Here is a 114,530-nt window from a genome sequence, read left to right as displayed (position 1 = left end):
TGTTGCCAATTTCGCCACTGGTGGCGCCGACATGCTGATGTTCGATACTAAAGCGCTGTGACCCTGGGGACAGGCAGGGCGGCCGGTTCGCCGGCCGTCTCTGGCCTGCCATGAAAAGATTGCTGATGAACGGATCCGACACGGCCGCGATGGCCGGCTTCACGCACCACCGCATCGCCGCCTGCGGCATCGAGTTGCACGCCGTCGAGGCCGGCACCGGGCCGCTTTTGGTGCTGGTCTCGGGCTGGCCACAGACCTGGTATTCCTGGCACAAGATCATGCCGGAGCTGGCGAAACATTTTCGCGTCGTGGCCGTCGACCTGCCAGGTCTCGGCGACAGCGACTACCCGAAACACGGCTACGACACCGGCTCGATAGCGCTGCATCTCGACGCCGTGCTCGAGGCCTTCGGCGCGCCCGATTGCATCCTCGTGACGCACGATATCGGCGCCTGGATCGGCTACGCCTATGCCGCGCGGCGGGCGCCGCGCGTGCGGCGGCTCGTGCTGATGGACGCGGCGATCCCCGGCCTGGTGCCGATGGAGGTGTTCCGCTTCGCGCCGGAGACCGTCGGCCGGGTCTGGCACTTCTATTTCAACTTCATGGACGGGTTGCCGGAAAGCCTGATCGGAGGCCGCGAGCGCGAATTCCTCGACTGGATGTTCCACGCCAAGACCGTCGATCACGACACCGCCTTCGATGCCGACGCGCTCGATATCTACGCCCGGGCCTATGCGGCGCCGGGCCGCTGGAGCGGCGGCATGGGCTATTACCGGGCGATCTTCGACTCGATCGCCCAGAACCAGGCCAGTGCTTCCACGCCGCTGACCATGCCGGTGCTGGCGATCGGCGGCTCGGCGGGGCTGGGCGAGGCGATGGGCAAGACCATGGCGCAGGCGGCAGCCGACGTGCAATCGGCGGTGATCGACCGCTGCGGCCATTATATCCCGGAAGAGCGGCCCGCCGAACTGCTGGCCGTGCTGCTGCCGTTCTGCCGCGCCTGAACAGTTTTACCGCCGGTTCCCATCGAAAAGCCGCAAATCTCTCAGCTTTTGCGCTAGAGAGGGCGTTCGCCCCGTCCAGGGGCCACCCCCTCCGCGTAAATTCGGCAAGGAATCAGTATGGATCGCATTCGCATCGTTGGCGGCGCACAACTCAATGGCACGATCCCGATTTCGGGCGCGAAGAACGCTGCGCTGCCGCTGATGATTGCGGGCCTCCTGACCGACGAGACGCTGATCCTCGACAACGTGCCGCGGCTCGCCGACGTGGCGCAGCTGCAGCGGATCATCGGCAACCACGGCGTCGATATCATGTCGGCCGGCAAGCGCCCCGGCGACCACGAATATCAGGGCCAGACCCTGCACATCACGGCGAAAAACATCGTCGATACCACCGCGCCCTACGAGCTCGTCTCGAAGATGCGGGCGTCGTTCTGGGTGATCGCTCCCTTGCTGGCGCGGATGCATGAAGCGAAAGTCTCGCTGCCCGGCGGCTGCGCCATCGGCACCCGACCGGTGGATCTGCTGATCATGGCGCTGGAGAAGCTCGGCGCCGAACTGACCATCGACGGCGGCTATGTGATCGCCAAGGCCCCCGGCGGGTTGAAGGGCGCCGTGATCGACTTCCCGAAGGTGACGGTGTCCGGCACCCATGTCGCGCTGATGGCGGCGACCCTGGCCCGCGGCACGACCATTATCAACAATGCCGCTTGCGAGCCGGAAATCGTCGATGTCGCCGACTGCCTGAACAAGATGGGCGCCAAGGTCAGCGGCGCCGGCACGCCGACCATCACCATCGAAGGCGTCGCCAGACTGCACGGCGCCCGCCATCCGGTGCTGCCGGATCGCATCGAGACCGGCACCTATGCGATCGCGGTGGCGATGACCGGCGGCGACGTGCAATTGTCCGGCGCGCGCCCCGAACTGCTGCAATCGGCGCTCGACGTGCTGACCGCGGCCGGCGCCACCATCACGCCGAACAATGACGGCATCCGCGTCACCCGCAATGGCGCCGGCATCCGCCCGGTCAACGTCTCGACCGCACCGTTCCCGGGCTTCCCGACCGATCTGCAGGCGCAGCTGATGGCCCTGATGGCCTGCGCCAAGGGTACCTCGCACATCACCGAGACGATCTTCGAAAACCGTTTCATGCACGTCCAGGAACTGGCCCGGTTCGGCGCCCAGATCCATCTCGACGGCGAGACCGCAACCATCGACGGGATTGCCCGTTTGAAGGGCGCGCCGGTGATGGCCACGGATCTGCGCGCGTCGGTGTCGCTGGTGATCGCCGGCCTGGTCGCCGACGGCGAGACCATGGTCAATCGCATCTACCATCTTGACCGCGGCTTCGAGCGGCTCGAAGAAAAATTATCCGCCTGCGGCGCCACCATCGAGCGCATCAGCGGCTAAGGGTTTCGCACCATTTTCAGGAAGGTCGGGAACGGCCATGACGGGTCAACGCAAGCTGATTGCTCTGGATGCCGACGATCTCGCGGTGATCTCCGCCCATGTGCAGGACGCCGCGGTGCGGGTCGCCGACATCATCTGGCGGCAGGGCGAAAAGCGGCTGGTGATCGGCATGAGCCGGATCGACTGGGACCAGAGCATCGAAGGCGAGGTTACGCCGCGCCGCCTGCTGGCCGCTTTGCGCTTCGACCGGGTGCTGGCCTGTAAATCCCGCGACATCGACCTGGAGGCCGCCGACGTCGGCCTGGAGCTGCTCGGCATCGAATTCCACGCAGCCGACGCCCCCTCCGGCAGCGCCGTCCTGATCTTCGCGGACGGCGGCGCGCTGCGGCTCGACGTCGAATGCCTGGAAGTCGAACTCGCCGATCTCGGCCCCGACGATCTCGGCGTCAGCGCCGACGCCGCGACCGATCTGAACGCGTAATTTTTGGTGCTCCCACGGCACTGTCCTTCACCCTCCCCCTCCAGGGGAGGGTAAGAAAGGGCTCCCGCTCTATCGCCTGCCTTTGGCCCTTGGCTCGGGCTTCAGTGCCTGCGGGTCGAAGCCGATGTAAAACACGTAGCTGTCGCCCACCGCCGCTGAGGGCGCGGGATAGACGAGATCTTCGCCGACCAGGCTGAACGGCACGCTGGTCTCGCCGCCGATCTGCACCCTGGTCTGGAACACTTTGGTAGCGATGGTCTTCGGGCTGACGCCTTCCTGCACCACGGCGACGCGCAGCGGCACATCGACGACGTCGGGCGCGCCGGAGGGGCCGACGATGACGCGGCCCTGGATGCCGATCCGCACGGTGATCTGTCCGGCGTTGAGGTTACAGTCGCGCGCGGTGCGAGTGATGGTCGCCTGGTAGCGCAGATCATTGCCGACCGCCTGCTTGCCGGGCGCGGCCACCGCATAGGTCGAGGCGCCCGGCCGGATGCTGACGCTGGGACAGGTCAGGTCGCCTTCCTGCGCCGGCGGCGGCGCCTCGCCGGGCTGCTGCGAATTGGAGCCGAACAACTGGCCGAAGCGGTCGCCGACCGCCGAGGTGGCATTGCCGATCGTGCTGCCGGCCCCGAACATGCTGCCGCCGCCGCAGCCCGCCAGCGTCAGGCTTGCCACCGCCAGCAAGAGCCACGGCGCACGCGCCCTCGCCTGCCTCACATCGATCTTGCGCATGATGTCGATATCCCCGGAAATTCAGTAGTTTGCGCCAGCCGTCCCCCGCCGGTGCAGCGCCTTATAGCAGCGCAATGGCGGCAAACCCAAGGCATTCGGGTGCGTTCGCGCCTCGTTCGCCGCAAGCCCGGCGGCGCCCAGCACCTCTCCCCGTTGGGAGAGGTCGGATTGCGCAGCAATCCGGGTGAGGGGGCGCAGCACCATCGATGGCATTGAAGGCCCCTCACCCGGAGCCTTGCTCACGCAAGGCTCCGACCTCTCCCCTGCAGGGAGAGGTGAAAAAAGTGAGTCCTACCCCCTGAAATCCTCGTGCAGCATGCCGTACAGGAAATGGTCCTGCCAGACGCCATTGATGCACAGATAGCGGCGCGCCAGGCCCTCTCGGGTGAAGCCGCATTTCTCCAGCACGCGGACCGACGCCATGTTGGTCGGAATGCAGGCGGCCTCGACGCGGTGCAGATTGAGTTCGCCGAACAGCGACGGCAGCAGCACCCGTAACGCCGCGGTCATCACCCCCTGCCCTGCATAGGGCTGGCCGACCCAGTAACCGACGGTACCCGCCTGGACGATGCCGCGCCGGACATTCGCCAGCGTCACGCCGCCGACCAGCACGTCGTCGGATTCGCGAAACACCAAAAAGGGGTAGGCGCGGTCGGCCGCGGCGTCCTCGGCGTAGCGGCGAAGCCGGCGGCGAAAGCCGGTACGGGTCAGGTCATCGGACGGCCAGATCGGCTCCCACGGTGTGAGATAGGCGCGGCTGTGTTCCCGCAAATCGGCCCATTGCGGGAAGTCGGCCATTGCGGGCGCGCGCAATTGCAGGCCGTAGCCGCGCGGCGCCAGCGATGCCGGCGCGCTGGATGGCAATCGAAACAAGGCCATGGGCTTCCCCGAAACCTTCCTGCTCTCCAGGAGCGGCCTCAGTGTAGCAGCGTTTTGTCGCGGGCGCGGGTCAAACCTTCGGCAAAGGCGACCGCCGCGTCGAGCCCGCGGCCGGTGCCCAGCGCGCACACCGCCGGACGGCTGCGCGTCAGCAGCCCCCTTGCGACGTCGCGGGTAGACTCGATGCTGACGGCATCGATACGGGCGACCAGTTCCTCGACGCCCAGCGGCCGGCCGTAGTTCAGCATGTGGCGGGCGAGCTGTTCGGCGCGCGAGCTGCAGCTTTCCAGCGCCATCAGGAGGCCGGCTTTCATCTGCGCCTTGGCGCGGGCGATCTCGCTCTCGGTGAGCGTCTCGACCGACTCGTTGATGACATCGACGATGACTTCCATCATCTCCGGCGCGTCGGCTGGATCGGTGCCGGTGTAGAGCCCGAAAAAGCCGGTGTCGGAATACGGCGCGTGGAAGGTGTAGATAGAGTAGCACAACCCGCGCTTCTCGCGGACTTCCTGGAACAGCCGCGAGGACATGCCGCCGCCGAGGATGTTGGTGAACACCTGCAGGCTGAACAGCGAGAGATCGGACTGCGGCAGGCCTTCCAGCGCCAGCGTCAGATGCGCCTGCTCCAGCTCGCGGTGCACGACGCGCGAGCCGCCCTTGCCGAACATCGCCGGCTGCGGCTTCGGACCGGCGGCGCCGGCAAAGCTGGAAAAGCGGTCGGAAGCCTCGTCCACCACCTGGCGGTGGCTGACAGCGCCGGCGGCGGCGACCACCATCTCGGGGCCACGATAATGCGTCGACAGATAATTCTGCAGCATGTCGCGGTCGAACGCCTTCAGCGTCTTGGCGGTGCCGAGCAGGGAGCGGCCCATCGGCTGGTCGGGATAGCAGAGCTCGTTGAGGTGCTCGAACACGACGTCGTCCGGCGTGTCCTGCGCCGCGCCTATCTCCTGCACGATCACGCTTTTCTCGCGTTCGAGCTCATCCGGCACGAAGGAGGGATTGGCGAGGATGTCGGAGAGCACGTCGAGCGCCAGCGGCACGTCGGCCTTCATCACGCGGGCATAATAAGCGGTGGTCTCGGTCGAGGTGCCGGCATTGAGATCGCCGCCGACCGCCTCGATCTCCTCGACGATCTCGCGCGATGAACGCTTCTTGGTGCCCTTGAACGCCATGTGCTCGAGCAGATGCGAGATGCCGTGTTCGTTGGGCTTCTCGTCACGGCCGCCGACGCCGGTCCAGACGCCGAGCGCAGCCGTTTCCAGATGCGGCATGGTGTCGGTGATGACCGTCAGGCCCGAGGGCAGCTTGGTGACTTCGACGCTCATCAAATAGCTCCTTGCTTCGCGGCACGGCTGACCGACAACACGAACCGCTCAATATCGCTTTGGTCATTCTTCATGACCGTAATGTGCTCATGCTTTTCCATCAGCCCCGCGAGATAGACGGGCAACGCCGGGCGCACGCCGCAAGCGGCTTCCACCGCATCGGGAAATTTTGCCGCATGCGCGGTGGCCAGCACGATGTTCGGCACGTGCAACTCGGTGGCGTCGCGATCGGCAACCGCCAGCGCCACCGCGGTATGCGGATCGACGAGATCGCCGGTCTCGCGCCAGGATGCGCGAATCGCCGCGTCGGTCTCCTCGGCGTCGGCACTGCCGGCCTCGAAATCCGCGCGGATCGCGGTGAGCAGCGCTTCCGGCAGCACGAAGCGGCCGGACTGTTTCAGCGAGTCCATCAGCCCGCGCACCAAGGCGGCGTCGCGGTTGGAGGCCTCGAACAGCAAGCGCTCGAAATTCGACGACACCTGGATGTCCATCGACGGCGACGCCGTCTCGTGCACTTCGCGGACTTCGTAGATGCCGGTGGCGATGGTGCGCGCCAGGATGTCGTTGATGTTGGCGGCGACGCGCAGTTTTCGCACCGGGAGCCCCATCCGCTTGGCGACGTAGCCGGCAAAAATGTCGCCGAAATTGCCGGTCGGCACGGTGAAGTCGACTTCGCGGTACGGCGCGCCGAGGGCGACGGCCGAAGTGAAGTAGTACACCACTTGGGCCACGATCCGCGCCCAGTTGATCGAGTTGACGCCCGACAGCGACACCGCGTCGCGGAAGGCGTGGTGATTGAACAGGCCCTTCACCAGCGCCTGGCAGTCGTCGAAATGTCCTTCGATCGCCAGCGCATACACGTTCGACGCACCGGAGGAGGTCATCATCAGGCGCTGCACGTCGGAAATCTTGCCGTGCGGAAACAGCACGATGAGATCGACATTGTCGCGGCCGGCAAAGGCGTCGACGGCGGCGCCGCCGGTGTCGCCGGAGGTCGCGACCACGACGGTGGTGCGCTCCGCGCGCTTCGCCAGCACATGGTCCATCAGCCGCGCGATCAACTGCATCGCGACGTCCTTGAACGCCAGCGTCGGGCCGTGGAACAGTTCGAGCACGAACTGGTTCGGCGCGGTCTGGTCGAGCGGCGCCACGGCGGGATGGCGGAACGTGGCATAGGCCTCGTTGGCCATGCGGCCGAGATCCTCGTCCGAGATCTCGCCGGCTACGAAGGGGCGGATCACCTCGACGGCGACTTCCCAATAGGGCCGGCCGAACAGAGCGGCGATTTTGTCGGGCGAGAGCTGCGGCCAGACCAGCGGCACATAGAGCCCGCCGTCGCGGGCCAGGCCCGCCAGCATCACATCGCAGAAGCCCAAAGTGGGGGCCTCGCCCCGCGTGGAAATATACGTCGTCAAGGCGTCCTCCAAAGGCGCGGGATCCCGCCAAGCCTTTGATCATGATGGATTAATATTTCGCATGGAGCGAAATCAGGCGGCACCATAAAGGGTTTTACGATCAAGGGGAAATGCCGGGTCAAACCCGGCGCTGCCCCTTCACCCACACCCCGAACGCACCTGCCACTGCGGCGGCGAGGCCGAACCAGGTAATGGCATATTGCAAATGGTCGTCCTTGATACGGACCTCTAGCGGGCCGGGCTTCGGCACGCCGCTCGGCGGCACCGGGGATTCGAGGTCGATGTAGAACGGCGCGACCTCGCCCCAGCCGAGCTGGTCGGCCATCGCGCCGATGTCGCGGGTGAACCACAGCCGCTTGCCGGCATCGGCGGTCGCGGTCAGGGAGCCTGCGGCTTCCGGGAAGCGCAGATAGCCGGTCATCGCAACCGGCGCGCCGGTGATCAGGCGCTGAACCGCGCGGTCCTGCTGGGCGCGGTCCTGCATGGTGTTCTGCACGAAGCCGGCATTGATCGCGATGGTTTCGCCGGACGGCAGCTGGGCCGGCAGGAAGGCCCAGGTGACCGGGCCGACCGCGTCCGGCCGCACCGCGGAGCCGGAGCCATAGACCATCGCATCGGGCAGCGGCTTCAGCACCGCGGTGAACGTCACGCGGCGGAACTCGTCGGTCGCGGGTGTCAGTGATGGCCAGGTCGCGGCGGCCGGCAATGCGCCGGGCGAAGCCGTTAACCGCTCGGAAAGGGCGGCGAGCAGCGCGTGCTTGGCGGTGCGGCGCTGCAATTGCCAGACGCCGAGACCGATCAACAGGCCGACGATGGCGAGCGAAAAAAGGCTGAGACCGATCAGGCCGCGGCGGCGGGCGAGCACCGTCATTTTGGGGCGCGATCGATCAACTGGCCTTCGGAGGCCTTGTGGTGGAATTGCAGCGCGATCAGCAGCGACTTCATCGGCCGCAGCGGCCCGATCGTGGTGAGCAAAATCAGCGGCAGCCACATCGCGGCGTGCAGCCAGAACGGCGGCTGGTACTTCACCTCGACCACCAGTGCGCAACCGACGACCAGCGCGCCGGCGATCATGATGAGAAACACCGAGGCGCCGTCGCCGACATCGATGAAGGTGTAATCGAGCCCGCAGGAATCGCAGGACGGTTTCAGGTCGATGAAACCCGCGAACAGTTTTCCCTTTCCACAACGCGGACATTTGCAGGCGAGACCGCGGAGGACGGTCTGCGAGAGCGGGACAACAACCGGGACACTATCGACCATGGGCTCTTCCTTCCTCTCCCCCGCGCGAAGCGAAGCTTCGCTAGGTGGGAGAGGGTGGACGCGCGAAGCGCGGCCGGGTGAGGGGTAGTGGTGCACTCGGCCCCCTCATCCGACGCGGACTTCGTCCGCGCCACCTTCTCCCACAAGGGGAGAAGGCAAGGAAGCCAGAAACAAAAAGGGCGGCCTTGCGGCCGCCCTCTTCTAGCACATCGCGCCGATCAGTGCGCGGCAGCGCCGGCGACGTGGCCGCCGTAGCCCCAGACGTAGATGCTGATGAACAGGAACAGCCAGACCACATCGACGAAATGCCAGTACCAAGCGGCGAATTCGAAGCCGAGGTGCTGCTTCGGCGTGAAGTGGCCGGCATAGACGCGGAACAGGCAGACCAGCAGGAAGATGGTGCCGACCAGCACATGGAAACCGTGGAAGCCAGTCGCCATGAAGAAGGTCGCCCCGTAGACGTTGCCCGAGAAGGCGAAGGCGGCGTGGCTGTATTCATAGACCTGCACGCAGGAGAACAGCGCGCCCAGCACGACCGTGAGGATCAGGCCGTACTTCAGACCCTTGCGGTCGCCTTCGAGCAGCGCGTGATGCGCCCAGGTCACCGTGGTGCCCGAGGTCAGCAGGATCAGCGTGTTGAGCAGCGGCAGGTGCCAGGGATCGAAGGTCTGGATGCCCTTCGGCGGCCAGACGCCGCCGAACAGGGCCTCGCGCGTCGCGTGCACGGTATCGGCGGGGAACAGCGAGGCGTTGAAATAGGCCCAGAACCAGGCGACGAAGAACATCACTTCGGAGGCGATGAACAGGATCATGCCGTAGCGGTGGCTGATCTGCACCACGCGAGTGTGGTCGCCCTTGTATTGCGCTTCGCGGACCACGTCGGTCCACCAGCTGGCGAAGGTGTAGAGCACGCCGATGGTGCCGACGCCGAACACGATCGGGGCCGCGGCATACATCTTGTGCATCCAGCTGACCGCGCCGACCGCCATGATGAAGGCGAACAGCGAGCCGACCGCCGGCCACGGCGAGGGATCGACGAGATGATAGTCGTGGTGCTTCGCTTGCGCCGTAGCCATTGTGTCTCTCCGTCAGCTGCCCCGGTTTGCGCCGGTGCGTTTTCTTTTTAGCCCAGAATCTCGAACGCTCAAAGATCGCGCTTATAGGTTACCCTTGCGCTTGTCCGTCTCGCTCGAGGCTACCGGCCTCGGCGCGGGGTCGCGCACCGGATAGAAGGTGTAGGACAGCGTAATCGAATTCAGGCCGTCGTTTTCGGAATCTGCGGCCAGCGCAGGATCGACGTAGAACACCACCGGCATCTCGCGGGTCTCGCCGGGCTCCAGCGTCTGCTCGGTGAAGCAGAAGCAGTTGATCTTCTGGAAGTACGACCCGGCGGTCAGCGGCGCGACGTTGTAGGCCGCCTGGGCGTAGGTGGTCCGCGCCGACTGGTTGGTCACGCGGTAGAACACGGTGACGACTTCGCCGATCCGGACAGTGATCTCGGTCTTTTCCGGGACGAACTTCCACGGCAACCCGCCGGATACGTTGGAATCGAACCGCACCGCGATGGTGCGCGCCAGCGGCCCGGTAGCCGGCGCGGCGCTTGCCACCATGGTGGTGCCGTTGAAGCCGGTGGCGCGGCAGAACCAGTTGTAGAACGGCACGGCGGCGTAGGACGCGCCGACCATGAAGGCGACCAGCAGCCCGCACAATGCCGCAACCCTGGCGTCCCGGCCAAGGCCGCGGCGCTTTTGGGGAACTTCAAGCTGCGGCTTGACGGTCATGTCATCACATCGGCCGGACGAGAACGCCCGGCCCCTTGACGAGGGTTACAGCGAAGAACAGCACGACGAGAATGCCGAGTGCCCAGGCGATCGCCAGCGAGCGCTCGCGCTGGCGCTTCTTCTGCGTGTCGGTGAGGACGATGCCGTCCAGCTTGGGCTTGTTGCTATCCATAGCGCTACCAGACCAGCGGCAGGATGGCCTTCACGACCACCTCGAGAAGCAGGATGGCGAACAGAGCGAACAGGTACAGGATCGAGAACGCGAACATCTTTCGCGTGGCGCGCAAGGCGGCGCTGCCGGTGCGGCGGGTGTAGACGTTGACCGCGCACAGCATCATGCCGGCGCCGAGCACCAGCGACGCCACGCCGTAGACCGCCGAGAAATAACCCATCGGCCACGGCGCCACGGCGACCGCGACCAGCACGATGGTGTAGAGCAGGATCTGCAGCCGCGTCGCATCGGGACCGGCGACCACCGGCAGCATCGGCACGCCGGCGCGGGAATAGTCGTCGTTGCGGAACAGCGCCAGCGCCCAGAAATGCGGCGGGGTCCAGAAGAAGATGATGAGGAACAGCAGGATCGGCTCCATCGAGAGCGTTCCGGACGACGCGGCCCAGGCGACCACCGGCGGCAGCGCGCCCGCGGCGCCGCCGATCACGATGTTCTGCGCGGTCCAGCGCTTCAGCGCGATGGTGTAGATCACGACGTAGAAGAAGATCGTGAAGGCGAGCAGCGCGCCGGCCAGCCAGTTTACGAGAATGCCGAGCGTCATCACCGAGAAGAACGCCAGCACCAGGCCGAAGGTCAGCGCCTCCGGGCGGGTGATGCGGCCGCGCGGGATCGGGCGGTTGGCGGTGCGCGACATCAGCGCGTCGATGTCGCCCTCGTACCACATGTTCAGCGCGCCGGAGGCGCCGCCGCCGACCGCGATGCACAGGATCGAGGTGAAGGCGAGGACCGCGTTATGATCGCCGGGTGCGAGAAAATAGCCGACCATCGCGGTGAACACGACCAGCGACATCACCCGCGGCTTGAGCAGCGCGAGGTAATCGCGAACTCCGGCTTCGGAAATCCGCGGCAGCGTAAGGTCGATGGCGTTGTGGTCGATGACGGACAAGAGCGTTCTCATTTCTCAAATTCGACTTCGCCCCTTGTGAAGGGCGAAGTCGTCAGGCGAGCGCGGCGCCGAGGGGCGCCGCGCTCGGTCGAGCTTACTTGATGCGCGGCAATATTTCGAACTGGTGGAACGGCGGCGGCGAGGTCAGCGTCCATTCCAGCGTGGTGGCGCCGACGCCCCACGGGCTGTTGGCGGCCTTTTCCTTGCGGATGAATGCATCGACCACGCCGTAGAGGAAGATCAGCACGGCGAAGCCGGAGATGTAGGAGCCGACCGACGACACCAGGTTCCAGCCCGCGAAGGCGTCGGGGTAATCGACGTAGCGGCGCGGCATGCCCGACAGGCCGAGGAAGTGCTGCGGGAAAAAGGTCAGGTTGACGCCGACGAAGGTGACCCAGAAGTGCAGCTTGCCGATGAAGTCGGAATACATGTAGCCGAACATCTTCGGGAACCAGTAATACCAGCCCGCGAAGATTGCGAACACGGCGCCGAGCGACAGCACGTAGTGGAAGTGCGCCACGACGTAATAGGTATCCTGCAGCACGCGGTCGACGCCGGCATTGGCCAGCACGACGCCGGTGACGCCGCCGACGGTGAACAGGAAGATGAAGCCCACGGCCCACAGCATCGGCGCCTTGAACTCGATCGAGCCGCCCCACATCGTGGCGATCCAGGAGAAGATCTTCACGCCGGTCGGTACCGCGATCACCATCGTGGCGGCAACGAAATAGGCCTGCGTCGCCGAGGACATGCCGACAGTGTACATGTGGTGCGCCCAGACGACGAAGCCGATGCCGCCGATCGCGACCATCGCATAGGCCATGCCGAGATAGCCGAACACCGGCTTCTTCGAGAAGGTCGAGATGATCTGCGAGATCATGCCGAAGCCCGGCAGGATGAGGATGTAGACTTCCGGGTGGCCGAAGAACCAGAATAGATGCTGGAACAGCACCGGATCGCCGCCGCCTTCGGCCGCGAAGAAGGTGGTGCCGAAATTGCGGTCGGTCAGCAGCATGGTGATGGCGCCGGCCAGCACCGGCAGCGACAGCAGCAGCAGGAATACGGTGACCAGGATCGACCACACGAACAGCGGCATCTTGTGCAGGGTCATGCCCGGCGCGCGCATGTTGAAGATGGTGGTGATGAAGTTGATGGCGCCGAGGATCGACGAGGCACCGGCCAGATGCAGCGCCAGGATCGCGAAGTCGACGGCAGGGCCGGGATGGCCCGAGGTCGAGAGCGGCGCATACATCGTCCAGCCGGAACCGACGCCGTTATTGCCGGGCGCGCCTTCGACGAAGGTGGAGATGATGAGCAGCGCGAAGGCGGCGGGCAGCAGCCAGAACGAGACGTTGTTCATGCGCGGGAACGCCATGTCCGGCGCGCCGATCATCAGCGGCACCATCCAGTTGCCGAAGCCGCCGATCATCGCCGGCATCACCATGAAGAAGATCATGATCAGGCCGTGCGAGGTGACGAAGACGTTGTAGGTGTGGCTTTCGGTGAAGATCTGGACGCCGGGATACATCAGCTCGATGCGGATCAGGATCGACATGATGCCGCCGATCACGCCGGCCGCGATCGCGAAGATCAAGTACATCGTACCGATGTCCTTGTGGTTCGTCGAATAGACGTAGCGCCGCCATCCGGTTGGATGGGCATGCGCGTGGTCATCGTGCGCGTGAGCGTCGTGAGCCGGTGTTGCCGCGGTCGTCGCCATGTTCAAATCCTGCTATGTCGTCTCTTGGCAGTCTCTTTGCGCAGTATCGGGCGTGTCAGCCCGCAACCTCGCGGTCCCGTCGCCGGCGGTTACTGCGCCGCGGCGTATGAATTCGTCTTGTCGCTGGCGAACTTCTTCTTCGCCGTCTCTAGCCAGGCGGTGAACTCCTGGTCGCTGACCACCCGGACGGCGATCGGCATGAAGGCGTGGTCCTTGCCGCACAGTTCCGAACACTGGCCGTAATACATGCCGACCTTGGTCGCCTTGAACCAGGTCTCGTTGAGCCGGCCCGGCACCGAGTCGATCTTGATGCCAAACGACGGCACCGCGAAAGAATGGATCACGTCGGCGCCGGTGGTCTGGACGCGGACCACCTTGTTGACCGGCACCACCATCTCGTTGTCGACGCCGAGCAGGCGCGGCATCTTGTCGGCGGCCAACAGCGAGTCGAACTCGAACGGACCATTATCCGGGTAGCTGTAGCTCCAGTACCACTGCTTGCCGGTGGCCTTGACGGTCAGGTCGGCCTTGGGAATGTCGAGCTGCAGGAACAGCAGGCGGAACGACGGGACCGCGACGGCGACCAGGATCAGCACCGGGATCAGGGTCCATGCGACCTCGATCATGGTGTTGTGGGTGGTCTTGGAGGGGACCGGGTTGGCCTTGGCGTTGAACTTGACCACCACAAGGACCAGCAGCACCAGCACGAACAGCGTGATGCCGATGATCAGCCAGAGCAGGAAATTATGGAACCAGGTGATGTTCTCCATCACCGGCGTGGCGGCTTCCTGCAGCTTGTATTCCCAGGGCGCGGGCTGCCCCATGATTTTGGCGGACTCTTGCGCTGACGCAGTTCCGGCAGCAGCGAGCCCGGCTCCCAACATCGCGAAACCCAGCAACCGGCGGCCAATCTGGCCCTTCGACATCTTCATGCCGCGCGCGCTCCCATGTAATCGTCTGGCATTCCGGCCTGTTGCCGTGATCTGCCGATCCGTCCGCATCCTGACAAACGGCGAGTGCCGCGTGGCTAGAATGCGTCGAAATCCAGCTTCTCAAACCATAATTCTTGATCCGTCGCAATGCAGTAATGGTCGATGATGGAATGCAATCGACGAGGTTGCGCCACGACGGTAATTCGCGCTTCAAATCGAGCGAAATGCGCCCCCTGCCGCCGGGCCGGCTTGACAGAAGCAACGCCCGATGTACGCACAGGGCAGGCGCGCCCTGCGAGGTTGATTCGGCGCTTCGGGCGCTCGCCGCCCGGCGAAGATGCCTTCAAGGCGCCGTCATTGCCGTATCAGTCGTCGCGACGGACATTTGCCGGATCTAGCGTCAATTCACCTGCAGCCTAGTCGACTGCCGAGCCACCTGCCAAGGGATCGACCCAGATGGGCCATTTGAGATTGCAGCACGGACCGGTCGCGGACCGCAATGACCGCATCGGCGCGGCGCCGCGCCGGCTGGCGCTGGCCGTCGCCGCCCTGCTCGCGCTGGCAGTTCCGGCGGGCACCGCCCACGCCCAGGGCGCGGTGCGCTCGGTGCATGGCGACTGGCAGATCCGCTGCGACACGCCGCCCGGCGCCCAGGCCGAGCAATGCGCGTTGATCCAGAGCGTGGTCGCCGAAGACCGCTCCAATGCCGGCCTCACCGTGATCGTGCTGAAGACCGCCGACCAGAAGAGCAAGCTGATGCGCGTGGTCGCTCCGCTCGGCGTGCTGCTGCCCTCCGGCCTCGGGCTCAAGCTCGACAATCAGGACGTCGGCCGCGCCGGCTTCGTGCGCTGCCTGCCGAACGGCTGCGTCGCCGAGGTGGTGATGGACGACAAGCTGCTCGGGCAGCTGCGTACCGCCAAGACCGCGACCTTCATCATCTTCGAAACCCCCGAAGAAGGCATCGGCTTCCCGCTAAGCCTCAACGGCATCGGCGAAGGCTACGACAAGCTGCCATAGGGGCTGGTCCCGACAGCTAGAGCAGCAACGCCATGAACAGGACGTTCTCGTGGCTGCCATCGACACATACCGCATCCATGTGCATGCCCTCAGTCAAAAAGCCGAACTTCCGGTAGAGGGAGATAGCACCGGCATTGGCTTCGCGGACAGTCAGTTCGATTCGGTGAAGCCCTTTGGCGCGGGCGGCGTCTAATGTTGACCGGATAAGTCGGGTTCCGATGCCCTGCCCTCGAAACGCTGGCAAGAGTCCCATGCCGAGAATTGCGCTGTGGGCATAGATCGGCTTGCTGTTCGGCCTTGCGTCGCACCAGCCAACGACGTGCTCGTCCCCTGCCACGGCAACGAATTGAGGATGGCCATGCTCGATATTGTCGAGCACGAATGCGCGCACGGCTTCGGACGTCGGGCCCTCCAGAAACGACAGGTAACGCTTTTCACGGGCAACGCTGTCCAATGCCCGGGCGAAACCGGAAATGTGGGATGCAGTGATCGGCAGAACCTGAACAGTCATGAAGTTTGCTGCATCGGATGCAATTCTATTTTGGCGTAGCCGCAACGAGCCATCCGAGGCGCGACAGCACGGTCAAAGCCGCAACGGCAACTGTCAACCCGCCTGAAATCCACCAGCCGATATAACTCTTGGTAGGAAGGTGGCTGATGCGCTCCGTCAAGGTGGCCTGACTGACCTTTAAATCGGTCAGGTCTTTTCCCGCCTCCCTGAGGGCGATCTTCATGTCACCGACGTTTTCACGAATGTTCTTTACGTCGGCTTCGAGACTGGCGACCCGAGCTTCGATCATGCCGTCGAATGTGCCTGCTCCGCCATGCGCCTGCAAGGCGGGCCAGGGGGTTTGGGAGCAAGGATCTGATCGGATTCATCGGCCATGCCCAATTTAGCCACACTCCCTTGAGGTTGATAAGTTATTTTTCACAATCTTTCAGGGAGCCGGGCATGAGCTTTCGGCGATTTCAGCCGAACGCAACGCGGTCCCCTCCCCTTCTTCCGCCGCAATGCCTATCTTCAGTGTCACCGCGCCATTGCCCCGGAGCTTCCATGACCAGTCCCGCCACCACTTCCCTGATCGACCGCGCCAATCTCGACCGCGACCAGGTGCGCCAGCAGTTGATCCGGGGCCTCGAGGGCGCCGACGACGGCGAGCTGTTCCTGGAATACAGCCAGAGCGAGGCGCTGGGCTTCGACAATGGCCGGCTCAAGCAGGCGACCTATGATACCGCCCAGGGTTTCGGCCTGCGCGCGGTCAAGGACGATGCGGTTGGCTATGCGCATTCCTCGGACGTCTCGATCCCGGCGCTGATCCGCGCCGCGGATGCCGTGCACGCCGTGCGCGGCGGCTACAGCGGCACATTTGGGGCGGCGCCGGCGCACACCAATGTGCGGCTCTATGGCGACGACAACCCGCTCGATGCCCCGGGCTTCGAGGCCAAGGTCAAGCTGCTGGCCGAGATCGACGCCTATGTCCGCGACAAGGATCCGCGCGTCCGCCAGGTCTCGGTGTCGCTCGGCGCCACCTGGCAGGTGGTCGAGATCCTGCGCCCGGACGGCGAAAGCTACCGCGACATCCGACCATTGGTCCGCGTCAACATTACGGTGGTGGCCGGATCCGGCGACCGCCAGGAAAGCGGCAGCAAGGGCTATGGCGGCCGCGAGGGCTATGCGCGCTTCATCGAGAGCGGCACCTGGCGCACGGCTGCCGACGGCGCAATTCGCGAGGCGCTGGTGAACCTCGAATCGATCCCCGCCCCCGCCGGCGAGATGGACGTGGTGCTCGGGCCGGGCTGGCCCGGCGTGATGCTGCATGAGGCGGTCGGCCACGGCCTCGAAGGCGACTTCAACCGCAAGCAGACCTCGGCCTTCGCCGGCCTGATGGGCCAGCAGGTCGCGGCCAAGGGCGTTACCGTGGTCGATGACGGCACGATTTCGTCGCGCCGCGGCTCGCTGTCGATCGACGACGAGGGCACGCCGACCAACCGCACCACGCTGATCGAGGACGGCATCCTGGTCGGCTACATGCAGGACCGCCAGAACGCGCGGCTGATGGGCATGAAGCCGACCGGCAACGGCCGCCGGCAGGGCTATGCCCATGTGCCGATGCCGCGCATGACCAACACCTACATGCTGGCCGGGCAGCGTGACCCCGCCGAGATTCTCGCTTCGGTAAAGAACGGCATCTATGCCGTGAACTTCGGCGGCGGCCAGGTCGACATCACCTCCGGCAAATACGTGTTCCAGTGCACCGAGGCCTACAAGATCGAGAACGGCAAGATCGGCGCGCCGCTGAAGGGCGCGATGCTGATCGGCAACGGCCCGACCGACCTCCACCGGATCAGCATGATCGGCAACGATCTGGCGCTCGATGACGGCATCGGGACCTGCGGCAAGCACGGCCAGGGCGTGCCGGTCGGCGTCGGCCAGCCCACGCTGCGCATGGACAAGATCACGGTGGGAGGCACCGGTTAGTGACCGACGCCAGCACCCCGTCGACCTTTGCGTCGAATGCCAAGCGCTGGTCCGGGCAACTGGCCCAGCTCGCTTCCATCGTGATGCTGGTGTTTCTCGCCAAGGGCGCACTGGCCGAGCCGTTTTACGTGCCGTCGGCATCGATGGAGCCGACGCTCTTGATCGGCGACGCGCTCTTGGCGTCGAAGTTCCCCTACGGCTACTCGACGGCATCGCTGCCGATCCATGTCTCGCTGCCCGAGACCGGCCGCGTGCTGGCATCGACGCCGAAGCGCGGCGACGTCGTGGTGTTTCGCTGGCCCGGCGACCGCTCGCAGGTCTGGGTCAAGCGCGTCATCGGCCTGCCGGGCGACCGCATCCAGGTGCAATCGGGCATGGTGTATATCAACGGCCTGGCGACGCAGGTGAAGCCCGACGGCATCGGCGCCGCGGAAGATGACAATGGCGGCTCGGAGCCCGCGCGGCGCTATGTCGAGACGCTGCCCGACGGCGTGTCGCATCCGATCTTCAAGCTCTACGACCATGGCCGGCTCGACAATACCGAGGAAGTTTTGGTGCCGCCCGACCATCTGTTCGTGATGGGCGACAACCGCGACAACTCCGCCGACAGCCGTGTCCCGGTGCGCTCCGGCGGCGTCGGGCTGCTGCCGATGGACAACCTGGTCGGCCGCGTCGATGCCATCGTGGGATCCTGGGACCTCGGGGTCCGCAACCAGCCGGTCAGCACCTGGCTGTCGGGTTTTCGCATGGCGCGGTTTTTTACCAAGGTGAATTGAGAACAGCTGGATCGAGAAGCGAAAGCCTCTCAGCCGTCATTGCGAGGAGCCCTTGCGACGAAGCAATCCAGTTCTTTCGTGTATGAGGCCTCTAGATTGCCGCGTCGCTTCGCTCCTCGCAATGACGACTGAAGCTACGGCGCCTCCTTAGCTGCCAGCCTTAATTGCAGCAGCCGTGCCGAGCGGGAGTTCTTCGACCAGCGACGACGACACCGCGGGGACCTGCTCGCCGTTCGAGGCGCGGGTGACCGCAAGACGGGTTCTGGTGAACACGGCTTCGGCGCCGGTCTTCGCCGTGTCAGGCGTATCGAGATTCTTCAGGAGTTCGGTGACCAGGAGGCTGGTCGGGCCATCGGCATCGTCGGCGACCTTGCCGGGCGTCGCCGATGACAGGACCAGCGCATTCCCGTTCGCAGCGATCGGGGCCAGGCCGTGCGAATAGAAGCGGAAACGGCGCTCATAGGGGTTGCGGCGCGAGGCGTCGATCACGGCAAGGCGGACCTTTGCGCCGCGCTCCTGAATGGCAGCGAGCACGCCCTCGACGCTGGTTCCTTCGCGGCGGACATCGGCTTCCCGCCAGATCGCGGCGTCGATCGGCAGCAGGTAGCTCTGGCGGCCAGCCTGGATACCAAAGCCGCCGAAATACAGCATCACCACCGAGTCCGACGTGATCTTCGCCTTCAACCGATCGACCGCGCGGACCATATCGTCTTTGGTGGCGTCCTCGACGACATCGACCTCGAAGCCGTCGCGACGCAGCGCGCTGGTCAGCGCGCGGGCATCGTTGATCGGTTGGGCGAGCGGCGTGGCGGCGTCCGGATAATGGCCATTGCCGATCACCAGCGCGAGCCGGGCGTGCTTGCCGACCGCCGCCTGTTCGAGCGTGGCGTTGGCGGCCTCGGGCGAGCGAGCGTTCAGCGCGGCATGGGCGGCCAGCGCCAGCGACACCAGGCCGAAAAAGGCCGCGGCGAAGGTCATCGAGCGGCGCGACACATGCATCTGCAGAACGTTCATGACATCATTCCCGGTCATCGCTCGCGCCCGCATGGGGCGCGCCGCCGTCGATTAAGGTTTGAAGGGTGAGAGGCTTTTGGACAACCATTACGATTAATTTGCGGCACCGCAGCGAAAGGTTACGAGTTACCCCGGTCGCGACAAGTCGGTAACGGCCACAATTTAAGACGGTGTTACGGGCACAGTACAGGCCTGCTCCCGGTTCCACTTTCGGAACAAAAGCAGTCCGGCTGTCGCGGTCGCGCAAGTTTCCTCATCGCGGGAAGTTGAAAGCGGTGCGCTGGCGCCTTCAATTGAAACCGCTCACAGTCCCTATAGCCATTCCTTCTGCGACGACGGGGCCCGCTTCATGTTGCCAAACTTCCGTGTCGTCCTGCTGATGCTGTGCTGGCCGGCGCTGGTGCAGGCCGCCGATGTGACCGGCGTGCCGAAGATCCGCGACGGCGATCAGGTCGCGTTCGGCGCCACAAGGATCCGGCTCGCCGGCATCGACGCGCCATCCAACGACCAGCTTTGCCTCAGCCCGTCGGGCGAGCGATGGACCTGCGGCGCCGCGGCGCATGAGGCGCTGGCGACCTTCGCCGGCGACAAGTCCTGGACCTGTCGCGTACAGCGCACCGACCGCTTCGGCCGCTCGGTCGCCAATTGCGAAATCGATGGCGTGGACGTCTCGCAATGGATGGTGAAGAACGGCTGGGCGTTGTCCTACGTGAAATACTCACAGGCCTATAGCGCCGACGAACAGGCCGCGCGCGAGGCCCGGGCGGGGATCTGGGCCGGCGCCTTTATCGCGCCGTGGGACTGGCGGGTGCGCAACAAGAAGACCGCCATCCTCGGCGCCACCAAGCCGCCGGACAACGCGCTGGCGATCCTGCTCGCCTCGGCCTCCGGCGCCAAGGCGCCATCGCCGAATTGCACCATCAAAGGCAACGTCAACCGCGCCGGCGTCTGCATCTATCATACGCCGGCAAGCCGCTGGTACGCCAAGATCAGCATGAAGGTCAGCAAGGGCACGCGCTGGTTCTGCTCGAAGGAGGAGGCTGAAGCCGCCGGATGTCGCGAGACCCGGCGATAAAGCCGCCCCGCCGCGGGCGGGTGCATCGCGGCTTGCGGCTGACGTTGCTGCTGTTGGGTATCTACGGCGTCACCGCCTATCTCGTGCTGCCGACCTTCTGGACGCATCACGACCGGCAGGCCCGGCTGGCCGGCCTGCCGATGACGACCATGACGCCGCAGGGCATTGCCGGCGACCCGATCAATGTCGGGCTGATCGGCGACCGCGCCGAGGTGCTGTGTGCGATGCAGGCCGCCGGCTGGTATCCCGCCGACGCGGTGACGTGGCGGTCTTCGCTGGAGATCGCCGGCAGCGTGCTGCTCGACCGGCCGTATCGCGATGCGCCGGTCAGCCCGCTGGTCTATCTCGGCCGCCGCGAGGATCTGGCGTTCGAGAAGCCGGTCGGCCACAGCGCCGACCATCGCCACCATGCCCGGTTCTGGAAGGTGCTGGACAAGGGCGAGGAAGACCGCCCGGTCTGGCTCGGCGACGCCACCTTCGACCGCAGCGTCGGCATCAGCGACTACACCGGCGCCATCACCCATCACATCGCGCCCGACATCGACGCCGAGCGCGCCGTGATGTCCGATGACCTCCGGGCTGCCGGGATGGTCGAGGCGAAATACCAGGTCACCGGCATCGGCCCGACGGTGGCCGGCCGCAATGGCGGCGGCGACCTTTATTTTACCGACGGCGAAGTGTGGATTTTCCGCCTCGTCGTCGCCTGCCGGAAGCGCGACGATCCCGCGGTCACCATCCCCTCGCCGCCGGCGACCGAGATCAAGGACCAGATCTTTGCGGCGATCGCGGCGGCTCTGAAGAAGTGACAAGCTTTGATTCCGTCGGGCTCCCATGTCACAAGGCAACTAGCTGCCAGCAAGGGAATTCATAATGGTCGTTCGCGCAGGGCGTGAGTTTCTCGCCATCCCCGGCCCCACCACGATGCCCGACGAGGTGCTGCGCGCGATGCATCGCCCGGCACTCGACATCTATTCCGACACCATGGTGGAATTGACCGACAGCCTGCTGCGCGATCTGAGCCGCCTGTTCGGCACCACGGCGCAATCCTACATCTACATCGCCAACGGCCACGGCGCCTGGGAGGCGACGCTCAGCAATGTGCTGTCGCGCGGCGACAAGATCCTGGTGCTGGAGAGCGGCCGCTTCGCGATCGGCTGGGGCCAGGCTGCGCGCGCGATGGGCGTCGATGTCGAGGGCCTGAAGGGCGACTGGCGTCGCGCGATCCGCCCGGACGAAGTCGCGGCACGGCTGCGCGCCGACACTACGCACGAGATCAAGGCGGTGCTAGCGGTGCAGGTGGATACGGCGTCGGGCGCCTGGAACGACATCGAGGCGATCGGCCGCGCCATCAAGGCTGCCGGCCATCCGGCATTGTTCATGGTCGATGCGGTGGCGTCACTCGCCTGCATGCCGTTCGAGATGGACAAATGGGGCATCGACGTCGCGATGTCCGGCTCGCAGAAGGGCCTGATGGCGCCGCCCGGCCTTGGCTTCGTGGCGGCCTCCGACCGCGCCCGCAAGGTGCATGAGACCGCCGGGCTGCGCACGCCGTACTGGGACTGGACCGCGCGCGGCGGGCCGGAGCACTACAACAAATATTCCGGCACGGCGCCGATCCACCTGTTGTTCGCGCAGCGCCAGGCGATCGACATGCTGCTCGACGAGACGCTGCCGAACGTTTTCCGTCGGCACAGCCTGCTGGCCGAAGCGGTGCGCCGCGCGGTAACGGTATGGTCGCAGGACGGCGTGCTCGGCTTCAACATCGCAGCCCCCGCGGAACGCTCCAACACCGTGACGACGGTGACGATGACCGACCCCGCGCCGCTGCTGGCCTATTGCAAGAACAAATGCGGCGTGATCCTCGGCGTCGGCATCGGCGATCTCTCCGGCAAGGCGTTCCGCATCGCCCATATGGGCCACATCAGCGCGCCAATGATTTTGGGCACGCTCGGCGTGATCGAAATGGGGTTGCAGGCGCTCGGCATTCCACACGGCCGCGGTGGCACGACGGCCGCGATCAACTATCTCGGCGACAGTGTGAAGGCGTAACGTCGCTCCGTTCACTCGGCTGTCGTCCCCGCGAACGCGGGGATGACACGAGAAGTTATGCCGTTTCGCTTCTGCGCGTTTCCGGCATGATGCTCCAGATCATCGCCAGCCCCAGCGCGGCGACGCAGGCGAGTCCCAGAAATGCCGTCGGTGCGCCGAAGCGGTCTGCGACGAAGCCGGCAAGAATGGTCGATACCGAGGCACCGATACCGCTGGCGGTGCCGATGATGCCCAGCGCCAGCGAATATCGGCCGCTGCCGAAGGCGAGATCGGCGACGATCAGAGGAATCATCACGCTGAACACCGCGGCGGTGACGCCATCGAACAACTGCACCGCCACCAGCAAATAGGGATCGGTCACGGTCGCGAACAGCACGCCGCGAATGGTCAGCGCGGCAAAGCCGAGCAGCAGGAACGGCCGACGGCCCCATTGCTGCGCCTTGCGGCCGACCGTCGGCGAGGTCAGGGCGACGATCGCCTGAGGCACCACGATGCAGAACGCGATCAGCACCGGCGCCCAGTCGGCCGAGCGCGTGGTGACGACGCCGGCCATCAGCGGCAGCATCGCGGCGTTGGCGAGTTGCAGCAGCAGCACCGCACCGGCGAAGATCAACAGCGGTCGCTGCCGGATCAGGTCGCGAAACCGCACCGGACTGTAGTCCGCCGTCTTGAGGGCAGCGCCATGCGCCTGCGCCGCATCGATGTCTCGGGCGCGGATTCGCGACAGCGCATACAATGTCGGCAGCGCCAGCAGGAAAGTGACGACAAACACCGAACGGCTGGAGAGATAATAGCCGCAGGTGCCCATCACCGCGGCGGCGACGCCGTTGCCCAGGGATGCGAAGCGCGCGTTGCGGCCGAGCCGTTCGCCGATCCGCAAGGGACCTACGAGGCCGAGGCTGACGGCGGCGATCGCCGGGCCCAGCACGCAGCTCGCCATCGCATGCAGCGTGGCGGCGGTGACGACGATCGGAAATACCGGAAAGGCGGCGTAGCCGAGCGCACAGAAACAGATCGTGAGCACCGCGGCACCGGCCACCAGCCTGGTCGAGCGCGCGGCATCGACGATGGCGCCGCCTGGCATCTGGCCGAGCAGCCCGACGATGCCGCCGATCGACAATACGAAGCCGATCTCGACCTGGGTCCATTTCTGCGTCGTCAGATACACCGCGATGAACGGGCCGAAGCCGGTCTGCACGTCGGCGAGAAAGAGGATGAACCAGTCGAGCCCGCGCAGGCTCTGCCGCGACGGCTCCGGCTTGCCGGGCTCGCCGCCGTCGTGCTCCGGCGCGATGCCGGGCGCGCAGGCAACCTGCCGCACCTCGTCGCCATCGGCGCGTGGCCGATCTGGGGCATAGATGGTCGCGGGCGCCACCTATCTGTCCTGCGCAGCGGGCGGCGGCGGGAAACGCAGCGGATACAGCGCACCTGAAGCGCCGAGCGCCACGATCGGCGCATCGTCCTTGTATTCCGGCGCGGCGCGGACCTGTTCACGACTCAGGTCGAGCGTAATGCTTTCGCTCTTGTTGGCGACGTTCCAGAAATGCAGCGCCGCCCAGTCGACCACGATCTTCCGGCTCCCGACGCCGAGAAATCCGCCGAAATCGATCACCGCCGCGCGCACGACGCCCGCGCGGTCGACGATCACGTCGGCGATGCGGCCCATGTTCTCGTTGGCGGGGCTGCGTACGTCGCGGCCAAGAATGCCGCGCGCATCGAAGGCGTCGATCACCGTGACAGACGGCGGCTTGGTGACCGCCACCGGCGGCGTTGCAGCCGGCTTTGGTGCTTCGACGGCGGGAGCAGCCGGGGCCGGCGTCGCCGCGGGCGCCGGGTCGTCAGCGGCCCAGCTTGGGCTCACCGAGAGTAGCGCGCAGCTAACTGCCGCGATAAGTCTCACTTGAACTAAATTCATTCCGCCTCTTTCATTCTTGTTCGTCACCGAACTCTCCGCCTGTCGTCCCCGCGGAAGCGGGGACCCATAGCCACCGTCAAAGCGGATCAGCCACTATCATTCGCCTCGCGCGTCGATACGGCGACAGCGTGTATGGGTCCCTGCGTTCGCAGGGACGACACGAGAGAGCTTTTGTCCCACGACCATTTCGGTCACCGATCAATGCGTCAGTACGATCGAAACCTGGATCCTGCCGCGGGTGCGCAGCACTTCCAGCGAGACGTCGTCGTTATGCCGGCGCAGCCGCAGATCGACGGTGGAGTTGCCGAGCCGCAGGTCTCGCAAAATGACTTCGTTGAGAAACGCCGGCAGCCGCGGATTGCGGAAACGGATTTCGCCACGCGCGGCGTCGAACTCGATTCCCAGCGCTGCCTCGAGCAGCGTGAACGGCGTGGCGCTCGCCCAGGCCTGCGGCGCGCAGGCGACCGGATACAGCGTCGGCCCGCGACGCTTCTCGCGCTGGAAGCCGCAGAACAATTCCGGCAGCCGGCGCAGGTCCATATAGGTCGCGGTATCAAACAGGCCCTTGAACACCGCCTCCACCGAATGCTTGAGGCCGTAGCGCGCCAGGCCCAGCGTGATCAGCGCGTTGTCGTGCGGCCAGATCGAACCGTCATGATACGACATCGGATTGTAGCGCGCCTCGCCGCGCGCCACGGTGCGGATGCCCCAGCCCGTGAAGAAATGCGGGCGCATCAGGTCGGCGGCGACCAGCCGCGCGCGGTCCTCCCGCGCGATGCCGGTGAACAGCACCTGCCCGGCATTGGAGGTGCGGACCTCGCACGGCATCTTTGCGCCGTCGAGCGCGATCGCATAGGTGCCGAGTTCCTCGCACCAGAACGCCTCTTCGAAATTTTTCCGCAGCGTCTCGGCCTGGGTTTCCAGTTCGCTGGCGCGGTCCGGCAGGTTCATGCGCAGCGCGAGCCTGGCTGCCAGCTGCTTGGCAGCGAACACATATCCCTGCACCTCGACGAGCGCGACGCTGCCTTCGGCGAGCTTGCCGTCGGCGTGGAAGATGGCGTCGTAGGAATCCTTCCAGCCCTGGTTCTGCAGGCCCTCGTCGGTGGCGCGCTGGTATTCGACAAAGCCGTCGCCATCGGGATCGCCGGGACCGTCGATCCATGCCAGTCCGGCCTCGATCGCCGGCCATAGCTCGCGCAGCGTTTCGTCATCGCCGGTGCGCTCGACATAGAGGCCGGCCAGCAGCACGAACAGCGGCGTGGAATCGACGCTGCCGTAATATTGCGCGAACGGTACTTCGCGCAAAGCAGCCATCTCGCCGCCGCGCATTTCGTGCAGTATCTTGCCGGGCTCGGCATCCGACAAAGGATCTACGCGCTTCGCCTGGAAGGCCGCTAGCCGCTTCAGCACGCCGCGCGCAATCCGCGGATCGACCCACAGCATCTGCATTGCCGTGATCAGGCCGTCGCGACCGAACGTCGTCGAGTACCAGGGGATGCCGGCGTAGGGATACCGGCCCTGCGGCGTCTCCGTCATCAGCATGTTGAGGTCGGCCATCGCCTGGCACAGCACCTCGTTAAAGATGTTGTTCGAGGTCTCGATCGACAGCGCGCCCTTGGAAAAGTTGCGCATCTCGCGGCGATGCGCCAGCAGCGAACGGAAGAACGGCGCCGGCTTGACGCCGACCTGTGCGTTGCACGAGGCGGCGACGAACAGCGACGTAACCTGCTGCGGCTCGAGGTCGAAATGATAGGTCGCGGTGTTGGGGCCGAGCCGCGTCGGCTTCGGGTCGAAATGCACCGCGGTCGAGCGGCTGACATCGTCAAGCCCGGTATATTCCAGCGCGACCTCGGTCGGGCCGACCACCCGGCTGGTGGCTGTGCCGCGCCGCGTGCGCCTGGAGCCGCGAACCTCGAATAGGTCGGCAAAGTCATTGTCGAACGACAGCGTGAGGTCGAAGCTGGCGGCCGCTTCGCCGTGGTTCTGCAGCCCGATGCGCTGATAGGCGGTGCCGTGCCACAGAAAGAAGGTGCGCACGATGTGCAGCATGTCCTTCGCCAGCACCAGCTGGCCGTTGCGATAGATATCGGGATTGGTCAGGTCGACGGTGAGCGATGAATTGTCGTCACGCAGGTTGGAGCCGAGCAACAGCGGCTGCACGTCGTCGAGCGCCAGTTCGAGCCGCGCCAGATAGCGGGTGTCGGCGTTGAACAGCCCGTCGGGGCCGCCGGCGGAAGCGCCGATATCGCCGTGGCTGTCCAGCACGACGAAGGTGTCATCATGCTTCAGCGCGCGACGCGGCCGCGACGCCGGCCCAGTCATCGGAATGTAGAAAGGCGACTCAACGATCTGACCGGCAGTGTGGAGCGGGGCGATCTTGGCAGCGGCTTCGATGGGCATGAGGGACCTCGACCGGTTGTTGGTGCGCGGAGGATTCTCCGCAGGGCGACTCAGCGCAGAATGCTAAAACGGTCAGGCCGCGTGTTGCGCGAGCCGGTTCATTTCCTGAGTCACGAGTTCGCGATACGGCCCGCTGCCTTGCATCAGGCTGCCCGGTTTGCCGTCCTCGATGATCTTGCCGCCCTGCAGCATGACGACGCGGTCAAAATTGCGCAGCGTAGCCAGACGATGTGCGATCGCAATCACGGTGCGGCCGCGCATCAGGCGCTGCAGCGCCTCGCGGATCGCTTCCTCGGATTCGCTGTCGAGCGCGGCGGTCGCCTCGTCCAGTAACAGGATCGGCGCGTCCTTGAGGAACGCGCGGGCGATCGCGATGCGTTGCCGCTGGCCCCCCGACAGTTTGACGCCGCGGTCGCCGACCTGGGTGTGCAGCCCCTCGGGCAGCGTCTCGACGAAGTCGCATCGCGCGGCAATCGCGGCGCGCATCACTTCCTCGTCGGTGGCGCCGGGGCGGCCGTAGCGAATGTTTTCCATGATCGAGCGATGGAACAGCGAGATATCCTGGGGAACCACGGAGATCGCCTGGCGCAGGCTGTGCTGAGTTACCCGCGAAATGTCCTGTCCGTCGATGGTGATGCTGCCGCTCTGTACGTCGTAGAAGCGCTGCAACAGCACGAACAGGCTCGACTTGCCGCCACCGGACTGACCGACCAGACCGACGCGCTGGCCGGCGTGCAGGCGCAGGGTGAACTTGTCGAACACCGGCAGGCCGCCTGGATAGGTAAAAAAGATGTCGTTGAAGGCGATCGCCGCGCCGGATTTGACCAGGTTCTCAGCTTCCGGATGGTCGCTCAGTTCATGCGGCACCAATAAGGTGGCGAGCGCTTCGGAGAGACGTGCGACATGTTGGGTGACGTCGACCAGAGCGACCGCGAGATCGCGTGTCGCGTGCAGGATCGAGAGACCCAGCGTGCAGATGAGAACGACGTCGCCGGTCGAGGCGCCGCCACGCTGCCACAACAGGATCGCCCAGCCGAGCAGGCCGATGGTCAACACCACGGTAATCGCTGCGTGGGTCAGGCGCAGCTTTTCCAGATAGCGCAGGCTGCGGCCGCGGGCGTTCAGTTCCTTGTCGACGGTGGCGTCGAAGCGGGCGTGCTCGAAACCCAGCCCGCAGAAGGCGCGGACCAGCGGCATGTTGTTGATGACATCGACCATCTCGCCGTCGACCGCAGCGGCCTTGTCGGCGAAGTCGTCATGCAACGCCTTGCCGCCCGCGGCCATCTTGAACATCATCACCACGACGCCGCCAGCGACCACCGCAAGGCCCAGCGCCATCGGCAGGCTGACCGTGCCGATCAGCGCAATCGCCGCAATTGTGGCGACGCATGGCGGCATCACATTCCACACGAACATGTTTTCAACGGTGAACACCGCGTTCGATGTGGCGGTAATGCGGCTGGTCAGCATGCCCGGCAGTTTTTCGGTGAAATAGCTCGGCGCATGCCCGGTGAGGTGGCGAAAAATATCGCGGCGAAGATCGCCGGTCACGCCGACAAAGGTGAAGCTCGCCGTCCAACTCGCCACCCGCCACAAGAACATATCCGCGGAAATCAGCGTCACCAGTAAAATAAAGGCAAGCCAGACGCCGTTGCCGGACGAATTCGGCCCCGCCGACAGCCCGTCGACCAGAAATTTGATTCCGTATTGAGTTCCCACCGAACAGGCGACGGCTGCAAGCACCGAAAGCAGGATGATGAGATGCGATGCAGAGCGTCGCTGGATGTAGCGCATCACAAAAGCAAACGGCCGCTGCGCGTAGCCGGAAAGACTATCCATCGTGCTGTTCGAACCTGTTGGAGGAGAACCGGAATCTAGCGGCGACGCGGGTACGCTCGCCGGTGTCAACAACGCCATTCGCAAAATTCCATGCTCTCGCCATCACTGCGCAACAATTTGGCAGCATCGTCAGTGTCGGGAAGTTGAACGGACGAAATGGCATCAGCAAGACCACAGTGTGGACGAAGTGCGCATGTCAGTCAGGAACTTCGCATATGCGAGAACGTTCCCGATCAGGCAATGCCGGTGCCGGAGACGAGCTCTCATCATCAACCCGATCACAGGAGAAGTTTAGATGCGCATCGCGCAGGTTGCTCCGCTTACCGAAGCCGTTCCCCCGAAACTCTATGGCGGCACCGAACGGGTCGTGCACTGGTTGACTGAAGAGCTGGTAGCTCTCGGAAATGACGTAACCCTCTTTGCCAGCGGCGATTCAGTGACATCCGCAAAACTCGACGCCGGCTGGCCGAAAGCGCTGCGGCTCGACGGATCGGTTCGCGATCCCAACGCGCTGCACATGGAGATGCTGGAGCGTGTGCGCCAGAAGTGTGACGACGAGGAATTCGATTTCCTCCACTTTCATCTCGACTACTATCCGTTCTCACTGTTCGCGCGCCAGCCGACGCCGTTTCTCACCACGCTGCACGGCCGGCTTGATCTGCCGGAACACCAACCGGTGTTCACCACCTTCAACAAGGCGCCGGTGGTGTCGATCTCGAATGCGCAGCGCCGTCCGGTGCCGCAGGCGAACTTCGTGCGCACGATCTATCACGGCATTCCGGAAAACCTGCTGACGCCGCAGGACATTGTGCCGAGCTATCTGGCGGTGCTTGGCCGCATCGCGCCCGAGAAGGGCGTCGACCGCGCCATCAAGATCGCGATCCGCGCCGGCATTCCCTTGAAGATCGCCGCCAAGATCGACCGCGCCGACCAGGAGTACTATGAGGCCGTGGTGCGTCCGCTGATGGATCATCCGCTGATCGAATACATCGGCGAGATCGGCGACCACGAGAAGCCGCAGTTCCTGTCAGGTGCGATCGGCCTGCTGCTGCCGATCGACTGGCCGGAGCCGTTCGGCTTGGTGATGATCGAATCGATGGCCTGCGGCACGCCGGTGATCGCATATAACCGCGGCTCGGTGCCGGAGATCATCGACCAGGGGCTGACCGGTTTCATCGTCGAGGACGAGACCAGCGCAGTGGCGGCGGTTGGGCGTCTGCAGGGCGTGGACCGCACGGCGATACGCAAGCAGTTCGAAACGCGCTTCACCGCGCGACGAATGGCGCTGGACTACATGGCCTGCTACCGCGACCTGACGGATACCGGCGTGCCGAAGATCAGGCTGGTGCAGAGCGCGGAATAACGCGGGCGATTGATAGCAGCACACAAGGGGCGGCCGGAGGGTCGCCCTTTTTGTTGTGTTGTATTCCCAGCATCGTCCTTCAAGTCACAAACACCGTCAGCAGTGTCCCCTCCCCTTGCGGGGGAGGGTCAGGTAGAGGGGAGCCGCAATCGACGTCGCTTGTGGCGCCCCCCGCTCCCGTCCGCGCTTTCGCGCGGCCACCCTCCCCCACGAGGAGGGAGGGGACGATGGAGCCGAGGTGTCGGCAATTCAGGCAAGCTGCGTACAACGAAAGCCGCCGGGCCGAACCTGTACAGCCAGCCGAACATTTGCGAAAAATGACGATCGCGGGCGCATTTCGTCCCGCCGCATCTTCTCAAAAGGCTCGCATGTCCCGTGTTGCCCGCTTCGAACTGATCCTGCTCTTGATGGCCGTGATCGTCGCGCTCGATATTGTCGCGCGTCGGCTGAAGCTGCCGCCGGCGGCGGCGCTGATCCTCGGCGGCGTCTGTTTCGCACTGATTCCCGGCGCGCCGGATGTCGAGATCGATCCCGACCTGGTGCTGGTGCTGTTCCTGCCGCCGCTGTTGATGTCGAGCGCGTGGTTTACCTCATGGCGGGATTTTCGCGCCGATATCCGCATCATCCTGCAGCTTGCGGTCGGCGCGGTGTTCTTCACCACGCTGGTGGTCGGCGCCGTCACGCATTGGGTGATGCCGTCGCTGCCATGGGCGGTGTGTTTCGCGCTCGGTGCCATCGTCTCGCCGCCGGATGCGGTGGCCGCCAAGGCGGTGCTGTCCTCGGTGCCGCTGCCGCGACGGGTGGTCGTGCTGCTGGAGGGTGAGAGCCTGGTCAACGACGCTTCCGGCCTTGTGCTATTCCGCTTCGCCGTGGCCGCCGCATTGACCGGCAGCTTCTCGATCGGTGAGGCGTCGCTGTCCTTTGCCTGGCTCGGCATCGGCGGCATTGCCATGGGCGTCGCTTTCGCCGTCGTGTCGATCTTCGTCATGAAGCGCATCCGCGACAGCGACCTGATCATCGTCTGGACCTTCCTCAATGCCTGGATGTCGTACATCGCGGCCGAAAAGCTCGGCGTGTCCGGCGTGCTCTCGACCGTCGCCTGCGGCATCATTCTGGGCTGGAAGCAGCATGAAGTGATCAACGCCGCGACGCGGACCCGCGCTTTGGCGGTGTGGGGCGTCGTGGTGTTCGCGCTAGAGTCGCTGGTGTTCATTCTGATCGGGCTGTCGCTGCGCGGCATCCTGTCCCGGCTGGGCAATACAGACGCGCTGCTTGGTCTGTTGCCCGCCACGGCGGCGATTGTCGGCACGGTGATCCTGGCGCGTTTCGTCTGGATCTATCTGGGGACCTATCTGCCGCGGCTGCTGCTGCCGTCGCTCCGCGCGCGCGACCCCTATCCGCCGCTGGCGGTGCCATTCATCATGGGGTGGGCCGGCATGCGCGGCGTGGTCAGCCTGGCCATCGCGCTGTCGCTGCCGGAAGGATTCCCCGGTCGGGATTTTATTCTCGCCGTCACCTTCGCGGTGATCCTGGTCACCGTGCTGCTGCAAGGCACCACGCTGGCGCCACTGGCGAGGCTGCTGGTGAAGGAGGACTTCACGCTGGCGCATGGGCCGCAACTGACCGAAGCGCAGGCTCGCGCGCGCGTCGCTGCGGCGCAACTCGCTGCCCTCGAAAAAGAGTCGCTGAAGCCGGACGGCACCCATCGCCACCCACGGCTGATCGAGCAGTACAATTATCGGGTCAACGCCGCGAAGCGCTTTTCAGAAGAGAGCGAAACGCTGGCGCCGCATCGCACCGACCATTACAACGCGGTGCTGGCGGCCAACGCCGCCGGCCGCACCGAACTGCTGCGGATGCACCGCAGCGGCGAAATCCACGATTCAGTGCTGCACGAGATCGAGCGGGGGCTCGACCTCGAAGAGGTCAATGTGCGGCGGTTTGTGTAGTTACGGCCGATCCGCCGGATGCGCAGGGGTCGGGGTGGCCGGCTCATCATCCGCCAGAGCGCGCCACGCGGCGCCGTCGAGATCGTCATATTGCCCTGATTTCAACGACCACAAGAAGCCGCCGAGCCCAACTAGGCCAAGCGCGAGCGCCAGCGGCACGAGGATGACCAGTACTTCCATCAGACGCTCTCCTTTGCCACGCGGCGTGCGCGCACCGCATTGAGCATCACCAGGATCGACGACCCCGACATCGCGATTGCGGCGATCAGCGGCGTCACCAGTCCGGCGATCGCGATCGGCACCGCCAGCGCGTTGTAGATCACCGCCAGCCACAAATTCTGCCGCATGATGCCAAGCGCCTTGCGCGAATAGTCGATCGCGGCCACTACCGGCGCCAGCGGCTTGCCGAGAAAGACGAGATCGGCGGTGGCCTGGCTGAGATGCGCGGCCGAGATCGGCGACATCGAGACATGCGCCGCGGCCAGCGCCGGCGCGTCGTTGAGGCCGTCGCCGACCATCATCACCTTGACGCCCTGCGCCTTCAATTCGCTGATGCGCGCGATCTTTTCGGCCGGCGTGACGCCGGCGCGCCATTCCACGATTCCGAGGCTTTCTGCCGCGGCTTCCACTGCAGGTTCGCGGTCGCCCGACAGGATTTCCACTTTGATGCCGCGGCGGTGCAGCGCCGCCACCGTCGCCTGCGCATCGGGGCGAAGCTGCTGGCGGACCGCAAAGACGTAGCGGGTGTCGCCATGGCGGAACGCTACCGCGGACATTTCCGGATCGTTGCTGAGAATGGCATTGGCCATGTCGTCGGCGTCGCAGAACGACGGCCGGCCGAGCCGGACCTCGACGCCATCGACGACGCCGTGAACGCCCTGGCCCGGCTGTTCGACGATGCCCGTGAGCGGCAATCTGGCGCCGGACGCGCGCGCGACCGCGGCCGCCACCGGATGATGGCTGGCCAGCGCCAGCCGGCCGGCGAGCTCCAGCATCTCCGGCGGGATCTGCGCGCCGTTGGTGAGGTCGAGATCCGGCATCGTCAGCGTGCCGGTCTTGTCGAACACGACGTGATCGACCGCCGCGGTGCGCTCGATGGCGTCGCCGGAATTGAGCAGCACGCCGGCCCGGAACATGGCGCCGGCCGCTACGGTCTGCACGGTCGGGATGGCGAGGCCGAGGGCACAGGGGCAGGTGATGATCAGCACCGCGACGGCCGTGACGATCGAATCATGCCAGCTCGCCCCCGCCAGCACCCAGCCGAACATCGTCAGCAACGCCGCCGCATGCACCACCGGCGCATAGAGGCGCGAGGCGCGGTCCGCCAGCATCACGTAGCGCGAGCGCGCCTGCAGCGCGTGGTCGAGCAACCGGGTGATCTCGGCCAGCAGCGTGCCTTCGGTCGCCGCCGAGACCCGGATCCGCAGCGTACCGGAAATGTTCATGGTGCCCGCATAGACCGCAGTGCCGCGCTCGGCCGGGGCATACAAGGTCTCGCCGGTGATCAGGCTCTGGTCGATCTCGGAATGACCCTCGATCACCGTGCCATCGACCGCGCAACGCTCGCCGGGGCGCAGCAGCACGATATCGCCGACACTGAGTGCGGCCACCGGCACGTCGCTGATCTCCTGGTCGGAGATGAATTTGGTCGCGGTCTCGGCCTTCAGCGCCGCCAGATTGCCGGCCACCGCGCGGGTACGGCGGCGCATGTTCTGGTCGAGGTAGCGGCCGAACAAGAGGAAGGTCAGCAGCATGATCGCCGCATCGAAATAAGCGTGCTCGGCGTGGTGGATGGTCTCTACCACCGACATCGTCAGCGCGGTGATGACACCGATCGAGATCGGCACGTCCATATTGGTGGTGCGGGCGCGCAGCGCGCGCCAGGCCGAGATGAAAAAGGGTTGTCCGGCATACGCCGCCGCCGGCAACGCGACGATGGCCGACAGCCAGTGGAAGAAGTCGCGCTGCTCCGGCATCATGTCGCCGGCACTGCCCGACCACACCGGTACCGACAGCATCATGACATTCATGGTGGCGAAGGCGGCGACGCCGAGGCAGCGCATCAGGAATTTCGACTGCTCGGTCTCGACCGCTTCGGCGCGTACCGTCTCGAACGGATAGGCCTTATAGCCCAACTCGGCGAGGCGATCGATGAAGCGGCCGGGATCCAGCGCTCCGCGCTTCCACTCCAGCGCGATGCGCTTGTCGGTGAGGTTGACGCGCGCCAGCGTCACATGGGGGATCGCCGACAGGCCGCGCTCGATCTTCGCCATGCAGCCGGCGCAACTGACGCCCTCGACCGCAAGGTCGATATGCGACAGGCCGGGCTCAAGGTCCCGGATGTAATGCGAGAAGTCGCGCGTGGCTTGCATGGGCCGTCCCTAGTTCAGCACGATGCGGTTCTTGGACAAAAACAGGCGCTTGCCGGCGACGTCGCCTTCCAGCACCAGATCCCACAATCCGGGCGCCAGCGCCGCCACTTCGCCGCGATACGCCGCAGTGCCGGAGGTGGCGAGTTCGACGGCGCGGTCGGCACGCCGATCCGCCGGGCGCTCCAGCCGGCTCGAGAAATTCAGTCCCTGGATCGGCGCGCCATGGCGGTCGCGGGCCTCGACGCGGACCTCGGCTCGGCCATCGGCGCCGCGCGCAACATGGGCATTGACCTTCCAAGCCCGCGAGGCCTGCTCGTGCGCTGCAACGATCTCTTTTTCGTAAGCGAGGCTGGCACTGTAGGCGCTATCGACCTCGGTACCCGGCAGCGTATCGATCGCGAATTTCGCCAGGGTGAGGTTGACGCCGATGATCACGCCGAAAAACGCGATCAGGCAGATCAGGACGGTGCGGCCGGTCAACGGTCGGACAGTAGTGGTCGTGCTCATGCGGTGGTCCTCGGAACGCTCATGGAGAAACAAAATTATCGGTGCCGGTTGCGACTTCGCCGAGCCCGAGATCCGTCACCCGCATTTTCAACGGGATCGATTTCTCGGGATTGCTTGCCGCAGGCGCCGTGACCAGCACGCGCAATTCGGTCGTGCTGTCGCGTTTCACCACGATCATCGGCCGATCAGGCGTGACCGAATCCGCGCCTACGACGTGAACCACGGCGTTGGTGGGCCCCTCGATGTCGAGGGCTACGACGCGATCGAAGCCACGCTTGTTGAGCAGCCGCACCGTATAGGCATTGCGGATCGAGCCGTCGCTGAGCCGCACCGCGATCGGGTTGCGGTCGTGCAGCACGTTGACGTCGAGCAGCGAGCGATTCAGCAGCGCATAAAGCATGATGCCGCCGACCACGGCGATGATCGCGGCGTAGACCAGCGTGCGCGGCCGGACGATCTTGTAGATCTCCGCCTTGCCCTCCGCGCGGCGCTGGATGTTGATGTCATTGTCGTATCCGATCAGGCGGGTCGGTCGGCCAACCTTGGTCATCACGGTATCGCAGGCGTCGATGCACAGCCCGCACTGGATGCAGTCGAGCTGCGAACCGTCGCGGATATCGATCCCGGTCGGGCACACCGCTACGCATTGATAGCAATCGATGCAATCGCCGGCGGGCTGTCCGGCGGCGCGCAACTCGGCGGCCTTCTTCAGCGAGGTCCGTTCTTCGCCACGATCGCGCTTGTAGGTGACGTTGAGCGCCCATTCGTCAGTGAGCGCCGCCTGGATGCGCGGCCACGGGCACATGTAGACGCAGACCTGCTCGCGCGCGAATCCGGCCAGCAGATAGGTCGTGCCGGTCAGGATGGCGATCCAGATATAGGCGATCATCGGCGCCTGGAAGGTAACGAGCTGCGTCACCAGCGTCGGCGCGTCGTTGAAATACAATACCCAGGCGCCGCCGGTCCACCACGCGATCATCAGCCAGATCGAGTGCTTCAGCAGGATTTCCGCGAAGCGCTGCAGCTTCAGGCCGCCCTTGTCGGTATCGGCATCCTTCTTCATGCGCTCGCGGCGGTCGCCTTCGACCAGGCGCTCGACGGCATAGAACACATCAGTCCACACCGTCTGCGGGCACAGATAGCCGCACCAGATCCTGCCGCCGATGGCGTTCATCAGAAACAGCGTCAGCGCCGCAAGAATCAGCAGGCCGGTAAAATAGTAGACTTCCTGCGGCCACAGCTCGATGAAGAAGAAATAGAAACGGCTGTTCGGGAGATCGACCAGCACCGCCTGGTTGGGCGCACCGATACCGCGATCCCAGCGCACGAAGGGCAACAGGTAATAGACGCCGAGGCAAAATGCCATCAGCCCCCATTTGATGCGACGGAAGGTGCCCGAGACATGCTGCGGGTAGACCTTCTTGTGAGGCGCATAGAGCGGGCCGAGATCGTCCGATGCCATTTCGGAAGTGGTCAGTGGCTTGTTCATGGGGTCATCTCTCGTCTTGGAATGACCCTAACCTCAAATGCCGCGGCTGATTTGATCCACCTCAATCGCCTTCGCTGTCTGCCCCCATCCGCCCCCCCCCGCCGACGGCCTATTGGCCGCCGCCCAGCGTATGCACGTAGACCGTCAACGCCTTGATGGTGGCGGGATCCAGCCGGCCGATCCAGGCCGGCATTACGCCGTTACGCCCATTGGTCACGGTCTCGATGATGGTCGCTTCATCGGAGCCGTAGAGCCAGATATTGTCGGTCAGATTTGGGGCGCCCATCTCCGGGTTACCCTTGCCGGCGTCGCCGTGGCAGGCCGCGCAATTGTCAGCGAACAGTTTGGTTCCCGCTGCGGCATCGTAACCCTTGGCGGTCGGCAGGCCCGCCAGTGAGCGCACGAAATTGGCCACCGTGACGATTTCCGGCTTCTTCAACGTACCGTCGCGGCCGAAGGCGAGCATCTGGCCTTCGTGGGCTTCGGCATGGCCCGAACGGATGCCATATTGCAGCGTCTTCTGAATCTGGTCGAGCGAACCGCCCCACAGCCAGTCGTCGTCGTTCAGGTTCGGATAGCCCTTGGCGCCGGCGGCGCCGCTGCCGTGGCAGGGCGCGCAATTATCGCCGAATACCGCCTTGCCGCGGGCCCGTGCCAGTGCCAGCAGAGCGGGATCCTTCTCGATCTCGGCCAAAGGTGCCGCGCCCAGCGTGACCATCTTGTCGCCGCGGATCTTTTCCAGATTGGCAAGCTCGACGGCCACATCGGCACGCGACGAATATTGGATGACGCCCGTCGTATGGCCCGTCAGCAGCGGCCAGGCCGGATAGACGATCCAGTAGCCGAACGCCCATATGATGCACGCATAGAAGGTCAATACCCACCAGCGCGGCAACGGCGTGTTCAGTTCCTTGATGCCGTCCCAGGAATGACCGGTCGTGGTCTTGCCAGTGGCGGCGTCGAAGTTTTCGTCATGATGAGCCATGATACGGTCAATCCTCTCGCAGCGGCATGCGGGCCGCCGCATCAAACGTCGCCTTGTTGCGCGGCCAGAGGGCGTACACGACGATGGCAATAAAGATTCCGACGAACAGCGGCGTCCAGAGCGAGACGACGAGATCCGAAGCGAAGTTTTGAACGGTCAATATCGCGCGCATGGGCCTCTCCTCAGCGGAGGTTTGCTTTTTCGTTGTAGAGCTTGAAGTCGACCAGCGTGCCCAGCATCTGCAGGTACGCGATCAGCGCATCCATCTCCGTGGGCGCGCCGGCCTTGCCGTCGAAGTTGCGCGCCACGGCCTTGGGATAGCGCTTGGCAAAGGCATCGGCTTCGGCACTGTCGGGATCGGTCTGCGTCTTTAGATCGGCGACGGCGTTCAGAATCTGATCTTCCGAATAGGGTACGCCGATCGCGCGGTTGGTGCGCAGGTGGTCCGCGATCTGATTGAGGTTGACCTCGGTTTCAGCGAGGAACCTGTAGCCCGGCATGACCGATTGCGGAACGATGGCGCGCGGATTGCTCAGATGCGTGACGTGCCATTCATCCGAATATTTGGCGCCGACCCGCGCCAGGTCCGGCCCGGTGCGCTTGGAGCCCCACTGAAACGGATGGTCGAACATGCTTTCTGCGGCGAGCGAATAGTGCCCGTAGCGCTCGACCTCGTCGCGCAGCGGCCGAATCATCTGCGAATGGCAAAGGTAGCAGCCCTCGCGGACATAGACGTTGCGCCCGGTCAGTTCCAGCGGCGTGTAGGGACGCACGCCGTCCACGACCTCGATCGTGCTCTTGAGATAGAACAGCGGCGTGATCTCGACGAGACCGCCGACGGCGATGACCAAAAGAATACCCACGATCAGGACGATCGAGTTCTTCTCGAAGATTTGGTGTCGGGTCCAGAATGACATCGATCAGTTCCTCACTCGGCCGCTTGCAGGGACGGGCCGGCTGGCAGATGCACTTCGGATTCGGCTTCGCCCACGCGCACCGTCATCCACAAATTGTAGGCCATGATCAGCGCTCCGATCAGGAACAGCCCGCCGCCGATTGCGCGGATGATGTAGAAGGGATGCATCGCCTCGACACTTTCGATGAACGAGTATTCGAGGAAACCCAGCGAGGTGTAGGCACGCCACATCAGACCCTGGAGAATTCCGGATACCCACATCGCGGAGATGTAGAGAACGATACCGAGCGTCGCGACCCAGAAGTGCCAGCTCACCAGACGCAGGCTATAGAGCTGCTTGCGCTGCCAGATCCACGGCACCAGGCAATACAGCGCGCCGAACGAGACGAAGCCGACCCAGCCCAGCGCGCCGGAATGCACGTGCCCGATGGTCCAGTCGGTGTAGTGGCTGAGCGAATTCACCACCTTGATCGACATCAGCGGGCCTTCGAAGGTGGACATGCCGTAGAATGCGACCGATACGACCAGCATGCGCAGCACCGGATCGGTCCGCAGCTTGTCCCAGGCGCCCGACAGCGTCATCAGGCCGTTGATCATGCCGCCCCATGACGGCATCCACAGCATGATCGAGAACGTCATGCCGAGCGTCTGCGCCCAGTCCGGCAGTGCCGTGTAGTGCAGATGGTGCGGGCCGGCCCAGATATAGAGGAAGATGATCGCCCAGAAATGCACGATCGACAGCCGGTAGGAATAGATCGGCCGCTCCGCGCGCTTCGGAATGAAGTAGTACATGATGGCGAGGAAGCCGGCGGTCAGGAAGAAGCCGACCGCGTTGTGGCCATACCACCACTGGAACATGGCATCCTGCACGCCGCCCCAGGCGACGTAGCTCTTCGAGCCGAAGAACGAAACCGGCAGCGCGGGATTGTTGCCGAGATGCAGCACGGCGATGGTGACGATGAAGGCGAGATAGAACCAGTTGGCGACGAAGATGTGCGGCTCTTTACGCTTCATCAGCGTCGCGACGAACACCAGCAGATAGGTCACCCAGACGATCGTCAGCCAGAGGTCGGCGTACCATTCCGGCTCGGCATATTCCTTCGACTGGGTGACGCCGAGCAGATAGCCGGTGCCGGCGATCAGGATGAAGAAATTGTAGCCCAGCACGACGAACCACGGCGCGAGGTCGCCAGCGAGTCGGACCCGGCCGGTCTTCTGCACGACATAAAAGGACGTGGCGAGCAGCACGTTTCCGCCGAAGGCGAAGATCACCGCCGAGGTGTGCAGCGGACGCAGCCGGCCGAAGCTGGTCCAGGGCAGATCGAAATTCAGCGCCGGCCATGCCAGTTGCAGCGCGATCAGCAACCCGACCGTGAAGCCGGCGATGCCCCAGAACATCGCCATGAACGAGGCGAACTTGATCGGGCCGAGGTTATAATTCGGAAGACCGTTGATTTCCTGCGGTGGCAACGCCGAGCGCTCGAAATAACGATTGAAGATCGCAAAGACGGCCACCAAGCTTGCCGCGCCCCCCAGCGCGGCATGGAAGGCAAACGGCGCATCCTCTGCCCTGGCAGCTCCGAGGATACAGAGGAACACCGCTGCGGTGAATAGCGCGGCCAGTCCTGACTCGCCGAAGGTCATCCATTTAACGTCGCTGTTTGGCTGCATCGCGATTTTCCTCGTGGTGTCGTGAGTTCAATCACGAGAAAGCCGCAAACGATTTGATGAAGGTCAAAGTCGGGGGCCTTGCCCAGGAAATTTTCAATCGAGCCAGCAGCCGGGATCCCGATCGAGGCGAGCGCCCATGCGCTGTACCCGACAGTAAAGCGCCAGGCTGCATCCGGATTCGATGCATCCTGGCGTCTTTGACTGAACCGCGGCTGACGCAGCGGATACGGATCGTGGCCCGCCGCTCAGTGCGACATCAGCACCCAGCATGGCGGCTCGTTGAGGATCGAATTGCTGGCGCCGCCCCAGACCCACTCGTTGAGCCTGGAATGATGGTAGGCCCCCATCACCAGCAGATCGATCGCATGCGCCTTTACCTGCGTTGCAAACACCTTGCCGACCGGACCGCTGCCGCGCTTCACGATCTCGAAGCTGGCGGTGACGCCATGCAGGGCCAGATGCGTCACCATGGCGGCGCCGGATTCGCGCTCGGCCGCTGTCTCGGCGTCGGTCACGGTGAAAATGCGGACCGTCGCGGCCGCCTGCAACAGCGGAATCGCGTCGGCAATGGCGCGGGCGGCCGGTGCGGAGTGGTCCCAAGCAATGGCAATATGTTTGACGTTCGACACCAGCCCATCCGCCAGATTTTCGGGGCACAGGATGATCGGACGGCCGGATTCGAAAATCAGCCGCTCGACCAGGCTTTCGAGGTTGGCATGATGCGGCCGGCTCGGCAGCAGCGTCAGATCGGCGAGCCGCGCGGTCCGGGCGAAATACGCCGCCACGTCGCGCTGCGGCAGCCGCTGGATGGCGTGCACGCTGCGCGCGCCCAGACGGACCGTGGCGGCCTCGAACGCGGCGACCAGACCCGTGACGTTCGCCAGGGCTTCAGCCGCCTCGGTGGCGCCGGAAATCATTACATGCGGTCGCACCGCGACGCCGACATCGAGTTCGATCGCCACGGCGGTGATGCGCGCGCCGACATCCACGGCCAACGCGATACATTTTTCGATCGCCGCAATCGCCGCGGGGCTGGGTTCGCCGACCAGCGGCAACAGAATGTCCTTGATGGCCACGTTCGTCTCCTTTGAAGTAATGTCAGCTGAAAAATGCGCTGCAGTTCAGACCGCCTCGCCCGCGCTGCGCACCAATGCGCGCATCACGTCGTCGCGCGAAATGACGCCGGACAGCCGGCGATCGGCCTCGATCACCGGCATGCTGCGGATGCGGTGATCGACCATCAACTGGAGCACCCGCGTCAGTTTTGTTTCCTTGCCTACATAGATGAATTCGGTGGTCATGACCTCCGCGACGGTCCGCTGCATCAATTGTTCGTAGCGCGGCAGGATATGGTCGGGCGTAAAGACGAAGCAGGCCAGGTAGTCGAATTTCGAGACAAGCCCGACGACGTGCTCGTTTTCCTTGACCGGATAGGCATTGAAATTATCCTGGTCGAACATCTTGCCCAGCTCGCGCATCGTCAGCCCACCGGTCACGGTCTTCACCGCGGTGGTCATGTTTTCGCCGGCGGTTTGTTCAAGAAATTTGTACAAGAAGCTGTCCTATTCGGTGTACGGCGCGGCCCGCTGTCGCGCCGTGAACTCCCCCGATTGCTGCATTCCATCACAACGGGGCAGACCTGCTGTTGACCAAAGTCAAAAAAACGCAGCGGTTGTGGCCAGGCCGGCTTGCCTGCCACTGACCTTCATGTTTCGGTCGCGCAATGGAACATGCTAGAACCGCTTCAGGCGCAGGGCCTAGCCGCGAACGAAGGCGCAGAATTGCAGCACCAGACACGACTTCCGAGTGACACCAAGCAGCGTGGCTTCGCCATGTCGGGCGTCGGCACGTGGGAGATCGACCTGGCAACCCGCGAAATGACGTGGTCCTCGATCACCCGCGCTCATTTTGGCGTGACGTCATCCGAAACGCTTTCTCTCGCACGGTTTTTGGCCCTGCTGGAGCCGGAAGACCGCAAACGCACCCGACAGGCGATGCAACGCTGCTTCAAGACCGGTTGCCATTTCGATATGGAATACCGGATCGTCCGGCCGGATACGGGTCCGCACTGGATCCATATCAAAGGCGGCATGATCGGCGGGCCGGACGGCGCGATGACCCACCTCAGCGGCGTCGTGCTCGATATCGACGAACAGAAGCGACTGGAGGAGAGGCTGCGCACCCGGGAGGCGCATCTGATCTCCATCCTGGACACCGTGCCCGACGCGATGGTCGTAATCGACAAGACCGGCACGATTCAGTCCTTCAGCCTGGCGGCGGAGCACATGTTCGGCATCAGCGGCCTTGAGGCGACCGGCCAGAACGTCAGCATGTTGATGCCGGAGTCGGACGGCTCTCACCATGACCAGTACTTGAAGCGCTACGACAAGACGCGGGAGCGGCACATTATCGGCATCGGCCGGATCGTCACCGGCCGCCGCCACGACGGTACGAACTTCCCGATGCACCTGTCGATCGGCGAGATGCAATCCGGCGGTGAACGCTTCTTCACCGGCTTTATCCGCGACCTGACCGAACAGCAGCAAACCCAGATGCAACTGCAGTCCCTGCAGTCCGAGCTCATTCATATGTCACGCCTGACCGCGATGGGCGAGATGGCCTCGGCGCTGGCCCACGAGCTGAACCAGCCGCTGGCCTCGATCAGCAATTACATGAACGGTTCGCGTCGCCTGCTGGAGGCCAGCACCGATCCCGCCGTGCTGAAGATCCAGAACGCCCTCAACAAGGCGGCGGAACAGGCGGTGCGCGCCGGGCAGATCATCCGCCGGCTACGCGATTTCGTGTCGCGGGACGAATCCGAGAAGCGCGTGGAGAGCCTCGCCAAGCTGGTCGAGGAATCCGGTGCGCTCGGCCTGACCGGATCCCGCGAACAGGGCGTTCTGTTGAATTTCCACCTCGATCCCCGGTTCGACCGCGTGATAGTCGATCGCGTGCAGATCCAGCAGGTGCTGGTCAACCTGTTTCGCAACGCCGTGGAGGCGATGCAGAACGCGCCGAAACAGGAATTGTCCGTGACCAATGGACGGGCGCCCGACGACATGATCGAGATCGTCGTCACCGACACCGGCAGCGGCTTCAGCAATGAGGCCGCCGCCAAGCTGTTTCAGACCTTCTTTACGACCAAATCCACCGGGATGGGCGTCGGGCTGTCGATCAGCCGGTCGATCGTCGAGGCCCATGGTGGAAAATTATTGGCCGAAAGCAATCCCTTGGGCGGCGCCACGTTCCGCTTCACCCTGCCCGCCGCACCTTCCCAGGATCTTACCCATGTCACTTGAAGGCACGGTCTACGTCATCGACGATGACGCAGCGATGCGCGAATCGCTCGAATTCCTGCTCGATTCGGCGGGTTTTACGGTGACGCTGTTCAGCGACGCCTCGGTGTTCCTGGAGCAGATGCCCGGACTTTCGTTCGGTTGCGTCGTGTCGGATATCCGGATGCCGGGGATCAACGGAATCGACCTTCTTCGCAGCCTGAAGATGAAGCGCTCGGAATTGCCGATCATCATCATGACCGGCCACGGCGACATCCCGCTGGCGGTGGAAGCGATCAAGCTCGGGGCTTTGGACTTTCTCGAGAAGCCGTTCGAAGACGAGCGCCTGATCGGGGCGATCCGCACCGCCTTCAAGCAGGGCGAAGACAGCGCCAAGAACAAGGGCGCCGCGATCGATCTGGCGGCGCGCATTGCCAGCCTCAGCCAGCGTGAGCGCCAGGTGATGGACGGTCTGGTCGCCGGGCTCTCCAACAAGCTGATCGCCCGCGACTATGCGATCAGCCCGCGGACCATCGAGGTCTACCGGGCCAATGTCATGACGAAAATGCAGGCGCGCAACCTGTCCGAGCTGGTCCGGCTGGCGGTGCGGGCCGGCGTGCTCGGGGATTGAGGCAGATCAACGGGCGGCTGGCGATTTCGGTTATGTTTGCCGATCATATTTGCTCGTGCAGCGGCATTATTTTCAATGAGCATCCCGAAACCGACCATCCTGGTCCTTGATGACGATGTGCCTGTGCTCAGCTCGCTGCAATTCCTGCTGGAAACGCACGACTTTGCAGTCCGGACGTTTCGCAGCGGCGCGTCGATGCTGGACTGGGCCACGCTACACCCCTCCGATTGCATCGTGATCGACTACAAGATGCCCGAACTCGATGGTCTGCAGGTCGCGGCGCAGTTGCGCGCCCGCGGTGTTGCGACGCCGGTGATCCTGGTGACCGGCTTTCCCGACGACTCGATCTACATCAAGGCAGCGGCAGCCGGCATCCAGCAGGTCCTGCTCAAGCCAGACCTGGAAGACAGCCTGATCTCCCGTATCACCAGTATGCTGCCGGCCGCCAATGCTGGAGCGGACGCGCATACGAAGGACATCCGTAAACCTACTTAGGGCAATGCCCTTAAGATAACGGACCAAATATCGGGAGGCGCCTGTTACCGCTTACAAGTGGCCATCAACAAGGAGATGGCCATGCTCAACCAATCAGCTGCACTGACCGAACCAAAATCGCTTTTTGCACGGGCGATGTGTCCAGCCGTCCCGGATGACCAGTTCGCGACCGTGATGGGCCTGGCGAGCATGGTGGCGACCAGCTTCCGCTACCAGAAGGAAGAGGAGATCTTCGGCGAAGACGAGACCGCCGAATATGTCTACCAGGTCGTGCACGGCGCCGTCCGCACCTACAAGCTTCTGTCCGACGGTCGCCGCCAGATCGGTTCGTTCCATTTGCCGGGTGACGTGTTCGGCCTTGAATACGGCTCAAAACACCGCGCTACCGCGGAAGCCCTGTGCGCCACCGAAGTCCGGCTGATCCAGCGCCGCGCTTTGGAAAATGTCGCGAAGGTCGATGTCCAGGTGTCGCGCCTCCTCTGGAACGTGACGTCCGGCGAGTTGCGTCACGCCGAGGACCACATGCTGCTGCTCGGCTGCAAGACGGCCATGGAGCGGGTTGCCGCCTTCCTGCTGGAAATGGACCGCCGTCTGGCCGTCGCCAAAATGGTGGCGCTGCCGATGTGCCGCCGCGACATCGGCGACTATCTCGGCCTGACGCTCGAAACCGTGTCACGGGCTTTGTCACAGCTCCATGAACAGGGCGTGCTGGACTTTTCCGGCGCCCGCCAGATCGTGATCAAGAACCGCCAGCGCCTGCGCGACATCAGCGAGTGATCGGGAACGGCAATGGCGCCCAGACAGCCGATCTTGCCGGGTGGCCGGTAGGTTACTGAAAAGGCTTGGCTTTGTTCTTTTCGGCCTTCCCGGTCGTCGGCTTGACCGCTACGTCGCTACGCCCTAGAACGCTTCCTTAGAATCGTTCTAAGGAATTGCCATGAAGTCCTTGATCAAGCTTACAGCGGCAGAGATCCTTGCCCTTGCCATCAACAGCGAGGAAGAGGACAGCCGGACCTACTCCGACTTTGCAGAAGGGTTGAGGGCGGAGCATCCCGACACCGCTCGCATCTTTTCCGACATGGCCGCCGAGGAGAATGACCATCGGCGCGCGCTGATCGATCTCTATGTTTCCAAATTCGGCGAGCACATCCCGCTGGTGCGGCGCCAGGACGTCCAAGGCTTCGTTCCACGAAAGAAGCTCTGGCAGGTCCGGCTGAGCGGCATCGACGCTGTACGGCAGCAAGCCCGGCAGATGGAACAGGACTCCCAGCGATTCTATCAAAACGCCGCCAACCAGACGACGGATGCCGATATCCGCAGGCTGCTCGGCGACCTCGCCGCTGTCGAAGCCACGCATGAGCGCCGGGCAGCCGACATCGAGCGCAAGCGTTTGCCCGACGAGGCCCGCGGCCGGGAAGACGAGGAGGCCCACCGCAGTTTCATCCTGCGTATCATCCAGCCCGGCCTGGTCGGTCTGATGGATGGGTCGGTCTCGACCCTCGCCCCGGTATTCGCGGCGGCGTTCGGCACCCATGATCCCTGGACCGCCTTCCAGGTCGGCATCGCCGCGTCGCTTGGCGCCGGCATCTCGATGGGCTTCGCCGAAGCGCTCGCGGACGACGGCAAGCTGTCGGGCCGAGGCACCCCCTATCTCCGGGGTACGGTGTGCGGGCTGATGACCATCGCCGGCGGTATCGGCCATACGCTCCCCTACCTGCTGCCGGATTTTTACACCGCGACCATTCTGGCGGTCGTCGTCGTATTCCTGGAATTGCTGGCCATTGCCTTCATCCAGTGGCGCTACATGGACACCTCGCCGTTCTCGGCCGCGGCCAAGGTGATGCTCGGCGGCGGGCTGGTGGTCGCAACCGGCATTCTGATCGGAAGCAGCTAGGAGCGCCGCATTCCGATGAAACCGAAGAAGACGGTCGCCGAACTGCAAAAGATCATCCGGCAAGCTTCGCGGGACATCGGCCCCTGGCCGGCGAACATGGCCCTCCTCATCTATCCGCTCGATAACAGCTGGCGGATCATGGTGAGCTATTCGGATGCCGCGCAAACGCCGTTTCGCAACCGGCTGATGGAGCTCTGTAGCGCGTCAATCTGGATGGGAAGCGCGACAATCAGGATGGCAATTTAGCGGTCGCGGCGTGGGGATGATTGTCGCGGCCTGACGATAACGCAAGCGATAATCGCGTGCTGTAGAGTTGATTGTCGTGGAGCGACAATCAGGATGACGCTTTGATTGTCGCGCGCGTTGGCGGTCGTCCGGCTCCACGAGCCTTGTCGAGAGCCTCTTTCCGGCGATAGCTGTCGACATTCATTTCGAGGATCGTGGCGTGATGGACGAGGCGGTCGATCGCCGCGAGGGTCATAGCTTGATCCGGGAAGATTTTTCCCCATTCACCGAATGGCTGATTGGCGGTGATCAGCATCGAGCGGCGTTCGTAGCGAGCGCTGATCAACTCGAACAGAACGCTGGTCTCCGCTTGATCCTTGGTCACATAGGCCAGATCGTCGAGGATCAGCAGGTGATATTTGTCGAGTTTGGCGATCGCCGCTTCAAGCGTGAGATCGCGGCGCGCGATCTGGAGCTTTTGCACGAGATCGGTGGTTCTGGTGAACAACACGCGCCAACCGTTTTCGATCAGGGCCATGCCGAGCGCCGCTGCCAGATGCGATTTGCCGCCGCCAGGGGGACCAAAACACAACAGATTGGCGCCCTTGTCGAGCCAGGCGTCACCGGCGGCGAGAGCCTGCACCTGCGCCTTTGAGATCATCGGCACGGCATCGAAGTCGAATGCAGCGAGGGTCTTGCCCGGCGGCAGGCGGGCTTCATCCAGATGACGCTCGAAGCGACGACGGTTTCGCTCCACCATCTCCTGTTCAGCCAGGGCCGCCAGGAAGCGGGCGGCGGGCCAGCCTTCCTTATCGGCGGTTTCCGCCAGGGCGGCCCAGATCAGCTTGATGCCGGGCAGACGCAGTTCGCTGAGCAGCAATTCGACACGGGCGGCGTCGATCTTGACGGTCGCGTTCATGCGGCTTCTCCCACAGCCGCGGCAATCTGGTCGTAGATAGCGAGCGAGGGCAGCGTGACGACGACGACCGGTAGTGCCATGCCCTTCGGTCGGAAGCGTTCGATCAGCGCCTTGAGATCCGGCAGGATGCCGTCGTCGAGCGTGGCTTGCAGCACGGCACCGAGCTCCGCCTCGCAGGCCCGTTCATGTGCGAGCGCCAGAAGCCCGACCATGGCACGGCAGGCTGGTCTTTCGCCAATGCCGGCGAGCAAGGCGTCGAACGCACGGGCGTAGACGCGGCGGGGGAACAACTGGTCGCGATAGACCAGATTGAGCAGCGCCATCGGTTTGCGGCGCAGCGAATGGATGACATGGCGATAGTCGATGACGTGGCCGTGTTTGCCGTTGGGCTGGGTTCGCCCGCGTCGCAAGGTGATGATGTGCGTGGCGCCCTGGAAGCATTCGAGCCGGTCGTCATAAAGACGTACGCGCAGCCGGTGACCGATCAGGCGGGATGGGACCGAGTAAAACACCTTGCGCAACGTGAAGGCGCTGGAGGTCGTGACGTCGACGTTGACCTCCTCATAATCGGCGGTCTTGCGCACCGGCAGTTTCTTCAGCGCCGTCCGCTCCTGATCGATACGCTTGGCATTGCGCGCGTTGCCGCGGCCAACGATCTCGTCGACAAAACCCCGCCAGGCCGCAAGATCGTCGAAGTCGCGTGAGGCACGCAGCAGCAGGGCATCGGCCAGCGCTCTCTTGAGATGGCCATGCGCACTTTCGATCGAGCCGTTCTCATGCGATACGCCGGGATTGTTGCGGGTCGGCGTCATGCCGTAATGGCCGCAGAACGCCTCATAGCGCGTCGTCAAATCCTCCTTGGCATCGGCTCCGAGATTGCGGAACGCGGCCGACAGGCTGTCGCTGCGGTGCTGCTCCGGAACCCCGCCCAGCGACCACAGCGCGTTCTGCAAGCCTTCCGCCAGCGCGACAAAGCTTTCGCCACCGAGCACGACGTGGGCGTGTTCGAAGCCGGAGAAAGGCAGCCGGAAGTGATAGAGCCGGCAGTCCAGCAACTGGCCCGCAATGGTGACGCCGAGATCGGCGACCTCGGTGAAGTCCGACAACCCCATGCGACCCGGCGGATGTTCCTGACGGAAGATCACCTCCCGATCCGGCCCGTTCACCGCCCGCCATGCCCGAATGCGCCGCTCGAGCGTCCGCCGCGTTCCAGAACCCAGTTCCGGATGCCGCCGGCATAGTTCCTCGAACACGGCGATCGGCCGCAATCCGGGGGCGGCCCTCAGTATCGGCAGAACTTCGTTCTCCCAAACGTCGATGAACGGATCGGCTCGACGGCGTGCGCGGCGCGCCTTCTTCTGGGTCGGAAGTCGGGGATCCTTCTCGTATCGGTAGGCGGCGGAGGTGCTGAAACCAGCCTTTGCAGCGGCGACGGCTGGCGAATGGTTGCGACGCAAGCTCATGAAAAGCCTCATTTGTTGATCGGTGACATGCCGGCCGGCCAAAGCACTGGTCCTCTCGAAGGAGAAGCCGATGCTTTACCAGCCGCCGTTACCGCCAATGAGGCCCCTTCGGGCCGACACGCCGCTGCTGGGGTGCCTCCGGTCGGGCTACGCCCTCCCTTCGTCACCCCAGCAGCGGCGCATTCTCATCCTGATTGTCGCGGGATTCTCATCCTGATTGTCGCGCTACAGAGCTCAGTCGGCAACTCGCCGAACTGTACGATCTGGACGCTGCCGCGCAGCGATGATGGCGCCGGCCAGCAAGGTTTTGCACGGAGCCGGAACGACGACGTCTTTGATGCAGGTCAACTCGCGACCAGGCAGTACGACTTACTGAAGTGATCCGTCAGAAGGACACACCGCTCATGCGACAGCCTTTCGTCCAACTCGTACTTGCCGTCGTCCTGATCACGCCAGCGCTTGCTATGTCACCGGCGGAACAGCGCGGCAGGACTTTTGCGCTGACAAATTGCGCCGAGTGCCATTCGATCGATCGCGTGACGTCCAGTCCGCTCAAGATCGCGCCGCCCTTCCGCACCCTGCACACGCGCTATCCGATCGAGACACTGGCCGAAGCCCTGGCGGAAGGAATCGTGACCGGCCATCCGACCATGCCGCAATTCCAACTGGAGCCGGACCAGATCAACGATTTTCTTTCCTTCCTCAAGACGCTCGAATAGACCCGCCCCCCCGCAGCGCGACCGGGACCCCTACATCGACACAACCGTCCAACCGATCACGTCTCTGGACAGCCGCCCGAAGGCGTCGTTATAGGCGGCAACCGCCGCGGCGGGTTCGAGCGTGTCGAGCTTCTGGCGTTGCTCGAACAGCCGCGACGCCTTGACCTTGCCATCCTTGTCGAGGAGGCGCGCCGACAGCGCGATCACCGCCATGGGCTCGCCGTCCGTCGTGATCTCGAAACGCCTGACGTCGAGCACCAACTGGATATCCGGCGGCGGCGCATCCGCCGCGCGCAATGGCGCGTGCGCGATATCGTAGTTCTCGAACCCCTCGATCAGCCGCGCCTGCAACAATTTTGGAAGGCTATCGGCCCACATCGCATCCGCGAACGCCGGCATCTCCTTTGCCGGCGAGAACAGAAAACGCTGGGTTTGCAGCATCGCGACGGCGGTCGGCTCCGGCAGGCCGAGTTGGGCTTTCAGCGTGCGGCCGGGTGCTGCGGCATCCTGCACCGCGTGCAGATCGTAGGTGGTCTTGGGCGCAGCGGCCCCGCCGCCGGTCATTTTCTCGAGACCGGCGACGATGCCGTCGAGCTTTCCGGTGTTGCGCGCCAGGCCGTCCGTAAAAACCTGCAGGTTGGAGATCGTCGTCTTCAGCGCGCCCGCATTGTCCGCCAGTACGCCATCGACCCGACGCAGCGTATCGCGCGCCGCCTGGGTCATGCTCTGGCCGGCACCGGGATCAGCGATCAAGGTGGTCACCTTCGCACCGCCGGCTGTGAGCTTGCCACCTTCCAGCGCCACCACCGGCACGCCCGTCAAACCCTGGAATTCGAGGCCAACCTTGGTATCGGCCCGCACCGGCGTGGCGGCGGCAACAGAGATCGTCACATTGACGCGACGCGCATCTTCGGACGCCAGTGCCAGATCGGTGACCTCTCCGACGCGAATGCCGTTGAACAGCACGCCGGCGCCGACCAGCAGGCCGGGCACCGAGCCTTCGAACTGCACATGATAGTCGGTGCGCGGCCCGAGCCCGCCGGTGTTGTGCAGCCAGTAGACGAAGCCGAACACGGCGACGATGGCCGCCAGCACGAAAGCGCCGACAATAATGAAGGGGGCACGGGTTTCCATGGCTCAACTCGCTTTCGGCTGCAGCATCAAAGAGCGCTTGCCGTGGAAATAGGCCCGCACCCAGGGATGTTCGGATTGCATCAGCTCGGACATCGGCCCGATGGCGACGATCTTGCCGTCGGCCAGCGCCGCCACGCGGTCGCAGACGGTATTGAGGCTGGCGAGGTCGTGGGTGACCATGAACACGGTCAGTCCCAGCGTCTTCTGCAGGGTCTTGATGAGGGCATCGAATTCACCGGCGGCGATCGGGTCCAGACCGGAGGTCGGCTCATCCAGAAACACGATGGCCGGATCGAGCGCCAGCGCGCGCGCCAGTGCCGCGCGCTTGGTCATGCCGCCGGACAGTTCGGAGGGAAACTTGTCGCCGTCCTCCGCCGTGAGCCCGACCATTTCCAGCTTGGCATTGGCGATCTCGTCGAGCAGCGCGTCTGACAGCACCAGATTCTCGCGCAGCGGAAACTGCACGTTCTGGCGCACCGTCAAGGACGAGAACAACGCACCCTGCTGGAACAGGATGCCCCAGCGGCCCGCCGCCGCCTGGGTGCGGCGCTCATGCGTCGAACCGATCGTCACCCCCATCACCTCGATCGCGCCGCTCTGTGGCGGGATCAAACCGATGATGGTCCGCATCAGCACCGACTTGCCGCCGCCCGACGCGCCGACCAGGCCGAGGATCTCGCCGCGGCGCACATCCAGCGCCAGGTGATCGATCACCACGCGCTTGCCGAAGCCAACCACGAGGTCGCGGACACGAATGGCGAAGCTGGCGGGATCCGGCATCGTCACATCCCGACCGATGCGAAGAAGATCGCAAACAGGCCGTCCAGCACGATCACCAGGAAGATCGACTTCACAACCGATGTCGTCGTCTGCTTGCCCAGCGACTCCGCGCTGCCTTTCACCCGTAGCCCCTCGCTGCAGGCAACGATGCCGATCACCAGCGCCATGAACGGCGCCTTGATCATGCCGACCTCGAAACTGGCGATCGACACCGCATCGTGCAGCCGCGCGATGAAGATCGCCGGCCCCATGCCGCCGTAGAACCACGCCACCAGGCCACCGCCATACAAAGCGGCCATCGAGCCGATGAATGTCAGGATCGGCAGCGCCAGCACCAGTGCCACGATGCGCGGCAGGATCAATACATCGACCGGGTCGAGCCCCATGGTGGAAAGGGCGTCGATCTCCTCGCGCATTTTCATCGAGCCGAGCTCGGCCGTATAGGCGCTGCCGGACCGGCCGGCCACCATGATGGCCACGATCAGCACGCCCAGTTCGCGCAATACCAGGATGCCGACCATATCGACGACATAGGAATCCGCGCCGAACTTGCGGAAGTGGAAGATGCCCTGCTGTGCAATGATGGCGCCGATCAGGAAGGTGATCAGCACGACGATGGGAATCGCCTGCCAGCCGACCCGGTAGAACTGATAGGTCAGCGAGGTCAGCCGCAACGTCCGCGGCCGGCGCAGCACGCGAAGGCTGGCCGCGCAGAGCGCGCCCAGCATCTGCAGGAACACGGCCATGTCTTCGCTGGTGCCAAGCGCCGCGCGCCCGAGATCGTCCAGTCGGGCCGCGACAGGATTGCGCGCCGCAGCGGGCGCCGGCGTGGTGCGGTTGACCTGATGGACCTCGTCGAGCAACCCGGCATAGTTTTCCGCGACGCCGGTCATGGCGGCCGGGTGTCCCTCATGCGCCACGCGTCGCGCGATCTTTTCGAGCAACCAGGCGCCCAGCGTATCGAGTTCGCGAACGCCGGACATGTCCAGCCGGACAGCGGTTGCAGCATCGACCTTTGGCGCGACATCGGCGGAGAGCCGTTCGAGGACTGCCGCATTGGCAGCGATCCACGAACCGGCCGGACGCAGTTCGAGGCCACTGTCATTCGATAGGGCGGTCAGCACGGGTGCAGTGGTCAAGGCGACGTCCCTCGCGGGTTCAGTCGCCTATCCTATCCGTTGGCCCTGCCGCACCGTTGACCTGAATCAACTCGGCAGCGCCATTACAGTGCTCGCAGGCTCCAGCGCCGTTGTGATCGACCGAGGGTCATGACCGACGGCCGCCCCACGCCAGCAGATCTGCCGTGGATAGCGGGGGCGCATAAAGATAGCCCTGGCCGATGTCGCAGCCGAGATCGCAAAGGAAGCGGGCAATTTCGGCGGTCTCGACGCCTTCTGCCACGACGTCCACGTTGAACTGATGCCCGATCTCGATCGACCCGGTGACGATCTTGCGCATGCTGTCATCGACTAGGCAGTTGGCAACGAACGATCGATCGATCTTCAGCTCGGTGAAGGGAATCCGTGTCAGCAAGGCGAGCGATGCATAGCCGGTTCCGAAATCGTCGATCGAGATACCGATGCCCTTGATCCGAAGACGTAACAGAATATCGACGGCCTTGGCATGATCGGCGATCGCGAGGCTTTCCGTGACTTCAACAATAAGATTGTTGGCCGGCAAACCGTGCTTCTGCAACAGATCCTCGATCTCGTCGGGCAGTGACAGATCCGACAGCAAGGCCGGCGAAAGATTCACGGCCAGCTTGAAGCTGGCATCACGCCTTGCCATCATCGCGGCCATTGGAAATGAGTGTTCCATGACCGATTCCGTGATGCGCCCGATATGACGAGATGCCTCCGCCGCCGGGATAAATTCCACAGGCGGGATCCGGCCATGGCCGGCTTGGTCCCACCGCGCCAGGGCTTCGCAGCCGACCAGACGGCCATCGGACAATGCCACCTTGGGCTGAAACTGGGCATAGAATTCGGACCCGCACAGTCCGCGTTCGATCATGGCCTTGGTCACCGGCTCGCTTCTGACCGGAACTGCGACAATTGCCCGCCCGACGGAGTCTTCGAAAAGACGGCGCAGATCGGCCGGCCTGAACGGCTTCTGGATCGAACAGGCATCCGTCACGCCGATGATCTCCGCCATCCGGACAGCGGCCTCAAGAATCCCGTCGTCACATCCGCTGATGAAAATGATGCGCGGGGCGCCTAGCAGGCTGGCAGCTAACCGAAGCACCTCGATACCGTCGTGGCTGCCGAGCGCGAGATCGATCGTGATGCATTGGAACGGCTCGCTTTCGAGCGCGACCACGGCGTTGTCGAAGCATGTGACGTTCGTCACCTGATAGCCATTGCTCGCCGCAATCGAGGCAATGATCAGGCCCTGCGCCTTGTCATCGTCGATGATCAAGGCGCGGCGCAACGACGGGGTGGATGGGTGCATCATTCGATAGTCAATTCCCAGGTAACCCGCTTTTGTAACATTAGATTCAAATGAAACCGTAAACAGGAACGCAGAAAGTTGGCCAACGAAAACCGTAGTCCTACGGAGCCGTGAAAACACCGATTGGGTAATATCGAAGGTAGTACACGAGATCAAGCTGCCGTCCTTCGAACTTTCGCCGGCCGGATTATCGCATGGTTAACCGTTCGCCCGCTCAACGGTTGCCATCGATATCATGACGCTGGAGAACGCTGCCACGCGGGCATCGGCATTCAACAGAAGAAAGATCGTTATGTTCGCCAACGGCAGTCCGGAAAAGTCCAGCGTCGCTCGCCCTGGCCACCTGGAAGACAATGACGCACCACGCCTGCTCGTGATCGACGACATCAAAGTTCATCGCATGATCATCTGCCGAATCGCCGAAAGAGCGGGCCTCAATCCGGTCGAAGCTGACGGTTGCGCCGCCGTGATCAGCGTTCTCTCGGTAGCCTCATACTGCGGCGCGACGCTCGACCTGTCGCTGGGAGAACGGGCCGGCACCGAAGTGCTCAGCGAACTCGCGCGCTATGATTTCCGGGCACCGATCATCATCATCAGTGGTTCTGACCCACGGACGGCGGAGGAAGCGCGGCAGATGGGTATCGCGCTCGGACTCGACATGCGCGAGCCTGTTCCGAAACCGGCGGACCTGGCCAGTCTCCGCCGCCGCTTCGTCGAACTCCGCGCCACCGCCGAGATCGGTCTGCGTTCATGACGAGCGCGCAGTGGCGGCTCGGGCCGGGGCGTCCGATCTGGATTCTGGCCACGGCCACCATCTTTCTGGCGGTCGCGATCAGCACGATAAGCATTTTTCTTGTGCTCAACCTGCGCGATGAGACGATGCGGGCTGCGGAGACCAGCCTGAAGCGTCACAGTCTCACGCTGGCGGGCCAGGCGGAGCGCTCTTTCCAGTCGATCCATCTGATCCTGTCGAGCATCGGCGATCATCTCGCGCTGCAGGGCGTTTACGACAATGATAGCTATGTTGCCGCGATGCGCCACAAGGAGACCTTCGAATTCCTGCGCGCCAAATTGGCCGGCTTGCCGCAGCTCGAGGCGATCACGATGATCGATGCCTCCGGCACACTAATCAATTTTTCCAGATACTGGCCGATTCCTGACGTCAACGTTGCCGACCGGGATTACTTCAAGGCGCTGAGCCGCGATCCGACGCTATCGACTTTTATCAGCGAGCCAGTAAAGAATCGCGGAAGCGGCACCTGGAACATCTACATCGCGCGCCGGGTGAATTCGATCAACGGCGAGTTCGCCGGGCTGATCCTCGCGGCCATTTCGCTGCAATATTTCGAAGATTTCTATCGCTCGATCTCGCTCGGCGCCGGCAGCAGCCAAGCGCTGCTGCGCGACGATGGCACGTTGCTGGCCCGTTTTCCGGCGTCGTCAGAGATCGGCAAGATCGTCGCAAGCGAGGACGTCAAGCGGCTCGCCGCGGCGGGCAGCGGATCAGCCCGCGGAGCCAGCCCGTTGGACGGCCTTGAACGCATCAAGGCCGTCAAGAAGCTGGCGGGCGTCCCCCTGACCATCATAACCACCCAGACGGAAGACAGCTTACTCGCGGGATGGCGCAAGACCGTCAAGCTGGTCGCGGGATTTACGGGAGGCATGGTTCTGGTGCTGATCCTGGCGGCGATGGTCGTTGCGCGGAAGTGGCAGCAGCAGGAATTGTTGCGGCGGGTGCAGGCGGAGAAACAGGACGCCGAAAGCGCCAAGGTGCTGGCGGAGACCGCGCTGCTGCGGCAACAGGAGCGCGCGGCCGAGGCCGCCAATCGCGCCAAATCCAACTTCCTGGCGGTGATGAGCCATGAAATCCGCACCCCGATGAATGCGGTGATCGGATTGACCAGTAGCCTGCTCGATTCCGACCTGGCGGCCGACCAGCGGGAGGTCGTTCAAGCGATCCATACGGCGGGTGACGGTCTGCTCGAGATTCTCAACGACATTCTGGATTTCTCGAAGCTGGAGACCGGCAACTTCACGCTGGAGAACATCCAGTTCGCGCCGATCTCCGTGCTCGACAACCTGGTCGGCGTGGTCCGGGCGAGCGCCGGCGCCAAAGGTCTCCAACTCCGATTCGAGGGTGCCGCGGAGATGCCGCCGGGGCTGCTCGGAGACGCCGGTCGGATCCGCCAGATCCTGCTGAACCTGACGTCGAACGCGATCAAATTCACCGCCAAGGGCGAGATACGCGTCACCTTCGAGTGCCTCCAACGCACCGAGACAAGCGCCCGGATGCGCTGGACGGTTACCGACTCCGGGATGGGCATCGCGGAAGACCGGCTGGGAAGCGTTTTCGATGATTATACCCAGGCCGACAGCTCGGTCAGCCGCCGGTTCGGCGGGTCCGGCCTCGGGCTGTCGATCTGCCGGCGGCTGGTCGAGCAGATGGGCGGCGAAATCCGCGCCGCGTCGCAGCCGGGCCACGGCTCGACGTTCCAGTTCGAGCTGACCTTGCCGATCTGCGATGCCCCCTCGCTGCAGGCGGGCGAAGAAGATTGCTCGATCGCCCTGCTTCGCATGCGGATCGATGAATCCGGGCGCCCGTTGCGCATCCTGATCGTCGATGACAACCGCACCAACCGGCTGGTGGCGTCACGCATGTTTCAGGAGTTCGATGTCGTCATCGTCGAAGCCTGTGATGGGCTCGAGGCAATCGACGCCGTCGAGACGCACGAGTTCGACATCATCTTCATGGATATGCGGATGCCGGAGATGGATGGCTTGACGGCGACCAGCATCATTCGGGCGTCGGGCGGCCGTCTGGCCCGTGTCCCGATCGTCGCCTTCACGGCCAACGCGTTTGCGGACGACCAGGAGGCCTGCATGCGGGCCGGCATGAACGACTTCGTCGCCAAGCCGGTGCGCAAGAAGTTTCTCGTCCAGGCGGCGCTCCGGGCGCTGTGGGGCGCCGACATCGAGAATCTGCGCGGCAGTGCTGCGCAGATGTCGGATACGTTCGGCAGCGCGCCCGCAGGCATGCCGTCCGACGACACCGAGGTGTTCTGTCGCCGGCCGTTCGACGAACTGGTCGCAGAAATCGGCGCCGGCGATGCGTTGGAAGCCTACCAGGCCTTCATCGACGATACGGTGGAGCGCCTCGACCGGCTGCAATCAGGCGTTCCGCCGGGACACGACGTGGTCAAGGTCGATGCCCATTCGTTGAAATCAACCTCGGCCACCTTCGGTTTCGACCGCATGTCGGAGCTCGCAACCCGCCTGGAAAGAGAAGCGGAGCAACTGGAAGCCGCCGACGCCCGCGCCATTCTGGCGGCCCTCCGGCGGGCGTTCGACGACGGCGTGGCTCAGTTCGCCGCCCTCAAGCAAGCGGCCTGATCGTGCAGCCGATCGACAACATCCCCGCGGCAGCCTGGCGTGCCGCCGTCAGGCCAGCAGCGCATGTCGGATCATTTTGGCGAGTTCGCCGACCCGGTAGGGCTTGATCAGCAACAGCACGCCGCTGTCCTGGAGTGCGTCGCTATTGAAGGCGTCGTCGGTGTAGCCGGACGTGAACAGAACCTTCAGCCCCGGTCGCTGCTGTACCGCGGTTTCCGCAATCTGGCGTCCGTTGCGCGGGCCGGGCAGAACGATGTCGGTAAACAGCAGATCGATTGTTTCGGAACTATCCAGCACGGCCTGCGCCTCCTTCGCATCGGTTGCCGAGATCGTCTGGTAGCCCAGGCCTTCGATCTGCGCGACGACATAGTCCCTGACCAGACTGTCGTCCTCGACAATCAGAATGGTCTCGTCGCCGCGTTGCACCGGAGTGACGCCGGCCACCTCGTCGGCGACCGGCTCGGCCGACAGCGAGCGCGGCAGATACAACGTCACCAGCGTTCCGGCGGGCGTACTCGAGATCGATACGTGCCCTTTGGACTGTCGGGCGAAGCCATACACCATGCTGAGCCCGAGTCCCGTGCCCTTGCCGACTTCCTTGGTCGTGAAGAACGGTTCAAAGGCCCGGCCGAGCGTCGCGCGATCCATCCCCTCGCCGGTATCGCTCACCTCGATCGTGACGTAGTCGCCAGGCGCGATGTCGGAATCGGCGGGCACATCTGAAGCGTCGAGATGCAGGTTTCCCGTCGAGATCGTCAGCGTGCCGCCATGCGGCGATGCGTCCCTGGCATTCAATGCCAGATTGAGAATCGCGGTGGTCAACTGGCTCGGATCGACGATGGCGGACCAGGTGTCTGCGAACATCTCCAGATTGACGCGGAGCTGCTCGCCCAGCGCCGCGCGAAGCAGCTTCGCCGTCTCCAAAGCGAGATCGTTGATATCGACATCCCGCGGCCGCAACGGCTGTTTACGGGAGAAGGCCAGCAGGTGTTTGGTGAGTTCGGCGCCGCGGCTCGCCGCCGAATCGATCATCTGCGTGATGCTGTGAAGTTGCGGACGGTCGGCGACGCCGTCCGCGAGGATCTGGATCGTTCCGGTAATGACCGTGAGGATGTTGTTGAAGTCGTGCGCGACGCCGCCGGTCAATTGCCCGATCGCTTCCATCTTCTGCACCTGACGAAATTGCGCTTCGGCTGCCCGCTGTTCCGTGACGTCCCGGATGAAGGCGTTGAACAGCACGCCGCTGTCGCGCAAGAATTTGGTGAGGCTCAGCTCGACAGTGATGTCGTGGCCTGCCCTGGATCGCGCCGGGAATTCAAATCGCGTACCCGTCGTTTCGTGTTCATGGCAATCGAGGTAGGCCATGAAGGCGACCCAGGAGACGCTGTCGGTTTCAACATTGGCAAATATTTCAAGGATCGACGCCCCCACGGCATCCTGCCTCGTCCAACCGAAGATCTCCTCGGTCTGGCGATTGAGATCGGTCACGACCAGACTGGAATTGAATTGCAGAAAGCCATCCAGCGCGGTGTTCAGAATGCCCTGCGCCATCTTTTCGCTCTCGCGCTGCGCCTTCTCCGCTCTCTTGCGTTCCGAGATATCGACGATGGCCGCCAGAATCAGTGTTCCCTTGCGGGTGGGAATGGGATTGAGACTGATTTCGACAGGAAACCGGTCGCCGCGGCTGCTTTGCCCGTAGAGATCGATCCTTGCGCCCATGCGCTTGGCCGACGGGTTGGCGGTGTAGGCCGTGCGCGAATGGGCGTGCGCAGTCCGAAGATCGACCGGAACCAGCGTTTCGACGGATCGTCCGATCAACTCTGCCCTGGGATGGCCGAACAACCGTTCGGTCTCGGCATTCACGAGCATGATCACGCCGTTGACGTCAATCAACACCAACCCATTCGGACTGCTGTCGATCGCGAGCCTGAACATTTCCTCGCTGAGTTTGCGGTCGGTGATGTCGCGCACAACCTTTGCCGCACCGACGGTTTTTCCTGTGCCCGACAGAATCGGCGACACGCTCACCGAGACGTCGAGCAGGCGCCCGGCTTTCGATTTTCGCACTGTCTCGTGATTTTCGACGGCGATTCCGCTTTTCACACGGTTGAGAATGCTGAGGGCGTCGTTCCGGCGGTCTTCCGGAACGATCATATCGATGCTTTGCCCGACGGCTTCCGACGCCGTGAATCCGAAAAGCCGCTCGGCGGCCTCGTTCCATCCGGTGATGGTTCCGGTCAGCGATTCGGTGATGATCGCATCGTTCGAGGACCTGACCGCCGCGCTATACAGCCGTTCCCGGTCGGCGTAGGCGTTGAGCTCGCTGTCCGCGTCGCGCGCCTGCTGCCGCATCAGCAGCGCCAGACGAAGCTGGATGCGTGCGGTCTCGGCGAGAAGAATGGCGAGGATCGCGCCGGCCGCAATCAGGCCATAGAGGCGCCCGACGTAATATCCGAAATCAAACCGCGCCGCATTGAACACGGCGGATAGCGAAATCTCGAAGACCCAGGCGCACAGGATGGCCCCCATCCACACGTCGAGAACGGAGGGTTGCTTCCGTTTCAACAGAAGGCCGATCGACAGGAAGCAGGCGAGAAAAACGAGCCCAACCGCCGACATCGTCGCCAGCGTGAATTTCGAGTTGACGATCAGGACGGGCAGGATGGGGTGCCCGACGGTCAGGACACACAACAGGATGACGGCCGCCAGAAAGACGCCTGAAATGCTCAGAGCGATAGCCCGGTTGCAGGCGCGGCGCGTCCTGAAGGGACGGCGACCGGGATCGGAGATCGCGTAAAGCAGCGTGAACAACGGCAATCCGGCGTGCCAGACCATGTAGAGCCACGCCGTGGTTTCCGGGCCGGGAAAGAACAGGCCGTCATTGGCGAACAGGTCATCATAGGTCAGCGCATAGCCGGCGACCGCGAGCGCCGTAAACAGATAGCCGCACGCGAGGTACAGGATCCCGATGGAGCGCAGAACCGCGAATTGCGAGAACAGCAGGACAGCCGTGATGATGTAGACGACGGCCAGGGAGGATTGATAGCTGGCGATGAAGGCCGGCACCGACGGGAATGTAACGCGAACGAATGGCAGCGCGGCCACGACCAGCAGCAGAGAGCCGATCACCGCATACAAGACGGCGGTCCGATCGGCCGGAGAACTGGGAAGCGTCGAGAGATAGACGCGACGATTGCAACGCTCAATCATGCATACCTCGTTGTTGAGTCATGCCGACCGGCAGGAATGGTGGAAAGAGGGTCAGGTTCCGACCTTCGACGGGTTGCGCAGGACCGACCGGAAATGACCGCACCTGGATGGGAAGCGGCGGGGCAAGCCGGTAAAGGCCGCCCTCGTCGTTTCAATGGCCGCGTATGCGGAACAGCGGCCGGTGGTCGCGTCGATCAGGTTCGTGCGGCATCCAGAACCATCCGCACCAGTTCGGTAGCATTTCGGGCGCTGAGTTTCTTCATGATATTGGCGCGATGATCCTCGATCATGCGCGGGCTGATCCCGAGTTCCCGTCCGGCTTCCTTGTTGGAACAGCCCGCAGCAATCAGCTCGAGCACTTCGCGCTCGCGGCGGGTCAGCGGCTCGCGTCCTGGAAAATGCATCGACTGCGTTTTCGAAGGCGGTGCATCGCGGCGTCGTGAGAACGCGCCGATGGCTCCTTCAATCCGCTCGATGATTTCACTTCCCCGAAACGGTTTCTCGATGAAATCGAGGGCGCCGGACCGGATGGCGTCGACGGCCATCGCGATATCGCCGGATCCGGAAATGATGAAGATCGGCGCCGGATAGTCCTGCGCCCGCAACTCCTTCAGGATATCGATCCCTGACTGTCCTGGAATATGAACGTCGAGCAGCATGCAGATCGGGCTGCGTGTGCGGGCGACAGAAAGCAACGCAGCTCCGTCGGCAAAGCAGATCACGTCATAACCGGCCGCCCCAAGCACCAGAGACAACATTTCTCTGATTGCGGGATCGTCGTCGACGACGAAAATCTCGCCGTGGGCCAGTTCACCCATTCCATCCTCCAATTGGCGCGGCGCATCTGCACATCGGCGCTTGACAGTAGTGGTACGGCCTTTTGCCTTAACGCCCAAGTAAAATGACGGGACTACTCATTAGATGACCGGAAGCGGACTTATAAAACGCTAGCAAATCATTCGGTGAAACCATGATCTCTTCCATACTCGTTAGTTCGAATTATCCAATCGAAATTTCGCAATCAATAACGATGCGCAACGTTTCTTCCGCAGTGACTGGAAAGGAATGCCGCCGGAGCCGCACGCGCGACCATCGCGCGGTATGATGATGCTATCGACACCGACGATCGGCATGATCGGCGCCGGCTGTCACCGCGACTCATTCGCAGCTGAACGGTGGATTCCACGCTCGACATGAGCAGATCTCGACGGGGCCGCTGACCGGCGTCGCGATCTCCGACTTCTCGCAGAACTTTCGCCAGCCCTCCGATATCACTCATCGTTTCCGAATGTCGCCTGGCTGGTGCGAGCGCGCCGCGAGCTTCTAGAATAGGGCAGACATATGCGACATCTTCCCCTCGATGGACAAAAACGCGGGCGTTCCGACCAGCTATCTGCCAAAACGCTGGCATCGCTGATGGGGCCGGTGCTGATCGTGAACCGCCACTTCGAAAAAAGTCGCGTGGTGGAGCGGGCGGTTCGCAGCATCTGCCAGGAGACCGTGGTCGTGGAGACCTGCGAAGACGCCCGGGTCTGGCTCGACTGCGCGCGATCGCATTGCGTGATCATATGTCCGACCGACGGCGACAGATCCCATGTCGAGCTGGTGACCTATATCGGCGCGGTCGGCTATCCGCTGCCGGTGGTCATCCTGGGAGAAAAGGACCAGCAGCTACGTGGATTATTGCGCGACATCGCCACCGAACGGAAGATGACAGTCCACACCTTTCCCTATCCCGTCGAACTCGGCCTGCTTCGCGTGTTGCTCGCAGACCAGAGGGCGAAGACGGCAGGGCTTCCCGCCGCGCACATGTGGGGCGGCGTCAAGGTTGACACGGTCGTTGCGCGGCACCGCCCCTAGCGAAATGCCGAGACGTGCGGCGGACGGCATGGCGGATGTGGCTCAGCCGGTATTCATACGGGGCGCATTCCTAAGGTTTGCATACACCTTACCAGCTAATATCGAGTGCACCGATTCGACAAAACAGGCCGCTTAACAAAAATGATTTAATGACAGAGGAGCATTCCATGGAAAAGCACGCCGTAAAAAAACGTTCGGTTGTTGTCAGCGGACGCCGGACCAGCGTCAGTCTCGAAGATCGCTTCTGGGATAGCCTGCGAACGATCGCGGAAGCCGAGGGCAAGACCATCGGCGTTTTCGTTTCGGAGATTCACGCCCGCGGCGATGCTGTCAACCTGTCCTCGGCGATCAGGATCTCGATTCTGGATTACGTCCAGCAGAAGGGTTTCGATCAGTGGCGCAATGCGATGCGCTCGCCCGCAGCCGTCGCCGGCGCGCCGAACTAGGCCAATCGCGTCGGCAGGGTTCGACTGTTCCCTGTCGACGCCTCTCTGCATCACGCAACAGGGCGCGACCTATTGCTGCAGGTCCGCTATCGGACCCGCTGCGCTGCATTATATTGCGCCAGATCAACCTGCCTTCGCTGGCCGAGTGATAGCCTCTCGTTCATAAGCCATGAACATCGGGAGATTGCCATGCGTGCGCATCAGATCATGACGCATCGTATCATTAGCGTGACGCCGGAAACTTCGATCGCCGACGCCGCAGAAATCATGCTTACCAATCACATCAGCGGACTGCCCGTGCTCAATGCGTCCGGCGAGTTGGTCGGGATCGTCTCCGAGGGAGACTTCCTGCGACGCTCCGAAATCGGCACGCAGCGGAAGCGGCCGCGCTGGCTGCAATTCTTCACCAGTACCGGACGCCTCGCGGACGACTTTGTCACCGAGCGCGGGCGCAAGGTCGAAGACGTCATGACCCGCGATCCCGTCACGGTCCATGAAGAGGCCCGGCTCGAAGAACTGGTCGCGCTGATGGAGCGTCGCGGCGTCAAGCGACTGCCGGTTCTGCGCAACGGGCAATTGGTGGGAATCGTGACCCGCTCCAACATGCTGCAGGCGGTCGCCGGCCTGGCGAAGGAGGTCCCTGACCCCACCGCAGACGACGACCACATCCAGGCCCGCCTGCTGCGCGCCTTCGATGCGGCCGATTGGCGGCCGATCGGGCTGCAGGTAGCGGTCCGCAACGGCGTCGTTCACCTGTACGGCCTGATTGGCGACGACCGCGCACGCCGCGCGGCGGTAGTGGCCGCCGAGAACACCGAGGGCGTCAAGGAGGTGCACGACCACATCTGCCTGGTCGATACCTGGTCCGGCTTCTATGTGGAATCGCCGGAAGACATCAAGGCCGCCGGCTGACCTTGCGTCAGGAGGACGTGTCATGGCCTGGGCGTTACGGCTGATCGGGATCGTTGCTGCGGCAATCACCTCGTTGTTTGTCGCCCGCGAGGCCATGAACTTCGGCTTCGTGGAAACGTTGGTGACAGTCGTGCTGGTTGTCGGCCTCATTCTCGCCGCCGTCGGCTGGACCATGCGCCACGAGGCCTGAATTGGCTCTGTCCGGGAAACCGTGGCCGGCGCCGCGGAGAACCCCGATGACCATCGAAGTTAACGCGCCAGACGAAGCACGCGAGCAGGCCGCAATCCTCGACTTCCTGCAACAGGCCGAGCCTGGCATGCAGCGCATCGACACCCACGCCTCGATCGTCTTTCTCGGCCGCTCCCGCGTGCTTAAAATCAAGCGCGCGGTGCGGCTGCCGTTTCTCGATTACTCGACCCTCGCCCGGCGCCGGCTCGCCTGCGAGCAGGAACTCGATGTCAACAAACCATTCGCGCCGCAGATCTACCAAAGGGTGCTTCCCATTACGCGCGACCCGGCCGGACTACATATCGATGGCAGCGGGCCGGCGGTGGAATGGGCCGTCGAGATGGCGCGCTTCGACGAAACGCTGGGCTTCGAGCGGCTGGCGGCCCAAGACGACATCTCGACGCCGATGGCGATCGCGCTGGCCGATGCCATTGTCGCGGCGTATAAACAACAGCCTGCGCTGCGAACTACCGGCTGGGTGGCTTCCATCTCCGGCATCATCGCGCGCAACACCGACAGGTTTCGCAGCCTCGCGGGCATCGCCGCCCCGGATATCGAACGCCTCGATGCGATGAGCCAGGCGGCCCGGCTCGCGCGTCAGCCTACGCTGTCGGGGCGCAGCGAGGCGGGCTTCGTCCGTCGCTGCCACGGCGATCTGCACCTCGGCAATATCGTCCTGATCGACGGCCGGCCGGTGCTGTTCGATGCCATCGAATTCGATCCCGCGCTCGCCACGACGGACATCCTCTACGACCTCGCATTTCCGCTGATGGATCTGATCCGCTACGGCCGCACGGCAGCCGCCAACGCGCTGTTCAACCGCTACATGGAGCGCAGCGCCGACGCCAACCGCGATGCGCTGGCGCTGCTGCCGCTGTTCCTGTCGATGCGCGCGGCGATCCGCGCCAATGTGCTGTTCACCAGGAGCGAGCAGGGCGGCGACAACCGCACGGCCGATTGGAACGAGGCCAGGCTTTACTTCGATCTGGCCCTTACACTGATCGATCCCGCGCCGCCCCGGATGGTGGCGGTCGGCGGCATGTCCGGCACCGGCAAGAGCGAGTTGGCGCGCCGGCTGGCGCCGATGCTGGGTCCCGCCCCCGGCGCCCTGGTGCTGCGCTCCGATGTCATCCGCAAGAAATTGTTCGGCGTAATCGAGACCGAGCGGCTCCCGGAAGAAGCCTATACGCCCGAGGTCACCGCGCGAGTCTATGACCGGCTGATGAGCGGCGCGACGCAGGTGGCGGCGCAGGGCCATTCCGCCATTGTCGATGCGGCCTTCTTGCGCGACAGCGAACGCGCCTCCTTCGACACGGGAGCGCCGCGGGCCGTTCCCCGTGACGGGCTTTTCCTGCGCGCCGATCTTGTGGTCCGCGTCGCGCGGATCGGGCCGCGACGCGACGACGCCTCCGATGCCACGGCCGCGATCGCGACCCTGCAAGAAGGCATGTTGCTGGGCAGCGTCGAATGGCCGGCCATCGACGCCGGCGGATCGCCTGAGCAGACGCTCGCCCGGGCCTGCAGCCGCCTGGGGATCGACGAGACGATCGGAAGCCAGGCATGACCGCGCTTCACGCGAAAACGACGGGTGCGCGGCGCTGCCAGGACGCCTTTCAGCAGATCGCGCGCGGCTGCCTGCGTTCGGTCCGGCAGCACCGCGCCACAGCCTGCCGCGGCCATCCGGAGGCCATCCATCAGATCCGTATCGCGCTGACCAGGCTGCGCGCCGCGCGAAAATTCTTCGCCGCGATGACGCGGGACGCGGTCTGGCCGAAGCTGAAGATCGACATCCGCTGGCTGAACGCCGCGCTGGGCGCCGCGCGGGACGACGACGTGACGACCGCCTGTGCCAGCACCGTTGAGGACAGCCGCCTCGCCGTCAAAGACGACACGCAACTCGCCGGCGCGACCGCGCGCTCCCACCGCCAGCTCGCGACGGCCTTGCGCTCGGCCCGCTGCGACCGGCTTCTCGCCGGTCTTGCCCGCTGGGTCGACAAGGGCCCGTGGCTGACGACGACCGCTCCGGCCGCAGCCCGGCGACGCACACGCTCGCTCGCCGACTACGCCCCGCAGCATCTGGAGCGATGGCAGCGGCACCTGGCGCGCAAGACCGCGCATGGATTGGGCCATGGCCGGCGGCTGCACCGCCTGCGCATCGCCGCCAAACGCTACCGCTACATGCGCGAGGCACTCACCGCGATCGGCCTGCCGGAAAGCCGCGCCGAGCGCCGCAGCCGCGAGGCGGCACATTCCGCCCAGCACGCGCTCGGTGAACTCCGCGATCTCGCCCGATTGCGAAAGTGGCAACCCGCGAAACGCGCGGCGAGAAACTATACGAGGCAGAAGAAAAGACTGCTGCACAAGGCAACGAAGGCGTTCGAGAAGTTCGGCTGATACGGCGGTACGCGGGATCACCTGACGGCACGGCCACAAAAGATACCGCGGCGGCGACGCGACGCTGGCCGACCTCGTGATGCACGGCTTGACGACGGTTGGAGCGTTTTAAATGGTTTGAAAGGGAGTGGCGGAGAGGGGGGGGCACCCTGCTCTCCTCCGACATGGCCAGACGATGAAACGACGCGACCTCGGACGCCATCTCGAATGGCACGGCGACCGCATTCGCGTGGTTATGAAGGTCCCTCCCAGTCAACGGGCAGAGTTCGGCACCAAGGTGCGCGAGGTGCTCATCACGCGCGATCAACTGGAGGCTGAGCGGGAGAAGTTGGATGTGATCCGCCGTATCAAGGCCAAGCTCAAGGGCGTGAAGACTCTCGCCACACAGAAGCCCCTGATCGAGGAGGCGCTGCGCTGGCGGCAAGCGGCGCAAGATGAGGCTGTTGCGACCGGGTTGACCGATGAGCAGACTACCGTGGCGGAAGCCCTCAGCAACCGCGTGGCCCGCATCGAGGCTATTCACGGGCCGCAGGAGGCTCAGCAGTTCGCCGCCGTCGCAAGCGGCACAGGCACACCGCTCCGCGCCTTGCTCGACATCTGGTTCGAGGAGCACTCTTTCACCAACGGATACCAAGAAGATGTTCGCCGGGTGCTGGGCCGCTTGGAGGCTTGCTGTCGGCACTCAGCGGCTTGCGGATCGACGAGATCGGCAGTCTGCGCGTGAAGGACTGCTAAGGCTGCAAGATCGCGGTCGTGAAGTCGAAGACGCCCAGCGGGACGAATGCTCGCTTGCGTGATCCAGAACCATCCGAACCGCACGGGCCCGGACCTCGGGTGAAAACTTGTTTGTCGTCTTGCTTGTCATGGCTCCATCCTCTCAGAAGTTGGAGCCTCCGATCAATCCGGGGCGGTTCAATCGCTGGGATCGCAGACATCTAGTCGTTTGCCGACCTTCACGATCATTTACTTTGGAGGAAGCGGCCGAGCGGCATTTTCCTGATCAACCATTAGTCCTTCATCGGCTGCAGTTTCTATTTCACCATGATTGTGTGGCGCCAGAGAGAAACACGGCTCCGCACTACGATCTCCAGCTAGCCCTTGGCAAGAAAACGCATTAAGGTTGAATAGCTTTGATGTGGAGATCAATAGCTGCGATGGAATGCTGCGTCCGCGTCCATGATCTGACGCCCAAATGCTGCGCCGAGCGAAGGCTTTCCGTTGTCTCCGGACTCTGTCCCGCGGGCGAGTCGATATCCGACGGAGGTGCCGGCTTTCTGCCGGACGCTGTCGCGCCGCGCGGCGAATGGCGCATGCCGACGCCCGATGAACTTTCGGGGCTCGTCGGAAGCCCCGGCGTGCACAAGGATCCGGAAGTGCTTGTCGTGCCGCTGCCGCGGTTGTCACGCGTGCTCGAAGCGCATATCGCATCGCGGCGCAAGGCCGATTTGACATTTCTGCCCGAGGCCGTGCGCGAGGGCATCGAAGACATCGCGCGGTTCTGCGGTCGGCTCGACGGTCTCATCTGCCAAGGCGCCTGGGTCGGCCCGGGGGGCCTGCGCTTGGTGACGCATATTCCGGACCCGGTGGCACCCGTGCGGATCGGGCTGCACATCGACAACTGGGACAAGATTCCGCTGATCGAACGATCCCGCGCGCGACGCCGGCTCTGCATCAACCTCGGATTAAACCCGCGCTATCTCGTCTTCTTGCCGACGCCCGTGTCAACCCTGGTGGCCGCCAGAAAGCTCTCTGGCGAACTTCCGCCGAACATGTCGGCACCGGACGCGGTTCGCGCGTATCTCAGCCGGAATTTGAACCACCCTGCGGTCCGTGTCCGGATCGATCCCGGCGAGGCCTATGTCGTCAATGCCGACGACGTGATTCACGACGGGGCTTCAGATTCGCCGGATGTGCCCGATGCGGCGCTTCACTTTCTGGGGCATTTCGAGCGGCCGAACGAGGTGGCGAATCGTGCCGGTGATGAGGCTCGGGGGACGATCAGCGGGCGATGACGAAGCCGGATTGCTCGACTTGATCTGCCATCCGCTCGACGGTGCGCAATCCGAAACCGACGCCATTGACGCTATCGCCAACGATCGCCGCCTCATGGGAGGTCGTGGTGTTATCGAACAGCAGCATCATGGCGAACTCGGCAAACGACAATTTCAGACTCGCGCCGAGCTCATTCAAGCGGGCAACCGCGACGCCGTCCTCCATCAAGCAGAAGTCGACGTCGAGCTCCAGATTCGGCAACGGCGTTCCCCCGCGCCTGACTGAAGCAGGCCATTTATATCGATCGAATTTCGTCTCTGCACCGCCGATAAGCTCACACTCGGCCCATGTGAAGGCCGAGCGGGCAAATGTCGCGATGCGGCAAGCATGGTCGAGCGCCAATTTCTTCGTCGGCGCTGCCGGCGCACGGTGTAACTGCCAGACAAGTTCACTGGCGCTCAAGCCGGTCGGACGAAGCATCAGCCGCTCTCCCCAGTCGACTGGCAGCCTTTCCAGCAATCTGCTGCGCCATTTCGGTGTCGGATTGGTGAGGTGGAATCCAGCCAGAAATCCGTCCACCGCATGGCCAAGCAATTCCTGCGCCGCAAATACCATTGAGCGATGGTCCCCGGCGTCGCGGTATCCGACCATGTCGACCTGGATCGTCCGGGCCATATGCCGCGCCACATGCAGCTTCAGGCGTGCGATGTTGGCGCAGGCCGGCCTGCTGCTGCTGACGTGATCGGCTTCAGCGTCACGCGGCCACAGCAATGTCCCGGCGTACAGTCGGTGCAGCAACAGAAGCTCATTCGCGGTGAAGTCGGCTGCGCGGGTGACATTCCAGGCCGAACGCGACCAGCTTTCGATGCGGTCGATAATCGAGACGACCTGGGTTCGCGGCAATATCCGCATGTCGATGATGCATGTCCCGGAAACCCACGACACGACTTCATCAGGCGAGACCCGCGCAAGCTCTTCACGGGGGGTTATCAGGATCAGATCGACGTCTGATTTTGTCGTTCCCAATCCCTCGGCCAGCGAACCGACGGCAAGAAGAACATCGTCTTCTCCGATCGATGCGACAGCCTGCGCGCCCTCGACCAGCGCACCGAGATCTATCAAATGAAGGCAGAGAAACTCTTCAAGAGTCATTCCCGACACCTGTAGCGGCAAACCGGCGCGTGGGGCCTCTCACCCATCGTAGAAATTCGGCTCTGTCTTCTTGGCACGGCACCAATCCCGCCGGGCGCAACAAGCGAGCGAGCAATCGAAAGCATTGTCGCCGAACTCTTCCGTGGTGATCCGGTTGAAATCGCTGAATCGCTTACAAAATAGCGCGGCGACGTTGCACTGGTCCGCCCCCTCGGAAAGCTTTTCGATGAGGAAGGCCGTGTAACCGACATGAGCCAGCTCATCATTCAGAAGGCTGTCCTGAATTCTTTTCATCGCCTGGCGGTTTCTTGGCGGGCAATGGGCCTCGAGCGCGCGACGTTGCATAACGTGATGAATCGTGGTGCGGATTTCCGCGATATTCATCTGGAGAAAATCGTCGATGGTCGGAACCTTTGCATAAGGCGACCCCTTCACCGGAAAAAGCTTCATGTGCATTGAGAAGCCTGGAGACAGTTGCCGCAATTCATTGCGGAACTCGACCGAAACCGAATTGGGAAAGGCAAGGTCCAGCAACGCCAGATACATCAGAGAGTGCTTCGACTCATCGACGGCGTGACGCTTCAGTTGACGCTGTTCGTCCTTGTCCGGCGCACAGGCGGCCAATGACCACAGACGTCTCGAACCATCGCCTTCCCGCTCGGAATTAGTCAGGAGCGACGTTGCCATCCACCGAGGGTCTGTAGCGGATTCTTGATATAGGGTGGCATAGGGTTCGGCGTCGAACGGCGGCGGCTCTCGTTCGAGCGCCTCGCCGATCGCCGCTGAATATTTCCGGCATTCGCCAAGGCCGCCATACAGATCAACCGCAACCTGTGCGATCCTGGCGACCTTGTTTCCGAATGCTTCCGCCGACACCAGAGCGCTGACATGGTCAGCTATCTCTCTGATTCGCTCTGCCGAATTCGGGCTGCGCATGGAGGTCGCGCTAGACCGACTGGGAAGCCGGATCGAATGGCGAATTCAGCGCCACAAACGCCGTATCAGCCTTGGCGAATTTGCGCGCTATTTCGTCCTGCGTCGCCTGGTCCAGCACCAGCTTTCCGTCTTTGATGCGGCCGGTGAGTACAAGGCCAGTCCGATGTTCGTGCAGGACTTTCGCTGCTTGGGATAAACGCTCGACTTCATGATCAGTCATCGTGTCTTCTCCTCATCCTTGGGCAGAATTCACTTACAGAGTGTATAACGATAGTTTACTACCTCAACGCACCAGTTCCGTCAATGCCCTACGGCGCATCACACAAATTCGTGCGCTACACTTCGTTCAACCCGTCGCGTTGAAGTGTCGACCGTTGGTTCCGGCGACGACGGCGTTCTTTGTGCGCTGCACGAGCCTCATGTCGACGGACAGTGCAACTATCAAATGCGGTCGAACGCTTCGTCGATCTCGTCCCATGACAGCGATTTCTCTTTGCCGAAGTGGAAATCGAACGATCCGGCATTCACGTCGTCATGGCTGAACTTTTTTCTTATGTCTGCCTCGGCCTGTTTTCGGCAGGACAGATCGAACGGCAGCCAGTCCGCGAGCGGCCGGTCGTTCTCGATACTGTTGAGGAGCCGTTCCGTCCCCATGGAGTCCGGCATGCGCAGGATGGCCTGCCGGGTTGTTTCCACGGCGAAATGCGGAAACAACAGCGCGTCGACCTTCATCGACGCAATACAAACTTTCCTGCCAAACACCTGGTTGAGCGAGGGTTCATACAACTCGTACTTGCCATGCGAAAGCAGGGGCCCGGCGAGATAGCAGCTGTTGTGGTCATCGGACGGTCCGATCCTGCTATCAAGCGAGCCATTGTCCAGAACCGTTTCCGGCGTGATCCGGCACATATGGGGTATGGCTTTCGCCGCGAGATCGCCTCCGGCATCTACGCGCAGTTCCGCCATGTCGCTGCCCAGCAATTCGCCGCCCTTTTGCAAAAGATGCATGGCCAGCGAGGTTTTTCCGGCTCTGCGCGTACCGATCAGCGCCACACCCTTGCCGCGATAGCGTACGAAGGCGGCGTGTACGTCCACGTAGCCTCGCTGCCAACAGGCGAGCCGCAGCACATAGGCAACGAGATGCTCAAAATGCGGGATGAACGGCCGCGTCCCCAGCGGGTAGACGTAGACAAGAAGCTTGCGGTCGCGCCGCAGGATCGTCAGCCCATCGAACGGCTGAACATGGCGAACCACCGCCCGTTGCGCCGAGCGGCTGAGCGGTTCGGCAATAAAATCGCCGCGCCAGTATTCAGCCAATCCCGGGGCCGACAGGTCCTGCGCTTCATCGGCAAACGCTTGCAGCGTTTCGCCATATCGATCACTCGCGACAGCCGCCACGGTCCAATCGGCGGCGGCCTCCGCCGGGCCGACCAGTGTCAGGTTCGCCGGACCGAAAACGTGCTCCAGCACAGTTCCCGCGCGTTCATCATCCGATCGCACATCGACCCGTTCCGGTTTCAGATCGACGCGGAAGCGATGGGCCGCCGATCCTGCCGCCGCCAAAAACGCCACATCCAACCGATCCATAACTGTCACGTGCACCTCGTCATCCCGGTCAGCTACAATAATCTTGGCTTGACCAAATTATCGTACAGGATGCATGTTAAGATAACACAACTTTGAGATTTCGGTCAAAATTGCGCGGTTCGGGGTCTCAGTCGACGCCACTGGCAGGTCTGGAGGAGTCGAAAGTGCTGGTGGCAATCGCGGGCGCGGACGGCGCGGGCAAGACGACACTGAGCAGGCAGGTCGAGCAGGCTTTGCTACACATGGGGGTGGAGGCCGTGCGCCTCGATCGCTTCGATATCTTGAACCCAACCCTTTCCCCTGCGTCGGCGTTCATTGACACCGACGTGCAAACACTACGCAATAGCGTGCTGCAAATGCCGACAGCAACGGCGCGCCTTCTCTTCATGCTGTGGTCGATGGCGGTTACGGTGTCGTCTCATCTGGATCAGGCCGACGCCAGCCGGGTAATCATTTACGACAGCTACTGGATGAAGCACACTGCTGCCGAGATCATCTTCGGGGCGGACGAGAAGGCGGCATTGGCCACTGCGAGTCTGTTGCCGCAGCCGGACATCACGCTTTACATCAAGCTGCGCCCCGAGGAAATGTACCGGCGCAAGCACGACGATCTGGTCGCCTATGAGTGCGGCATGGATCCGGCCTGCCATCCCGAAAGTTTCCTGCAGCACCAGCGACGCATTCTGGAACGACTAGACTCCTGGTCGCAGCGTCTGGGATGGCAGGAAATCGATGGTACGCAGTCCCTCGATGCGCTGGTCGCCGAATTGGTGCGGCGGATCGGGGAGGCCCGTGCGACCTGGAAATGTGGCGAACCGGCGACGCTCGCGCTCTAGATGTGAGCTTTCAATAGGTTGTCCATTCGGACGGGACACGCTTCCATCCATTGAATTCGCTCTCGACTGTCTTTCCGCGCTTCACGCCGCGCTACATGGATACGGCCCGGTCAATATGCGCGCGGAACCACAACTCGACATTCAGCAGCATCCAGATCCGCTTGCCGTAGAAATCGTACGCCAGGTGCTGCGGGTTCAGCAGAAGATCTTCGACATTCTTCATATTGAAGATTCCGCGCCGCCGCGTGCAGCCGTCAAGCAGGATCTCACGCGCGAAATTCTGCAGCGAACCACCGAACCAGGCATCAAGCGGCACCGGAAAGCCAAGCTTTTTACGGCGCGAAATCTGCGGCGGCAGCTTCCCATCGGCGACCCTGCGCAGGAGATATTTGCTGACGTCGAGGTGCTCGCTAGCATTCTCGCTCTTCGTAAAGCAGGCCCTGAGCCTGTGCAGCGGCGATTTCCAGCGCATTTTGTACTTGAGTGGAATGGACCAGACAAACTCCACCAGCTCGTGGTCGACAAACGGCACCCGCGCCTCGACCGAGGCGGTCATGCTCTGCACATCCAGACGGTCGAGCAAGTTCAACAAATGGATTTTCTCGAAGAAGTAGAACACGCGGTCATACGCATCGTCGCTTCGCGTCGCGTCAAGAACGGCGTGACAGCGGGACAGGAATGCGCGGTCGAAATCGAGTTCCGCATTGACCTGGTCGCTGAATATATCCCACTTCGCAGCGAGCGGCCACCAGTGATAGACATGGAGGAGATGCGCCACGTCGTCCTTCAAGCCAAGACGCTGAATGACATCGGGATCATGAAGGGTTAATTTGATCAGGGCCTGCAGCGGCGTCGGCAGCCGCTGGTAGAACGCCAGCTTCCGGTAGTCCATCGGCGACCTCTGGACGCGGCCATAGCCGCCGAACAGTTCGTCCGCCCCCTCCCCGGACAGACATACGGTGACGTCCTTCTTCAACTCATGCGACAGCGCGCACAACGCCACTTCGTGAGGAATCGACAGTGGCTGGTCGCGGTGCTGGATCATGCCGTCCATCATCGCAATATATTTATCGGCACCAAAAGTCAGATGCCGGTGCTGGGTTCCGAGATGTTGACTTACTACCTCGGCATGAGCACCCTCGTCATAACCTTCGACGTCGAAGCCGACCGAATAGGTCCTGAGCGGTCCGGCGTGGTATTCGGCCATGATAGCAACCATCAGACTGGAGTCGAGGCCACCGCTGAGGTATGCGCCAACGGGAACATCACTGACCAGATGACGCCTGATCACCTGCGACAGCTTCTCCGTCAGCGTCGTCAGATAATAGTCTTCGCCCTTGTCTGTCCGTGGAAGCGAATGCGGGATGTCCCAATATTGCCTGATACCGACACGACCGTCGGCAAAGAGCAGGTGATGACCCGGCTGCAAGGATTTCAACCCGACAAAGACGGTATCTTCACCCAGCACGCTGCGAAAGCTCAAATAACTCGACAGGGCCGCCAAGTTGGCGCGCTGCTGAAAATCAGGGTGCGCCGTGATCGCTTTCATTTCCGAGGCAAAAACAAGCCGCTCCCCTATGACGCTGTAGTAAAGCGGCTTGATGCCGAGCCGGTCGCGGGCCAGAAACAACGCTCGCTTTAGCCCATCCCAGATGGCAAAGGCGAACATGCCATTGAAGCGCGTGACGCACGCCGCGCCCCACTCGGCAAAGGCGCGAAGGATGACTTCGGTGTCGCTTTCGGTCTTGAATCGATGCCCGCTGTAGCGCGTCAATCTGGATGGGAAGCGCGACAATCAGGATGGCAATTTAGCGGTCGCGGCGTGGGGATGATTGTCGCGGCCTGACGATAACGCAAGCGATAATCGCGTGCTGTAGAGTTGATTGTCGTGGAGCGACAATCAGGATGACGCTTTGATTGTCGCGCGCGTTGGCGGTCGTCCGGCTCCACGAGCCTTGTCGAGAGCCTCTTTCCGGCGATAGCTGTCGACATTCATTTCGAGGATCGTGGCGTGATGGACGAGGCGGTCGATCGCCGCGAGGGTCATAGCTTGATCCGGGAAGATTTTTCCCCATTCACCGAATGGCTGATTGGCGGTGATCAGCATCGAGCGGCGTTCGTAGCGAGCGCTGATCAACTCGAACAGAACGCTGGTCTCCGCTTGATCCTTGGTCACATAGGCCAGATCGTCGAGGATCAGCAGGTGATATTTGTCGAGTTTGGCGATCGCCGCTTCAAGCGTGAGATCGCGGCGCGCGATCTGGAGCTTTTGCACGAGATCGGTGGTTCTGGTGAACAACACGCGCCAACCGTTTTCGATCAGGGCCATGCCGAGCGCCGCTGCCAGATGCGATTTGCCGCCGCCAGGGGGACCAAAACACAACAGATTGGCGCCCTTGTCGAGCCAGGCGTCACCGGCGGCGAGAGCCTGCACCTGCGCCTTTGAGATCATCGGCACGGCATCGAAGTCGAATGCAGCGAGGGTCTTGCCCGGCGGCAGGCGGGCTTCATCCAGATGACGCTCGAAGCGACGACGGTTTCGCTCCACCATCTCCTGTTCAGCCAGGGCCGCCAGGAAGCGGGCGGCGGGCCAGCCTTCCTTATCGGCGGTTTCCGCCAGGGCGGCCCAGATCAGCTTGATGCCGGGCAGACGCAGTTCGCTGAGCAGCAATTCGACACGGGCGGCGTCGATCTTGACGGTCGCGTTCATGCGGCTTCTCCCACAGCCGCGGCAATCTGGTCGTAGATAGCGAGCGAGGGCAGCGTGACGACGACGACCGGTAGTGCCATGCCCTTCGGTCGGAAGCGTTCGATCAGCGCCTTGAGATCCGGCAGGATGCCGTCGTCGAGCGTGGCTTGCAGCACGGCACCGAGCTCCGCCTCGCAGGCCCGTTCATGTGCGAGCGCCAGAAGCCCGACCATGGCACGGCAGGCTGGTCTTTCGCCAATGCCGGCGAGCAAGGCGTCGAACGCACGGGCGTAGACGCGGCGGGGGAACAACTGGTCGCGATAGACCAGATTGAGCAGCGCCATCGGTTTGCGGCGCAGCGAATGGATGACATGGCGATAGTCGATGACGTGGCCGTGTTTGCCGTTGGGCTGGGTTCGCCCGCGTCGCAAGGTGATGATGTGCGTGGCGCCCTGGAAGCATTCGAGCCGGTCGTCATAAAGACGTACGCGCAGCCGGTGACCGATCAGGCGGGATGGGACCGAGTAAAACACCTTGCGCAACGTGAAGGCGCTGGAGGTCGTGACGTCGACGTTGACCTCCTCATAATCGGCGGTCTTGCGCACCGGCAGTTTCTTCAGCGCCGTCCGCTCCTGATCGATACGCTTGGCATTGCGCGCGTTGCCGCGGCCAACGATCTCGTCGACAAAACCCCGCCAGGCCGCAAGATCGTCGAAGTCGCGTGAGGCACGCAGCAGCAGGGCATCGGCCAGCGCTCTCTTGAGATGGCCATGCGCACTTTCGATCGAGCCGTTCTCATGCGATACGCCGGGATTGTTGCGGGTCGGCGTCATGCCGTAATGGCCGCAGAACGCCTCATAGCGCGTCGTCAAATCCTCCTTGGCATCGGCTCCGAGATTGCGGAACGCGGCCGACAGGCTGTCGCTGCGGTGCTGCTCCGGAACCCCGCCCAGCGACCACAGCGCGTTCTGCAAGCCTTCCGCCAGCGCGACAAAGCTTTCGCCACCGAGCACGACGTGGGCGTGTTCGAAGCCGGAGAAAGGCAGCCGGAAGTGATAGAGCCGGCAGTCCAGCAACTGGCCCGCAATGGTGACGCCGAGATCGGCGACCTCGGTGAAGTCCGACAACCCCATGCGACCCGGCGGATGTTCCTGACGGAAGATCACCTCCCGATCCGGCCCGTTCACCGCCCGCCATGCCCGAATGCGCCGCTCGAGCGTCCGCCGCGTTCCAGAACCCAGTTCCGGATGCCGCCGGCATAGTTCCTCGAACACGGCGATCGGCCGCAATCCGGGGGCGGCCCTCAGTATCGGCAGAACTTCGTTCTCCCAAACGTCGATGAACGGATCGGCTCGACGGCGTGCGCGGCGCGCCTTCTTCTGGGTCGGAAGTCGGGGATCCTTCTCGTATCGGTAGGCGGCGGAGGTGCTGAAACCAGCCTTTGCAGCGGCGACGGCTGGCGAATGGTTGCGACGCAAGCTCATGAAAAGCCTCATTTGTTGATCGGTGACATGCCGGCCGGCCAAAGCACTGGTCCTCTCGAAGGAGAAGCCGATGCTTTACCAGCCGCCGTTACCGCCAATGAGGCCCCTTCGGGCCGACACGCCGCTGCTGGGGTGCCTCCGGTCGGGCTACGCCCTCCCTTCGTCACCCCAGCAGCGGCGCATTCTCATCCTGATTGTCGCGGGATTCTCATCCTGATTGTCGCGCTACAGCCCGCGATTTTCGAGCGCGGCACGCACCTCCCTGAAGTTGTAAAGCTCGCCATTGTAGACAATGACATATCGACCGTCACATGCCGTCATCGGCTGACGGCCGCCCCGCAGATCGATGATGGACAAGCGGCGGTGGCCGAGGAATACGGTGTCATCGAGGTAGCTGCCGCGCTCGTCGGGTCCGCGGTGTTGCAGTCGATCGGTCAGCGCCTCCAATAGGCACCGGGATTCAGCGAGCGCGGAAACGGACGCGATTCCGAAAATGCCGCACATCCATCACGCCCATTCACGGCGAGCGCGTTCCAGATCCTCCGGGAAGTCAATCTCAAGCCACTTTCGACCGCTGATATCGACCGGAACGACCGGATAGCCCCGTGTCATAAGCGACCTTGCGCCGATGATGTAATACTGGTCCGTCTTGCCGGCCTTTACCGCGCTTTCGATCTCCGGAAGCATCGCGTTCAGACCATCGGTCGAATATTTCGCGATGCCGATGAAGCGGGCATGGGCCTCGCTTTCGCCGAGCTCCGTGCCAACGCGCGTAATCTTTCCATTCTCAACAGACACCAGGGCGTGTCCACGCTCGACCGCGTTGCGGTCCACGACCATTCCGATATCAGCAGTAGAATTGAGCGCCGCATCCAGTATCGCGGGCTCGTAGATCAGATCCGCATATAGCACGACGAGATCGCCATCGATCCAGTCACGCGCGAACATAAAGCTCACGATATTGTTGCCATGCTCGAAAAACGGATTGTAACGATAGTCAACCCGCTCGCCATAGCGCTTCTCAATCAATTCGTAATTATAGCCGGTCGCGATGCAAATCCGGTCAACGTCCAGCGACTCCAGCAGCTCTATTTGCCGATCGAGTATCGGTTTTCCGCCAACCTCGACGAGCCCTTTCGGGAGGCCTCCATTGACCGCCTCAAGCCGTGTGCCCCTGCCGGCCGCAAGGATCAGCGCTCTCATCCGATGCGCCTTCCGCTTCGGGCGTTTGCGTTTGTGGATGAGCAGGGGATCTCAATCAAAGCGGTGCATCCAGACCCGGCGCATCAATCTTCGCCGCTCGGGATCGGACTTTGCCGGATTGTCTGAAAGGCGATGATCGAAGAACGGCGTCCTGCCGTGGGCCAGCACACGGTTGTTGACCAGCTGAATGTCGCCCGGCTGCATGGTCATGCAGACTGTGATGGCACCGGTGCGGTCTTCGAGCAGGCCTTCCAACAGATGCAGCGCCAGCCGCTGCTTCTCGTTCAGCGGGGGGACGCCCGCCAATTGTGGGGCTCCCCAGACATATTCTGGCTGCCAACGCAGCTTGAGGCCGCGATCGCCCAGCGCGGGCTCATAGGTGAAGATCGGCTCCAGCAATAGCGCCGGGTTCTGCGGCGATACGTCGGTCACCTTGATCCGGCGGTCAAAGTAAAACGGCTGATAAAGCTCCGCCAACAGATCGCTGGCGTGCTGCAAGAGGATATTGTGCACCCGCGCGACACTGACGAACTTGCTCTGCCCCCCTTGAATAGCCACTCTGACACAAAGAAGGCCGACAAAGTCGGCCACCCGCGGCATGATGGGGCTATCGGTATGGATCGAGCCACCGGTCCCGGTCTCATGATAACGCGGACGCGCCTCCTCCGACAGGCTCAGATCTTCGACACGGCCAAATCTGACATTGTGCGCCTTCTGAACAAATGGCGTACCGAGTTCGGCGCAAATGCGCCAATAGGCATTTTCCAATTCTAGCTGAGTGTAGGACGTTGGATCCAGCCCGCGCAGAATGGCGAAGCCAAATCCGCGCTCGATCAGATTTTTTCGGATGTGCTCCGTCTCACGCCTCAGCACCGGAAACGCAGTGTTGTCGACGTCGCACCCTTCGAGCGGAATCTCCTGATCAAGGAGCCGCCTGTTTTTATTCAGCTCCCGCAGGAAGTCCGCACTCAGGGCGTACAAGGCGGCGTCCCGCGAAATCGTATTGATATCCCATGCAACCGATGGGTCTCTGATTAAAGACCGCAGGCGCGGATAGTCCTGTTCAATTGATCTTCCAGATTGATGCATCGCGGCTCACGCTAAAACCGTAAGGTCGCACTTCTTACAAACTAAACCTGTGCGGGTATTTTTGTCAATGCGGAGTCAAAGGCATTTGGCGAGCAGCGGCCGACTTTTCGCCTGATATTCTGGGATTGCGAGGTCGCGGCCCGTTCACAACCATCGCCAGGCAGCCACCACAACGGCCGGCGAGAACGCTAGTTCCTAGTGTACCATTGCCCGCTCTGATTCCAACGCGCCGCGTCGATCAGACGCAATTGCCCGTCGCCATGGACCGCGTGAATGAAGAAATTGCACAAGTGGCTTGCGCGAGCGCGCATCAGCAACGCGGAATAGGATTGGCGTATGATCGCTTCCCTCTCGCTGGCGATCGCGGCAACAGTCGCGATGAGGGCGTGCAAAAACGGATCCGCTGCCGACAAAGCGTGATGCGACAGGATGCTCACTGTGAGGTTCAACCGTTTGCCGCCCGCGGCCCGCAATTGTTCAAGGCCGATCGGGGTCGCGCCGTCGCTGAGACATGTTCCGATCATTTGCGCCGTTCCGGTTTCGCTCAACGCTTCAGGCAGTCCTGCCAGTATCCGACGGGTGACGCGGAGCCCATCGGGGCCACCATGGCCGATCGAGGGACCGGCCAGTTCTTCCGGATAGGGCAACATCGGCGGGTTGGCGATGACCGTGTCGAACTGCCGCCCCCGCACCGGCTCAAAGAGGTCCCCCTGAAGCACTTCCACACGATGCGACAGCCTGTTGAGCGCGGCGTTGAATTGTGCGAGCTGCACAGCGTCAGGATCGGATTCGACCGCGGTCACGCAACCCGCAACGACGGCGCTGTGCAAAGCGAGCAGGCCCGGACCGGCGCAGAGATCGAGGCACCGCCCGCCGGCCCGTGGCAGGATACGAGTCAGCAGTCCCAGTGAGTCGTCGCCGAAATAGAATTTCGGATTGGGCCCCGGCGGCTGGCATAACAGCCATTTGCCGAAAACCGGGAAGACGACCAGCCCACACGTCATCCAGGCGTGCCCGCGGTCTTCGGTGGCAATGCCTAGACTGACCATACCGGGGATGAGATTTCCGATATTCTCCGGCAGCGCCTCGCGCTCCACGGGTCTGTTCAAGAGGAACAGATCGACCAGCGGCCGCATCTCCGTTGGAACTCGGTCGCGGTAGAGATCCCATGCGGACGGCCTGGGGCACAACGGATCGAAGCATGCGACCCATTCGCCCAATGCCGATCGGGAAAGCGCGTCCCCCAGAGCTGCAAGGTCAAAGTCCTGACCGGTGCCGAACCTGCCGCTTCGCCCCTGCACCATGGCCGAATCAGCTCCAATTCAATCAGCGACGGGCTCAAAGCAGCGCATGAATTCCTGCTTGGCAAGACGAGGCGCAGTCTTGGGGCGCGCGAGATCAATCCGGGACTGCAAGTTGGTGCGAATCTCAACAAAGGCTGAACCGCGCGCGGCAAGCGCGTTTCGTACGGCATAACCAACCTCAGCGCCGCTGGTCGCTTGCTGAACGGTAGTGTAGCCGCAGGCGCGCGCCACAGCCGGCAGATCGATCGCAAACCCCCTGGTCGGCGCGCCGCCGACGGATTCATGCGCGCCGTTGTTCATGACAACGTGCAACAGGTTCGGTATCGCGGCGCTGGTTGCCATTCCCCCCATATGCATGATCAGGGCGCCATCGCCGTCAATGCAGACGATTGTTTTGTCCGGTCGCGCCAGAGCGATACCGGATGCGATCTGCAATGCGTGTCCCATGGAGCCGACCGTCAGAAAATCACGCGTCGGATCGGCCCCGTCGATGACCCGCATTTCATAAAGTTCGCGCGACACCTTTCCGGTGGTCGATACAATGACCGCGTCTTGCGGGAGGCCCTCCAGCACCGCTTTCACGCCGTCTGCGCGCGACAAGGAATATGGCGACATCGGGAGATCGGCTTTGCTACCGCTGAACGTGTCACGGCGCACGACCAAAGCGACGGGGCGCGATTCCGCACCTGCCCGATCGACAAGCTCGCCGACGACCTGCTCGACCCCCGTGGTCTCCGCTTGCAGCACGACGTAAGGGATGTCGAGGCATTCCAGCAGGCCGAGCGTTATTCGACCTTGCTTGGCGTGCTGCGGCTCATCTTCGATTTGCTTTCCGTCACGCATTTCGCCGCGCCAACCGATCAGCAACAAGGCCGGTATCGCGTAGACCTCCGCATCCATGAGCGAGGTCAGCGGATTGATCGCGTTGCCCAGCCCCGAATTCTGCATGTAGACGCAGCCTATGGCGCCGGTGGCCAGATGATAGCCGGCAGCAAGCCCTATGGCGCTGCCCTCGTTGGCGGCGATCACATGACGCTCACCGGGCACGGCTCCGGCCAGGCAGGCGCTAAAGGGCAGCAAAAGCGAATCCGGCACGCCGACAAAAAAAGTAATCTGACAGTTTCGCAGGAATGCGATGAAAGCCGATGGGTCGATCATCTCATGCGGTTCCAGGAATGAGCCGCAGAATGCTGTCGACCGACATACACAAGGAATCGGCCTCCCGACAGCGGCTATTTTCCAGGATAGCCCTTGCCACCTGCATCATCGCTGGATAGGCGGCGCGTAGAAGATGGTTGGCATAGATCACAACATTTATCCCGCGCGCCCTGAGTTCATGCTCATAGACGCCGCTGTAACTTGTCGGTACCGCAACCAGGAATGTTTCAGTATCCGCTTTGCGGAATTTTTCGCAGAAGGCGAAGATTTCATCGGGCTCCTTGCTGCGGCTGTGAATCATGATCCCGTCGGCACCGGCCGCGACATATTCCCTTGCCCGAAAGAGCGCGTCATCGAGCCCGGCATTGAGAATGAAGCTCTCTATCCGACCGATAATGGCGAAGTCGCCGGTCGCCTGCGCCGCCTTTCCCACGCTGATCTTGTGGCAGAAATTCTCCACGCTCTCGCGGGTCTGCGTCACGTCGTTGCCGAGCAACGAATTGCGTTTCAAGCCGATCTTGTCTTCGACGATGACGGCGGATACACCCAAGCGTTCGAGTGAGCGTACGGTGAATGCGAAGTGTTCGGCGCGCCCACCGGTGTCGGCATCGTAGATGAGCGGCTTGGTGGTGACCTCGAACAGATCGTTGATCCCGGCAAAGCGCGCGCTGTGGTCCACTGCTTCAGTATCGGGCTTTCCCCTGACTGTGGAATCAACGAGGCTCGATGACCACATCGCATCGAACCCGACCGACCGACCGTCGCGCTCGGCGGCGATAGATTCGACAATCAGTCCGGATAGAGGGCTGTGCACTTCCAGTACGCGCACAAAGCCAGATCCGGCCAGTTGTCGGCGCAGCTGGCGTAGACGGACCGTCGGAGTGGTTCCCAGCACGACGTCGAAAACGGGAAGACGGTCACTGGCTCCACTGGCGTAAGCGATCTCGATGATCTGTCCACGCCATTCGAGCATCGCCGCCAACGCTTCCTCCCGATGGCTGCTGTGCACTTCGCCATGCCATTCGTCGCCGCAGATCAGATAGTCCGGCCTCAACCGCCGCAAGGACAGAAGGTAATCCGAATTCTGCTGTGACACGACTTCCTTGACGCCTGCGATATTTTCCAGAATTCGCTTGCGGTACTGGTAGTTCGGATGCAGCACACCGTCAACTTTCGTACGCGCTGGATCTGTCAGCAGGCCTATCACCACATCGCCATAGCGGCGGGCGGTTTCGATGACGTTCATTTGGCTTTCAAGAGGAACCTCCGCGACCATTGTGACGTAGACGGTCTTAGGCATGATGCTCGCTCATCGGCCACTGCGATCAATGGCATCCTGCCGTAAAATTATTGCACGCACAACCTCCGCGAGCGAACTATTTAATCAACAATTTGCTTTCGCACGTCGCACGTCCGCGAAGCCGGATGACGGCAAACGTCACGGGTGAGATATAATGCGGCCACCGGGCCGATGCTGCGAGTATGTGTTCGCGTTTCCGCACGCGGGACCGAAGGAACAGCGGTTTCGTTTCCTTGATGCGTGTCAGAGCAATTCGCCCTTCACAGACCAGTCCGCCTACACCTCGCCCTGAAACAGTCGTCCAAAGAGGTTATCCTGTCAATCGGCATCGGATCGGGACCCTGGATCGGCGCCCAAAAGGGGGCTCTGACGCAATCTCGATGATACTCACCGCCGCTTAGGTCGCGCCGATCAATCTTGCCTGAAGGAGATCGATCTTTGCTCTACCGTACATCTGTCGCTTAACGAGTTTGAGCTTGGTGATCTGGCCTTCGGTCTGGCCATTTGACCACGGCTGGACCAAGGCAGCATGGACCGCGGCGACGTCTTTGGTGATCCCCGAGGCGAAGGTGGCGAGCAGGCTTTCGCTTGCGGCAGCAATCCAGGGGAAGAGATCGGCCTCGGTCCTTTTTCGGATCATGGTGTGAAAGCGATCGGTGAGTGTTCGCGCGGCGACCAGCGTCGGCACGCCGGCCTCGATAGCTGCTATGGTGACGGTATCGGCTTTGCTCATGTGATCACGCGCCAACGTCATCAGCCGTGCGATCGTTCGGGCCGAGGGGACCTTCTGCAGTTGCTGATCGCTGGCTTTTTCGGCGCGACGGCGCCGGGTCGCCCACTCGCTGACCACCCGCTGCGAACCGCGGAAGCCATCTGATTTTAGCCGCCGCCAGAGTTTGGCGCCGTTCCGACAGCCTTCAGCCCATTGGGCATCGAGCAATGGTAGGTGTGCATCGAGCTAGCTTTGCCGTGTCCTGAATACGTCGCCTCTATCGCCCAGAAGGACCTGGCGGACACGATTGCGACTGTGGCCTGTTTTGCGAACGATCTGCTTGATTGCCGCACCGTCCTTGGCGAGCGCCAAGATGGTGGAAATGGTCTCCTCGCGTCGCAAGTAACCCTCGTATTGCAGTCGTTCCGCGCAGCTCAATAGTTCTGGATTGATCGTCGTCGCGCCGATCGCTGCACGGATCGGACGCATCGATTTACGGACGGCGCTCAAGAAAGCCGCGCTCGCGTTCTCCATAAGATGCCAGCGATCGGCAACCTGGGCGGCGCAGGGTAATGCCTTTGAAGCTGCGTCGCCGTATGCGCCACCACGATCGCGAGATAGGACGGTAATGTCGGGATGACCAGCGAGCCAAGCCTCAACTGTTGCCATCTCTCGATCCGGCAAGAGTGCCACGATGCGTCGTCGCTCCAGGTCGCAGACGATTGTTCCATAGCTGTGGTTACGTCGGAAGGCTCAGTCGTCGATACCAACAACGTTCAGCGGTTCGGTGCGAGAGCAAGCGCGAGCTCGTACCACGCGGAGAACGGTATCATTGCTGACTGGTAGCATCAGTCGTTTGGCGAAGCTCGCTGCCGGCCTGCCGCCGAGAGCTAATCCGAGATGATGGACGACGAAGTCCAGCCGGCTGGTACGGCGTGACCGAAGGAGAAGAACGGTCTTGTCAAAGCGTTCGGCGAAGATCCTTCTCCGGCAATGCGGAGTGTCGCAACAAAACCGGCGGGTCACGACCCGTAGCCGTACGCTCCGACCTGAGCACGGCAGGTCCGACACTTCACGAAGCACGCCGAGCATCGTCTTGCTGATCCGGAACGCCATTCCCACTTCGATCTATGTTGCACTTTCATCCGCCGATGAGAGCGCTATTCTGTTTCAATCAACACGCGAATGTGCGTTCGGCTGCGGTGTCGAGCTTCATCCGCCCGTCATTGCCCATTTCATCCAGACATCGGCCGGCTGCGACGCCAGGTGATGCAGCGCACGGCTCTGCAATTCCGCCGCGCCGGCTCGGCCCTGCACGACGGCGACCATCAAATCGCATTTGCGGGAAACGGCCATGCCGACGGCTTGTCGCCGTGTTCCGTCGGCGAGATCGTAGTGTCGCGCCCGGCCCGGCATGTCAGCAATCCGCACTACATCGCCATGTTGCAGCGGGCGAAACCGTGGACTGATCAGATCAAGGTCTGCAACGCGGTCGACCTCATCATCGTCTGCAACACCACTATCGCAATTGCAGAAGCCGATCTTGGGACGAATGTAAAGCTCCATCTCGGCGCCGCAGGAAGCGGCTGCGCAGCGATAGGCGCGGCCGGGCGGCCAGCCGTCGCGCGGAAACGGCCAGGCGATATCCTGCCAGCCCTCCCCGCGCGCCGGCGCGGCGACATAGGCCGAGATGGCGGCGGGCGTCGCCAGCCCAAGCACCACAGCCGCGATCATCGCCATTCGTTGTGCCATCCGTCGTGCCTACTTCAGCCCCGCCGCTTCCCGCGCAGCTCCGGTCAGCTCGAGGATGTGCAAACCGGTATTGGCGCGATCGACAGCGTAAATATAGCCGCGCTCGTCGGTCTCCAGATTGTTGGTTTGGATGGCAACGCGACAGCGCTCCTTGCCTTCCACGGTGACACAGCGCTTGTCAGTCGCCGCGGTGATCGACGGGATGAAATAGCCGACCTCCTTAGGATGGTAAGGATCTCGGATGTCGAGCGCGCGCACGCCGGCGTTGAAGAATGATATAAAGGCCATCTTTTTGTAGTAAATCGGCGCCATGTTTTCGTTGGAAGAGTGAGCTCCAAACCTGCCGCCCCGCTCGCAAAAGGAGCCGCTGGCTTGCGGCACCGTATAGCTCGAGATCACCATCGGCCGATTCTCCACCGTTACGTCGGCAAACCACACCATCTGCCGCGGCTCGGCACATTCGTTGAGGATCGCTTCGTCGACGATCATCACGATGTCGCGGTTCTTGCCGTCCTTGTCCTTAGCAAATTCCGCGATCGGCATCTGCAGCATCGGGAACGTAGTATGCGCGCCGTTGAACGCCGACAATGCCATCCGCGAAATTTCCGGGTAGCGCAGATTGTCCGGCGTCGGTTCCTTCGGCCCGTTGATCAGCTTTTCACGATCAATGATCTGCATAAAGCCACCCTTGTTGGTGCCATAGCCGAAATAGACTCGGTTGCCCTGCGGCCCAGCCGAGATGGTGCCGTGCGCTTCGGTCGGCACTGTGCCGGTCGCGCCGGGCTCCTGCCCTGGCAGGCCGAAATCGCGGATCTTGACGGGATGTGCGGGATCGCTGAGATCGTAGACCTGCGTCATGCGCCGGGTCCGCCAGTCGGGCGCGCCCGAGATCAGGAAGGCGATGCCGGTGTCGCATTCCCACCAATTCTTGTGTGTGTCTTTCAGGCCAGCGATGCGCGTGATCAGCACCGGGTTGATGGGATCGGCAACGTTCCAGATTTCGTGCGCTTCGCCACCGAAAGTGCGAAGCATGTAGACAGCATTCTTGTCGCCCTTCGGCAGCGCGGTGCCGTCGCAGACCCGGACCATCTGCGCGCCGCCGGCCTCATATTTGCCTTCCTGTCCCGGAATGTGCCGCAGATATTTTGGCCGAGTGGGATCGGTGACATCAACAATGGATGTTCCATTAGGCTCCGTCTTGCCGGTCATCGGATTGACCGGTGCGGGGATTTCATCGCTGCCGCCATGATGTCCGATGTAAGCGATCCAGCGATCACCCTGATGGTGTATGGTCGGCTGATAAGCACTGCGCGCCTGCAGGTCGTTTATGCCCACGAGCTTCATGTTGGAAGACTCCGGCGGCGCGCCTATCACCTGTTGCTGCGCGTTAGCTGAAGTAAAACTTAGCGTCGCCGTCAAAAAGAACGCGGCAAGTGGTTGGACGAATTTCATTCTTCTTCTCCTTAAGGTCGTCAGATCGCGGCAGATAATCGTGATGGAAATCAAAACGTTGCGCAAGCTAGTAATGATCGGTTCCCACTGACTGATACGGTTGGGCTGTTAGCGCATGAGCTTCGGTGCCAGCGCGGTCGGCGTAGCTGGTCGGGCTTGCGAAGCCGACCGCGCGGTCATTGCGGGCACGAGAATGGCGGGGGCTGGTGTCATATCACGCAGCGAGCCGTGAGGGCGGACGGTCTTTTAATGCCGGCACCAACTTTCAATCGCGATCCTAGACTCGGCCAGTGACGTCCACTAACATGAGAGGACCGAAAACGTCACACCTGCCGACGTTTACTTTAGCAGAACGCAGACGCGTTAAACTTGCCACCATCGCGAACCGAACGCCAGCAGCACCGACTGCAGGCCGCTTAAACTATAACCCTGATGTGCCAGAGCCTCTCTTCTCGGAACATCTGATCAGTCTCAAATTGCCTGACGACGGACAACTGGGCACCTGCGCGGCACCATCACCTATGACTGGGTAAAAGAAGGACTTGTGGTATCACTGAACGTGAGCCCGGAGCGCCTCGCTAAATAGAAAGTCTCGGGTCGGAGGGTAGCTTAAGTCGACTTACAGGTGACTATCTACTGTAGTGGCCTGTGATCCTCACCAGCCGGGGCCAGCGCCCGTTGTAGCCCAACATGCGGTAGTTCCAGGCTTCACACGCCGGCACGTCGGCATGGCCCCAGGCGATATTGGCGCGTTCCGCCGATGCCCTAATCGTGCTGCCGTACAATGCTCGCGTGGCCTGGTGCCCATCGCTCACCTTAGAGCTGACGGGCGGATGACGCTTAACTAAGCTTCAACCATACCTGGCGGTTACAAGAATCGATGCAATCTGAATCCACGGCCCCGGCGATCAAAGAGCTAGAACGCGCAATCGTCGGCCCGCGATTGACCTACGGCGGTCATGAAGTGCTGCGCTGGAATTTCAGCAACATTAAGGTCGAGACCGACAAGGCCGGTAACAAGTCCTTCCACAAGGGTAAGAACCTCGATCGCATCGACAGTGCTGTGGCAGCCGCAATGTACGTGGCGCGTGCATCTCCCGGCGACAGTGGACGTTCTAATTGGACGACGACGACATGGCTGAACGGCTGAGGGTGCTTTGATGACGAAGCCGAAGGCTGCACCCATCGACGTAAAACGGGCGGGTGAAGCCTAACGACGATCAGTTCGGCTTCAGGCCCGCCTCGCGGATGAGCGCGCTGGTTTCCTCGAAATCTGTTTTCTGAAACGCCGCGAAGGTCGCCGGATTGTCCGAGCCGGCTAGTGACATTCCCTCCTGGGCGAGCGCTTTTTGCAAGGCGTCCTGCTTCATGACCGATTGAATGGCCGCGTGCAATTTTTTGATGATCGGCGGCGGCGTCTTAGCGGGCGCGTACAAGCCGAACCAGTTGGTCGAATGCAGTCCGGTCAGGCCGACTTCCTCCGCGCCGGGAATGGTTGGCATCACCGACGAGCGTTGCGGGGTGGTGACACACAGCGCCACTAAGGCGCCGGATTCCACATGCGGCAAGATTGAAGGCGGCGTACCGAGAACCATCGGAATGCTCCCGCCCAGCACGGCCGCCACAGTCTCTGCACCGCCTTTAAAGGGCACGTTTTCCAGCTTCACGCCCGACAGTTTCGAGATCTGAAACATCGGAATCTGAAAACCGACATTCGAGGTGCCGCAGAAGACGCTCTCGTTTCCCACGTTCGCCTTAGTGACGAACTCGGCCCAGGTCTTCACGCCGAAATCTTTCGAGATCGCGACGACACTGGCGTTCGACGTCATTTGCGAAATCGGGAGCAACGCGGTCAGTGGATCATACGAGAGCTTTAGCATCGCCGGCGCAATGGTCTGCGATGTGTTCGAGCCGAGATAGAGCGTGTGCCCGTCGGGCTCGCCGCGCACGACCGGCAAGGCGGCCAGCGTGGACGATGCGCCCGGCACGTTTTCAATGACATGTTTTGCGCCGAGCGCCGCATTGAGATGATAGGCGTATTGCCGCATTGTTAGATCGGCCGAGCCACCCGGCGGAAAGCCGACAAAATAGCGGATAAGCTTGGTGGGATATTGCTGCGCGTGAGCCACGCGAGGGGTTGCAAGAACCGCCATGCCACTGGCAGCACATTGAAGAAATCGACGGCGATCCATAAAGCAATCCTTGCAAGAGGCTAACCGGCTCGACCGTTATCTCGCTATGTTTCGTCCGGCCCGCGCTGTACTTTGTTTGCAGCTTAAACGTTGTGTTCCAGCTCGTCTTAGGTTGACGGCGCCATGTCTGGTTCGTTTTGCGCCCACGTTAACTCAACCTCGACGCTCGCGAAAGCGCCTAGGAAGGGTCTCGGCTGGCTAGGTCGTGAGCCCATAAATTTGATGGGCTTACGCCGCGCCAGAGTCCGATACCCCGAGAGCCGACATATTGCTGCATAGCAGCGCAACGACGGCATGTGCCAAAAGCGGCGGTTGGTAGAACTGGACCCGCAAGTAGAAATCGGGTCGCCATCGAACCGTTGTAAAGCTAACAGTTCATTCTATTAAGCGGCGGGCTCAGATGAATGGATATAATCTGAACGATGATTATCGCCACCTGCTTGGAGAGGTCCTAATCCTTTATTTCGGTACTCCAGTCGTACTCATCAGTTCGATGAATGAAGACACTTCGATAAATCTAGCTCCAGAAGTCTGCAACAAGATCTGCCAATTGCAGATTTTGAGCACACCTACCCGGACGACTATCGGGTAATCCTGACCATGCCCGACGGCTATGAGCTGGATGTCGGTGGGATTAGCAGGCAGACCGGCGCACCGAGGCGGGGGGTTCTGGCAGTGGTCCTGCCCCGGCGTAATGGGGCAAGCCGACAGCCGCGACAAGGCCATGGTGGCGACCCGTGTCCAATCGTAGATCGTTTTATCTGCCGGGCGACGTTCCGCAGACCACCCAATGATAAGCTTGGTGACGGAGACAGCTTCGAGCGAGGCTTTTTTGGACGGCCCGAGGGATAAGGAATGTCCTGAGAATTGAAGCACTACGTCCTCTCGCTCACCCTCTGCGAGGCGTTTTAACTTCAGTGCTGCTGCTTGCATGATCCGAGCAATGCATCGGGCAACCAATTGGAGCGCGGTCTCGTCGAGTTGTAATCCGCGAGCGCTCGAGAGCTCGACCGCAGCGTTTTTGCACCACTGCGTCATTTGTATGATGTCAAAATCGCCATCTCGAATGGCGAAAGCGGCTTTGAGATCGCTATAGTCCCCCGAGAATACCGCGGGCTTGTTCAGAAATGGTGCGGCGCCGTATTCCGTCCGCCAGAGTGTTTGCTCGCTCGGGTTGTTGCGATATTGGGAGATCAGCCACTCGCCCACGGGAGCAGCTAAATCCAATGCTTCTCTCTCCGAGAGCTGCTTCGGCCAAGCACGAAGGGTCGCCCACCTGGCTTCGATTTCGGCGAGCGCAGCGGCATGCCTTACCTTCGCTTCGGCCGGGTCTCTCGTGCCGAGCGTGCGCAGTTCTTCGCGCTTTCCGACAAGCTTCAGCAACCCATCCGGCACGCGCTTACGCAGCCAATAGATTCCGGTCTTCGGGTGCTTCCAAGGACGTGACCTTGCTAAGGGCATGTGTATCACCCGTGTGTATCAAACGGGCAGCCCTAAGTCATTGAATTCGCTAAAAAGCTCTGGATATCAGAGGCTTGGAACATGTTTGGCGGAGAGGGGGTCCGCTTGGACGAGCTGATTTCATTCGCCTTTTCGGACTTTAAAAATCCTACCCACTTTCCTACCTACGTCTTGGTAGAAAATTGCTCCCTCCGTGTCATGTAGCGGGCGCGCTGGATGGCCCATTCGTCGTTTTGTTCGAGCAAGATGGCGCCTATGAGCCGCCGGACGGCGGCCTCACTGGGGAAGATGCCGCGACCTCGGTGCGGCGCTTGATCTCGCCATTGACGCTCGATCGGATTGGTGGAGTGCAGCTTGGCACGATGTGTCGCCGGAAAGCTCATGAACGCCAGCACGTCGGGCTCGGCCTCGTGCATCAGCCTCGCCAGCTTCGGGATCGTCGGTTGCAATTGATCGGCGACCTTGCGCCATTGCACCCTTGCGGCTTCGGCGTCATCCTGGGCAAAGGCGGTGGCGATGAAGGCGGAGACCACGCGCCACCCACTCTTGCCGGCATGAGCCAGCGCATTGCGCATGAAGTGAACGCGGCAGCGTTGCCAACTGGCGGTCAGCACCTTCGACACCGCTGCCTTGATGCCCTCATGGGCGTCGGAGATCACCAGCTTGACGCCGCGCAATCCGCGGCGGGCAATCAGAATACCGATGAGAGCGCAATACGTTGTCCGCGATTTCTGGTGAGACTTTGTCAAATCGAGCGCGTCAACGGCGAGATCAAGCGTCGCACCGAAGTCGTCGGCATCTTCCCCAATGAGGCGGCCATCCGGCGGCTCATAGGCGCCATCCTGCTCGAACAAAACGATGAATGGGCCGTCCAGCGTGCCCGCTACATGACGCTGGAAACCATCGCCCCGATCAGCGATAATCCGATCGTCGGGCTGCCTGCAGTGGCAACCTGACCAGCCCGGCCGTAGCCGGCAATCGTGGTGGCCATCAAGAAGCTACACCACGCGTTGGGACACGATCGCCTTTACGCCATCGCCCTGCTGCGCTGTAGTCACGTGCCCCTGCATCTGGCGTTGCGCGCTTGCGAGGATAAGGAACCCGTTCCGGCTGTCCGGTTCATCGCGTTGATTGGTGGGTGTGCGGTCGCGTCCGAGCTTGTCTCTACGGTAGCACAAACATTGCCTGGCGTAGGGCGAGAACCGGCGCCGCGTATCTCTGTTGGTTCGGAAGTGCTGCAATCTATGATGCCGGCACCGAGTGGGTCGGGGCGAACAGGGCGAATGTTGATCAGAATTTTGATCCTGCGCATTAGGCCCTCGAAGACCGAGGACAACGCGCTCGACATAACCGTCGATTCCCAATTCTGTCCAATGATGATAGAAGAATCGTATTATATCCCAAACGACAGCAGCGTAGGTTCCTTGTAGTCAATCCGAAGACCGGCCTGCCATAACGTTCAGACACATCTAATCGCGTGTGGAAAGCCGTCGCTAAGGCCGCCGGTATTCCGGCTGCTATTAGAATTTGGATCTCAGCGCCTTTTGGGCGTCACGGAAGTGCGCGGGGGGGGGGGGGGGGGGGGGGGGGGAGGGACAGGCGACATAAAAAGTTCGCTCGCCACCCCGCAAATCGAAGACTACCGGGATGTATACGATCGCGCGGTGCTCGCTGAGCACCATAGCAAGCCATTGCTCGAAGTAAGGTGCGGCCGGAAGAGCAGCCACGGCTATACTTAGCACGAAGTCTGACTAAGAATAATGAAACAACGAAAAAGCCCACAGGAGGGCATTCCTGTGGGCTTTCGGAGGCAACATTAAAGATTCGTTCAAGCATTTCCGATCGGAACATTTACAGTATGTCAGAAAATAAGCTTTTTTCAATAACTTATTTTGTAAGCTTTTAAGAATTAAAAACCCCCGGCAGTTGCCTGCCGGGGGTTTATTTAACTCTGTAGCTTCATGGCAATGCTTAGAAGGAGCGCAGAGCCTGAACCTGACCGACCAGGGTGCCCTGGCTGCCGAGAACCACAGGGTTCGTGCGGTTGGTGAAGCCGGTCGGGGTGATCGTGCCGGACAGACCGGTATCCATCCAGGCGTACTGGACTTCAGCCGAGAACGTCAGGTTCTTGACGGGGGTCCAGGCGGTGCGCGAACCGACCTGATAGATCGAGAAGTTTGCGTCGCCGGTGATACCACCGCCGAAAGCCGCGTTGTAACGGTTGACCAGGATGGCGTTACCCGTTCCGGTGTTCTCGTGACGGGCGTAAACGCCGTACAGCGAGGTGCGCCAAGCCGGGTTCCAGTAGTGCTCGTAGAAAATGCGAGCGCCCCAATCGGTCGACAGCTGCAGATCGGCAGCCGGAAAGGCACCGCCCGGGCTGGCGAACACGGCGTCCATGTACTGGCCGAAGGCCGCACCGTTGCCGTTGAAGATGGTGTAGCCGGAACCGGCGACGTTCGAGGTACCGCCGAACACGTAACGGCTGGCGCCGTTCGCATAGGTGACATCCGCCTTCAACGAGTCGCCAACGCCGGTCGGCAGGTTCTTGATTTCAAAGCCGGCGGTCAGAGCGTAGCCGAACTTGTCATCGGGATGACCGGTGTTTTCGCCGGTCACACCGTTCAATCCACCGTTATAACCAACCGAGACGTGATGAACAGCGCCCGCGAAGTGCAAAGAACCCCAAGCCTGGTCTAGACGCAGGTTGCCGACGAAGTCAGGAATCTGCTGGCCAGCGCTGGAATTAAGGTAACCGGTGATGCCGGGTACGCCGCCACCCACAGTCGTTGCGGTAAACGCATCGTTGCCGTCATAGATGCCGGCGACGCGGTAGGGACGCGGGGTTTCAGCCGAGATGCTTGCCGAGAAGCCGTTACCGAACGAAGCGGTGTAGGCGAGCTGCGGGATACCGGTCTTGTTGTCGGAACCGCCGGTGAAGCCCGACGAGATCGACGGATGCGCCAGCACCCACTGGGGGTCGAACTGCGACACGGCCTTACCGATGGTGAAACCGGCGAACTGGATGAAGGCGTAGTCGACTTCGTTGTTGCCGCCGGCAATGCCGTCGGTGCCATCCGACCACTGGAACTGGGTGTTCACGAAGGTGCGAACGACGCCGTATTCGGTGGCGGTGCGCGTATCCATGTTCAAGTTGGCACGAACGCGGCCGGTGAAGTAGTCCTTGTTGCGCAGGTTGGTCGCGCCAGTGCCCTGGAAGAACGGGGTGCCGTAAACGCCCGACGAGTTGAAGCTGGTATCGACGCGGATGAAGCCGCCGATCTTCAAGCAGGTGTCGGTGCCGGGGATGTAGTAGAAGCCTGCGCCGTAGAGCGAGCAGATCTTCACGTATTCGACAGCCTTGACCTTCACCGGAAGATCGGCCGCCTGTGCTCCGCTCATGGCGATCAGACCCGCCGCTGAACCGAGGATAAGGCTCTTAATCATCGTCATGTTAACCTCCAAGTTGTTCTTAAAGGGAAGGTTCCGGATCCGCTGGTGACGACCACCCGAAGATTAGTTCCCCTAGACCCCAAACTAACCGCCAAGTGCTTCGCGCTTTCGGACAGCCCGCATAACGCGAGGCAATTAAGCGAAACCTTCAACGGGACGACCGCGGGTTGCCCCCTTCGTCGTCAGGAACAATGCACGACCAAATTACATTATCAAAACACTTTGCTGCCTCAGATGATCGTAATTGTGGCATTGTGTTTTTCTGGCAACACCAGTAGTTGCAGTGCAACACCGCTCTAAGCTATTCAAATTGTTAGAAGAAACGGATGAACGTCATGGCGGACGAACTAACGGAAGCGCCGCAGGTGTCGCCCATCACCGATCTTCCGATGGAACTATTTTGGGAAATTGACGGCCTGTCTCGGCTTTTCCTAGAAATACAGAATCATTGGGCAAAAGCCTTAGGACTTACGGCTCCCCAATTTCTTATCCTCCAAGCAGTGAGAGAACTGGGATGGAAAAAAGGGGCTGCTGTTAAAGACGTTGCCGCAAGGCTTAAAGTTCATCCATCATTTATCACTGCCGAGACGAAGGGGCTCGTGAAGTCGGGCCTAGTGGAGAAGATCCCGTCTAAACTTGATGCTCGTGTGGTACTTCTGTCCTTATCAGACCGCGCGAGGTCAGCTTTAGAATCGCTTCACCCTCATCGCGAGGCGCTTAACAGCTTTGTATTTGCGAGCGTTGACGATGACGAGATGAAAGCGATCATCAACCGATTTCGATCACTTCAAAGATTATTGAGTAAGGGGCTGCGTTCTCTCGCGGTAGAGGGCAATAGCTGAGCAGCTCGTCTAGCTTGGTCGGTGTTCCCCGTCAGCACCCTTGAGACAAATTGAGGGACTTCACGAAGGGAGGATTTCTGGTTCATCGTAGCCGCAAGTAGCGAAGATGAAACAGAAATCCGTACCGGGCAAAGCGCCCGCAGAACAAGTGCTGAAGGACATCCGGCGCCCGCCGTGGATTGCGCGGCGTCAAGCTGGTGATCTCCGACGCCCATGAGGGCATCAAGGCCACGGTGTCGAAGGTGCCGACCGCCAGTTGGCAGCGTTGTCGCGTTCACTTCATGCGCAATGCGCTGGCTCATGCCGGCAAGAGCGGGCGGCGCGTGGTCTCCGCCTTCATTGCCACCGCCTTCGCCCAGGACGACGCCGAAGCCGCAAGGGTGCAATGGCGCAAGGTCGCCGACCAGTTGCAGCCGACCATCCCGAAGCTGGCCAGGCTGATGCACGAGGCCGAGCCCGACGTGCTGGCCTTCATGGGCTTTCCGGCGACGCATCGCGCCAAGCTGCACTCCACCAATCCGATCGAGCGCCTCAATGGCGAGATCAAGCGCCGCACCGAGGTCGTCGGCATCTTCCCCAACGAGGCTGCCATCCGACGTCTCGTCGGTGCCATCCTGCTTGAACAAAACGATGAATGGGCGGTTCAGCGCGCCCGCTACATGACGCTGGAAACCATCGCGCCCATCAGCGATAATCCCATCGTCGGGCTGCCCGCAATGGCAACCTGACCAACCCGGCCGTAGCCGGCAATCGTGGTGGCCATCAAGAAGCTACACCACGCGTTGGGACACGATCGCCCCTGGCCCGGCATATCACTTTGGCGTTCAAATACGGAGCCGAGTTGACGGCTCGGTGGAATGTCAGAACTTCACGGCTGTCAAGCCACTGGCCGCAATCGCCTTGTTGAGGCTATCCAGCGCGGCACGTCCGGCCGCGAGCTGCTTGGTGCAACTATCCGCCGCCAATTAGACTTTCTCTTTCGTGTGTTTGCGATTGTCCCAACTTTCGGAATCTGGATCAGCGCCCATCGTGAATGAGACGTGCTTTTTGTCCTCAACGATCGGCCTAAATGCTGAGGCGGTGAAGCCCGGTTCACATACATTCCAGGGCTCAAGGTGTGCGTTGTCGATTTCCTCAAGACGAATGATTGCGCCTTCGGGCTCGTCATTTATCGAGCGAACGGTGTATATCGGGCCAACTTTCGGATAACTGGCGCCGGGCCGTCCGGGCCCAACCAGATGCCTAATGCAAACCACTTTTTGTCCCACTCTAAAAGTCATTTCGCCCCTGCTTTATGTTACCAATGATCGCTTGACCACCATGGCGAACGTCCACTCGTTCAATACGAATGACCTGCGAGCCACCGTTCCTCAACCTGCGCAACGTCTCGACCAGGGTCGAGAAGGCGCGTGACAGCCGGCTCACCGCTGTTGCAGCCGCTAGGACATTGCGGTTGCCACAGGAGGCATTAAGGCGTCCAAAAACAGCCATCGTGGCTGAGTGGATGCAGGCCATCTGGATCACGATCGCGCACTCGGTTTCGCCCCTGGGCTGCTCGCTCTCGATCATGGCCAGCGCCGCGTTGACCGCGATCTCGGACAGGCCGCTGTTCGGCAAGCGGGCGGCGGCTTGGAGCTGAAACAAGGTCGAATCGACGAAATCGGTTGAGGCTGTGCCCAAGGCCCCCTTGAGCCGGCCCAGCCATTCTTGATGCTGGCCGTCAGGCGGCAACGACTTGGCGGCGTCGCAGGTGATGCGTTCCAGCTTCACCCGGACGGGAGCGTTCTTGACCCGCGCCGGAACTAGAGTCGGCTCAATGGTCGTGCTCATGCCTTCACCAGCTTTCCATAGGTGCAAACGACCGCCCGGAGCCACTGCCGCTCCTGGATGGCCTCCGCGGTGAACTCACCCGTCGCAAAGTTGCCGTTGGCGCGCCCCTTCGGCGCGCCTGTACTACATCCGCCATGGAGCCGACACCGATGCCTGCTCCGAATAGCCGGGCACTGGCAAGCACCGCCGGCCCTCGTCCTTGCGCCACAGCGCGGTGCTGCCCTGATATTAGCAAGCTGTGACACGATGCGTTCCTGGTTCATGGGGTTGTCTTCAAAAATTGGGCCCCCGGTGGGTACCTAGCTGCGGCGCTTAGAAAGGAATATCGTCTAAACTGTCGACTGCATCGCCCTTTCCCCACAGCGCGGTTCGTGTTGTGTCGGGGAGATCGCCAAATTCGACCCAAACGTCGCTTTCAGGAGCGCGAGCGAAGTATTCTCGTCCAACTTGCCAGAGTTCATCGGGAATCTGCGGACACACTCCATAGGGGTCAAGCGTCTGTGCGTAACACCAGTGCACCTCTGCGGTTTGGGGGTCGATGTTCAATCCCGCTTCCTTGCGAGTCGTGAGCCATGCTTTCAACTCCGGTTTGTTCATCTGAGCTCCCAGCCTTTCTATCGTTGCTTCGAGTTGGGTTTCGGCAAGTTTCTGATCAGCATGCATTTTTGATCCTTTCGATTTGTATGGCTCTGGTTCATGGGGTTGTCCTCAAATTCTGCCACCACCCCACACCCAAAGGCTCCCTGGCTTCCATTAGCGTTCACCTGGCAGGAATTTTGCGAAAAGGCGCGGCCGAGCGGCTGCCAAAACTGACACAACCCATGCAAGATTAGTTTTGGCAGTTTTGGCACCTTGGGTTTGGCCAACATCTTGTTATTTTTCCGCATCGACATCGCCTCGCATTTCATCGTTAAGGCTGGGGTGCCAAGCGTAGGTGGTGGCAGGTCGTCCCCCCTGATCGCCTTTCACGGGCGCAACTTCGCGACAGTGATGCGTTGCAAGCAGCACATGAACGGCTGACTCGACCGCGTCTTTATCGGGAAGATTCGCCCACCCCTTGCGATAAATATCTCGCTGGCTGAATTGATGGGGTAACTGCTGCCGACGCTCGATGATGAGGCGCGCGCCGTCCTCAGCCATGGCTTCCCCTGAGGCGTACAAACGGTTCGCATGGCTGCGCAGGTACGACGCCCATGCCATCGCGCGCCTGGTGGCTTCTTCGCCGACCTCCCACCTGCCGCCGTCAATCAGCTCGAATAGCAGCGCCAGTGCCGCAATCGTTTTCGGCATCTTCAGAATATGGCTTTCGACAGTCGGCGGAAGCCGGCCGGCACGCGCTTCCGTCTGGAGCTGAGTTGTCAAATCTCGAAAAAGCTCTTGGGCGGTGGGACTGAACCGCATGATGTGGGGATTAGCGGTATCCCCAATCGTTAATCCATGGAGATCCCTAAAAACCTTCTCGTACAAAGCAGCCGATGTGCTGTCGGGCGTCCGGTCAACCCACCGCCAAGATGGTAAGTCATCCGGCCAGACAGCGAGCTGCATTCGTTGAATGAATCCATCATTCTTAATGCCAGACATAGCGGCGCGAACCATCGGTGCCAGCCGTGACGGCTGAATCCCCCCCACAATGCTAAGCGTGCAGGCGTGAATATGAACCGTACCGCGGCCGATACGGTCATACGTAAAACATCCATCTCCATTAAATGCTTCGAGATAAAACGCTCGCTCGTTCTCAAATTCCCCGCTCTCGATTCTCGAAAGTAGGCCATAAAGCTCGTCGCGAACGACCAACACGCCCCGCGGATTTTCGTTAAGGATCTCCCCTAGCTTTTCAACCGAAGCATCGTTGACGACCAACCGAGGACACGGAGAAAGCTCTGATCCATCATTCAGCTCTCGCTCGGCCAAGAACGAACGCGCGCCCGCGCTATCTCCGCTTTCTAACGCTTTTTTGGCTTTCTTTTTGGCGTCTCGGAGATGCATTCCGTTAAGCTCATTGTCTACTACAGCTTCCTTTGATGCTTCTTCCCATAGTTTGCGCTGCTCGTCCTGAATCGCGTAGATGGGGCGAAGTGCTGCATGAAGCGCGGGCGATTTCATAGCACTGGGGCGACCGATGATCGCTCCCCACAAAGTGGGCACAACCTCCCAGTCGTCAGCTTGTTTCGGACTGATGCGGACTCGGTTACCGACCAGTGCCGCGATGGCACATATTGCTGCAACTGCCGCAAAATCCGGCGGACTTTGCTGACGATCGGCAACGTCCCAAATATAGCCCCGGATCGCGTCGGGCAGAAGCTCAGGGTGAAGTTGCTCCACAGGTGCAAGAGTAGAGCTTATCTGTGTCGGATTTGGCCAGGACACTTCGGAGCGGGCTTCATTTTGCGTGGCATAAAGAATGCTCGATCCTCTCGAATCAGCGGCTTCATCTTTCTGAATCGCAGCGGCGGAAAACTCTTCCGCGATAATCTTTTGAATATGGTCCGTAGAAAGACCGAAGTTTCTATGAGCACCAGCTAAATCGACGAGAATGTCCGAAATGACACCCTTGGTAATCCATTCGCCTGCCGCGCCAGCAAGACGTTTCGTCACGGTTCTATACGCGACCAACTTTCCTGACGACGGTGCACGAGCCACCTCAGAGCGCGCATCTCGCACCATCTGAGTGGCCAACGCTCCGAATTGCTTTTCCAAGTCAAGGTCGTCGCTGGCGTGAAGCGTGGGTTCGCCTTCCGCTACTGGGTCCTCGACTGTGACGTAACGGCCAGCGTCGAGCGCCGCACTGTTGAGGTTCTCAGTCATGCGAAGCTCCAAAGCCGGCGAGCCGCGTGACAGTGCCAGCATGTTCAATGCTAATACCGAAACGACGCGCAATGCGGTTGACGATGGGGCTTACGGCGCGTGGTGGCGTTTCGGACCATACGAAGAGGTCCAATTGACCGGGGTAATTGCGCGTTCGTGCGCGAGGTGATACAGTTTTCATGTTGGTTACCTCCAATGAAAATAAGTCCCGGTGCGCACGCAGATCCCGCCAAGGAGTCGTGCCGCCGGGCTTTTTTTAGGAATGGGTATTCTTCTTCGCACGAGCATTGGTCGCGCGAGCAGTCCAGGAGGACTTTGTCAGGCTTTTTTCCGCGTCAAGACGGCGCCTGACGTAACTCTGAAGCGATGCGATGAGAACTTTTCGCGACTTGCCGTCACGATAGGACTGTAATTCTCCGCTGTTAAGCAGATCGTAAAGTCGCGTGGTGCCGCAACTAAGCATCCGCTTCGCGATTTTGGGGGAAACTGCGAGAATTTCGACTTCTGTTTGTTCCATGACCTTCGTCCACGTTTTGAGTACATTGTGGACGTGCCCTGTATGTCGCGGGCTGAAATGAAAAGTTTTGACCTATTTTCGCCCGCTGATATTTGCCGCTTGCTCCGCTGCGATTAATCTCGCCTCGCGACGTCGTAATTCTGTCCAGAGATCGAGCGTGTCTCTCACCCCACAAACCCAGTAAAACTTGTTCTCTCTGTAAATGGTCCACTCGTCCTGCTTGATTGCGGGCGCAGACTTCCGTGTTCGATTATATCCTCGCGCAGCGCGGGCTACTGCCTGCCGTGAAAAGTTTGAGTTTCCGTTTTTAATCTTTAGTTCTTTCAAAACCTGACAGGCGAAATCTAGGTAGGTCCCAGTCAGATCTTCTCCGATAAATAATACATATACTTCAGCCAAATAAACGCCGACCATCCATTGCAGGGGACTCTTTGACTTAAAATGAGCTTCGTATGCCCGGCCCTCGACATAATCATGTTCCAAGCCTGTACGCGGCGTCGACAACCACGTAAGTTTTACTAATCTCTCGGTGTTGACGACAAAATCTGACAGGGCAGTCTCAAACTTGTCGCTGTTTTCCGCAAATTTGGCGGCCGGTGTTTTCGATAATACGGTTTTCAACTTGAGTGCTATCGTATGTACTTTCTGTAGCTGAGATCTTTCTTTTTTCTCGATCGTTTGGACTCGAAAAAGTTTAGCATTATTGAACAGGTCAGCGCACACATCGATGCAGCCGGCTAGAGCCGACTTGTCAATATGTGGGCGACTTTTTTTAACGCCGGCTGCGTTTAGAACGCGTGCAATTGCTAACTCATTCAATCGCGGTGATGATTTTAGGTCTGACATCTGAACCGTCACTGGGTGTGGGAGATCAGATTGAATTTTGGGGTTCGTTCGATCTTGCGTGCGTAAAAGTTGACCATTGAACCATTAGGGAACGCCGCTTATCGAGGAGATCGCCTCTGCGATAGGCGGCCTCCACGGCATTCGCGATTGAGTGAGCGAGAGCCATTTCGACGACTGCATGAGAAGTTTCTGTTTGTTCCTCGGCCCAATCTCTAAACGTGCTGCGAAATCCATGTGCAGTGACGTTGGAGCGACCCATTCGTCTCAACAGCATCAAAAGAGACATATTGGACAGACATGGGCGGCGGCCTCCGGGAAATATGTAACCATTCTGCTTCGAGACTTGCATTCTCCTTAAAATTGCTACGGCTTCATCGCACAGCGGTACGCGATGCTCTCGCCCCGCCTTCATTCGTTCAGCCGGAATTATCCAAAGCGCAGCTTCAAGATCAATTTCGGTCCACATTGCGCCCAGCACTTCGCCTGTCCGGGCGGCTGTTAAAATTGCAAACTCTAGCGCGCGAGCAGCAACAGCATCTCTGGCTCTCAGCGCGGCGACAAAATCGGGAATTTCAACATAGGGCAGAGCCGCGTGGTGTTTGACCCGGCGCACCTTGCCGCGCGCAGGAAGCAGATGATCAAGGTGACCACGCCACCGCGCTGGGTTCTCGCCATCCCGGTAGCCTCGCACTTTTGCCCAGTCTAGAATCCGCTCGATGCGGCCCCGCACTCGACCGGCTGTTTCAGGTTTTGAGGCCCAAATCGGTTCGATCGCTTTCATCACTAGTCCAACATCAACTGATTGAACCGGGAGCCTTCCAAATATGGGCGAGCAGTAGGTTGCAACGGTGTTCGTCCACTGCGAGGCGTGTTTGACGTTGCGCCAGCCTGTTCGATGAGCCGCAATGTAAGCTTTAGCGCACTCATCGAAGGAAATTGACTTGGCTGCGACCAGGGTCGCTTCTACACGCAGGGAATTTCGTTCGGTAATCGGATCCTTGCCGGCACGCCGCATTTCGCGGGCAGCGGCTGCACGCTCACGCGCTTCCGCAAGCGGCACGTCAGCGAGGGGACCAAGGCCCATCTGGCGCTCACGGCCCGACGCCGCATACCTAAAAAGCCAGGATTTTCGGGGGGTGCCGTCGGAGCCCGGAGTCACCTGTAAATAGAGGCCGCCTCCATCGCTATGCATCCCGGCTTCTCGGAGAGTGTCGACCTTCCTATGCGAAAGGCGATTGATTGTCCGAGCCACGCCTACCTCCACCTGTACCCTCGATCTACCCCCGGTTTGTAGCAAACGAGAGCAAACGAGTACAGACGGTTATCTTTCAGATTCCCCTGCAGCAGAGGTGTATTGTGAACGTGGACGAAGGAGGGTGAAACGTAAGTTGGCGGAGAGGGGGGGATTCGAACCCCCGATAGGCTTGCACCTATGCCGCATTTCGAGTGCGGTACGTTCAACCACTCTGCCACCTCTCCAGGCCGTTCAGAATCCGCGGTCGCCCGCGGGTGGTTGGGCGGTGTTCTAGGCGAGGTTGGCGCGGCAGACAAGCCGCCCGGCAGGAAATTTGGCGAATAGAGGCGAAGGCTGGCATGCCTGCGGATAGGCGTGGCGCCAGAGGGCCCCGGCGGGCCGAAATGGCCCCTCATCCAGGACGGCACGTTCCGAAGGAGCGTGCCGTCCTGGCCGGGCCTGCCTCAGGCCTTGGCCTTCTTGGCCTTCTTTTCTTCCTTCGTGTCGTCTTTCTTGTCGCCCTTGGCGTCGTCCTTGTCCTTCTTGTCGCGATGTCGGTTGGTAAAGCGGGCATTGCCGAGGCCGGTGCCGATGGTCAGCACGCCCCAATGGTCGAAGTCCTGCATGAAAGGAATCTCGCTCAACCCCTGCGCGACGCCGTCATTGTGCATCAGTACCGCGGTATCGTGGCCGCCGATCTCGGGGATGCCCTCGGCGATCAGACCCGGCAGGTTGAACTTGCTGCTCTCCCAATTGCCCGGCAGGTTCTGCGCGCCCTTCTCGATGGTGCCGTCCTCGTTGATCACGCCGGGGCAGGAAATGCCGATGAACGGCGCCAGCTTGAAGCCCTCGGCTTCGGCCGCCGTCAGCAGGTCCTTCAGCATCTTGACCAGCCGCTTCACCGCGCCTTCGCGGGTCGGTTCGTCATCGGCGTGGCGCCACAAATCGGACTTCCAGACCGACGCCTTGGACAGGTCCGGCGCCTTCTTCCACTGCGTCCCGACGACGCCGCAGCGGATGTTGGAGCCTCCGATGTCCACCGCCAGGATGCTGTCATGGCCCTCGAAGATCCACGACGGCGCCAGATGCAGGCAGCCGAGCAGCCCGGCTTCATCGGGGTGGAAGCGGATCGGCACCAGGTCGACCTCGATGCCCTCGGCCTTCAGCAGCAGGTCGGTGCGGGCGATCGCCATCTCGCCGACCCGGCTTTGCCGGAAGCCGCCTCCGACCACGATACATTCGGTGCCGGCCCAAGCCTTGCTCTTTAGAAAGCGCCGGGTGACGTAGGCCAGCTCCTGCGCGAAATCCTCGATCGCGCCGTGCACCAAGGCTGCCGCCGCGATGTCGTCGCCGACCAGCGCCTCGGAGAGCGTCGACTTGCCGATTTCCTCCGTCGCCTTCTTGCCGAGCGGGTCGTCGCCGTTCTTCTGCAGCGGTTTGCGCAAGCCATCGAGAATGCGCTGGAACGCGCCCTTGCTGGCGCGGTCGCCGAGAAAGCCGTCCTCGTCCTTCAGTTCGATATTGAAGCTGTCTATTTCCACCGAGGGCAGGCGCGTTGCACCATGCCGGGCGATGCCCGTCGTCGTTCCGTTGTCGTCAGCCATTTTGCCCCTGGGGTTCGAAAATCGTGTGACAATGCGCAGGGAACCGGTTGGTTGCATGGCGCCTTTTGTCACGCCCGAACAGGGCGCACGGCTACGCGCGGGTGCGCCAGGCTTCGGCGCGCTGCGTCAGCATGGCCGCGAAGGCGCAGAAGATCGCGCGCATCTGCGGCGGCTTGTAGGGAAACAGCTCCGGCGAATCCATATTGTGGACCACCGCGGTATTGTCCGCCTCGAAGATCAGCAGCCGGCCATCTTTGGTCTCGGCGACGTCGGCGGTGAAATAGTCCAGCGCGACGCGCTCAGCCATGCCGTCCAGCGCGGCGCGGTGCCGGGCGCCGAAGCCTTCATCGAACTCGGTCAGAAAGCCGGCCTCCTCCTGCCGCTTGCTCTCGCTGAACGACATGCCGGCGTTGAGATACCAGATCTTCCACTGCTCGGAGATCGCCATGTGGCAGGCGAACACCCGGCTGTCGACGAACACGATGCGGTATTTGCGGAACTGGCCGTCGGCGCTGGAATAGTCCACGAAGCGCGAGATGAAGAATTCCGGCTCGCGCCGCGCGGGCTCGGCGAGATAGGCACCGAGCGCTTCGGCGTCCTCGAGCTTCGCGAGGCCAACGCCGGCATGCGAGCCGCGCGGCCGCACGATCACCGGAAAATCGGTACCGTCCGCCACCGAGGCCAGCCGGGCGCGGCCGGCCGCGACCTCGTCGAGCCGCGCGCGGGCGACGCCGACCGTCGCGGGAATGTCGATGCCGGCGATGTCGTGCAACAGCCGGTACAGCTTGTCGCGGTCGAGATTGCCGATCCGGCCGGGCGGGTTTAGCAGCGGGCGCGGCCAGCGCGGTGCGAGACGATCGATCTCGGCCAGTGCTGCGCGGCATTCCTCGGAGTCGGACGCCACCACGATGGCCACGTCGTGCTCCGGCAGCGGCGACGGCAGCTCCGTGCCCTCCACCACATAGAGCGTCGTCAGCTCGATGCTGGAATCCTCCAGCAGGAAATCGATCGGTGTGTTGCCGCCCATGTCGATCGCGGCGGCCAGCGCCAGCACGCGCAGCCGCGGCGGCTGCGTATCGCACGGCGAACGAAACAGCCGGTGCTGGGCCAGCACCTCGTCCTGGATCGCCAGCCCGTTCGGCTTGTCGCCGAGCAATTGCGTCAGCAGCGACAGGTCGATGCCATGGCCCGCATCGGCGGTGCCGTTGGCGACCTTGTCCATCAATTCCTGCCACAAGGGCCGCAAATCGACGCCCTCGAACGCCATCTGGGTCAGGGTCGCAAAGCCGATGCGGGGAACCGGAAGGGTGGCGGAAGCGCCGATCGGGAGCGGATCAGATGTCATCGGATGTCTCTCGGAATCGCGGGGCGCACGAACGACGCCAGATTCCTTGGTAGGGCGGGTTACTTAACGTTGCGTTTACCATGTCCCGCGGGCGTGCCCGCGAAGGGTTCGACGCCCCCCGGGCCGCGAGAAGCCCCCGTTTTGCCGCGATTTCCCGGACTTTTCCTTGACTCGCCGACCTCGCCGGCTATAAGTCCCGTATCCGGCGCAGGTTTTCCTCGCGCCGATTGTTTTTGCGCGTCGGCGGCAACGTCCGTCCTTCCGCAGAAATTCGCCGAAATCCTTCAGGACCCGGCGATGCCCTTAACAAGAACAACAAAAAGCCGACCCATCGAGGTTGGATCGAAAACGAAGGAATATACTGATGTTCGCAGTCATCAAGACCGGCGGGCGGCAATACCGCGTTGTCGCTGAAGATGTGCTCGAAGTAGGCAAGATCGAAGGCGAAGTTGGAACGATCATCCAGCTCGGCGAAGTTCTGGTGCTCGGCGGCGATACGCCGGTGCTCGGACTGCCGATGGTCGCAGGCGCCACCGTGGCGGCCGAGGTGCTGTCGCACAAGCGCGGCCCGAAGATCATCTCGTTCAAGAAGCGCCGCCGCAAGAATTCGCGCCGCAAGCGTGGTTACCGCGACGAGATCACCGTGCTGCGGATCACCGAGATCCTGGCCGATGGCAAGAAGCCGACCGTCGGACCGCGCCCGAAGCGCGAGAAGGTCGTCAAGCCGGCCGCCGTCGAGGCTGAAGACGCCGCATAAGAAACCCTGGCGCGGCATCACGCCGCGACAAGTTGAAAATATGTGAGATCGCGCCCCACAGGGATGTGATCTGGAAAACCTCAAGATTGGAGACGGGCTATGGCTCATAAAAAAGCAGGCGGTTCATCGCGAAACGGTCGTGATTCGGCAGGCAAGCGCCTCGGAATCAAGGCGTATGGCGGCGAGCGCGTGATCCCCGGCAACATCATTGCGCGTCAGCGCGGCACCACCTGGCACCCCGGCCTTAATGTCGGCATGGGCACCGACCATACCCTGTTCGCCAAGGTAGAAGGCCACGTCCAGTTTCGCGCCAAAGCCAACGGTCGCACCTTCATTTCGGTTCTGCCGATTCTTGAAGCCGCGGCCGAGTAACACGGTGGACACATTGGAGTCCGCCGGGTCCTGTTGAACCCGCGGACGCCACAGAGGCTCCAAAGGGGAGGCGGGAAACCGGCCTCCCCTTTTCGTTTGGTGCGCAAAGCGCCAAGGAGCCCGAGATGCTGCAGGATATCCCGACCCCGACGCGGCTGGAACCGCACGCCGCCGGTTGCGTTCTCGAGACCGCGCGCCTCGCGCTGCGCAAGCCCACGCTCGCCGACGCCAAAGCGATTGCCCATCTCGCCAATGATCGCCGCATCGCGGAGATGACCCGCCGGCTGCCGCATCCTTATTCGGAGGCGCACGCGGTCGACTTCGTCCAGTCGCTGCATGGCGGCAGCGACACGGTGTTCCTGATCGAACAGGATCGCCGGCCGATCGGCATGGTCGGCGTCGACTGGCGCCAGCCGGACGCGCCGGAGCTCGGCTACTGGCTCGGCGTCGATCATTGGGGCCAGGGTTTTGCGACCGAGGCCGCGCGCGCGGTGATCGACTTCACCTTCGAGGAATTCACCATCGAGCATCTCGCCTCCAGCGCCCGCGTCGCCAATCCGGCGTCGCGCAACATCCTGGAGAAGTGCGGCTTCCAGTGGATCGGCGTGCAGTTGCACCGCTTCGAGGCGATCGGCTCCTCGACGCCGGTGGACTGCTTCAAGCTCAGCCGCTCGGTGTGGTCGTCGCTTAAGCACTGGGGTACGTCGACGAGACGGTGATCACTCCGCAACGTTCCGTCGGCAGCCAGGCGGCGCAAGGGAGTGGTACTCGCCACCCACCTTGCGCCCGTTAGCCGCCGTTAATCGATCGCTCACCAACAATTCGTATTGTCGCCAAACCGGGTAGATCCCCGGATACGCGAACTTCTCTACCTGCCGTACTAATAGATATCAGACAGGGAGATCGACATGCCGGACTCATCAAATCAGTCGCTGGTCGAAGGCCGTGACGTGCCGAACGCTTTCCAGCATGTGCTGGACCGTTTCGAGCGCGACGAATTGAAGTTGCTGGCCGACGACCGCAAGGATCGTGAGCAACGGATGATGGAGCGCTTCGCCACCGCCAGGCTGGAACTGACACCCCAGAAATAGGCCCATCCCGTCGCAGGCAGGCACGACCGTTCGGCGCGCCCCGCGTTCACGCCACCGGCGGACTCACTTCCGGGACGTGACCGAGATTGCGTTCGCGCAGGAAGATATAAAGCCCGGCCGCGACGATGATCGCGGCCCCGATCAGCGTCGCCATTGACGGCAGGTCACCGAACGCGACGTAGCCGAACAGCACCGCCCAGATGATCATCGTATATTGATACGGCACCACCACGCTCGCCGGCGCCAGTTTCAGCGAGCGGTTGACGCATAATAGCGCGCAGACCGACGTCACGCCGCCGAACAGGAACATGGCGGTGTCTCCGAGGCCTGGCGTCACCCAGCCGAACGGCGCCATCACCGCGCCGAAGGCGAGCGAGCCCATGAATTGCGTCGAGGCCAGCACCACGTCGGGTGCGGCGCGCAGCGTGCGCGTCAGCAGCATCAGGGCGGCAAACGACGCGCTGCCGCACAACGCGATCAGCGCCGGCCAGGTGAAGCTCTCCGGTGACGGCTGCAACGCGATCAGCACGCCGCAGAAACCGACCGCCACCGCGCTCCAGCGCCGCCAGCCGACCTGCTCGCGCAGGAAGATCGCCGAGCCTGCGGTGACGAAGATCGGTACCGCGAGATAGAAGGTGATGACGTCGGCGAGCGGCAGATACACGGTGGCGGCGAAGAACGCGGCGACATCGACGGTCGAGAGCACCATCCGCACCAGTTGCAGCCGCGGCCGCTCGAGCCGGAAGAACTCCGCGCGATACCGCCAGATCGACGGCGACAGCACCAAGAGGGCCGCGATCGCGCGCAAAAACAGCAACTGCCCGACCGAATGGTCGATGACGAGGTATTTGCCGATCGCGTCGCCGAGCGAGAACAGCCCGATCCCGGCCAGCATCAGGCCGATGCCGGCGAGACGCGCGGTCCGCTCGTCGGCGGCAGTGGAAATGGTCGCAAACATGCCTAGATGGACCTGTAGAAGAGCCCATCACGACAGGGCTTGGTTAACAGCGGCACGCGTCCTCTACGACGCAGCGCGCGCGGCAGCAAGGCCCGCAAATGCGGGCTTTTCACGGCTCAAAGCCATGAAACGGTTGCCGCCACCACCCCCCTGCGATACGGATACACCATGAAATTTCTCGATGAAGCCAAGGTTTACATTCGCTCCGGTGACGGCGGCAACGGCTGCGTGGCGTTTCGCCGCGAGAAGTACATCGAGTTCGGCGGCCCCTCCGGCGGCAACGGCGGACGCGGCGGCGATGTCATCATCGAAGTCGTCGATGGCCTGAACACGCTGATCGACTATCGTTACCAGCAGCATTTCAAGGCGCCGAAGGGCACCAACGGCATGGGCAAGGACCGCCACGGCGCCAACGGCGAGGCCGTGACGCTGAAGGTCCCCGTGGGCACGCAGATCTTCGACGAAGATCGCGAGACGCTGATCCACGACTTCACCAAGCTCGGCGAGATCTTCGTACTGGCCGAAGGCGGCAATGGCGGCTTCGGCAACGCGCACTTCAAGTCCTCAACCAACCGCGCGCCGCGCAACGCCAATCCCGGCCAGACCGGCGAAGAACGCTGGATCTGGCTGCGCCTGAAGCTGATCGCGGATGCCGGCCTGGTCGGCCTGCCGAATGCCGGCAAATCGACCTTCCTCTCGGTGGTGTCGGCCGCCAAGCCGAAGATCGCCGACTATCCGTTCACGACGCTGCATCCTCAGCTCGGCGTGGTCGATGTCGACAGCCGCGAATTCGTGCTCGCCGATATTCCCGGCCTGATCGAGGGCGCCCATGAAGGCGCCGGCCTCGGCGACAGATTTTTGGGCCATGTCGAGCGCTGCCGCGTGCTGCTGCATCTGATCGACGCGACCAGCGAACATGCCGGCAAGGCGTACAAGACTGTCCGCACCGAGCTCGAGGCCTATGAAGGCGACCTCGCCAACAAGGTCGAGATCGTCGCGCTCAACAAGATCGACGCGGTGACGCCCGAGCAGTTGAAGCAGCAGAAGGATCGCCTGAAGCGCGCCGCGAAGAAGACGCCGCTGCTGATCGCGGGCGCCACCGGCGAAGGCGTCAAGGAGGCGTTGCGCGCGCTGGTCGCCGAAATCGGCGAAGCGCCGGTATCGGACAAGGCCAAGGCTATGAACGCCTCCGCGCCCTGGGCGCCGCTGACGAACTAGAGTTCAAAGATGAATCCGAATGCGAGCAGCGACGCTCAGTCACCTCTCCCCGTGGGGGGAGGTCGGATTGCGGAGCAATCCGGGTGAGGGGCCGGGGCGCCATCGATAGGCCGGTGTCCCCGCACCCCAGCCCTCTCCCCAACGGGGAGAGGGAGCGCGCCGTCGGCGCTTCGCATTGATCGTTGGTCAGCTTCATCTACTGTCGGCATTCCGAACCAACAAAGCCCCGCCATGTCCTCCCCGTCACTGAACAACTTCCGCCGCATCGTCATCAAGGTCGGGTCGTCGCTGCTGATCGATTCGGCCAAGGGCGAGGTGAAGTCGGCCTGGCTGACGGCGCTGGCCGCCGACATCGCCAAGCTGCATGCCGATGGTCGCGACGTGCTTGTGGTATCGTCCGGCTCGATCGCGCTCGGCCGCAGCCGCTTGAAGCTGCCGCGCGGCGCGCTGAAGCTGGAAGAGAGCCAGGCCGCCGCCGCCGTAGGCCAGATCGCGCTGGCGCGGATCTGGTCGGAAGTGCTGGGCGCTCACGGCATCGGCGCCGGCCAGATTCTCGTGACGCTGCAGGATACCGAAGAGCGCCGCCGCTATCTCAATGCGCGCTCGACCATTGCCAAGCTGCTGGAATGGCGCGCGGTGCCGGTGATCAACGAGAACGATACCGTGGCCACCAACGAGATCCGCTATGGCGACAATGACCGCCTTGCTGCCCGCGTGGCCACGATGGCCTCGGCCGACCTGCTGGTGCTGCTGTCGGATATCGACGGGCTGTACACCGCGCCGCCCGGCTCCAATCCCGACGCCAGGCTCATTCCAGTCGTCGAGTCCGTCACCGCCGAGATCGAGGCCATGGCCGGCGCCGCAGAGTCCGAATTATCGCGCGGCGGGATGTATACCAAGATCGAGGCTGCCAAGATCGCCACCACCGCCGGCACCCACATGGTGATCGCCTCCGGCAAGGTCGATCATCCGCTGCAGAAGATTGCCGATGGCGGCCTCTGCACCTGGTTTCTCTCGCCCGCCAATCCCGTCACGGCGCGAAAACGCTGGATCGCCGGATCGCTGGAGCCGAAGGGCACGCTCACCATCGACGCCGGCGCGGTCAAGGCGCTGCGCGCCGGCAAAAGCCTGCTGCCGGCCGGCGTGATCCGCGTCGAGGGCCATTTTTCACGCGGCGATGCGGTGCTGGTGCGCGGCCCCGATACCCACGAGATCGGCCGCGGGCTCGTGGCGCATGACGCCGAGAATGCCGAGCGGATCAAGGGCCACACCTCGCCGGACGCGATGCGAATCCTGGGGATCACCGGCCGCGCCGAGATGATCCACCGCGACGATCTGGTGATCGGCGTCGCGCCGCATTGAGCTATTTCACGTGTAGCAACGAGATCCCCGGTCGTGCATTATCGCCGGATTGCATTGTTGAACGGATAGTTGCCATGACAAGAATCGTATTGATGATTCCGCTACTGCTTTTCGCATCTGCGGCGGCGGCGCAGGACAATACCCAGCAGTCGGCCTGCGCGCGCGACGTTTCCAGGTTCTGCCGCGCCAAGATGAACGACGGCGACATGGTCGTGCTCGGTTGCCTCAAGGAAAACCGCAGCAAGCTCAGCAAGGCCTGCTCGAAAGTGCTGGCCGACAACAACCAGTAATCAGCCACTGGAGCCGGCAGGCGTTGCCGCCGGCAGCACATCGCCGGCGACGCGGTCCGGGGTTTCATCCTTCCAGCGCACCGAACCGAACGGCCGTTCCAGCATGCGGCGAACGCGGATCGGATCCGGGCCGAGATGATAGTCCGCGGCGCGCTGGTACAGTGCGCGCTCCGACTGCGTCGAGCGGTTGCGCTGCCGCAGGAAGTCGAGCCAGGTCGGACAGTGATAGCGCTCGGTCCATAATTCGGGATCGGCGATGTCGCGGGCGATCGACCAGCCATAGGCGCCGTTGCGCTGCCGCGAGAGCTGGACATCCTGCATTACCCCGTGGAAGGCGCGGGCCCGCTCCTGATCGATACGGTACTCGATCTCCACCACCAGCGGTCCGCTGCGCCCGGTGAGGTGCAGTTGCACCTCGGGATCGTCGAGCATGCCGGCGTCCTCGTCGCGGACGCCGATCGGCGGCATCTTCAGCCACAGCCCGAGCAAGGGTGAAGCAAACATCGCCGCGCCCGACGCCAGCAACGCGAATTCGACGCCGAACATGTCGGTCAGAAAGCCCCAGCCCCAGCTGCCGATCGCGATGCCGCCGGCAATCGCGGCCTGGAAGGCGGCGAGCGAGCGCCCCGCGACCCAGCGCGGCGCCGACAGTTGCACGCCGATATTGAACAGCGCGATGGCCATCATCCATACCGATCCCGCCACCACGAGCGCCGCAGCCGTGAGCACCGGGTCGCGGCTGACGGCGATCCCGGCGATGGCCACGCCCATGACCAGCGCGCAGGCGCGGATCGAGGCCTCGCCGCCGAGATATTTTCGCACCGAGCCGATGTTCAGCGCGCCGATCACCGCGCCCATGCCGAACGCGCCGAGCATGATGCCATAGGTTTGCGCGCCGCCGTGCAACAGGTCCCGCGCCACCAGCGGCATCAGGGCCGAGACCGAGCCCCCGCAGATGCCGGTGATCAGCGTGCGCATCAGCACGATGCGAATCGACGGCGAATTGGCGATGTAGCGCACGCCGGAGACGATCGCCCGACTCAACCGCTCACGCGGCAGCCGCGACGCCTCGGTGTTGCGCCGCCACAGAAACAGCACCACCAGCAGCGGGATGTAGAGCACCGCATTGGCGGCAAAGGCCGCGACGGCACCGGCGGTCGCGACGACGATACCGCCGATCGCAGGGCCGAAGCTGCGCGCGATATTGTAGCTGATGCCGTTCAGCGCCACCGCGGATGGCAGCACCTCCGGCGGCACCTGCTCGCCGACCGAGGACTGCCAGGCCGGGCCGAACAGCGCCATGCCGCTGCCGATGACGAAGCAGAACGCCAGCAGCAGGTTCGGCGTCACCGCGCCGCTCCAGTCCAGCAGCGTCAGCGCCGAGGCGCCGAGCAGCGAAACCGCCAGCGACGCCAGCGAAACGAGGCGGCGGTCGTACATGTCGGCGACCGCACCGGCCGGCATCGCGATCAGCATGATCGGCAGCATCAAGGCGGTCTGCACCAGCGCCACTCTGTCGGCCGACGCCGTCATCTGGGTCATCGCCCAGGCCGCGCCGACGCTCTGGATCATCAGGCCCAGATTGGACAACAGGCTGGCCAGCCAGATCCGGCGGAACACGGGAAAGCGCAATGGCGCCGCGATGCCGTCGGTGGCGACGATTGGTCTGGACACCGGCGTCTTCATCCCCTGCCGCTTTCTGAGAAGCTTCCGGCGCGTTGGTCATCCGCCGGTCATGACACTGTGATGCCTGCAAATCCGAGCGGCTGTCCAGTAGCGCCGCGTCTAGGCGGGCCTGCGCGATGCAGATACCGTCGTCTAAAATACGATTCGGGAGGTTGCATGATGATGTCGCGGCGAACGATCTTGTTGGGAGCAGCGGCGCTGCCGCTGGCGGCCACGGCGCTGGTCTCGAAGGCCGTGGCCCAGACCGGAACCGGCACCATCACTTCCCCTTCCGACATTCCGCCGATCCTGTTCGTGCATGGCAATGGCGATCACGCCGCGCTGTGGATGACGCAGCTCTGGCGCATGGAATCCAACGGCATGGCGCGCGACCGCCTGATGGCGATCAATTTCACCGACCCGCTGTCGCGGAGCGACGACGGCGTGGAGCAGCCGAACCGTTCCTCCACCACGCAGCAGCGCCGCGAACTCGGCGAGGCCATTGCCGAGCTGAAGCGCCGCACCGGGGCTGCGCGCGTCGCCCTGGTGGCCAATTCGCGGGGCGGCTATGCCGTGCGCAACTACATCAGGAATGGCGGCGCTGCCGATGTCAGCCATGCGGTGCTGTGCGGCGTGCCCAATCATGGCGTCTACGCCTGGAGCGACAATCCCGGCAGCGAGTTCAATGGAAACGGCCCGTTCCTGCGGGAGCTGAATGGTGGCGAAGGCCAGGAGGTAACCGACGGCACCGCCTTCCTGACCCTGCGCGGCGACGGCACCGACAAATACGCCCAGCCGGACGGCCGCTTTGCCGGCAAGCCGGGGACGTCGACCGGCATCACCTCCGACGGCCCGGCGCTGCGCGGCGCCACCAATCTGGTACTCGGCACGCTCGACCACCGCGAGGTCGGCTTTCACCCGCGCGCGTTCCGCGAAATCTACAAATTCATTGCCGGTCGTGAACCAGCCCGCATCGCCGTCGAGGCCGAGCCAGCGGTGCGGCTCGGCGGTCTTGTCACCGGCATGGCCGGCGGCGTGCCGACCAACCGGCCGGTAGCCGGCGCCACCGTCGAGATTTTTTGCGTGGCGCCCGAGACCGGTGAGCGGATCGGCGGCGCCGTGCATCGCGCCACGACCGGCCCTGACGGCCGCTGGGGAACAGCGCAGGTCGAGCCGACCTGGCCGCTGGAAATCGTGCTCGCCGCACCCGGCGCACCCATCACCCATTTCTATCGCTCGCCGTTCCCGCGCTCGTCGGATGTCGTGCATCTGCGCCCCGGCCGGGCGCTGGGGCCCGCCGACGCCGGCGTCGGCGCCGTGGTGATGATGTCGCGGCCGCGCGGCTATTTCGGCCTGCCGCGCGACATCGTGGCGCTCGACGGCAAGGAGCCGGCCGACATCAAGGCTGGCGTGCCGACGGACTCGCTGGCCACCGTTCGACTTCCCGCCGCCGAGATCGGCCGGCCGGTGGTCGCCCTGTGCAACGAGGAGCGCCTCGTCGCGCGGGCCTGGCCGGCGGCGGAAAACCGCGTCACGCTGGCCGAATTCACCCTCTGAAGGCGCCATCATGGCGCCTGGATTGATAGCTTCACTGGGGCCATGAGCATCGCCGAGACGATCGACATCCCTGCCCGCGCGCCGCTGGTACCGCCGGCGCCGCCGCGGGCGCCGGAAAATATGGGGCCGTTTGGCCGGATGGCCTTGATGCGCAAGAGCGCCATCGACACCTGGGGTCA

At 62.5% G+C, this 114,530-nt stretch carries 108 protein-coding genes, 1 tRNA gene and 4 pseudogenes (2 of these 113 cut by a window edge); 43 read left to right on the top strand and 70 right to left on the bottom strand.

Annotated elements, in window-relative coordinates:
- From FNL56_RS03450 to FNL56_RS03435, 4 genes are all read left to right on the top strand, one after another.
- Positions 1-61, top strand: the final stretch of a protein-coding gene (locus FNL56_RS03450) for an EthD family reductase (protein WP_143571604.1). It extends 245 nt beyond the left edge of the window; only the last 61 of its 306 coding nucleotides appear in the window; the start codon falls outside the window, past its left edge; the stop codon is at positions 59-61.
- A 64-nt stretch (positions 62-125) separates the two neighbouring features.
- On the top strand, positions 126-1,004 hold the full coding sequence (locus tag FNL56_RS03445) for an alpha/beta fold hydrolase (protein WP_168202847.1): 879 nt from the start codon (positions 126-128) through the stop codon (positions 1,002-1,004).
- 117 nt (positions 1,005-1,121) lie between these two features.
- A complete protein-coding gene (murA, locus tag FNL56_RS03440) occupies positions 1,122-2,411 on the top strand; it encodes a UDP-N-acetylglucosamine 1-carboxyvinyltransferase (RefSeq protein WP_143571602.1) in 1,290 nt (429 codons plus the stop codon).
- A gap of 37 nt (positions 2,412-2,448) precedes the next feature.
- The gene (locus tag FNL56_RS03435) at positions 2,449-2,892 is read left to right on the top strand and encodes a DUF2948 family protein (protein ID WP_143571601.1); all 444 of its coding nucleotides are present in this window, start codon (positions 2,449-2,451) and stop codon (positions 2,890-2,892) included.
- 69 nt (positions 2,893-2,961) lie between these two features.
- On the opposite strand, the gene FNL56_RS03430 is transcribed toward FNL56_RS03435, so the two are convergent.
- The 13 genes from FNL56_RS03430 to FNL56_RS03370 form a co-directional block, all read right to left on the bottom strand.
- A complete protein-coding gene (locus FNL56_RS03430) occupies positions 2,962-3,627 on the bottom strand; it encodes a hypothetical protein (protein ID WP_143571600.1) in 666 nt (221 codons plus the stop codon).
- A 291-nt stretch (positions 3,628-3,918) separates the two neighbouring features.
- The gene (locus FNL56_RS03425; protein WP_143571599.1) at positions 3,919-4,506 is read right to left on the bottom strand and encodes a GNAT family N-acetyltransferase; all 588 of its coding nucleotides are present in this window, start codon (positions 4,504-4,506) and stop codon (positions 3,919-3,921) included.
- Positions 4,507-4,544: 38 nt separating this feature from the next.
- Entirely contained in the window at positions 4,545-5,834 is a 1,290-nt protein-coding gene (locus tag FNL56_RS03420) for a M16 family metallopeptidase (protein WP_143571598.1), read from the bottom strand.
- Positions 5,834-7,249 (bottom strand): threonine synthase, encoded by a 1,416-nt coding sequence (thrC, locus tag FNL56_RS03415; RefSeq protein ID WP_143571597.1) that lies wholly within the window; start codon positions 7,247-7,249, stop codon positions 5,834-5,836. The genes FNL56_RS03420 and thrC overlap by 1 nt, the downstream gene beginning before the upstream one ends.
- A 118-nt stretch (positions 7,250-7,367) precedes the next feature.
- The gene (locus FNL56_RS03410) at positions 7,368-8,120 is read right to left on the bottom strand and encodes an SURF1 family protein (RefSeq protein WP_143571596.1); all 753 of its coding nucleotides are present in this window, start codon (positions 8,118-8,120) and stop codon (positions 7,368-7,370) included.
- The gene (locus FNL56_RS03405; RefSeq protein ID WP_143571595.1) at positions 8,117-8,512 is read right to left on the bottom strand and encodes a DUF983 domain-containing protein; all 396 of its coding nucleotides are present in this window, start codon (positions 8,510-8,512) and stop codon (positions 8,117-8,119) included. Before FNL56_RS03405 ends, FNL56_RS03410 begins: the two co-directional genes overlap by 4 nt.
- Before the next feature lie 218 nt (positions 8,513-8,730).
- Entirely contained in the window at positions 8,731-9,588 is an 858-nt protein-coding gene (locus FNL56_RS03400; protein ID WP_143571594.1) for a cytochrome c oxidase subunit 3, read from the bottom strand.
- A gap of 81 nt (positions 9,589-9,669) precedes the next feature.
- Positions 9,670-10,293 (bottom strand): cytochrome c oxidase assembly protein, encoded by a 624-nt coding sequence (locus FNL56_RS03395; protein ID WP_143571593.1) that lies wholly within the window; start codon positions 10,291-10,293, stop codon positions 9,670-9,672.
- Positions 10,294-10,297: 4 nt separating this feature from the next.
- Positions 10,298-10,465, bottom strand: a complete 168-nt coding sequence (locus tag FNL56_RS03390) for a CoxF protein (RefSeq protein WP_143571592.1) — start codon at positions 10,463-10,465, stop codon at positions 10,298-10,300.
- 4 nt (positions 10,466-10,469) lie between these two features.
- On the bottom strand, positions 10,470-11,411 hold the full coding sequence (locus tag FNL56_RS03385) for a heme o synthase (RefSeq protein ID WP_143576004.1): 942 nt from the start codon (positions 11,409-11,411) through the stop codon (positions 10,470-10,472).
- 94 nt (positions 11,412-11,505) lie between these two features.
- Entirely contained in the window at positions 11,506-13,131 is a 1,626-nt protein-coding gene (ctaD, locus tag FNL56_RS03380) for a cytochrome c oxidase subunit I (RefSeq protein WP_143571591.1), read from the bottom strand.
- A gap of 89 nt (positions 13,132-13,220) precedes the next feature.
- Complete coding sequence (coxB, locus tag FNL56_RS03375) at positions 13,221-14,063, bottom strand: cytochrome c oxidase subunit II (protein ID WP_143571590.1); 843 nt, start codon at positions 14,061-14,063, stop codon at positions 13,221-13,223.
- A gap of 95 nt (positions 14,064-14,158) precedes the next feature.
- A complete protein-coding gene (locus FNL56_RS03370) occupies positions 14,159-14,410 on the bottom strand; it encodes a hypothetical protein (RefSeq protein WP_143571589.1) in 252 nt (83 codons plus the stop codon).
- 109 nt (positions 14,411-14,519) lie between these two features.
- Between FNL56_RS03370 and FNL56_RS03365 the strand changes: the two genes are divergently transcribed.
- Positions 14,520-15,080: an invasion associated locus B family protein gene (locus FNL56_RS03365; protein WP_246660844.1), complete on the top strand. Its 561-nt coding sequence runs from the start codon at positions 14,520-14,522 to the stop codon at positions 15,078-15,080.
- Positions 15,081-15,096: 16 nt separating this feature from the next.
- On the opposite strand, the gene FNL56_RS03360 is transcribed toward FNL56_RS03365, so the two are convergent.
- A complete protein-coding gene (locus FNL56_RS03360; RefSeq protein WP_143571588.1) occupies positions 15,097-15,591 on the bottom strand; it encodes a GNAT family N-acetyltransferase in 495 nt (164 codons plus the stop codon).
- Between the two features lie 25 nt (positions 15,592-15,616).
- Entirely contained in the window at positions 15,617-15,880 is a 264-nt protein-coding gene (locus FNL56_RS03355; RefSeq protein WP_143577472.1) for a hypothetical protein, read from the bottom strand.
- Positions 15,881-16,134: 254 nt separating this feature from the next.
- Between FNL56_RS03355 and tldD the strand changes: the two genes are divergently transcribed.
- Positions 16,135-17,559 (top strand): metalloprotease TldD, encoded by a 1,425-nt coding sequence (gene tldD, locus FNL56_RS03350; RefSeq protein WP_143581772.1) that lies wholly within the window; start codon positions 16,135-16,137, stop codon positions 17,557-17,559.
- On the top strand, positions 17,559-18,335 hold the full coding sequence (lepB, locus tag FNL56_RS03345) for a signal peptidase I (protein WP_246660843.1): 777 nt from the start codon (positions 17,559-17,561) through the stop codon (positions 18,333-18,335). The genes tldD and lepB overlap by 1 nt, the downstream gene beginning before the upstream one ends.
- 147 nt (positions 18,336-18,482) lie before the next feature.
- Here the strand turns inward: lepB and FNL56_RS03340 are convergent, their stop codons facing one another.
- On the bottom strand, positions 18,483-19,349 hold the full coding sequence (locus FNL56_RS03340; RefSeq protein ID WP_143571585.1) for a caspase family protein: 867 nt from the start codon (positions 19,347-19,349) through the stop codon (positions 18,483-18,485).
- 349 nt (positions 19,350-19,698) lie between these two features.
- On the opposite strand from FNL56_RS03340, the gene FNL56_RS03335 reads away from it, so the two are divergent.
- The 3 genes from FNL56_RS03335 (at position 19,699) to FNL56_RS03325 (ending at position 22,473) form a co-directional block, all read left to right on the top strand.
- Positions 19,699-20,424 (top strand): thermonuclease family protein, encoded by a 726-nt coding sequence (locus FNL56_RS03335; RefSeq protein WP_143571584.1) that lies wholly within the window; start codon positions 19,699-19,701, stop codon positions 20,422-20,424.
- Complete coding sequence (locus tag FNL56_RS03330; protein WP_143571583.1) at positions 20,403-21,230, top strand: LssY C-terminal domain-containing protein; 828 nt, start codon at positions 20,403-20,405, stop codon at positions 21,228-21,230. Before FNL56_RS03335 ends, FNL56_RS03330 begins: the two co-directional genes overlap by 22 nt.
- Before the next feature lie 64 nt (positions 21,231-21,294).
- Positions 21,295-22,473, top strand: coding sequence for a pyridoxal-phosphate-dependent aminotransferase family protein (locus FNL56_RS03325; protein WP_143581771.1), 1,179 nt, complete (start codon positions 21,295-21,297; stop codon positions 22,471-22,473).
- Between the two features lie 55 nt (positions 22,474-22,528).
- On the opposite strand, the gene FNL56_RS03320 is transcribed toward FNL56_RS03325, so the two are convergent.
- From FNL56_RS03320 to FNL56_RS03305, 4 genes are all read right to left on the bottom strand, one after another.
- On the bottom strand, positions 22,529-23,767 hold the full coding sequence (locus FNL56_RS03320; RefSeq protein ID WP_246661651.1) for an MFS transporter: 1,239 nt from the start codon (positions 23,765-23,767) through the stop codon (positions 22,529-22,531).
- Positions 23,768-23,848: 81 nt separating this feature from the next.
- Positions 23,849-24,388: a PRC-barrel domain-containing protein gene (locus tag FNL56_RS03315; RefSeq protein WP_143571580.1), complete on the bottom strand. Its 540-nt coding sequence runs from the start codon at positions 24,386-24,388 to the stop codon at positions 23,849-23,851.
- A 198-nt stretch (positions 24,389-24,586) separates the two neighbouring features.
- A complete protein-coding gene (locus tag FNL56_RS03310) occupies positions 24,587-26,788 on the bottom strand; it encodes an amylo-alpha-1,6-glucosidase (protein WP_143571579.1) in 2,202 nt (733 codons plus the stop codon).
- A gap of 72 nt (positions 26,789-26,860) precedes the next feature.
- Positions 26,861-28,627 (bottom strand): ABC transporter ATP-binding protein, encoded by a 1,767-nt coding sequence (locus tag FNL56_RS03305; RefSeq protein WP_143571578.1) that lies wholly within the window; start codon positions 28,625-28,627, stop codon positions 26,861-26,863.
- Positions 28,628-28,922: 295 nt separating this feature from the next.
- On the opposite strand from FNL56_RS03305, the gene FNL56_RS03300 reads away from it, so the two are divergent.
- Both FNL56_RS03300 and FNL56_RS03295 read left to right on the top strand, forming a co-directional pair.
- Entirely contained in the window at positions 28,923-29,990 is a 1,068-nt protein-coding gene (locus FNL56_RS03300; RefSeq protein ID WP_143571577.1) for a glycosyltransferase family 4 protein, read from the top strand.
- 368 nt (positions 29,991-30,358) lie between these two features.
- The gene (locus tag FNL56_RS03295) at positions 30,359-31,939 is read left to right on the top strand and encodes a Na+/H+ antiporter (RefSeq protein WP_143581769.1); all 1,581 of its coding nucleotides are present in this window, start codon (positions 30,359-30,361) and stop codon (positions 31,937-31,939) included.
- On the opposite strand, the gene ccoS is transcribed toward FNL56_RS03295, so the two are convergent.
- The 10 genes from ccoS to FNL56_RS03245 form a co-directional block, all read right to left on the bottom strand.
- The gene (gene ccoS / locus FNL56_RS03290) at positions 31,940-32,119 is read right to left on the bottom strand and encodes a cbb3-type cytochrome oxidase assembly protein CcoS (protein ID WP_143571575.1); all 180 of its coding nucleotides are present in this window, start codon (positions 32,117-32,119) and stop codon (positions 31,940-31,942) included.
- Positions 32,119-34,311, bottom strand: coding sequence for a cation-translocating P-type ATPase (locus tag FNL56_RS03285; protein WP_143571574.1), 2,193 nt, complete (start codon positions 34,309-34,311; stop codon positions 32,119-32,121). The genes ccoS and FNL56_RS03285 overlap by 1 nt, the downstream gene beginning before the upstream one ends.
- Before the next feature lie 9 nt (positions 34,312-34,320).
- Positions 34,321-34,818: a FixH family protein gene (locus FNL56_RS03280; RefSeq protein ID WP_143571573.1), complete on the bottom strand. Its 498-nt coding sequence runs from the start codon at positions 34,816-34,818 to the stop codon at positions 34,321-34,323.
- Positions 34,819-34,837: 19 nt separating this feature from the next.
- Complete coding sequence (ccoG, locus tag FNL56_RS03275; RefSeq protein ID WP_143571572.1) at positions 34,838-36,307, bottom strand: cytochrome c oxidase accessory protein CcoG; 1,470 nt, start codon at positions 36,305-36,307, stop codon at positions 34,838-34,840.
- A gap of 109 nt (positions 36,308-36,416) precedes the next feature.
- Positions 36,417-37,292, bottom strand: coding sequence for a cytochrome-c oxidase, cbb3-type subunit III (gene ccoP, locus FNL56_RS03270; RefSeq protein ID WP_143571571.1), 876 nt, complete (start codon positions 37,290-37,292; stop codon positions 36,417-36,419).
- A gap of 7 nt (positions 37,293-37,299) precedes the next feature.
- The gene (locus tag FNL56_RS03265) at positions 37,300-37,464 is read right to left on the bottom strand and encodes a cbb3-type cytochrome c oxidase subunit 3 (RefSeq protein ID WP_143571570.1); all 165 of its coding nucleotides are present in this window, start codon (positions 37,462-37,464) and stop codon (positions 37,300-37,302) included.
- A 10-nt stretch (positions 37,465-37,474) separates the two neighbouring features.
- Complete coding sequence (gene ccoO, locus FNL56_RS03260) at positions 37,475-38,209, bottom strand: cytochrome-c oxidase, cbb3-type subunit II (RefSeq protein ID WP_143571569.1); 735 nt, start codon at positions 38,207-38,209, stop codon at positions 37,475-37,477.
- 11 nt (positions 38,210-38,220) lie between these two features.
- The gene (gene ccoN, locus FNL56_RS03255) at positions 38,221-39,879 is read right to left on the bottom strand and encodes a cytochrome-c oxidase, cbb3-type subunit I (RefSeq protein ID WP_441351265.1); all 1,659 of its coding nucleotides are present in this window, start codon (positions 39,877-39,879) and stop codon (positions 38,221-38,223) included.
- A gap of 245 nt (positions 39,880-40,124) precedes the next feature.
- On the bottom strand, positions 40,125-40,955 hold the full coding sequence (locus FNL56_RS03250; RefSeq protein ID WP_143571568.1) for a universal stress protein: 831 nt from the start codon (positions 40,953-40,955) through the stop codon (positions 40,125-40,127).
- 45 nt (positions 40,956-41,000) lie between these two features.
- Positions 41,001-41,432, bottom strand: coding sequence for a CBS domain-containing protein (locus FNL56_RS03245; RefSeq protein ID WP_143571567.1), 432 nt, complete (start codon positions 41,430-41,432; stop codon positions 41,001-41,003).
- A gap of 279 nt (positions 41,433-41,711) precedes the next feature.
- Here FNL56_RS03245 and FNL56_RS03240 point away from each other — a divergent pair, with 279 nt between their 5' ends.
- The 6 genes from FNL56_RS03240 (at position 41,712) to FNL56_RS03215 (ending at position 46,420) form a co-directional block, all read left to right on the top strand.
- On the top strand, positions 41,712-43,178 hold the full coding sequence (locus FNL56_RS03240; protein WP_143576000.1) for a sensor histidine kinase: 1,467 nt from the start codon (positions 41,712-41,714) through the stop codon (positions 43,176-43,178).
- Positions 43,168-43,785, top strand: a complete 618-nt coding sequence (fixJ, locus tag FNL56_RS03235; RefSeq protein ID WP_143571566.1) for a response regulator FixJ — start codon at positions 43,168-43,170, stop codon at positions 43,783-43,785. The genes FNL56_RS03240 and fixJ overlap by 11 nt, the downstream gene beginning before the upstream one ends.
- Positions 43,786-43,860: 75 nt before the next feature.
- Positions 43,861-44,280 carry a response regulator gene (locus tag FNL56_RS03230; protein WP_143571565.1) on the top strand — a complete coding sequence of 140 codons (420 nt, stop codon included), beginning with the start codon at positions 43,861-43,863 and terminating at the stop codon, positions 44,278-44,280.
- Between the two features lie 81 nt (positions 44,281-44,361).
- Complete coding sequence (locus FNL56_RS03225; RefSeq protein WP_143571564.1) at positions 44,362-45,057, top strand: helix-turn-helix domain-containing protein; 696 nt, start codon at positions 44,362-44,364, stop codon at positions 45,055-45,057.
- A gap of 160 nt (positions 45,058-45,217) precedes the next feature.
- Positions 45,218-46,174, top strand: a complete 957-nt coding sequence (gene mbfA, locus FNL56_RS03220) for an iron exporter MbfA (RefSeq protein ID WP_143571563.1) — start codon at positions 45,218-45,220, stop codon at positions 46,172-46,174.
- 15 nt (positions 46,175-46,189) lie between these two features.
- Positions 46,190-46,420 carry a hypothetical protein gene (locus tag FNL56_RS03215; RefSeq protein ID WP_143581768.1) on the top strand — a complete coding sequence of 77 codons (231 nt, stop codon included), beginning with the start codon at positions 46,190-46,192 and terminating at the stop codon, positions 46,418-46,420.
- 88 nt (positions 46,421-46,508) lie between these two features.
- Here FNL56_RS03215 and istB (FNL56_RS03210) read toward each other — a convergent pair whose 3' ends face one another.
- Positions 46,509-47,318 carry an IS21-like element helper ATPase IstB gene (istB, locus tag FNL56_RS03210; RefSeq protein ID WP_143581761.1) on the bottom strand — a complete coding sequence of 270 codons (810 nt, stop codon included), beginning with the start codon at positions 47,316-47,318 and terminating at the stop codon, positions 46,509-46,511.
- Complete coding sequence (gene istA, locus FNL56_RS03205) at positions 47,315-48,823, bottom strand: IS21 family transposase (protein WP_143581760.1); 1,509 nt, start codon at positions 48,821-48,823, stop codon at positions 47,315-47,317. The genes istB (FNL56_RS03210) and istA (FNL56_RS03205) overlap by 4 nt, the downstream gene beginning before the upstream one ends.
- Positions 48,824-49,185: 362 nt before the next feature.
- On the opposite strand from istA (FNL56_RS03205), the gene FNL56_RS03200 reads away from it, so the two are divergent.
- The gene (locus tag FNL56_RS03200; protein ID WP_143575999.1) at positions 49,186-49,500 is read left to right on the top strand and encodes a c-type cytochrome; all 315 of its coding nucleotides are present in this window, start codon (positions 49,186-49,188) and stop codon (positions 49,498-49,500) included.
- Positions 49,501-49,530: 30 nt separating this feature from the next.
- Here FNL56_RS03200 and FNL56_RS03195 read toward each other — a convergent pair whose 3' ends face one another.
- From FNL56_RS03195 to FNL56_RS03180, 4 genes are all read right to left on the bottom strand, one after another.
- A complete protein-coding gene (locus FNL56_RS03195; RefSeq protein ID WP_143577471.1) occupies positions 49,531-50,634 on the bottom strand; it encodes an ABC-type transport auxiliary lipoprotein family protein in 1,104 nt (367 codons plus the stop codon).
- A gap of 3 nt (positions 50,635-50,637) precedes the next feature.
- The gene (locus tag FNL56_RS03190; protein WP_168202846.1) at positions 50,638-51,414 is read right to left on the bottom strand and encodes an ABC transporter ATP-binding protein; all 777 of its coding nucleotides are present in this window, start codon (positions 51,412-51,414) and stop codon (positions 50,638-50,640) included.
- Positions 51,415-51,416: 2 nt separating this feature from the next.
- Positions 51,417-52,553, bottom strand: a complete 1,137-nt coding sequence (locus FNL56_RS03185) for an MlaE family ABC transporter permease (RefSeq protein ID WP_143577470.1) — start codon at positions 52,551-52,553, stop codon at positions 51,417-51,419.
- Between the two features lie 127 nt (positions 52,554-52,680).
- Positions 52,681-53,832, bottom strand: a complete 1,152-nt coding sequence (locus FNL56_RS03180) for an EAL domain-containing response regulator (RefSeq protein WP_168204635.1) — start codon at positions 53,830-53,832, stop codon at positions 52,681-52,683.
- A gap of 268 nt (positions 53,833-54,100) precedes the next feature.
- On the opposite strand from FNL56_RS03180, the gene FNL56_RS03175 reads away from it, so the two are divergent.
- Together FNL56_RS03175 and FNL56_RS03170 are read left to right on the top strand one after the other, a co-directional pair.
- Positions 54,101-54,619, top strand: a complete 519-nt coding sequence (locus tag FNL56_RS03175; protein WP_246660842.1) for a response regulator — start codon at positions 54,101-54,103, stop codon at positions 54,617-54,619.
- The gene (locus tag FNL56_RS03170) at positions 54,616-57,255 is read left to right on the top strand and encodes a hybrid sensor histidine kinase/response regulator (RefSeq protein WP_143577469.1); all 2,640 of its coding nucleotides are present in this window, start codon (positions 54,616-54,618) and stop codon (positions 57,253-57,255) included. The genes FNL56_RS03175 and FNL56_RS03170 overlap by 4 nt, the downstream gene beginning before the upstream one ends.
- A gap of 48 nt (positions 57,256-57,303) precedes the next feature.
- Here FNL56_RS03170 and FNL56_RS03165 read toward each other — a convergent pair whose 3' ends face one another.
- Both FNL56_RS03165 and FNL56_RS03160 read right to left on the bottom strand, forming a co-directional pair.
- Positions 57,304-60,465: a PAS domain S-box protein gene (locus FNL56_RS03165; RefSeq protein WP_143581766.1), complete on the bottom strand. Its 3,162-nt coding sequence runs from the start codon at positions 60,463-60,465 to the stop codon at positions 57,304-57,306.
- A gap of 194 nt (positions 60,466-60,659) precedes the next feature.
- Positions 60,660-61,283, bottom strand: coding sequence for a response regulator transcription factor (locus FNL56_RS03160; protein ID WP_143581765.1), 624 nt, complete (start codon positions 61,281-61,283; stop codon positions 60,660-60,662).
- Positions 61,284-61,881: 598 nt separating this feature from the next.
- Between FNL56_RS03160 and FNL56_RS03155 the strand changes: the two genes are divergently transcribed.
- From FNL56_RS03155 to FNL56_RS03120, 8 genes are all read left to right on the top strand, one after another.
- Entirely contained in the window at positions 61,882-62,325 is a 444-nt protein-coding gene (locus tag FNL56_RS03155) for a hypothetical protein (protein WP_210245458.1), read from the top strand.
- A gap of 167 nt (positions 62,326-62,492) precedes the next feature.
- A complete protein-coding gene (locus tag FNL56_RS03150) occupies positions 62,493-62,771 on the top strand; it encodes a ribbon-helix-helix domain-containing protein (protein ID WP_143577467.1) in 279 nt (92 codons plus the stop codon).
- Positions 62,772-62,960: 189 nt separating this feature from the next.
- Positions 62,961-63,683: a CBS domain-containing protein gene (locus tag FNL56_RS03145; protein WP_143571552.1), complete on the top strand. Its 723-nt coding sequence runs from the start codon at positions 62,961-62,963 to the stop codon at positions 63,681-63,683.
- Between the two features lie 22 nt (positions 63,684-63,705).
- Positions 63,706-63,873 carry a hypothetical protein gene (locus FNL56_RS27550; RefSeq protein WP_168202845.1) on the top strand — a complete coding sequence of 56 codons (168 nt, stop codon included), beginning with the start codon at positions 63,706-63,708 and terminating at the stop codon, positions 63,871-63,873.
- A gap of 46 nt (positions 63,874-63,919) precedes the next feature.
- On the top strand, positions 63,920-65,476 hold the full coding sequence (locus tag FNL56_RS03140) for a bifunctional aminoglycoside phosphotransferase/ATP-binding protein (protein ID WP_143581764.1): 1,557 nt from the start codon (positions 63,920-63,922) through the stop codon (positions 65,474-65,476).
- Positions 65,473-66,306 (top strand): CHAD domain-containing protein, encoded by an 834-nt coding sequence (locus FNL56_RS03135; protein WP_143571550.1) that lies wholly within the window; start codon positions 65,473-65,475, stop codon positions 66,304-66,306. Before FNL56_RS03140 ends, FNL56_RS03135 begins: the two co-directional genes overlap by 4 nt.
- A gap of 175 nt (positions 66,307-66,481) precedes the next feature.
- Complete coding sequence (locus tag FNL56_RS03130) at positions 66,482-67,030, top strand: hypothetical protein (protein ID WP_143571549.1); 549 nt, start codon at positions 66,482-66,484, stop codon at positions 67,028-67,030.
- Between the two features lie 586 nt (positions 67,031-67,616).
- Complete coding sequence (locus FNL56_RS03120) at positions 67,617-68,318, top strand: hypothetical protein (protein ID WP_143571547.1); 702 nt, start codon at positions 67,617-67,619, stop codon at positions 68,316-68,318.
- Here the strand turns inward: FNL56_RS03120 and FNL56_RS03115 are convergent.
- The 4 genes from FNL56_RS03115 to FNL56_RS03100 form a co-directional block, all read right to left on the bottom strand.
- On the bottom strand, positions 68,305-69,450 hold the full coding sequence (locus FNL56_RS03115) for a hypothetical protein (protein WP_143571546.1): 1,146 nt from the start codon (positions 69,448-69,450) through the stop codon (positions 68,305-68,307). The genes FNL56_RS03120 and FNL56_RS03115 overlap by 14 nt on opposite strands.
- 39 nt (positions 69,451-69,489) lie before the next feature.
- Complete coding sequence (locus FNL56_RS03110; RefSeq protein ID WP_143577466.1) at positions 69,490-70,386, bottom strand: hypothetical protein; 897 nt, start codon at positions 70,384-70,386, stop codon at positions 69,490-69,492.
- 10 nt (positions 70,387-70,396) lie between these two features.
- A complete protein-coding gene (locus tag FNL56_RS03105; protein ID WP_143571544.1) occupies positions 70,397-70,606 on the bottom strand; it encodes a hypothetical protein in 210 nt (69 codons plus the stop codon).
- 221 nt (positions 70,607-70,827) lie between these two features.
- Entirely contained in the window at positions 70,828-71,982 is a 1,155-nt protein-coding gene (locus tag FNL56_RS03100) for a hypothetical protein (protein WP_143581763.1), read from the bottom strand.
- A 155-nt stretch (positions 71,983-72,137) separates the two neighbouring features.
- Here FNL56_RS03100 and FNL56_RS03095 point away from each other — a divergent pair, with 155 nt between their 5' ends.
- Positions 72,138-72,809, top strand: coding sequence for a thymidylate kinase (locus FNL56_RS03095; protein ID WP_168202844.1), 672 nt, complete (start codon positions 72,138-72,140; stop codon positions 72,807-72,809).
- Positions 72,810-72,900: 91 nt separating this feature from the next.
- Here the strand turns inward: FNL56_RS03095 and asnB are convergent, their stop codons facing one another.
- The 12 genes and pseudogenes from asnB to FNL56_RS03035 all read right to left on the bottom strand — a co-directional run bounded on the left by asnB (position 72,901) and on the right by FNL56_RS03035 (position 86,952).
- Positions 72,901-74,583, bottom strand: a complete 1,683-nt coding sequence (asnB, locus tag FNL56_RS03090) for an asparagine synthase (glutamine-hydrolyzing) (RefSeq protein WP_168204634.1) — start codon at positions 74,581-74,583, stop codon at positions 72,901-72,903.
- A gap of 126 nt (positions 74,584-74,709) precedes the next feature.
- Positions 74,710-75,519 (bottom strand): IS21-like element helper ATPase IstB, encoded by an 810-nt coding sequence (gene istB, locus FNL56_RS03085; protein ID WP_143581761.1) that lies wholly within the window; start codon positions 75,517-75,519, stop codon positions 74,710-74,712.
- Positions 75,516-77,024, bottom strand: coding sequence for an IS21 family transposase (gene istA, locus FNL56_RS03080; protein WP_143581760.1), 1,509 nt, complete (start codon positions 77,022-77,024; stop codon positions 75,516-75,518). The genes istB (FNL56_RS03085) and istA (FNL56_RS03080) overlap by 4 nt, the downstream gene beginning before the upstream one ends.
- 183 nt (positions 77,025-77,207) lie before the next feature.
- Positions 77,208-77,486 carry a hypothetical protein gene (locus FNL56_RS03075; protein ID WP_143581759.1) on the bottom strand — a complete coding sequence of 93 codons (279 nt, stop codon included), beginning with the start codon at positions 77,484-77,486 and terminating at the stop codon, positions 77,208-77,210.
- A gap of 3 nt (positions 77,487-77,489) precedes the next feature.
- Positions 77,490-78,185 (bottom strand): phosphocholine cytidylyltransferase family protein, encoded by a 696-nt coding sequence (locus FNL56_RS03070; RefSeq protein ID WP_143571540.1) that lies wholly within the window; start codon positions 78,183-78,185, stop codon positions 77,490-77,492.
- 51 nt (positions 78,186-78,236) lie between these two features.
- Positions 78,237-79,166 (bottom strand): TauD/TfdA family dioxygenase, encoded by a 930-nt coding sequence (locus FNL56_RS03065; RefSeq protein ID WP_168202843.1) that lies wholly within the window; start codon positions 79,164-79,166, stop codon positions 78,237-78,239.
- A gap of 296 nt (positions 79,167-79,462) precedes the next feature.
- Positions 79,463-80,410: a methyltransferase gene (locus FNL56_RS03060; protein WP_168204632.1), complete on the bottom strand. Its 948-nt coding sequence runs from the start codon at positions 80,408-80,410 to the stop codon at positions 79,463-79,465.
- Positions 80,411-80,596: 186 nt separating this feature from the next.
- Positions 80,597-81,736, bottom strand: a complete 1,140-nt coding sequence (gene aepY, locus FNL56_RS03055) for a phosphonopyruvate decarboxylase (RefSeq protein ID WP_143577463.1) — start codon at positions 81,734-81,736, stop codon at positions 80,597-80,599.
- 1 nt (position 81,737) lies between these two features.
- The gene (gene aepX / locus FNL56_RS03050) at positions 81,738-83,036 is read right to left on the bottom strand and encodes a phosphoenolpyruvate mutase (protein WP_143571536.1); all 1,299 of its coding nucleotides are present in this window, start codon (positions 83,034-83,036) and stop codon (positions 81,738-81,740) included.
- A 397-nt stretch (positions 83,037-83,433) separates the two neighbouring features.
- Positions 83,434-84,828, bottom strand: a pseudogene (locus tag FNL56_RS03045) (ISL3 family transposase); the annotation flags it as partial.
- Positions 84,829-84,960: 132 nt separating this feature from the next.
- Positions 84,961-85,500, bottom strand: coding sequence for a hypothetical protein (locus FNL56_RS03040; RefSeq protein ID WP_143581758.1), 540 nt, complete (start codon positions 85,498-85,500; stop codon positions 84,961-84,963).
- A 9-nt stretch (positions 85,501-85,509) separates the two neighbouring features.
- A complete protein-coding gene (locus FNL56_RS03035) occupies positions 85,510-86,952 on the bottom strand; it encodes an LVIVD repeat-containing protein (protein ID WP_143577460.1) in 1,443 nt (480 codons plus the stop codon).
- A gap of 874 nt (positions 86,953-87,826) precedes the next feature.
- On the opposite strand from FNL56_RS03035, the pseudogene FNL56_RS03030 reads away from it, so the two are divergent.
- Positions 87,827-88,102, top strand: a pseudogene (locus FNL56_RS03030) (terminase TerL endonuclease subunit); the annotation flags it as partial.
- Positions 88,103-88,172: 70 nt separating this feature from the next.
- Here the strand turns inward: FNL56_RS03030 and FNL56_RS03025 are convergent.
- The 3 genes from FNL56_RS03025 to FNL56_RS03015 form a co-directional block, all read right to left on the bottom strand.
- A complete protein-coding gene (locus FNL56_RS03025) occupies positions 88,173-89,144 on the bottom strand; it encodes a Bug family tripartite tricarboxylate transporter substrate binding protein (RefSeq protein WP_143577459.1) in 972 nt (323 codons plus the stop codon).
- Between the two features lie 459 nt (positions 89,145-89,603).
- The gene (locus FNL56_RS27545) at positions 89,604-90,605 is read right to left on the bottom strand and encodes a DUF6538 domain-containing protein (protein ID WP_168204631.1); all 1,002 of its coding nucleotides are present in this window, start codon (positions 90,603-90,605) and stop codon (positions 89,604-89,606) included.
- A gap of 164 nt (positions 90,606-90,769) precedes the next feature.
- On the bottom strand, positions 90,770-91,282 hold the full coding sequence (locus tag FNL56_RS03015; RefSeq protein WP_441351264.1) for a transposase: 513 nt from the start codon (positions 91,280-91,282) through the stop codon (positions 90,770-90,772).
- Positions 91,283-91,354: 72 nt separating this feature from the next.
- On the opposite strand from FNL56_RS03015, the pseudogene FNL56_RS03010 reads away from it, so the two are divergent.
- Positions 91,355-91,561 (top strand): annotated as a pseudogene (locus FNL56_RS03010) (transposase); the annotation flags it as partial.
- Between the two features lie 1,015 nt (positions 91,562-92,576).
- Here FNL56_RS03010 and FNL56_RS03005 read toward each other — a convergent pair.
- A complete protein-coding gene (locus FNL56_RS03005; RefSeq protein WP_143578771.1) occupies positions 92,577-94,058 on the bottom strand; it encodes a porin in 1,482 nt (493 codons plus the stop codon).
- Positions 94,059-94,384: 326 nt separating this feature from the next.
- Here FNL56_RS03005 and FNL56_RS03000 point away from each other — a divergent pair, with 326 nt between their 5' ends.
- Complete coding sequence (locus FNL56_RS03000) at positions 94,385-94,900, top strand: MarR family winged helix-turn-helix transcriptional regulator (protein ID WP_143578770.1); 516 nt, start codon at positions 94,385-94,387, stop codon at positions 94,898-94,900.
- A 167-nt stretch (positions 94,901-95,067) separates the two neighbouring features.
- Positions 95,068-95,628 (top strand): annotated as a pseudogene (locus tag FNL56_RS02995) (transposase); the annotation flags it as partial.
- Positions 95,629-96,169: 541 nt separating this feature from the next.
- On the opposite strand, the gene FNL56_RS02990 reads toward FNL56_RS02995, so the two are convergent.
- From FNL56_RS02990 to FNL56_RS02950, 10 genes are all read right to left on the bottom strand, one after another.
- Positions 96,170-96,730: a hypothetical protein gene (locus tag FNL56_RS02990; protein WP_143581757.1), complete on the bottom strand. Its 561-nt coding sequence runs from the start codon at positions 96,728-96,730 to the stop codon at positions 96,170-96,172.
- On the bottom strand, positions 96,727-96,993 hold the full coding sequence (locus tag FNL56_RS28700) for an HGGxSTG domain-containing protein (protein WP_368039329.1): 267 nt from the start codon (positions 96,991-96,993) through the stop codon (positions 96,727-96,729). The genes FNL56_RS02990 and FNL56_RS28700 overlap by 4 nt, the downstream gene beginning before the upstream one ends.
- A gap of 49 nt (positions 96,994-97,042) precedes the next feature.
- Positions 97,043-97,393 (bottom strand): hypothetical protein, encoded by a 351-nt coding sequence (locus FNL56_RS02985; protein WP_143578768.1) that lies wholly within the window; start codon positions 97,391-97,393, stop codon positions 97,043-97,045.
- Positions 97,394-97,603: 210 nt separating this feature from the next.
- A complete protein-coding gene (locus tag FNL56_RS02980) occupies positions 97,604-99,535 on the bottom strand; it encodes a YfjI family protein (protein WP_246661501.1) in 1,932 nt (643 codons plus the stop codon).
- Between the two features lie 256 nt (positions 99,536-99,791).
- Entirely contained in the window at positions 99,792-100,052 is a 261-nt protein-coding gene (locus tag FNL56_RS02975) for a helix-turn-helix domain-containing protein (protein ID WP_143578767.1), read from the bottom strand.
- A 72-nt stretch (positions 100,053-100,124) separates the two neighbouring features.
- Positions 100,125-100,898, bottom strand: coding sequence for a hypothetical protein (locus FNL56_RS02970; protein WP_143578766.1), 774 nt, complete (start codon positions 100,896-100,898; stop codon positions 100,125-100,127).
- 25 nt (positions 100,899-100,923) lie between these two features.
- Positions 100,924-102,150 carry a tyrosine-type recombinase/integrase gene (locus tag FNL56_RS02965; protein WP_143578765.1) on the bottom strand — a complete coding sequence of 409 codons (1,227 nt, stop codon included), beginning with the start codon at positions 102,148-102,150 and terminating at the stop codon, positions 100,924-100,926.
- 137 nt (positions 102,151-102,287) lie between these two features.
- Positions 102,288-102,377: transfer RNA gene (locus tag FNL56_RS02960), tRNA-Ser, on the bottom strand.
- A 219-nt stretch (positions 102,378-102,596) separates the two neighbouring features.
- Positions 102,597-103,736, bottom strand: a complete 1,140-nt coding sequence (locus tag FNL56_RS02955) for an ROK family protein (RefSeq protein ID WP_143571525.1) — start codon at positions 103,734-103,736, stop codon at positions 102,597-102,599.
- Positions 103,737-103,827: 91 nt separating this feature from the next.
- The gene (locus tag FNL56_RS02950) at positions 103,828-105,081 is read right to left on the bottom strand and encodes an ATP-grasp domain-containing protein (protein WP_143581756.1); all 1,254 of its coding nucleotides are present in this window, start codon (positions 105,079-105,081) and stop codon (positions 103,828-103,830) included.
- Positions 105,082-105,445: 364 nt separating this feature from the next.
- Here FNL56_RS02950 and rplU point away from each other — a divergent pair, with 364 nt between their 5' ends.
- The 4 genes from rplU (at position 105,446) to FNL56_RS02930 (ending at position 107,301) form a co-directional block, all read left to right on the top strand.
- Positions 105,446-105,838 (top strand): 50S ribosomal protein L21, encoded by a 393-nt coding sequence (rplU, locus tag FNL56_RS02945; RefSeq protein ID WP_143571523.1) that lies wholly within the window; start codon positions 105,446-105,448, stop codon positions 105,836-105,838.
- 99 nt (positions 105,839-105,937) lie between these two features.
- On the top strand, positions 105,938-106,210 hold the full coding sequence (gene rpmA, locus FNL56_RS02940; protein WP_143571522.1) for a 50S ribosomal protein L27: 273 nt from the start codon (positions 105,938-105,940) through the stop codon (positions 106,208-106,210).
- 125 nt (positions 106,211-106,335) lie between these two features.
- Positions 106,336-106,929, top strand: a complete 594-nt coding sequence (locus tag FNL56_RS02935) for a GNAT family N-acetyltransferase (protein WP_143571521.1) — start codon at positions 106,336-106,338, stop codon at positions 106,927-106,929.
- 189 nt (positions 106,930-107,118) lie between these two features.
- Positions 107,119-107,301 (top strand): hypothetical protein, encoded by a 183-nt coding sequence (locus FNL56_RS02930; protein ID WP_143571520.1) that lies wholly within the window; start codon positions 107,119-107,121, stop codon positions 107,299-107,301.
- 46 nt (positions 107,302-107,347) lie between these two features.
- Here FNL56_RS02930 and FNL56_RS02925 read toward each other — a convergent pair whose 3' ends face one another.
- Positions 107,348-108,259, bottom strand: a complete 912-nt coding sequence (locus FNL56_RS02925; RefSeq protein WP_143571519.1) for a DMT family transporter — start codon at positions 108,257-108,259, stop codon at positions 107,348-107,350.
- A gap of 168 nt (positions 108,260-108,427) precedes the next feature.
- On the opposite strand from FNL56_RS02925, the gene obgE reads away from it, so the two are divergent.
- The 3 genes from obgE to FNL56_RS02910 all read left to right on the top strand — a co-directional run bounded on the left by obgE (position 108,428) and on the right by FNL56_RS02910 (position 111,129).
- Complete coding sequence (gene obgE, locus FNL56_RS02920) at positions 108,428-109,477, top strand: GTPase ObgE (protein ID WP_143577457.1); 1,050 nt, start codon at positions 108,428-108,430, stop codon at positions 109,475-109,477.
- A 231-nt stretch (positions 109,478-109,708) separates the two neighbouring features.
- Complete coding sequence (proB, locus tag FNL56_RS02915) at positions 109,709-110,839, top strand: glutamate 5-kinase (RefSeq protein ID WP_143571517.1); 1,131 nt, start codon at positions 109,709-109,711, stop codon at positions 110,837-110,839.
- Positions 110,840-110,913: 74 nt separating this feature from the next.
- A complete protein-coding gene (locus FNL56_RS02910; protein ID WP_143571516.1) occupies positions 110,914-111,129 on the top strand; it encodes a hypothetical protein in 216 nt (71 codons plus the stop codon).
- Here FNL56_RS02910 and FNL56_RS02905 read toward each other — a convergent pair whose 3' ends face one another.
- Positions 111,130-112,815 carry an MFS transporter gene (locus FNL56_RS02905; protein ID WP_143571515.1) on the bottom strand — a complete coding sequence of 562 codons (1,686 nt, stop codon included), beginning with the start codon at positions 112,813-112,815 and terminating at the stop codon, positions 111,130-111,132.
- A gap of 156 nt (positions 112,816-112,971) precedes the next feature.
- On the opposite strand from FNL56_RS02905, the gene FNL56_RS02900 reads away from it, so the two are divergent.
- Both FNL56_RS02900 and FNL56_RS02895 read left to right on the top strand, forming a co-directional pair.
- Positions 112,972-114,351 (top strand): hydrolase, encoded by a 1,380-nt coding sequence (locus FNL56_RS02900; RefSeq protein ID WP_143581755.1) that lies wholly within the window; start codon positions 112,972-112,974, stop codon positions 114,349-114,351.
- Positions 114,352-114,393: 42 nt separating this feature from the next.
- A protein-coding gene (locus tag FNL56_RS02895) for a cytochrome P450 (RefSeq protein WP_143571513.1) crosses the window boundary here: on the top strand, positions 114,394-114,530 show its beginning. It continues 1,240 nt past the right edge of the window; only the first 137 of its 1,377 coding nucleotides appear in the window; it begins with the start codon at positions 114,394-114,396; its stop codon lies off the right edge, out of view.

Source organism: Tardiphaga sp. vice304, assembly GCF_007018905.1.
Taxonomy (GTDB): domain Bacteria; phylum Pseudomonadota; class Alphaproteobacteria; order Rhizobiales; family Xanthobacteraceae; genus Tardiphaga.
This window is presented reverse-complemented; position numbering and strand designations above follow the sequence as displayed.

Excerpts from the sequence above, each read along its gene's own strand:
- FNL56_RS02980 (WP_246661501.1), bottom strand. The coding sequence starts at position 99,535 with ATGACTGAGAACCTCAACAGTGCGGCGCTCGACGCTGGCCGTTACGTC.
- FNL56_RS03325 (WP_143581771.1), top strand. The coding sequence starts at position 21,295 with ATGGTCGTTCGCGCAGGGCGTGAGTTTCTCGCCATCCCCGGCCCCACC.
- aepX (WP_143571536.1), bottom strand. The coding sequence starts at position 83,036 with ATGCCTAAGACCGTCTACGTCACAATGGTCGCGGAGGTTCCTCTTGAA.
- FNL56_RS02930 (WP_143571520.1), top strand. The coding sequence starts at position 107,119 with ATGCCGGACTCATCAAATCAGTCGCTGGTCGAAGGCCGTGACGTGCCG.
- FNL56_RS03130 (WP_143571549.1), top strand. The coding sequence starts at position 66,482 with ATGAAACGACGCGACCTCGGACGCCATCTCGAATGGCACGGCGACCGC.
- FNL56_RS03425 (WP_143571599.1), bottom strand. The coding sequence starts at position 4,506 with ATGGCCTTGTTTCGATTGCCATCCAGCGCGCCGGCATCGCTGGCGCCG.
- FNL56_RS03155 (WP_210245458.1), top strand. The coding sequence starts at position 61,882 with ATGGGGCCGGTGCTGATCGTGAACCGCCACTTCGAAAAAAGTCGCGTG.
- FNL56_RS03200 (WP_143575999.1), top strand. The coding sequence starts at position 49,186 with ATGCGACAGCCTTTCGTCCAACTCGTACTTGCCGTCGTCCTGATCACG.
- FNL56_RS03310 (WP_143571579.1), bottom strand. The coding sequence starts at position 26,788 with ATGCCCATCGAAGCCGCTGCCAAGATCGCCCCGCTCCACACTGCCGGT.
- FNL56_RS03395 (WP_143571593.1), bottom strand. The coding sequence starts at position 10,293 with ATGACCGTCAAGCCGCAGCTTGAAGTTCCCCAAAAGCGCCGCGGCCTT.
- FNL56_RS02910 (WP_143571516.1), top strand. The coding sequence starts at position 110,914 with ATGACAAGAATCGTATTGATGATTCCGCTACTGCTTTTCGCATCTGCG.
- FNL56_RS28700 (WP_368039329.1), bottom strand. The coding sequence starts at position 96,993 with ATGAACCAGGAACGCATCGTGTCACAGCTTGCTAATATCAGGGCAGCA.
- FNL56_RS03340 (WP_143571585.1), bottom strand. The coding sequence starts at position 19,349 with ATGAACGTTCTGCAGATGCATGTGTCGCGCCGCTCGATGACCTTCGCC.
- FNL56_RS03285 (WP_143571574.1), bottom strand. The coding sequence starts at position 34,311 with ATGCAAGCCACGCGCGACTTCTCGCATTACATCCGGGACCTTGAGCCC.
- mbfA (WP_143571563.1), top strand. The coding sequence starts at position 45,218 with ATGAAGTCCTTGATCAAGCTTACAGCGGCAGAGATCCTTGCCCTTGCC.
- FNL56_RS03060 (WP_168204632.1), bottom strand. The coding sequence starts at position 80,410 with ATGCGGCCGCTGGTCGATCTGTTCCTCTTGAACAGACCCGTGGAGCGC.
- ccoS (WP_143571575.1), bottom strand. The coding sequence starts at position 32,119 with ATGGAAGTACTGGTCATCCTCGTGCCGCTGGCGCTCGCGCTTGGCCTA.
- FNL56_RS02925 (WP_143571519.1), bottom strand. The coding sequence starts at position 108,259 with ATGTTTGCGACCATTTCCACTGCCGCCGACGAGCGGACCGCGCGTCTC.
- FNL56_RS03135 (WP_143571550.1), top strand. The coding sequence starts at position 65,473 with ATGACCGCGCTTCACGCGAAAACGACGGGTGCGCGGCGCTGCCAGGAC.
- FNL56_RS03165 (WP_143581766.1), bottom strand. The coding sequence starts at position 60,465 with ATGATTGAGCGTTGCAATCGTCGCGTCTATCTCTCGACGCTTCCCAGT.
- FNL56_RS03075 (WP_143581759.1), bottom strand. The coding sequence starts at position 77,486 with ATGTGCGGCATTTTCGGAATCGCGTCCGTTTCCGCGCTCGCTGAATCC.
- FNL56_RS03035 (WP_143577460.1), bottom strand. The coding sequence starts at position 86,952 with ATGAAATTCGTCCAACCACTTGCCGCGTTCTTTTTGACGGCGACGCTA.
- FNL56_RS03070 (WP_143571540.1), bottom strand. The coding sequence starts at position 78,185 with ATGAGAGCGCTGATCCTTGCGGCCGGCAGGGGCACACGGCTTGAGGCG.
- FNL56_RS02905 (WP_143571515.1), bottom strand. The coding sequence starts at position 112,815 with ATGAAGACGCCGGTGTCCAGACCAATCGTCGCCACCGACGGCATCGCG.
- FNL56_RS03240 (WP_143576000.1), top strand. The coding sequence starts at position 41,712 with ATGTCGGGCGTCGGCACGTGGGAGATCGACCTGGCAACCCGCGAAATG.
- FNL56_RS03145 (WP_143571552.1), top strand. The coding sequence starts at position 62,961 with ATGCGTGCGCATCAGATCATGACGCATCGTATCATTAGCGTGACGCCG.
- ccoG (WP_143571572.1), bottom strand. The coding sequence starts at position 36,307 with ATGAACAAGCCACTGACCACTTCCGAAATGGCATCGGACGATCTCGGC.
- FNL56_RS03305 (WP_143571578.1), bottom strand. The coding sequence starts at position 28,627 with ATGGATAGTCTTTCCGGCTACGCGCAGCGGCCGTTTGCTTTTGTGATG.
- FNL56_RS03230 (WP_143571565.1), top strand. The coding sequence starts at position 43,861 with ATGAGCATCCCGAAACCGACCATCCTGGTCCTTGATGACGATGTGCCT.
- FNL56_RS03405 (WP_143571595.1), bottom strand. The coding sequence starts at position 8,512 with ATGGTCGATAGTGTCCCGGTTGTTGTCCCGCTCTCGCAGACCGTCCTC.
- FNL56_RS03410 (WP_143571596.1), bottom strand. The coding sequence starts at position 8,120 with ATGACGGTGCTCGCCCGCCGCCGCGGCCTGATCGGTCTCAGCCTTTTT.
- FNL56_RS03445 (WP_168202847.1), top strand. The coding sequence starts at position 126 with ATGAACGGATCCGACACGGCCGCGATGGCCGGCTTCACGCACCACCGC.
- FNL56_RS03215 (WP_143581768.1), top strand. The coding sequence starts at position 46,190 with ATGAAACCGAAGAAGACGGTCGCCGAACTGCAAAAGATCATCCGGCAA.
- rpmA (WP_143571522.1), top strand. The coding sequence starts at position 105,938 with ATGGCTCATAAAAAAGCAGGCGGTTCATCGCGAAACGGTCGTGATTCG.
- FNL56_RS03335 (WP_143571584.1), top strand. The coding sequence starts at position 19,699 with ATGTTGCCAAACTTCCGTGTCGTCCTGCTGATGCTGTGCTGGCCGGCG.
- FNL56_RS03225 (WP_143571564.1), top strand. The coding sequence starts at position 44,362 with ATGCTCAACCAATCAGCTGCACTGACCGAACCAAAATCGCTTTTTGCA.
- FNL56_RS03170 (WP_143577469.1), top strand. The coding sequence starts at position 54,616 with ATGACGAGCGCGCAGTGGCGGCTCGGGCCGGGGCGTCCGATCTGGATT.
- proB (WP_143571517.1), top strand. The coding sequence starts at position 109,709 with ATGTCCTCCCCGTCACTGAACAACTTCCGCCGCATCGTCATCAAGGTC.
- obgE (WP_143577457.1), top strand. The coding sequence starts at position 108,428 with ATGAAATTTCTCGATGAAGCCAAGGTTTACATTCGCTCCGGTGACGGC.
- FNL56_RS27550 (WP_168202845.1), top strand. The coding sequence starts at position 63,706 with ATGGCCTGGGCGTTACGGCTGATCGGGATCGTTGCTGCGGCAATCACC.
- aepY (WP_143577463.1), bottom strand. The coding sequence starts at position 81,736 with ATGATCGACCCATCGGCTTTCATCGCATTCCTGCGAAACTGTCAGATT.
- FNL56_RS03115 (WP_143571546.1), bottom strand. The coding sequence starts at position 69,450 with ATGACTCTTGAAGAGTTTCTCTGCCTTCATTTGATAGATCTCGGTGCG.
- murA (WP_143571602.1), top strand. The coding sequence starts at position 1,122 with ATGGATCGCATTCGCATCGTTGGCGGCGCACAACTCAATGGCACGATC.
- FNL56_RS03420 (WP_143571598.1), bottom strand. The coding sequence starts at position 5,834 with ATGAGCGTCGAAGTCACCAAGCTGCCCTCGGGCCTGACGGTCATCACC.
- FNL56_RS27545 (WP_168204631.1), bottom strand. The coding sequence starts at position 90,605 with ATGCCCTTAGCAAGGTCACGTCCTTGGAAGCACCCGAAGACCGGAATC.
- ctaD (WP_143571591.1), bottom strand. The coding sequence starts at position 13,131 with ATGGCGACGACCGCGGCAACACCGGCTCACGACGCTCACGCGCACGAT.
- FNL56_RS02955 (WP_143571525.1), bottom strand. The coding sequence starts at position 103,736 with ATGGCTGACGACAACGGAACGACGACGGGCATCGCCCGGCATGGTGCA.
- fixJ (WP_143571566.1), top strand. The coding sequence starts at position 43,168 with ATGTCACTTGAAGGCACGGTCTACGTCATCGACGATGACGCAGCGATG.
- FNL56_RS03265 (WP_143571570.1), bottom strand. The coding sequence starts at position 37,464 with ATGCGCGCGATATTGACCGTTCAAAACTTCGCTTCGGATCTCGTCGTC.
- FNL56_RS03295 (WP_143581769.1), top strand. The coding sequence starts at position 30,359 with ATGTCCCGTGTTGCCCGCTTCGAACTGATCCTGCTCTTGATGGCCGTG.
- FNL56_RS02990 (WP_143581757.1), bottom strand. The coding sequence starts at position 96,730 with ATGAGCACGACCATTGAGCCGACTCTAGTTCCGGCGCGGGTCAAGAAC.
- rplU (WP_143571523.1), top strand. The coding sequence starts at position 105,446 with ATGTTCGCAGTCATCAAGACCGGCGGGCGGCAATACCGCGTTGTCGCT.
- FNL56_RS03430 (WP_143571600.1), bottom strand. The coding sequence starts at position 3,627 with ATGCGCAAGATCGATGTGAGGCAGGCGAGGGCGCGTGCGCCGTGGCTC.
- FNL56_RS03110 (WP_143577466.1), bottom strand. The coding sequence starts at position 70,386 with ATGCGCAGCCCGAATTCGGCAGAGCGAATCAGAGAGATAGCTGACCAT.
- FNL56_RS03300 (WP_143571577.1), top strand. The coding sequence starts at position 28,923 with ATGCGCATCGCGCAGGTTGCTCCGCTTACCGAAGCCGTTCCCCCGAAA.
- FNL56_RS03040 (WP_143581758.1), bottom strand. The coding sequence starts at position 85,500 with ATGGCACAACGAATGGCGATGATCGCGGCTGTGGTGCTTGGGCTGGCG.
- FNL56_RS03175 (WP_246660842.1), top strand. The coding sequence starts at position 54,101 with ATGACGCTGGAGAACGCTGCCACGCGGGCATCGGCATTCAACAGAAGA.
- FNL56_RS03105 (WP_143571544.1), bottom strand. The coding sequence starts at position 70,606 with ATGACTGATCATGAAGTCGAGCGTTTATCCCAAGCAGCGAAAGTCCTG.
- FNL56_RS03315 (WP_143571580.1), bottom strand. The coding sequence starts at position 24,388 with ATGAATTTAGTTCAAGTGAGACTTATCGCGGCAGTTAGCTGCGCGCTA.
- FNL56_RS02985 (WP_143578768.1), bottom strand. The coding sequence starts at position 97,393 with ATGCATGCTGATCAGAAACTTGCCGAAACCCAACTCGAAGCAACGATA.
- FNL56_RS02935 (WP_143571521.1), top strand. The coding sequence starts at position 106,336 with ATGCTGCAGGATATCCCGACCCCGACGCGGCTGGAACCGCACGCCGCC.
- istB (WP_143581761.1), bottom strand. The coding sequence starts at position 47,318 with ATGAACGCGACCGTCAAGATCGACGCCGCCCGTGTCGAATTGCTGCTC.
- FNL56_RS03360 (WP_143571588.1), bottom strand. The coding sequence starts at position 15,591 with ATGACTGTTCAGGTTCTGCCGATCACTGCATCCCACATTTCCGGTTTC.
- FNL56_RS03390 (WP_143571592.1), bottom strand. The coding sequence starts at position 10,465 with ATGGATAGCAACAAGCCCAAGCTGGACGGCATCGTCCTCACCGACACG.
- FNL56_RS03435 (WP_143571601.1), top strand. The coding sequence starts at position 2,449 with ATGACGGGTCAACGCAAGCTGATTGCTCTGGATGCCGACGATCTCGCG.
- FNL56_RS03120 (WP_143571547.1), top strand. The coding sequence starts at position 67,617 with ATGCCGACGCCCGATGAACTTTCGGGGCTCGTCGGAAGCCCCGGCGTG.
- FNL56_RS03005 (WP_143578771.1), bottom strand. The coding sequence starts at position 94,058 with ATGACGATGATTAAGAGCCTTATCCTCGGTTCAGCGGCGGGTCTGATC.
- FNL56_RS03160 (WP_143581765.1), bottom strand. The coding sequence starts at position 61,283 with ATGGGTGAACTGGCCCACGGCGAGATTTTCGTCGTCGACGACGATCCC.
- ccoN (WP_441351265.1), bottom strand. The coding sequence starts at position 39,879 with ATGCAGCCAAACAGCGACGTTAAATGGATGACCTTCGGCGAGTCAGGA.
- coxB (WP_143571590.1), bottom strand. The coding sequence starts at position 14,063 with ATGAAGATGTCGAAGGGCCAGATTGGCCGCCGGTTGCTGGGTTTCGCG.
- FNL56_RS03400 (WP_143571594.1), bottom strand. The coding sequence starts at position 9,588 with ATGGCTACGGCGCAAGCGAAGCACCACGACTATCATCTCGTCGATCCC.
- FNL56_RS03355 (WP_143577472.1), bottom strand. The coding sequence starts at position 15,880 with ATGATCGAAGCTCGGGTCGCCAGTCTCGAAGCCGACGTAAAGAACATT.
- FNL56_RS03365 (WP_246660844.1), top strand. The coding sequence starts at position 14,520 with ATGGGCCATTTGAGATTGCAGCACGGACCGGTCGCGGACCGCAATGAC.
- ccoP (WP_143571571.1), bottom strand. The coding sequence starts at position 37,292 with ATGGCTCATCATGACGAAAACTTCGACGCCGCCACTGGCAAGACCACG.
- FNL56_RS03000 (WP_143578770.1), top strand. The coding sequence starts at position 94,385 with ATGAACGTCATGGCGGACGAACTAACGGAAGCGCCGCAGGTGTCGCCC.
- FNL56_RS03025 (WP_143577459.1), bottom strand. The coding sequence starts at position 89,144 with ATGGATCGCCGTCGATTTCTTCAATGTGCTGCCAGTGGCATGGCGGTT.
- FNL56_RS03140 (WP_143581764.1), top strand. The coding sequence starts at position 63,920 with ATGACCATCGAAGTTAACGCGCCAGACGAAGCACGCGAGCAGGCCGCA.
- FNL56_RS02950 (WP_143581756.1), bottom strand. The coding sequence starts at position 105,081 with ATGACATCTGATCCGCTCCCGATCGGCGCTTCCGCCACCCTTCCGGTT.
- FNL56_RS03190 (WP_168202846.1), bottom strand. The coding sequence starts at position 51,414 with ATGCCGGATCCCGCCAGCTTCGCCATTCGTGTCCGCGACCTCGTGGTT.
- FNL56_RS03150 (WP_143577467.1), top strand. The coding sequence starts at position 62,493 with ATGGAAAAGCACGCCGTAAAAAAACGTTCGGTTGTTGTCAGCGGACGC.
- FNL56_RS02975 (WP_143578767.1), bottom strand. The coding sequence starts at position 100,052 with ATGGAACAAACAGAAGTCGAAATTCTCGCAGTTTCCCCCAAAATCGCG.
- FNL56_RS03195 (WP_143577471.1), bottom strand. The coding sequence starts at position 50,634 with ATGGAAACCCGTGCCCCCTTCATTATTGTCGGCGCTTTCGTGCTGGCG.
- FNL56_RS03280 (WP_143571573.1), bottom strand. The coding sequence starts at position 34,818 with ATGAGCACGACCACTACTGTCCGACCGTTGACCGGCCGCACCGTCCTG.
- FNL56_RS02970 (WP_143578766.1), bottom strand. The coding sequence starts at position 100,898 with ATGTCAGACCTAAAATCATCACCGCGATTGAATGAGTTAGCAATTGCA.
- FNL56_RS03330 (WP_143571583.1), top strand. The coding sequence starts at position 20,403 with ATGTCGCGAGACCCGGCGATAAAGCCGCCCCGCCGCGGGCGGGTGCAT.
- ccoO (WP_143571569.1), bottom strand. The coding sequence starts at position 38,209 with ATGTCATTCTGGACCCGACACCAAATCTTCGAGAAGAACTCGATCGTC.
- tldD (WP_143581772.1), top strand. The coding sequence starts at position 16,135 with ATGACCAGTCCCGCCACCACTTCCCTGATCGACCGCGCCAATCTCGAC.
- istB (WP_143581761.1), bottom strand. The coding sequence starts at position 75,519 with ATGAACGCGACCGTCAAGATCGACGCCGCCCGTGTCGAATTGCTGCTC.
- FNL56_RS02900 (WP_143581755.1), top strand. The coding sequence starts at position 112,972 with ATGATGATGTCGCGGCGAACGATCTTGTTGGGAGCAGCGGCGCTGCCG.